Raw genomic sequence first — 110,103 nt, forward strand, 5'->3', positions numbered from 1 at the left:
CCTGGTACCTCAGTGGTCCGCGGCGGCATCGCGCCGGACGGCCGCCGGCCCGACGGTGAGCGCGGAAGGCTCGGGCTCAGTCGACGCCATCGCGCGTGTTCCGATCGGATCGGAGGACCAAGGCTTGGGCGGCGATCACTCGCTGCCCGTCGAAGGTCACCGCGGGCGAACCGTGGAGTTCGTAGCCCTGTTCGAGGGCTTCGCTGACCCTTTTGCAGAACTCTGCGTCATCGGGGCCGGTGAGGAGTCGATAAGGGAGCGGCCGGTCAGCATCGATCATGCGAAGCAGGCTAACCATTGCTCCCCGCCAGTCCGTCGCCCTGGTCCTTCCTAGGCAACCGCCAGCCACCATACGTCACCGTATGGCATCATTCACCGGAAGTCGGTCGACCGAACTTTGATGCCCCGTCATGCACGGGGACGGTGCCGTGGGGTCGCAGTTCGAACAGGCGGTCGGAAGCGTGGCAGAACCAGCGGAAGTGAAGGGCGACGACGCGGGGGCGCGACGGGGACGCAAGCCGGATCGGCCCGATCCACAGGCCGGCCCCGTGGCCGCACTCGCGGATCAACTGTGGCGGCTGAAACTCAGCGCGGGCGACCCTTCGTTCGCGCAGATGTCCTCCCGTTTGGGAGCGGCCGCGTCGAAGTCGTCGCTGGCCGCCGCGGCCCGCGGACGCGACCTGCCATCTTGGGGAACGACCTGGGAGTTCGTGCGAGTCCTCGCCGTGGACGGCTTGGGCCAGGACGCGGAAGAGGCGGAGCACGAGTGGCGGCTGCGCTGGGAGCAGGCCCGGGACGCCGACGCCGACGCCCGGACCGAATCCGACGGCACGCCCATTCGGACGGCCAACCGGTTGCGGCCCGTCGCCATCGTCGCGGCGACAATCGCCGGATTCCTGATCACCGGAGTCGCGGTTTTCGTGGCCGTAGCCAGGTCGTCCGCGACTCAGAAACCCGCCGCTTCCGAGTCGGGTGACAATTCTCAATTCGAAGGTGACGTCACTTATCCGGATGGCACCGCCGTGAACGCGGGGGCATACTTCACGAAAGTATGGAGGATTCGAAACACCGGACGCGTGCGCTGGCGGAATCGCTATCTGATGCAGATCGGCCAGAGCCCCTGCCAGGCGCCGAGAATGGTTCAGATCCCGACCGTCTACCCGGGGAACTCGGTCGATATATCGGTGCGCGTCCACGCGGCGGCCACACCCGCGCGGTGCCGCGTCTTCTGGAAGATGACCGACGCGGACCAACGCCTACTCCTCACCGAGAAGAACCCCATATTCCTCGACGTCCGCGTCAGGAATCCGTGACTCCAGTCCACTTCCGTGTCCGGCGGCCGACTCCATCGCAAGCCCGCTGACCAGGTCATTCATTGTCCAATATCCAGCTGGACAATGTCTGGACGGAGATGCGCTCCAGATCGGTTGCCCCTCGCCGCGACACCACGCAAGAGTGATCGCGTTCCGCTGCCCCCGGCCTGCGGCGTCCGACTCAGAAGAAGCATCGATGAAACCCGAAAGGACGCGCTTTCCTGCTGCCCGCGTCGCCAGGCCGCCTCAAGGCAGAACACGGTTTCGTGAACACACCGAGAGGACGTACGAAGATGAGCAAGCTCGGTATTCGGATTCTGACGGCCACAGCGCTGTCCGGGATCGCGTTCCTCAGCGTCGGTACCGCACAGGCGGAGACGTCCGCCGCCCCGGCGAAGTCCCCCGCCCTTTCCGCCTCCGCCGTGAAGGCCGCCCCGGCCACCGCCAAGGCGAAGCCGGCCCATTGCAAGCTCCGCGCCAAGATCTGGCACCCGGTCCGGACCACGGTCGTACAGGCCAGGGTAACGATCAAGTGCGCGAACGAGGCCAACCGCGTCGCCCGCATCGACAACCGCCTCGAGCTCTACCGGAACGGCAAGAAGGTCGACGCCGGTTCCAGGCACGGCAAGCATTCGCTCTACAACCTCGTCTCCGGCGGGATGTCGGGAACGAAGTGCCAGAAGTGGAAGGTCGAGTCGAAGACGCTCGCCTACAACGTCGACGGCATCCTCCGCTGGGAGCACTCGGGCTCGAAGTCGAGGAAGATCTGCCCCTGAGTGACCGGCCGGATCTGACGACCGTACGAGGTCGGCTCTTCGCCTGACCCGCTGAGGGCCCGGAGCATCCCCGCTCCGGGCCCTCAGCGCTGAGCTGCGCCCGGGACAGCGGCGATCCCGCTCGTCGACACCGACGCCGAACTGGCCGGCCACCGCGACTACTGCCCGGGCAATGTGGTGTTCCGCGACGGACTCCCCGCAGCCCCAGAGATTCGGAGAGTTGCGATATCTGAGTCCGCCAGAGCACGTGGCCGCCGCAGGTCCAGGACGCAGGCAACCGGCTCGCCGCCGCCCTGTGGAGCGAGGGACAGCAACTGCAACCGGGCCCGTTCGAGCCCCGGAGACGATCAAGGGCCTTCCCCGTCACTGCTGGGGAAGGCCCTGATCATTGGGCGGAGGCTCGGGGATTTGAACCCCGGATGGGCGGTAAGCCCAAACCGCATAAGCAGTTAGTCCAACAACCTTCCGCCGTTCATCGCCAACGTCCGTCGACGTCTGCGTCTGCACAGGTGAGCAGGCGTATCTCGAAACGTCGGCGGACCTTGGCGTACAGCAACGACTGTTATTTGATCTCGGCCACAGATGCGACCGGTTCTGGGACCACCCACATGTCCGGCAGAGATCGCCTGGGCCTACTCATTCCCTTCCAGCTGGCCGCGTGTCTGCAGCATCGCTGCTCATTGCTCGCGCCCCTTGTGGGTCTTCGTGGCTTTGCCGGACGGGGTCGTGCAGGGCGCCTCGCCGGTTGCGCCGCAGCGCGGGCACGCGGGCACCGTGGTCGACTCGGTGACCGGCTCCGAGACCGACTCGGCGGCCGGCTCCGTGACCAGTTCTGCGGCCGGCTCGGCGGCCGACTCCGCAACCGGCTCCGCGACCGGCTCAGCGGCCGACTCCGCAACCGGCTCCGCAACCGGCTCCGTGACCGACTCGGCGGCCGGTTCCGTGACCAGTTCCGCGGCCGGCTCCGCGACCGGCTCGGCGGCTGGCTCCGTGACCGGCTCCGCAACCGGCTCCGCGACCGACTCGGCGGCCGGCTGAGCGGGGTCGGCCGCTCCGTCGAGCGGGTGGTCGGTCGAGTGAGGGTCGCGTCCCTTTTTCTGTTGGATGTACGTCTTGACGCGGTCGATGATCTTCACGGTTGGGGGGCTCCTTAGCGTCGGGTACCGGGCCGTTCGGGCAGGCTGGACACGGTCTCTCGGATCGCGTCGGTGCGCTCGGCGTCGACCTGGTCGCGCTCCTCGAAGGTCATCAGATCGTAGGGCAGGCCGCGACTGTACTCGCCAATGAGGAGCCAATAGTCGGTGTCGTCGTGCTGAGGCGGAAGGAGTCCGCCCCGGTCGCCGGATCTGCTCACGACAAAGGCCCCGCCGGTGCGTGGCGGATTCGAGGGGCCGTCGCAACACCCCTGACCAGGGAGTTTGATGGCTTCCGACGTGACAAGGTCGGCCACAACGTGGCACGGCTCATCGACGCGCCCGTGGCCGACGAACACGAGATCGAACCGTTCACGCGTGAGGAAGCGCGCCGCATCCTCGATGCCGCCAAGCGACACGCAACGCCGCACGCTGGTCCGTCGCCCTCGTCCTCGGCATCCGTCAGGGCGAGGGAAGGCAACTGCAACGGGAACTGCGACTGGGGCCGTTCGAGCCCCCAGGAACGATCAAGGGCCTTCCCCGTCATCTGCTGGGGAAGGCCCTGATCATTGGGCGGAGGCTCGGGGATTTGAACCCCGGATGGGCGGTAAACCCAAACCGCATTAGCAGTGCGGCGCCATAGACCGGACTAGGCGAAGCCTCCAGGTGGCCACCAGGCCGCACACAGCGTACCGGGCGTCAGGCCCCACCGGCAAAGCGGTTGGCCGACCGGCCCGGATCTTCTGCCGGATCGCGGTGCCGTGCCGGAGACGGCCATGGCGGACGTGACAGCATCTCGGTGGAATACCCCGGCGCCTCCAGCCGATCGAGAACCCGTCGGCTACGAGTGGTGCACCCTGTTCAGAACGGCGGCGACCTGGTCCGGGACGGTCACCATCGCCATGTGCCCGGCGTTCAGGGTGGCCACGTCGGCGGCTGTCCGCAGCGTCGATTTCGTCTGCAGCTCCGGCGGATAACAGCGGTCCTCGGACAGCTGTATGTACGTGCGGGGGATTGGCAGGCGATACCCGCTCAGGTCGACGGTCTCGGTGAGCAACGCGGCGGCGTCATCGACGATCCGGTCGAGGATGAACGTCGCTTGTTCCTCGTCGGCGTCGTTGCACAGCATCGCTCTGGCCGCGTCGGCCCCGAGGCTGTAGACGCCGCCCGCGATGCTCTCCTCCACCGAGGCCCGTACGCTCGGGTCGATCTGGTCCAGGACGCGCGTGCCGTCCTCGGGGACGACCGCGGACAGCAGCACGACGTGCCGGATCCGCTCCGGCATCAGCGCCATGACCCGCGGGACGGTGACTCCGCCGAAGGAATGGCCGACCAGGACGATGTCGGTCAGATCCCGCCGGGCGATATCGGCGGCGACCGCCTTGCCGTAGTCATCCAGCGTCACGTCGCGCACGTCGACGTCTCCCCGCGCGCCACGGCCGGGGAGGTCCACGGCCAGCGTGTCTCCGTCGAGCAGGGGAGCCAGCCGATCCCAGCTGTCGGCACCCATCGTGGCGCCATGGATCAGAACGAACGACATCGCGAACTCCGTTCAGGCAGGAATGACAGTCAGCCTAATTGAATTCAGCTCAATTTACGATGGCCGCTGTCACGCCTTGCCGCCGACGCCGTCGGTTCGCAGCCGCCGCTGACCGCCCCGGTTCGCTCGATCCGTACGTCGACAGCGGCAGCGGGGACCGCTCTTCACTCGACTTCGAGGACCTCCAGGGCGCCGTCGGCGTACATCTGGCGGAGGGTGCGTTTGGAGAACTTGCCGACCGAGGTCTTCGGGACGGAGGCGATGAAGGACCAGCGCTCGGGGAGCTGCCACTTCGGCACGCGGTCGGCGAGGAACGCACGGAGGTCGTCGGCGGAGGCGGTGGCGCCTTCGCGGAGGACGACCGAGGCGAGCGGGCGTTCTTGCCACTTGGGGTCCGGGACGCCGATGACGGCGGCCTCGATGACGTCGGGGTGGCCCATGAGGTGGTTCTCGAGCTCCACCGACGATATCCACTCGCCGCCGGACTTGATGACGTCCTTGGCGCGGTCGGTGAGGACGAGGTAGCCGTCGGGGGAGATGGTGCCGACGTCGCCGGTGCGCAGCCAGCCGTCGTGGAACTTCGTGGGGTCCTCGTCCTTGTAGTACGAGCCGGTGATCCAGGCGCCGCGGATCTCGATCTCGCCGACGGAGGTGCCGTCGGAGGGCAGGACCGTGTCGCCGTCGCCGACGACGCGGACCTCGAGGCCGCTCAGGATGCGGCCCTGGGTGGTGCGGTAGCGCCAGGGGTCGGGGCAGGCGGGCGGCGGCTGTGCCACCGAGGCCAGGGGTGAGGTCTCGGTCATCCCCCAGGCCTGGACGATCCGGACGCCGAGGTCCTCGAACGCCCGCATCAGCGACTCGGGGACGGCCGATCCGCCGCACGGTACGAGGCGGAGGGAGCTGAGGTCGGCGTCGGTCTCCCGGGCGTGGCGGAGGACCTCGTTCCAGATCGTCGGGACCGCTCCGGAGACCGTCGGGCGTTCGTCCTCGATGAGGCGGACGAGAGGCTCGGGCTGCAGGAACCGGTCGGGCATGACGAGCGACGCGCCGGCCATGAGGGCGGCGTACGGGAGGCCCCAGGCGTTGGCGTGGAACATCGGCACGACGGGGAGGACGCGGTCTGTGCTGGACAGCCCGAAGGCGTTGCCGGTGCACGCCGCCATCGAGTGGAGGAAGGCGGTGCGGTGGGAGTAGACGACGCCTTTGGGGTGGCCGGTGGTGCCGCTGGTGTAGCACATGGCGGCGGCCTGGCGTTCGTCGATCTCCGGCCAGTCGAACGTGTCGGGTTCGGCGGCGAGCAGCGCCTCGTACGAGTGGACCCCCTTGCCGGCGGCCTCCAGCGGCGTCGGGTCGGCCTCGCCGACGACGATCACGTGCCGGACGGTCTTCATCCGCGGCAGCATCGGGGCCAGGAGGGGAACCAGCGTGCCGTCCACGATGACGACGTCGTCCTCGGCGTGGTCGGCGATGTAGACGACCTGGTCGGCGGCGAGCCGGATGTTGAGCGTGTGGAGGACCGTGCCCATCGACGGGACGGCGAGGTACGCCTCGAGGTGTTCGGTGTTGTTCCACTGGAAGGTGGCGACCCGCTGGTCGCCGTGGACGCCGAGGCGGCGCAGGGCGTTCGCCAGGCGGGCGGCGCGACGGCCGAGTTCGGCGTACGAGGTGCGCCGCATGCCGTCACCGGTGAAGGTCCCGACCTCCGCGTCGCCGAACACCTGGGTGCCGTATCGCATGATCGAGGAGATGGTCAGCGGATAGTCCTGCATCGTGCTCCACACGGCGCCTCCCGCGTTCGAGGGTGTGAACCGGATTCTGGTCCCCTACGTGGGCCGTTGTCAGCACCCCGGGCCCGTTGAGTACGGCGAACGTCGCTCTCCGCGGTCTCATGTACGGCGGCGTCAGTCGAGGGTGGCGAACTCCTCGTCGGCGTCCTCGCGGAGTTTGGCCATCGCGCGTGAGACGGTGCTCTTGACCGTCCCGACGCTGACGCCGAGCGCGTCGGCGATCTCGGCCTCGGTGAGGTCGTCGAAGTAGCGCATCCTGATGTACGTGCGCTGGCGGGCGGGCAGGCGGTCCAGCAGGCGTTCGAGGACGTCGCGCAGTTCGCTGCGGTCGGTGTGGTCGGCGACGGGCGTGTCGGGCATCTCGTCCGTCGGATACTCCTCGAGCCTACGCCGCCGCCACCAGGAGATGTTGATGTTCACCATGGCCCGGCGTACGTAGCCGTCGAGGGCGGTACGGTCCTTGATCCGGTCCCAGGCGAGGTAGGTCTTGGCCAGGGCGGCCTGCAGCAGGTCCTCCGCCTCCGTACGGTCCGCGGTGAGGAGGAGGGCGGCGCGCAGGAGCGTGGGGCGCCGTGCCGCGACGAAGTCGCGGAACTCATCGTGCGATGCTGCGCCCACTTCACCGCCTGGCAGGTCGGTGCGTTCTTATCGACACGATGCCGACGATGGCACGAAGATCGTAATTACGGATCAACTCGTACCTCATGTTTCGGCCAACCACGCGCACAGTAATCGCGAAAAAACGTCACGTATACCTCTCGGCATCTTTGGCCGATTTGGACAAAGGAGTCGACAGAAGGAACGCACGGGGTAAGTCTTGACGTGCGACTTCCCGTCGCGAACGGCCATGAGCGTTTCATCGATGTTCGGAGCTTCCCCCATGCTGCCATCCCGCGATTTAATGCACCGCCGACGCCGGCTCCGGCAGGCGGTGCTCAGTGATCCGTTGGACCGTCTCGACGACGACGATTCGTGGCCCCGGCGTGCCATCGAGGGTGTGATCGTGGACGCCAGCCCGCACGTCCTGGTGCTGACCAGGCCCGACGGCTCCGAAGTGCGGCTGCCGATGTCGGCCGCGGTCTCGATCTGGTACGACGGCAAGGCCGAGCTCACGGCGCTGCGCCCTGGGCGGCGCGCGGTGGTGCGTCCGACGGAGGCGGGCGGCCTGGCCGCGGAGCGCATCTGGGTCGACGTCGCACGGGTCACCGGTGTCATCACCGAACGGGTCGGGAATCGCTTCGACGTGGACGCCGGACCGCATCGTGGGCAGCTGACCGTAACGATTCCGGACGACGCCCTGCGCCGGGTGCAGGTGCGCCATCCGCACCTCGAGCCGGGGGCGATGTTCGACGTGATCGGCATCCGGCGGGGCCGGGAGATCCTCGGGCTCCGGCCCCTGCGCTCGTCGCCCCAGCCGGCCCCGCACGCCGTCGCCCCGCCGCCGCGCCGGACGACCCCACGGGTCCTGCGCGGCACGGCGACCTGGTACGAGGATCCCGGCGGCGCACACGGTGCGGCGTACCCGGCCCTCGACCCGCACGGCCAGGGCGGCGGTTGCGGCACCGGCCCGGGCGTCCGGCTGCCGTACCTCTCGCTGGGCAGCGAGCTGTGGGTCCGCAACGAGTGCACAGGCCGGGAGGCCCGCGTACCGATCATCGAGTGCGGCTGCCTGGCCGCGCGCTTCTGCGACCGCTGCGTGCGGTGCGGCACCTCCCCGCGCGGCCGGGTCGTCGAACTGTCCCGGAGCGCGTTCGTCGATCTGGGCGGTGACCTGGACGCCGGTTGCTTCAACGTCACCGTACGAGTGGACCGCCCATGACCGAGCTCTTCCGCGAGGTGCAGATCCCGTTCCTGGCCGTCGTCCTCCTGGTCGCCGGTGCCGCGAAGGCGCTCCCCCACGGGGACGGCATGGGGCGGTACCGGGGTGAGGCCTTCACGTTGACCGTGGCGGCCGCCGAGGTGGTGCTCGGAACACTGCTGCTGACGACTCCGCTGCTCGTGGTCCGGTTGGCGGGCGTGGTGTTCTTCGCGACCGCGACGGCGGTGGTGGCCGACCTGGTCCGGCGCGGATCCGAGGAGAAGTGCGGGTGTTTCGGCCGTCTCGGCACGACTCCGGTGGGACGCCTCGGCGTGATCCGGGCGGCGGTCCTGACGGCGACGGCCGTCGTGTCGGCCGGTGTCCCGCGGACCGGCGCGGAGATCATCAGCTCGGCGGGGGGCCGGTCCCTGGCGTTGCTCGCCGTGAGCCTCGTCGTGTTCCTGGCCCTGTCCCCCGAGGTGGTGGCCGTCATCGAGCGGATCCGCCATCCGGTGCCCTGCGAGCTCCGCGACGTCCCCCTCGACACGACGTACGCCGCGTTGCGGCCCAGCGCCGCCTGGCGGGAGCACGCGGCGTCCCTGACCTCGGCGGAGCCCACCGACGTGTGGCGCGAGCTGTGCCACCGCTACCTCGCGTACCCGGCCGAGGTGGACGGTCGGCCCGTGGAGGTCGTGTTCTCCGTCCCGGTCGACGGCGGGCCGGCGGCCGTACGCGCGGGGGTCGCGTGGGATCCGGGCTGGGAGAGGCAGGACGACGACTCCGGTCCCCAGCGGGTGCACAGCCCCGTCTGACGCCGGGAGGTCGGTCGGGCCGGGAGGTCGGTCGGGGTCGGTTGGTTGGGGAGAGCAGGCTGGTTGGGAGGAATCTGACACGCCGCTGAGCGATCACTGACGCCCGTACGGCGGCGGCCGCCAGCGTGCTGTCAGCCGACGGTGCGCGGTGTGGGCGACATTCGGATCGGCGCGGGGGACACCGCGCCGATCCGAATCGGCCCACAGGGGGTACCTCATGCGGAACACGAGCGTTCTCATCTCCGGCGCCGGCATCGCCGGACTGGCGCAGGCGTACTGGCTGGTCCGTGCCGGCTTCGACGTGACGGTGGTCGAGCGGTCGCCTCAGCCCCGGCCCGGCGGGCAGGCGATCGACGTACGCGGCCCGGCGCTCACCGTCGCCGAACGGATGGGCGTCCTACCCGGCCTGCGCGAGCTCAAGACCGACATGCGCGGCTCGTCGGCGGTCGACGCGGCGGGGAACGAGATCTACTCCAGCACCGAGCGCACCTTCAGCGGCGGAGACCTCGACAGCCCGGACGTCGAGGTCATGCGCGACGACCTCATCATGCTGCTGCGGGACGCGGTGGGGGACCGGGTGGAGTACCTGTTCGACGACTCGATCGCCGCGATCGCCCAGGACGAGGAGACGGTGCACGTCACGTTCGAGAGCGGTCGCACGCGCTCGTACGGCCTGGTCGTCGGCGCCGACGGGCTGCACTCGAACGTCCGCCGGCTGGTGTTCGGCCCGGAGTCGGACTTCCTCCGCCACCTCGGGACGTACGTCGCGGTGTACACCGCGCCGAACTTCCTGAACCTCGACCGCTGGCAGACGTTCTGCATGGCGGAGAGCGTCGGCGGCGGCATCATGAGCGCGCGGGGCAACACGGAGGTCCGGGTCTACGTCGGCTTCGAGACGGACGAGCCGATCGACTACGACTTCCGGGACGTCGAGGCGCAGAAGCGGCTCCTGGCCGAGCGCGTCGGCGACGTCTGGGTGTTCCCGACGGCGCTGAAGTACATGTGGGACGCGCCCGACTTCCACTTCGACTCCATGTCCCAGGTCCACATGGACCACTGGTCGCGCGGGCGCGTCGTGCTGCTCGGCGACGCCGGCTACTGCGGGTCGCCGATGACCGGGCAGGGCACGAGCATGGCCCTCATCGGCGCGTACGTCCTGGCGGGCGAGCTCGCGGTGGCCGACGGCGACCACCGGGCCGCGTTCGCGGCGTACGAGGGGGAGCTGCGCGACTTCGTCGCGAAGAACCAGGCCCTGGCGCTGGACAACCGGGAGCGCATGGAGGAGGCGACCGGCCCGGAGGCGGAGATCGAGCGGTACGAGGAGGGTCTCGAGCGCCTCAACGACGTCGTCAACGGCCTGACGCTGAAGGACTACGGGTTCGGCGACGAGCCGGCGAACGTGCGGCGGTAGCTCGTGGGCGGGACGCCGACGACGCGCGCGAAGTGGCGGCGGAGCATGGTGGCGGTGCCGAATCCGGTCCGCGCCGCCACCTGCTCCACCGCCAGGTCGGTGGTCTCCAGCAGTCGCTGCGCTTCGGCGACCCGCTGCCGGATGAGCCAGTGCGCGGGGGTCGTGCCGGTCAGCTGTGTGAAGTGGCGGGCGAACGTCCGGGGGGCGGTGCCGGATCGCCGCGCCAGGTCGGCGACGGACAGGGGCTCGGCCAGGTGGTGGCGGGCCCATTCGAGGGTGTCGGCGACGGCGGACTGGGCGGTGGCCGCGACGGGGACCGGGTGCTCGACGAACTGTGCCTGGCCGCCCTCCCGGTGCGCGGCGGTGACCATGCGCCGGGCGATGGAGTTCGCGACGGCGGCGCCGCACGCCTGGCGTACGAGGTGGAGGCACAGGTCGATGCCGGCGGCGGTGCCCGCCGAGGTCCAGATGCCGCCGTCCTCGGCGAACAGCACGTCGGGCCGAACGCGGGCGGCCGGGTACCGCTCGGCCAGCGCGTCGGTCAGCGCCCAGTGGGTCACCGCGCGGCGGCCGTCGAGCAGGCCGGCCGCGCCGAGCACGAACGCCCCGGCGCACAGCGACGCGATCGGCACCCCCGCCTCGTGGGCGGCGCGCAGCGCGTCGAGGACCGCGCCGGACACCGGGGCGAGGGCGTCGACGCGGCCGGGCACCACGACGAGGTCACATTCGGTGAGCGCGGTCAGCGGGTGGTCGGGGGTGATCGTCACTCCGTGCTGGACGGCGACGGGCGCCTCGCCGCAGCGCCACAGCTCGAAGCCCGGGCACGCGGGCCGGGAGACGCCCCACACCTCGGTGATCACGCCGTAGTCGAACGGGCGGATGCCGTCGCACAGGACGACGCCGACGGTGCGCATGGCAGAAAAGTACCGCACATCGACATTTGTGCCACTCGTGGCCGTCCATCGTCGGCGGGATGCTCGATGACATGACAGAACTCACCGAGAACAGCGCGCTCATCGTCGTCGACGTCCAGAAGGGCTTCGAGGACGAGTACTGGGGCCGCCGGGACAACCCGGCCGCCGAGGAGAACATCGTGGCCCTGATCCGGGCCTGGCGATCGACCGGCCGCCCGATCGTGCTGGTCCGCCACGACAGCCGTCCGGGCTCGCCCCTCGCGGCGGGGTCTCCCGGCAACGAGCTCAAGGACGTGGTGCTGGAGGCGTTCGGGGACACCCGGCCCGACCTGTTCGTCACCAAGAACGTCAACTCGGCGTTCTACGGCAAGCCGGACCTCGACGGCTGGCTCCGCGAGCGCGGGATCGGCCAGCTCGTGATCGCCGGTATCCAGACGAACATGTGCAACGAGACCACGGCCCGCATGGGCGGCAACCTCGGGTACGACGTGCTCTACCCGATCGACGCGATGCACACGTTCGACGCCGTGGGCCCGGACGGCGAGACGGTGACGGCGGAGGAGCTCACCCGCGCCACGGCCGCGAGCCTGCACCATGGGCGGTTCGCCAAGGTGGTCCGCACCGCCGACCTCATCGGCGTCTCTGCCGCTATATAAGGGTGTCTTCGCGCACCGCTAGACATGCGTATAAAGCCCTCGACGGCCGTCCGGCGGAGACCACCGGGCGGCCATCGCCTTTTCTACGGCTTTCTAGGAGGGCGACTAGACAGCCGTATATTCCTGTCGAGACGGCAACCCGATGGCACTCTCTACAGCTCTCTAGGAGCATTCCAAGAGTGGGATAGACAGTGGTAGCGGAGCCTCAGACCGGCTGTGACCTGAGGAAATGGCCGAAGTGCGGGACGGTGAACGCCACCAGCCCGCGCTCCGCGCTGTAGATGAGCCCCTTCTTGATCAGACCGTCCCGGGCCGGCGAGAGGCTGGACGGCTTACGGCCCAGCTCGTCGGCGACGGTCGCGGTCAGCACCGGGTCGTCGCCCAGCGACGCCATGGCGCGCATGTAGTCACGCTCGGCCGGGGTCGCGCGTTCGTACCGGCTGCCGAAGAAGCCGACGGCCAGCTCCCCCTCCGCCTCCGGCGCCGCGACCTTGATGTCGCCGTCGTTGATCGGGCTCTCCGGCGCGATGTCCCAGGCCACCTTGCCATACGCCTGCACGAAGTACGGGTAGCCGTCCGCGGCCTCGTACAGGGCGTCGAGGGCGTCCGGGGTGAAGATCACGCCCTCGCGCTCGGCCGGGGCCAGCAGCGCCAGGTCGGCGGCCTCCCGGTCCAGCCGGTCGATGCGGGCGTACCGGAACAGGCGCTCGGAGTAGGACTTGCTCGCCGACAGCACCGCCGGCAGGTGCGGCAGCCCCGCGCCGACCACGATGAGCGGGCCGCCGTTCTGGGACAGCTCGTGGCAGGCCGCGCACAGCGCCGAGACGTCGTCGGCCGGGATGTCCTGCATCTCGTCGACGTACAGCGCGATCCCGACCCCGAGGTCGGTGGCCACCGACGCGGCGTCGACGAACAGCTCGGTCAGGTCGATCTCCAGGTCGCCGGAGTCGGCCCGGCCGCGTGCCGCGGGCACGTCGATGCCGGGGTTCCACCGGCGCGGCGCCGCCTTGCCCTTGGGCGGCTCGGCGTCGGCCTGCGCGAAGGCCTTGAGCACGCCGAGGAACTCCTCGATGCGGTCGGGCGCCCGGTGCCGTGGGGCCAGCTCGCGCACCGCCATGTGCAGGGCGGAGGCCACGGGCGGCGGATCGACTGGTCCGGCCGGGCCTCGATCTTGCCGGTGCCCCACAGCTTCTGGATCGCCATGGAGCGGAACGTGTTGAGCAGCACGGTCTTCCCCACGCCGCGCAGGCCGGTGAGGATCATGCTGCGCTCGGGACGGCCGTGCGCGACGCGTTCGAGGACCACCTCGAACTGCCGCAGCTCACGGTCGCGTCCGGTGAGCTCCGGGGGGCGCTGCCCCGCGCCGGGGGCGTACGGATTACGGACGGGGTCCACGCTCTCGGACTCTATGAGGGGATATAGCTGCGGTCGTAGATTTCCGTAGAAAGCGCTACGGCGTGTCGCGCGACGACGCGAACGGCACCGTGTCGCGCCCGGAGCGGTGAGAGTCGCCACCGGCCCCGCCTCCTCAAGACGTGCGCGGACAGGACATCGAATCTGTGTTCGAAGTCGTCCCAACGGTAGCGCACGCGGAGGGCCGCGTCAGCCGGAACCCAGCGATCCCTCGAACAAAGTATCGATGAGGTCCGACAACGAGCGCCCCATCACCACACGCCGCTCCCGGTCGGCCGCGACGACCAGCCCCGCCTGCAGCATCGCGCCGTACAGCAGGTGGGCCAGCGGCTCGGGCTCCTCGCCGGGGCGCAGCTCCCCCACGGCGGCCCGCAGCAGCCGCCGCGAGCAGTACGGGTTGTCGAAGGTGAGCGAGCGCTCCCACCCGAGCACCAGCGGCCCCTCGGTCAGCAGAATGCGCCGGACCACGGGCTCGAGACAGGAGTCGAGGAACGCGTCGACGCCCGCCTTCAGCCGCTCGACACCCCCGCCCTCGGCCTTCTCCGCCGCCGTGCGTACCCGCTCGAAGATGTCCTTCTCCACCGCCTCATGGGCCGCGCGGAACAGCTCTTCCTTGTCGGCGAAGTGGTGGTAGAGCGCGCCACGCGTCACGTCGGCCCGCCGCACGATCTCCGCGGTCGACGTGTCGGCGTAGCCCTTCTCGGTGAAGAGGGCGACGGCCGCGTCGACGAGCGCCGCGCGCGTCACCTCGCCCTGCTCCACCTTGCGACTCATAGGATCATGGTAGGTGCACGTTGACACGGGCGTCCGTCCCGAACTCCGCCGGATCGGCCCGCCCGGTCGCGACGAGTGTGAACCGCAACGGATCCCCGCGCAGCACCGGACCGCCCGCGCCGACCGCGTACTCGCCGAGCCCGTCCAGCACCAGCCGGTACGGCCCCCGGCCGAGCCGCTCCAGTTCTTCGCGCAGCCAGTCGACGCTTCCGGCGAGCCCGGGTCCGCGATCCTCGGGCCGGCCGAGCGCCGCGCGGATGTCGTCGCCGTGCACGAACGCGTCGTACCAGATCGCGTGGACGCCGTTCCCGATCGACCGGCCGGGGACCGGGCTCGGGCGGGCCCAGACGCGGTCGTTCAGGGTCTCGAGGAGCGGGATGAGGCGTCCGGCGGCCGATCGCAGTTCGGCGGCGAGATCGTCCGGGACCTTGCCTCGGAAGGCCCGCGCCTGCTCGTCCGGCGTACGCGTGCCGGCGACGCCGTTCGCGGTGTCGACCGCGTTGCCGACGACGTGACCGGCGACGTCACGGACCCGCCATCCGGTGCACCGGGTCGGGGTGTCCCACTCCTCCGCGGTCAGGCCGTCGATCAGCGCGGCGAAGACCGCGTACTGGCCGGACAGCCCGGCCACGACCTCCTCGCGGTTCATCGGACGCTCACCGACTTCCGTACGGCGTCCGCGATCTCGGCGACGGTCCCCAGGTGGGGCAGCGCGTCGAGGGACCCGACGCGGATGACGATGTGCCGGGCTCCGGCGTCGGCGTACGCGGCCAGCCGCTCGGCGCACTGCTCCGGCGTCCCGGCGACGAACGCCTGCAGCCGGGACATGTCGTCGAGGGACGCGCCGTAGTACGCCCGCACGTAGGAGTCCAGGTCGGCGCGGGCACGTGCCGGGTCGTCCTGCGGAAGGACGGTCACGTAGAGCGCGGGGGTGACCGTCGCGGGATCCCGGCCCGCCGCCGCGGCGACCTCCTCGATCTCCGCGCGCTGCCGCCCGTACTCCTCCGGCTCGGGAAGATAGGGCAGCCAGCCGTCGAAGAGCCGCCCGACGCGGTCTACCGCCCGCGGACCGGCACCGGCGAGCCAGAGCGCGGGGCCGCCCGGCCGGAAGGGGTCGGGCAGGCCGGCCAGCCCCTCGAACCGCCAGTACCGGCCCTCGAAGACGTCCGGCCGGTCGGCGCTCCACAGGGAACGCCACAGCCGTACGGTCTCCAGCAGCCGGCCGAGCCGTTCGGCGAAGGGCACGCCGGCAGCGGTGAACTCCGCCTCGGTCTGCGGATAGGGGAACCCTGCGCCCAGACCGAGCGTCAGCCGGCCCTCGCTGACCAGGTCCAGGGTCGTGATCGCGTGCGCGGCGAGCAGCGGCTGCCGCAGCGCGCCGGTCAGCGCGGCCGTGCCGACCTCGAGGGTGGTCGTCGCGGCGGCGACCGCGGACAGGAGGGTAAGCGGCTCGACGCGGGGCCGGGCCGTAAGCGAGTCCCCGGCCCAGACGGAGTCGAGGCCCAGGGCCTCCACCCGGCGGGCGAAGTCGATGAGCCGCGAGACCTGCCAGTCGCCGCTCATCGCGGCCTCACGGGTGGGAAGCAGCAAACCGATCTTGATCATGCCGCTCACCATACATACATGCAGCATGTACGTACAGGCCGCAGATCTGTACGAGCACGGTGTCGGAGAGGCCGGTTCAGCCCGTGATCGCGCTGCTGACGAGGGCCTGGAGCTGTTCGGCGGTGCGGTCGAGAGGCTCGATGCTGCGCTTGGCGCGGCACATGGCGACAGTGCCCTCGACGGCCGCGACGATGAGTGTCGCGAGCTGCGCCGCCTGCCGATCTTCGGCTCCGTGCTCCCGCAGCGAGGCGGCCAGTAGGCTCTCCCACTCGTCGAAGACCTCCGCCGCGGCCACCACGGGGGCCGGGATCTCCTCGGTCGGCGGCTCTTCGATGGAGACGGCCAGCACCGGACAGCCGGCATGGAAGTCCGTACCGAGGACGATCTTGCGCCACAGGGTGAGGAACGACCGCAGCCCCGCGACCGGCCCCGCCTGAAGGTCCGTGCGCAGTCTGCGGGCGACCGTCTCACCGGCGTAGCGGACGGCCTCGGTCGCCAGCTGCTGCTTGCCCTCGGGGAAGTAGTGATACGTGGAGCCCAGCGGCGCATTGGCGTGCTTGGCTATCTCGCGGATGCTCGTGGCGTTGAGGCCGCGCCGGCTGATCATGTCGGCGACGCCGGCCACGATCCGCTCCCGGGCCTGCGGGTCGGTCCTGGGCACGCGCACTCCCCCTGGCTATAACGACCGTCATAGTCTAGCGTGGCCCGTGTTTATGACGACTGTCATAAACGGGTCGTCGAGGGAATGAGGAGTCGCCGATGCGTGAGCTGCGGTTGCAGCGCAGCGGCCGCCTGGCCTGGCATGAGTGCGACGAGGTCACGCTGGAGGACCCAGGTGACGCGATCGTGCGCCCGTTCGTCGTCGGCCGCTGCGACGGCGACACGCTGCCGATCCACCGTCCGGTCTCGCGCGCGCTCCAGGCCGGAATCGCCCTGGGCATGGTCGACCCGGTCGTGGCGTCCATCTGCGGGCCGGTCCCCTTCAAGGGACCGTTCGCGATCGGCCACGAGTGCGTCGCCCAGGTCACCGCGGTCGGAGCCGACGTACGCGACGTACGGGTCGGGCAGACGGTCGTCGTACCCTGGGCGATCTCGTGCGGCTCGTGCGAACGGTGCCGGCGCGGCCTGACGTCCAAGTGCACCACCACGGCGCGCAGCACCCTGGCGGCGTTCGGTTTCGGGCCGGCCAGCGGTCCCTGGGGCGGCGTTATCACCGACCGGCTGCGCGTCCCGTACGCCGACCACATGCTCGTGCCCGTCCCCGACGGGGTCCCCGCCCTGCGGGTCGCGGCGGCCGGCGACAACCTCTCCGACGCCTGGCGGGCCATCGTCCCGCCCCTGGCCGACCGGGAGGGCGGATCGGTGCTGATCCTGGGCGGCGGCGCCAAGAGCATCGGCCTGTACGCCGCGGGCCTCGCCGTCACGCACGGCGCGAGCGTCGTCGACTACTTGGACGACAACCCCCGACGCCGGGACCTGGCCGAATCCTTCGGCGCGCGCACCCGGCCACTAGCCGAAAAGGGTCCGCGCCGCGGTGGCCGGACCCGGCCGGCGTACGACGTCGTCGTCGAGGCGACCTCACGCCCGGCCGGACTGCGACGGGCCGTCCACGCGCTGGCCCCGGGAGGCGTGTGCACCGCGGTCGGCTACTACCTGGCCTCCGGCACCCGGGTGCCCCTCATGCAGATGTACGCGACCGACGCGACCCTGCGCGTCGGCGTCTCTCACGCCCGCGCGACCCTGCCGACCCTGCTGGAGTTCGTCGCCCGCACCGGCTTCCCCGCCGAGCAGGTCACCAGCCTCGCGGCCGACTGGAACGACGCCCCGAGGGCGTACGCCGCCAAGACCACCAAGGTCGTGCTGCGCCGCGACCCGCTCACCTTCGACGACGAGGCCGCGCGATGAACAGCCTGCACCACGCCCACTCACCGTATTCGGATAATCACTACGCAACATGCTGCTTACACATAGAGCGCGTCTGACCGCGTCCCCTGGCCGAGGCCCCTAGAAGTCACTTCTGGGGGCCTCGCGTCGTATCGCACCCTCTCGGGCGGTGACTGAGCCGAGGCGATTCGCCGTGGATTACGAGACTCTTTTCCGCCCGGGACGGCTGCCCTCGTTCTGCGCTGTCCCGTCACACGGGAATTTTCCCGCCTGACGGCACAGCGCAGAACGAACACCCTCGCCCGTCAGTGACATTCAGGCGTTGTGTCGGATCTCGCCGCCCCCATCACACGCCATGGAAGCGGACGCGCTCATCGCGATCGATCGATTCCAAGCGGGTGAGGACAGCCCATGGCTCTACCCACAGTCGGGACCGCACCTCCGACTGACCACCTGACCAATGAAGGTCAGGACTGTGACCTGCCACGGAGGAAGGTGTCGGCTACCTCGACGGTGCGGCGGGCCTGGAACTCGATGGCGGCGCGTTCCACGTCGCCTGGCATGTCCTCGCCGTTGTTCGAGGTGTGGCTGGCGCCGTACGGGTTGCCCGCCTGGAACTGGATCGGGTCGCCGTAGCCGGGCGGCACGATGATGGAACCCCAGTGGTAGAAGGTGTTGTTCAGGGCCAGGATGGTCGACTCCTGACCGCCGTGCCGGGTGGCCGTCGCGGTGAACGACGTGCCGATCTTGTTGATCAGGCGGCCCTGTGCCCACAGCGGGCCGGTGGTGTCGAGGAACTGCTTCATCTGGGCGGCCGGCAGGCCGTACCGCGTCGGTGCGCCCAGCATGATCACGTCGGCCCACTCCAGATGACCGCGACGTTCGTCGCCATGACGATCTCCTTCGGGGTCCGGGGCGGGCCGCATCCCGCCCCGGGTGGGGGTGAGGTCAGGACAGCCGCTCGTCGGCGGCGCTGCGGTGCGGGACCTTCTCCGCGGGCACGGTGCCCATTCGGCCCGCCTGGAAATCCTCGAAGGCCTCGATGATCTCCTGGCGGGTGTTCATGACGAACGGTCCGTACCGCGCGATCGGTTCGCGGATCGGCAGGCCGCCGAGGATGAGGATCTCCCAGCCGTTCCGGCTCGTGAGGGGCTGCGAGTCGGCCGCCGTGACGGTCAGCGCGTCGCCCGCGCCGAACACGGCGAGCTGTCCCTCGTCCAGCGGGCGCCCGTCCGGGCCCGCCTGTCCGCGTCCGGAGAGCGTGTAGACGAGCGCGTTGAAGTCGCGCGGCCACGGCAGGGTCAGCCGGGCGCCTGGCGCGACGGTCGCGTGCAGGTAGGTGATCGGCGTGTACGTGACGCCCGGGCCCCTGTGGCCCGCCAGCTCACCGGCGATCACCCGCACGATGGACGAGCCGTCGTCGCTGGTCAGCAGCGCGACGTCGCGCGACTCGATGTCCTGGTAGCGCGGCGGCACCCATTTCTGGGCGCGCGGCAGGTTCACCCACAGCTGCACGCCGTGGAAGAGGCCGCCCGTGGATACCAGTTCGGGCGTGGGCTGCTCGATGTGCTGGATCCCCGCGCCCGCGGTCATCCACTGGGTGGCGCCGTCGGCGATGAGGCCGCCGCCGCCCGTGGTGTCCTGGTGCTGGAAGGCGCCGTCGATGATGTACGTCACGGTCTCGAACCCGCGGTGCGGATGCCAGGGAGTGCCCTTGGCCTCGCCCGGGGCGTACTCCACCGCGCCCATGTGGTCGAGCAGCAGGAAGGGGTCGGCGAGCGACAGGTCGATGCCGGGGAACGGGCGGCGGACCTGGAAGCCCTCCCCTTCGACGTGCTTCGCGGCGGTGACGATCTTCTTGACCGGTCGCCAGGCGGTCTCCTGTTCGGGGAGACGGGGCAGTCGGGTCAGGGTCAGCGGATCGGCGGTCACGGCGGGCATCGGAACCTCCTTGGTCGGTACGACCGAGGGAACATGATTTAAGTTTCAACTATTCCGCCGCGCCAAGCCGCCGGCACGCCGAAAGTGTCGAGTGACACCGTAACGAAGGTTTGTTGAAACTTCAATCACTATGTATGATGCAGACATGACCGAACCGCGCTGGCTCGATGCCGCACAACAGCGTGACTGGCGCGCCTACATCGAGGGCAGCGTCCGGCTGGCCGATCTCCTCGACCGGGACCTGAAGTCCAAGCACGGGCTCAGCACCGCCGAGTACGAGATCCTCGTGCGGCTGTCCGAGGCCCCCGGCCGGCGGCTGCGGATGGCCGAGCTCGCGGACTTCGCCAGCCAGTCGCGGAGCCGCCTCTCCCACACCGTGGCCCGCCTGGAGTGCAAGGGCCTCGTCGCCCGCGGCACCTGCGGCGCCGACAAGCGCGGGGTCAACGCCGAGCTCACCGACGAGGGATTCGCCCTGTTGGAGAAGGCGGCGCGCGATCACGTCACCACCGTACGGGAGTTCTTCATCGACGTCATCGACCCCGACGACCTCAAGGCCATCGGCCGGGCGTTCGGCGCCGTCACCGAGCAGGTCGCCAAGGTGCGCTGACCGGTCACGTGTTCAGCCCGGTGCAGAAGCCGAGCGAGAACAGCGTCATGAAGGTCCAGCCGCACATGAGCCCGACGCCGTACAACCGGGTGAACCCCGTCATCTTCCAGGCGAGGAAGCCGCCGAGGCCGAACGCCAGCAGGAGCAGCGCCAGCGCCTGGGACAGCAGGCTGAAATTCTTGCCGCCCATGATGTTCATCTCGAACGCGGAGTACATCATGATCGAGTCGACGAGGATGAAGGTGCCGAGCCCGCTTCCCACCGCGGTGATCTCGCGCATCCCGAGTGGCGGTCGCCGCTTGTCGCCTGTTTCCGTCATGATCGGTCCTCGGGGATCGGCTGGCCGGGCCGTAGCGGCAGCGTAGTTCTCCTGGTGATTTGGGACGAAGCATCGGCGGCCGCATGTAATCCTTCCGTTATGGAAAGCCTCACCCTGGCCGCCGTCCTGGGTGGCACGGCCCTGGCCCTTTCGGCCTGCGGCGGGAGTTCGTCGGGCTCGGCCGAACCACCGGCCACCCCGGCGACGTCGCCGGCCTCATCGACCCAGGCCACCGGCACCCAAGCGCCTTCGCCATCCGCCACCAAGGCGTCGGCGAAACCGCAGGCCTTCACCGCGAAGATCACGAAGATTCCGTCGCGCGCGACGGTGAAATACTCCTGGCACTCCGGCTGCCCGGTCGGGATCGACGGACTCCGGCTGATCCAGATGACCTACTGGGGCATGGACCACAAGCAGCACGACGGCGAGATGATCGTCAATGCCCGTGTCGCCCCGAAGATCGTGACCGTCTTCCACAAGCTGTACGACGAGCGCTATCCGATCCGGCGCATGGAACTCGTCGACAAGTACAAGGGCAGCGACTTCGACTCGATCGAGGCCGACAACACCTCGGCGTTCAACTGCCGCAACGCGACCGGGTCCAGCAACTGGTCACAGCACGCCTACGGGCTCGCCGTCGACCTGAACACCTGCGAGAACCCCTACGTCCACCCGAACGGCCACATCGAGCATCCGGCCTGCGTGAAGTACGGGAACCGCAAGCGTACGGATCCCGGTGTGATCCACTCGGGTGACAAGGTGGTCCGCGCGTTCCGGTCGATCGGCTGGGGCTGGGGAGGCTCCTGGGGCGGGCCCTGGGACTTCCAGCACTTCTCCGCGAGCGGCCGCTGACGCGTGGCGCTCGTCGTCAGACGACGAGGAACGCGACCACCACGATGACCACCAGCAGCACGACCGCACCGCCGATGATCAGTCCGGTGTTCGGACCGGACGACGCGGACTCTCCCTGGCTCTGGAACGCCCGGAACTGCTGGGTGCTCCCCGCGGGGTCCTGTTCGTTTTTCGCCATGCACGTGACGATAGTGGAGGTTCGGCGAGATGGACCGGATCTTTTCCCACATCGGACAGACCGCGAGCCCCGCACGCCAGGTGTGCGGGGCTCGCGGGGTCGGCTCACTTCTTGAAGCGGGGCCGGGTCACTTCTTGAACGCCCAGAGGACCCGATGGTCGGCCGCGTAGATCACCAGGTTGCCGTCATCCTGCACCGCCAGCGACGCGCCGGCGTTGTTCGAGGTGTTGGAGTACCAGAGCGGCTTGCCGGCCGCGCTGTAGACGACCCAGTTGCCGTCCGTCTGCATGACGCTGTACACGCCGGTGCCGTGGGTCTTCGTGCTCCACAGCGCCGCCTTGCCCTTGTACAGCGCCACGTTGCCGTCGGTCTGCTGGAACAGCGAGTAGACGCCGTTCGGCGAGCGCACCCCGTCGCCGGTGCGCAGGCTCTGCCCGGGGCCGAGGATCCCGTTGTACAGGTGCCGTGACCACAGCGCCTTGTTGTTCTTGCCGTAGATGACCAGGTTGCCGTCGGTCTGGACAGCGAGGAACGCGCCGGGGTGCCCGGCGGTGTTGGAGTACCAGAGCGGCTTGCGGTCCTTGCCGTAGACGACGAGGTTGCCGTCCGTCTGCATGAGGGTGTACGCCCCTGGGTGCCGCCCCGTGATGGTGCTCCACAGGGCCTTCTTGCCCTGGTAGAGCACGAGGTTGCCGTCCGTCTGCATGAGCAGCGTGTACCGGCCGTTGGTCGACTTCACCGCCTGGCCGGCCTTCAGCGAGTAGCCCGGCTGGAGGCTGCCGATGCTGATGGACCGCGTCCAGAGCGCCTTCTTCGCCTTGCTGTAGATGACCAGGTTGCCGTCATTCTGGACGGCGAGGAACGCCCCCGGGTGACGGCCGGTGCCGGAGTTCCACAGGGCCTTCTTGGCCTTGCTGTAGACGACGAGGTTGCCGTCCGTCTGCATCGCCGCGAAAGCCCCGGGATGCTTCCCCGTCACGCTGCTCCACAGCGCCTTCTTGCCCTTGTACAGGACCAGGTTGCCGTCGGCCTGCTGGAGCAGCGCGTACTTCTTGTTCGGCGAGCGCACGTACTGCCCCGCCTTGAGGATCTGCCCGCCCTTGAGGATGCCGGGGACGCGCTTGGCCGCGCGGCCGCGAGCGCCTGCTCGCCCGGCGCGGTCGCGGAGCCATCGGCGGTGTTCGCGGCCGAGGACTGCGGCCGGGACGCCGAGACGTTCTTCGTGTTGGGATGGGAATCGCCGGTCATCGCCCAGGCGGCGATCGAAAGCGACGTCGCCGCGGCGGCCACGCCCGCGACCGTCGCCACGCGCTTGATGCTCGTCAAGATGAAGCTCCCCGTTTCACAGAATCACCGCATGTGCGGTGATGACGGGGGAGCCTAAAGGCAGCATCCGCGCGATGTCTCGTCGCTTCACAGCACCACGAAATGTCGCATAACGTCGCACGGGTGGGCAGATCGGGATTGCGTGCTGAAACAGCGCGGGGGACGGCGTACGACGCCCCCTCCAGCGTCCTGCTGCTGCAGCTGCTCGGCGAACTCGGCCCGGGCAACCAGTACCTCATCGTGGACCGGCTCGACTCCGCCGACGCCGGGCACTACATGCAGGTCTACCGTGAGACCGACGGGACGTTCGCCGTGGAGTACCGCGAAGGCACGGCGGACCGGCACTTCGAGGCCGTCGCCGTCGACCTGCGGCAGGTCCACGAGGTCCTCACCGCCTGGGCGGCCGACGCCCCGGGGTGGCGCGACGCGTTCGACTGGCGGCACTGGCCGGCGGACGGCTGACGCCTTCGTGTCGGGAGGTCGCGCATGATCACACCGGAGGAGCTCTCGCGGCTGGACCCGCGCGAGCGCGCCGCCCTGATCCGCGCACTGGTCGCCCTGGACCGCCGGACGGACCCGCTGGCCGATCCACATCTCCGCGTCCGCCGGCGGCGCGGCCTCACCTTCCTGCTGACCTGCTGCGTCTTCCTGATCCCGTGGATCGTCTTCCTCGCCCTCACGTTGCCCGTCCGGTACACGGCGGGGCAGTGGCAGGCCGCGTGGACCGGCTTCGACATCGCCCTGCTGCTCGCCCTGGCGGCCACGGCGTGGGCGATCTGGCGGAAACGGCAACTGGCGATCGTCGGCGCCATCGTCACCGGAACGCTGCTGCTCTGCGACGCCTGGTTCGACATCATGCTGAGCTGGGGCGGGCCCGATCTCTGGACGGCCGTCCTCACCGCGGCGCTCGGCGAGCTGCCGCTGGCGACGCTCCTCTTCCTGGCCGCACGGCAGTTCATCCACCACACCGTGCGGGTCGCGTGGGCCCGGCTGGGAATGGAAGGACCGGCACCGCCCTTCCGCCGGGTGCGGTTGTTCACGCTGCTCGACGAGATGGAACTCGAACTCGAACGGCGAGGCGACGACCTTGACTCGCCCCGCCCCCCGTCCTAACGTCGGGGTGAAAAGGTTTTCCTAGCGACTGACCCCTGGCAGTCCTCCGATGCCGTACGGCGACCGCAGTCGTACGGCCGCAAAGGAGGTCAGCGGTCATGTTCCAGCGCTCACTCGGAGCCCTCATCCTGGGGCTCGCACTGCTCCTGGCGGGCGTCGCCGCACCGGCGGCGAGAGCCACCGCCGATCCCAACCCGTACGGCGATCCGAACCTCGTCTCGATGTTCGACGGCAAGACCCTCGACGGCTGGACGCCCCACAAGGCCGCCGGCTGGACCGTCAAGAACGGCGCCATCCACGGCACCGGCACCGCAGGCCGCGGCTGGATCTACTACGACAAGACCCAGGCCGGCGACTTCCGGTGGATCTTCAACGTCCGCCAGGTGAAGGGCGACCACGCCCCCACGGTGCTCATCTGGGGCACGACCGACCCGATCCGCGACGCTCTCAGCGCCATCCAGTTCCAGCCGCCGAACGGCGGCCACTGGGACTACCGCCCCGGGCACAACGACGGCGGCGGCAGCCTCTTCACGAAGTACGACCACCCGAAGTGGGACGTCAAGAAGTGGAGCCAGTGCGAGATCGTCGCCACCCAGGCGACCGGGGTGGCACGGATGGCCTGCTGCCCCCTGAAGTCGGACGCGGCCACCTGTAAGGCCGTCGAGGTCCTGAAATTCACCGACAAGACCGCCGGGCGCGTGGGGCCCCTCGCCATCCAGATCCACAACAGCGGCATCCAGGACGAGTACAAGAGCCTCTACCTCGAGTCTCCCGTTGTGACGAAGCCGGGCGACTTCATCACCACCGGGTAGGGCACAAATCACTCGCGCTCGCCGCCGGGATCTGCCTACCGTTCGGGCATGAGGCTCATCGTCTCGGTGAACATCGGCACACCGCGCTCGAACCCCTGGAAGGACTCGGGGGTCACGGGCATCGACAAACGTCCCGTCGACGGGCCGGTCGCCGTCACGGCGCCGGGGCCCAAGGGCACCGGCGCCGTCGGCCTCGCCGGCGACCGGGTGTACGACGTCCGGAACCACGGCGGAGACGACCAGGCGGTGTACGCCTACGCGCGCGAGGACCTGGACCGCTGGGCGGCGGAGCTCGGGCGGGAGCTGCCGAACGGCGTCTTCGGCGAGAACCTCACCACGTCCGGCGTCGACGTCAACGCCGCGCTGATCGGCGAACGCTGGCGCGTGGGCGACCGGCTCGTGCTGGAGGTGTCCTGCCCGCGCATCCCGTGCGGGACGTTCCAGGGCTTCATGCGGGAGCAGGGCTGGATCAAGCGCTTCACGCAGGCGGCCCTGCCCGGCGCGTACCTGCGGGTGATCGAGCCGGGCGAGGTCCAGGCCGGTGACCGGATCACGGTCGAGCACCGCCCGGCGCACGAGGTCACGATCGCCCTGACCTTCCGCGCGCTGACCCTGGAGCCGGACCTGCTCCCCGCACTGGCCGCGGCGGACGCCCTGCCGGAGGAGACGAAGGACCGCGTCCACCGCCGCACGGCCTGACCGTCCACAGCCTGTGGACACGCGTCCCGCGCGCGGGATCTCGGCCCGGCCCGCTATGGTGGTCAACGCCTGGAGGGTTCGCATAGTGGACGAGTGCAGGCGCCTTGAAAGCGCCCAGGGCTGGGGACAGTCCTCGTGGGTTCGAATCCCACACCCTCCGCCTTTGTGATATCTCAGGACATCGGAAACCCTCCGAACCGACGGGTTCGGAGGGTTTTTGTTTTGTGCTTAGCACGTCGTCTGGATATATGACATTTTCATATATGACATTTTCATGGGGCTAAAGACCCAATCCGAATGGGGCGGATTGAGGCTCTGGCCCCTTTCTGTCGATACTGATTGGTCGTTAGCGTTTTCCCAGATCAATCCCTGCTATCGGAGAGTGCGTACTTTGCGACTTCTCAAATCGCGACCCGTCTCGGTCATCGCGCCGTTCGCCGTCACCGCGGCCGCCCTGGGGGCGCTGTCCTTCGCCGCCCCCGCGGAGGCCGCCACCTCCGCGAACACCGCCACCGCGGTCAAGGCCGGTAGCGTCTCCCCGGCCTCGCTCCAGGCCTGCGGAGTCACGCTGTACCGGCCGACCAACCACCCCATCCAGGGCAAGGCGCGGCTGAAGAACTGCGCCGGCTGGACCGTTCAACTGGTGCTCCAGGTGCACCGTTGGGACGGCTGGGAGCGCATCGCCGACAAACGGTTCTCCGGAAAGACCGGTTATCACAACTACACCATCAAGGCCTGCAAGAAGGGCACCTACACGTACCGGATGTACGCGACCACCAACGACGGCCCCCAGGTCCGCCACTTCTCGGGGCCGACCAAGCGTATGACCTGTTAATTACGGTTCATCGAAAAAGAGACATGCCCGCCCGCGACGTCATCGTCACGGGCGGGCTCTCTCATGCGGCAGCGACGGTGGGCTCTCCCACCAACGGCCGGTGCGCCCTGAGGTCGCACCGGCCGTGACATGGTCCTCAGCGCGGCCAGGCGAAGCCGTCGGCGACCGTCGCCGCCAGCGTGAGGTAGGCGTCCTGGGTCGCGGCGGACAGCTGCTCCAGCTCGACCTCCGCGCCCTCCTCCAGGTGCGGGTCGTACGGGATGCGGACGACCGCGCGGCAGCGGCTCTCGAAGTGGGCCTGCAGCCGGTCGAGGTCGACCGTGCTCCTGCTGCGGGTCCGGACCATCGACAGCACGACGACCCCGTTGCGGACCAGCTCGCCGTAGTGGTGCGCCTCCAGCCAGTCGAGCGTGGCAGAGGCCGACCGGGCGCCGTCCACCGACGGCGAGCTGACCAGCACGAGCTGGTTGGCCAGGCCGAGCACGCCCGCCATCGCCGAGTGCAGCAGGCCGGTTCCGCAGTCGGTGAGGCAGATCGAGTAGAAGTGCTCCAGGACGTGGGCGACCGTGCGGTAGTCCTGCTCGCTGAACGCCTCCGAGACCGCCGGGTCCCGGTCGGAGGCGAGCACCTCGAGCCGGGAGGACGCCTGCGAGGTGTAGGCCCGCACGTCGGCGTACCGCTGGATCTGCTGGTGCTCGTTCAGCAGGTCGCGGACGGTCGTCGCCGTCTCCAGCCGCACCTTGTCCGACAGCGTGCCCCGGTCGGGGTTGGCGTCGACCGCGATCACCCGGTCGCCGCGCATGGACGCCAGCGTCGCGCCCAGCCCGACCGTCGTGGTGGTCTTGCCGACGCCGCCCTTGAGGCTCATCACCGCGACGCGGTGGTGACCGCCGGCCACCGGGGTGCGGGCGCGGGCCAGCAGCTCGCGGCGGCGCAGCTCGGCCGGGGACTCGCCGGGGTGGATCGTCCCGGCGGTCGCCTTGTAGAGGGCGCGGCGCCAGCCGTGGGCCGGCGCCTGTCGCCGGCCGCGCAGCAGCATGTCGGCGCTGAGGCTGTCGGAGGTCTGCGCGCCGCCCTGCTGCTGTGCGTACGCCTCGGGCAGCGGCGCGAACGGCGGGCCGTCCTCGGGCTGCGGGGCGTACGCCGGCTCCTGCTGCTGCGGGAAGTGCTCCTGCTGCTGCGGGTACGCGGGCTGCCGGCCGTACGGCGCGGCCTCGGGCTGCTGGGAGAACGGCGGCGCGGAGTAGGGCGGCGCCTGGTGCTCCATCGGGGGCCGGCCGGTGTAGCGCGGGTCCTGGTGCTGCGGGTAGTGCTGCGCCTCGGGCTGCCGGCCGTAGTCGGGAGGTCCGGGGTACTGCGCCCCGTAGTCCGGGGCCACGCCGGGGTAGGGCTGCCCCGGATCCGCGGGTGGCGCCGGGTAACCGGGCGGAGGCTGCGAATAGGGCGGCGGGCCGCCGAACCCCGGAGCGGAGTACTGCGGGTAGCCGGTGTAACCGCCGTCCCCGTACACCTCGAAGCCGTCCGCCTGGGTGGCCTCGGCGGCGGGCCGCTGCTGCTGTTGGACGAGCTGGGTCTGCTCGGCGTCGGCCGCCTCCGCGTCGCCGCGCGGCTCGTCCGGTGGAGCGGCCGGTTGGGACGGCTGCTGCACGTCGTACGGCGCGGCGGGATCGGCCGGCTCCGCGTCGTACGGCTGCGCGGGCTCCTCACGGCCGTCCTGCGGTCCCTGCTGCTCCGCAGCCCCGGCTTCCTGGGGCTCTTGGGGGCCGAAGCCCTGCGGAGGGAAGGGCCCGAAGGCCGGGCCGTACTCCCGCGCCGGTGCGCCGGGGAACTGCGGCGGCGCCCCGAACTCCGGCGGCGGCGGATACCCGGGCGCTCCGAAGTCGTAGGACGGCTGCCCCTCACCAGGCCCGGACGCGTCGGGCGGCACCGCGGGGAACGTCGGCGCGGGAGGGGTGCTCGTCCACGGGTTGGACGGCGGCGCGGCCTCGTCGACCGCGTCTTCTCTCGGTTCGGCGGACTCACTGTTCATGGCATCAAGAGACGCGAGCTGTTCCTCAAGAGAACGGCCCGTTTTATCCTGATCATTCTTGGCCACCAGGTCCCCCTCGCGGACGCGCAGTGGATGAATCAACACGATATGTTCATCCGCAGCCTAAGCCACCCCAGGCCTTGACCAATACCGTGTCGCTTGAGCATCCCCGGCTACCGTGAAGCCCATGCATGCCATCGTCATCGAAAAACCGGGCGACCCCGACGTATTGCGGTGGAGTGAGGTTGCCGACCCCGTCATCGGCCATGACGAGGTGCTGCTCGACGTCGTTGCGGCCGGAGTCAACCGCGCCGATATCATGCAGCGCCTCGGATTTTATCCACCGCCGGAAGGTGCGCCCGAGTATCCGGGCCTCGAAGCCTCCGGGCGCGTCGCCGCGGTCGGTGACGGCGTCACCGGGTGGAAGGTCGGCGACGAGGCCTGCGCGCTCCTCAGCGGAGGCGGATACGCCACCCGGGTCGCGGTGCCCGCGGGCCAGCTGCTGCCGGTCCCGCGTGGGGTGAGCCTGGTCGAGGCGGCCGCGCTCCCCGAGGTCGCCTGCACGGTGTGGGCCAACGTGTTCATGCTGGCCGGGCTCCGTCCCGGCGAGTCGTTCCTCGTGCACGGCGGTGCGGGCGGGATCGGGACGATGGCGATCCAGCTCGCCAAGGCCCGCGGGGCGCGCGTGCTGTGCACGGCCGGCAGCGAGGACAAGCTGGCGCGGTGCCGGGAGCTGGGCGCGGACGTCGCCATCAACTACCGGACGGAGGACTTCGTCGAGGCGGCCCGCCCGGTCGATGTGATCCTCGACAACATGGGCGCCAAGTACCTCCCCCGCAACATCGACGCCCTCGGCACCGGAGGCCGGCTCGTGGTCATCGGGCTGCAGGGGGGCGGGGTAGGAGAGCTCGATCTGGGCAAGCTCCTGACGAAACGGGCATCCGTCCACGCAACCTCGCTACGAGCCCGGCCGTTGGAAGAGAAGGCCGACATCGTCGCCGCGGTCCGCGAGCACGTGTGGCCGCTGGTCGAGGCCCGTGCGGTACACCCCATCCTGGACCGTACGCTTCCCATGGCGGAGGCCTCCGCGGCGCACCGCACGATGGAGGACAGCACGCACGTCGGCAAGATCGTTCTAACGGTGTGAGACTGGGAAATCTATGAATAATCCACTGAACAGCGAAGACCCGCAGGTCGTCGTCGTCGGCCCGAACGGCTTGCCCATGATGGCCGGGGAGAACGAGGACGGCTCGGAGGAGCGCCCGATCACCGAGATGGTCGAGCAGCCCGCCAAGGTGATGCGCATCGGCAGCATGATCCGGCAGCTCCTCGAGGAGGTGCGCGCGGCGCCCCTCGACGAGGCCAGCCGGGCACGCCTGGCGGAGATCCACCAGCGTTCGATCAAGGAGCTCGAGGACGGCCTCGCCCCCGAGCTGATCGCGGAGCTGGAGCGCATCTCCCTGCCGTTCACGAACACCGGCACCACGCCCAGCGAGGCGGAGCTCCGCGTCGCCCAGGCGCAGCTCGTCGGCTGGCTCGAAGGGCTCTTCCACGGCATCCAGACCACGCTGTTCGCCCAGCAGATGGCCGCCCGCGCCCAGCTGGAGCAGATGCGGCGCGCCCTTCCTCCGGGTGTCATCCCGCAGCAGGACGAGCCGGGCCAGGGCCGCTCGTCCGGCCCGTACCTGTAGGCCCCGGTCCGTATCCGATCAGGACCGCGCGGCGCGGGTCCGGCACCACGCCGGACCCGCGCCGTCTGCTTGAGCCCTGGAACCCGCGCCTCGGAGCGGACACGAACTCGGTGTGACTGATCATCTGCCTACGGACGCGGAGCTGTGGGCGCGGGCGGTCGGCGGCGAGCCCGAGGCTTTCGGGACGCTCTTCGACCGGCACGCGCGCACCGTCTACAACCACTGCTTCCGCCGGACGAGCGACTGGTCGATGGCCGAGGACCTGACCTCGGTCGTTTTCCTCGAGGCGTGGCGCCGCCGCGACGACGTGCGCATCACCCGGGAAACGGCGCTGCCCTGGTTCCTCGGCGTCGCGAACAACGTCCTGCGCAACGCCCGCCGCTCGACGCGCCGGCACCAGGCGGCGCTCGCCCGCCTCCCGCCCGCCCTGCCTGAACCCGACCCCGCCGACGACGTCGGCGACCGCCTCGACGACGAACGCGCCATGCGACACGTCACGGAACTGCTGCGGCGCCTGCCCGCCGCCGACCGGGACGTGATCGAGCTGTGCCTGTGGGACGGCCTGTCGTACGAGGACGCCGCGACCGCCCTCGACGTCCCGGTGGGGACGGTGCGCTCACGGCTCTCCCGTGCCCGGGCCCGGCTCCGGGACATGGAAGCACGGGAACCCGCGGCGTCCAGCGGCCACAGACAGGGTGACGCATCCACAGCGTCCCGGACCAGGAAGGGAACGTCATGAACACCTGGGAGCGTGTGCCTCCCGAGCGTGACCTGCCACCGGCCCGGCACGCTCAGCGCAGGGAGCACCTCATGGCCGAGATCACACCGAAAGAGCGGCGGCGCCGCCTCTCCCGCAAGGCCCGCTGGATCACCGGGATCACCGTGGGCGCGGTGGTCGCCGGGGGCGGGATCGCGACCGCGACGACGCAGTTCTGGGACGGCGGCGGCGCGGCCGACACGACGGACGTCGAATGCCACGACCGCGCCGACCTGAACACGAGCGACATCACCATCCTGCGGGTCGGCGACAAGACCCCGGTCCACGCGTGCGCGGAACAATGGCGCAAGGGCCATGTGAAGAAGGGCGTCCACGCCGCGCCGCCGCTGGTGAGCTGCCTCCTCAAGACCGGCCCGGTCGGTGTCTTCCCCGGCGCCGCGGGCACCTGCGAGAAGATGGGGCTCGTCCCGACGCGTACGGCGTCGCCGGCCGAACGCGCGAGGTTCGAGGCCGTACGGCGGCTCGACGCCGACCTGCACGCGCGCTTCGCCCGTTGCGTGCCGCAGCCGGACGCGGAGCAGTACGTCCGCGAGCGGCTCGCCGCACTACGGCTGCCCGGCTGGAACGTCACCGTGACCGGCTACGACGCCCGCAACCGGTGCACCTCGTACGGCCTCGAGCCCGAGCACGACACCGTACGCCTCGTGGGGATCGAGCACCCCTGAGCACACCGGCCATGGCCGCACGCCGCCGGGCGCGAGGCCATGGCCGTCCCGTCCCGGACCGCGGCCGGCGCGCGATGACGTCGCGCCGGCCGCGCCCGTCACTCGGAGAACAGCTCCTCGATCGTGCGGGCCACGCCGTCCTCGTCGTTGGCCGCGACCTTGTGGTGGACGGCGGCCAGCACATCGGGGTGGGCGTTGGCCACGGCGTACGACCGGCCCGCCCAGGCCAGCATCGGCAGGTCGTTCGGCATGTCGCCGAACGCCACCACGTCGGCGGCGTCGATGCCGTGCCGGGCGCACAGCTCGGCGAGCGTGCTGGCCTTGGACACCCCCAGCGCGCTGATCTCGATCAACCGGTCGCCGTTGGAGTGCGTGGGCAGGACGACGTCGCCCACCAGCGCCGCCGCCTCCGCGAGCAGCGCGTCGGCCTGGAGCTCGGGGTGGCGCGCCAGCAGCTTGGCGGCCGGCCGGGACACCAGCTCCGCGATCGGCGTGGGGGCCGGGGGCGTCCGCGAGTCCCAGAACGACAGCTCGAACCCGTCCGCGTAGACCAGCCCGTCACCGTGCTCGACCGCGAACCCGACCCCCGGCAGCGCCTCGCCGAGCACCCCGACGGCCGTACGCAGCGCGTCGACCGGGATCAGGTGCGTGTCGACGACCTGCTCGGTGTGCAGGTCGTAGGTGATCGCGCCGTTCGCGCAGATCGCCAGGCCACGGTGCGCGACCGCGTCGGCGACGGGCCCCATCCAGCGCGGCGGGCGGCCCGTCACGAGCACGAGCATCGCGCCCGCCCGCTCCACCCGGGCGAACGCCGCCACGGTCCGTTCGGACACCGTGTAGTCGCTGCGGACGACGGTGCCGTCCAGGTCCGTGGCGACCGCCCGCGGAGGCGTCATCGCGCCACGGGCTCGAGCACCTCACGGCCGAGGTACTTCCGCAACGCCTGCGGAACGCGCACCGAACCGTCGGCCTGCTGGTGGTTCTCCAGGATCGCGACGATCCATCGGGTCGTGGCCAGCGTGCCGTTCAGCGTCGCCACCGGACGGGTCCGGCCCTCGCCGTCGCGGTAGCGTACGGACAGCCGGCGCGCCTGGAACTCCGTGCAGTTGGAGGTCGAGGTCAGCTCGCGGTAGCGGCTCTGCGTCGGCACCCAGGCCTCGCAGTCGTACTTACGGGCCGCGCTCGTGCCCAGGTCGCCCGCCGCCACGTCGATCACCCGGTAGGGCACCTCGACCTTGGCGAGCATCTGCTTCTCCCAGTTCAGCAGGCGCAGGTGCTCCTCATGCGAGTCCTCCGGATCGCAGTAGGAGAACATCTCCACCTTGTCGAACTGGTGCACCCGGATGACGCCGCGGGTGTCCTTGCCGTACGACCCGGCCTCCCGCCGGAAGCAGGACGACCAGCCGACGTAGCGCCGGGGCAGGTCGCCGACGATCTCGTCGCGGTGGTAGGCGGCCAGCGGCACCTCGGAGGTGCCCACGAGGTATAGATCGTCCTCGGGCAGGTGGTAGACCTCCGACGCGTGCGCGCCGAGGAACCCGGTGCCCTCCATCGACTCCGGCTTGACCAGGACCGGCGGGATCATCGGCACGAACCCGGCCTCGATCGCCTGCTCCATCGCGAGGTTGAGCAGCGCCATCTGCAGCTGCGCGCCCACGCCCGTCAGGAAGTAGAACCGGGCGCCCGAGACCTTCGCGCCGCGCTCCATGTCGATCGCGCCGAGCCGCTCGCCCAGCTCCAGGTGGTCCTTCGGCTCGAAGTCGAACGCGGGCGGGGTGCCGATCGTCTCCAGGACGACGTAGTCCTCCTCGCCCCCGGCGGGCGCGCCCTCCTCGACGATGTTCGGCACGGTGCGCAGGATCTCCTGCAGCTCCTGATCGAGCCGCTGCGCCTCGGCGTCGGCCTCCTTGACCTGCTGGGCGAGCTCCTTGGCCCGGTCGAGCAGCTTCTGCCGCTCCTCGCCCTGCGCCTTCGACACCGACTTGCCGAAACTCTTCTGCTCCGCCCGCAGGGACTCGAAGCCGCTCAGCGCGGAGCGGCGCCGCTCGTCCAGGTCGAGCAGCCGGTCGACGACGGCCTCGTCCTCGCCCCGGGCGCGCTGGCTCGCGCGCAGCCGGTCGGGATCGTTTCGAAGGGCTCGCAGGTCAATCACAGAGACGAGGCTACCGTCCGAGCCACCCCTGACCGACCCAATAACCGATCATCCAGGCGCCGATGCCGAAGGCGGCCGCGCGGTGAAGCGACGATGTCGTCGGTGATGCGTCATCCGTTCACCGGCCGGTGCGGCGCGGATGGGAGAGTCACCGGTATGGACGACCTCTCCTTCGCACTGTTCCTGGCGGACCGGGCGGATGCGATCACGATGAGCCGATTCCGGAGCGCCGACCTGGACGTACGGACCAAGCCGGACCGGTCGGCGGTGACGGAGGCGGACCTCGCGACCGAACGCGCGCTGCGCTCGCTGATCGCCGGGCACCGGCCGGGTGACGGCGTCGTCGGCGAGGAGTTCGAGGAGACGCCGGGCGAGGGGCGCCGGTGGATCCTCGATCCCGTCGATCACACGAACAACTACACGCGGGGGATCGAGGTGTTCGCGACCCTGATCGCGCTGGAGGAACAGGGCCGGATCACCGTCGGAGTGGTGTCGTCCCCCGCGATGGGCCGCCGCTGGTGGGCGTCCCGCGGCCACGGCGCCCACACCAGCGGTCCGCCGTGGTCGGACGGGTCGGGTGACGGCCGTACGGCGCGGCGGATGCGCGTGTCCGCGGTCGACGATCTGGCGGACGCGCACCTCTCGTACGCGGCGCTGGACCACTGGGAGCGGCGCGGCCTCGTGGCCGGCATCGTCGGGCTGTCGGAGGCGACGCGGTATGAGTTCGCGTCGGCCTGTTTCTGGGGTCAGATGCTCGTCGCCGAGGGCCGCTGCGACGTCAGCCTGAACCCTCGCGGCAAGATCTGGGACAACGCGCCCATCCAAGTGATCGTCGAGGAGGCCGGCGGCCGGTTCAGCGACCTGGCGGGCGAGCCGCGCGTCGACCGGGAGTGCGCCGTCGTCACGAACGGTCACCTGCACGACACCGTGCTGGCCCGGCTCGCCGCCCCTTCGGGTGTGGATCTCGACGATGCGAGCCCGTTCCGTCCCTGATGGGGGCATGTTTTCAACCCTGGTTGAAAGGCGTTGCCGCTCACTCACCGACCAGGAATGATCACGTAGGTGTGATCGGCGCCGCTCGCCGCACAGTCCGGCACCTTCCTGCCGTTCGACGGCGACGGTCGGCCGCATCGGACGGCGGTGGGTACCGGGGGTCGCCGCCGTCCGTCATGAGCAGGACCTCCAGACCGCCCCGGACGGCACCTGGCGCGCCGCGTCGCGGGCGATGGCGCTTTCTGCCAGCGGTGGCGTCGGCGACCACGTCGCCCGAGCGCCGGGAGGCCAGGAGCCGAATGGAGCGGGCGGTGACTCCACTGGGGACCCCGGGGTCACCGCCCGTTCGCCATTTCGGGCCCGCCGCAAAGCCAAAGAGTTGATCTTGGCTGGCTGGATCGGAAAAGATGACGCGCTGAAATCCCTCCCCCGCCAGAGGACCCACATGCGCAGATCGCTGGCGATCGTCGCCGGCCTGGCGACGGCCGCGCTCGCCGTACCCGGCACGGCCCACGCCGCATCGATCCGGACACAGTTCACCGAGTTCAGCGTCACCCCGCTGCAGTCGGACATCGACCATCCGCGGACGTACCAGGGACGTTTGGTCTACAAGGACGCCGACGGCACCGAGCACGGGCTCGCCGGCGCCACCCTGTCTCTGCGGGAGAAGAACGCCCATACCTCGGTCCCGCTCGCCACGACGACGACCGACGGTGACGGTCGTTTCTCCGGATCGGTGACCTACGCCCGCGTTGGGTCGCTGGACGTTTCGTACGAGCCGCCGTCCGGATCGAACTACTACTACGCGACGTCGGATTACTTCCGGGTGTACCCCATTCAGGTCGCCAGCCGGATGTCGATGAGTCTCGCGCCGAAGCCGACGTTCGTCGGCGACAAGGTCACCGTGTCCGGTGTCGTCGAGCGAGTACGGCCGGACGGCTCTTGGGTCGTCGTGCCGAACCAGCCGGTCCAGGTGTACTACGTCCCGGCCGACAGGCAGTCTCTCGAGCTGATCGCCACCACGCGTTCCACGTCCGACGGGACGTACCAGGTGCCGGTCACCATTCCCGGGCCCAATGGACGCATCCAGGTCTCCGACTACGACAACGCGAACGGCCCCTACAAGGACGCCGAAGCCTCGAGCGACCCGTTCTTCCTCTCCTACTACCGGACCCGGATCGTCGGGTTCAACGCCGGACCGGAGCCGGTGAAGAAGGGCAAGACGCTGACGGTCGGCGGCACGCTGCAGTGGTACGCGAAGACGAAGACGTGGCGCCCGTTGCAGGGGGTCAGTGTGGCCGTCTACTTCAAGAAGCACGGTTCGACGGCCATGACCAAGATGGCGACGGTGACCACCGACCGGTACGGGCGGTGGCTGAAGAAGTTCAAGGCCGCCAGAGACGGCACCTGGTACGCCACGGCCCTCTGCAAGGACCCGTACCTGCCGATCGCCACCAGCGGCGACTACGTCGACGTCAGGTAGGGCAGGTCGTGACCCCGCGCGGGGCGCGGGGTCACAGGTCGTGGCCGGAGCGGATGGCGTGCAGCCAGGCGGACGCCTCGGCGAAGTCGTCGTCGTGGGTGCCGCGGCGGATCTCGGTGCGGCCGTGGTCGGCTCGCGGGTAGCTGCCGAGGAAGCGGATGCCGGGGCAGATGCGGCGCAGGCCCATGAGCGCCTCGCCGACGCGGGCGTCCGCGACATGGCCCTCGCAGTCGATCCAGAAGCGGTAGCGGCCGAAACCGTCGCCGGTCGGCCGGGACTGGATCAGGGTCAGGTTGACGCCGCGGACCGCGAACTCCGTCAGGAACTCCAGCAGCGCGCCCGGGTGGTCGTCGGTGAGGTAGGCCATCAGCGACGTGCGGTCGAACTCCGTGGGTTCGACGGGCGGGCCGGGCGGCCGTACGAGGACGAACCGGGTCACCGCGCCGGGGCGGTCGGCGATGTTGCGCGCGGCGGCCATCAGGCCGTACCGCTCGCCGGCGATCGGGGCGGCGATCGCGGCGTCGAAGCCTGACGTGGCGTCGGCGACCGCCATGGCGGCGCCGGCCGTGGACGTGCCGGTCGTCACCTGGGCGTGCGGGAGCGTACGGGCGAGCCACCGGCGGCACTGCGCGTGCGCGTGCGGGTGGGTGCAGATGCTCTTGATGTCCTCGATCGCCGTGCCGGGGCGGACCAGCAGCGAGAACTCGACGGGGATGAGCACCTCATCGGTGATGAGGAGCACGTCGCCGTCGGCGAGTTCGTCGACGGTGGTGGTCACCGGGCCCTCGACGGAGTTCTCCAAAGGGACCATCGCGGCGTCCGCGTCGCCGCGGCGGACCGCGTCGAGCGCCGTCGGAACGGTCGAGAACGGCTCGCGGGTGCCCGCCCGCGCCGCGGGAAGGGTGAGCAGGGCGGCCTCGGTGAAGGTGCCCTCGGGGCCGAAATAGGCGAACCGCTCCGGGCGCTCGGCCGGTGGCGCCTCGTCTCGTGGGCTGTCGTCGGTCACGGAGTCCCCTCATGCCGCTACTGCTTCGGTCCGGCGTCATCCCAGGTTACGGCCGGTCGGCACCTGGGACTGACCGCGGGTTCGGATCAAGTGGACGTGGAGGATCGGCTGTTCACGCCGATGTCGCGCCCGTCGTCGAGCCGGATCTGCGGCCCCTGACCGAGCCTGGCCGCGCGCACGACCTGGTCCTCTTCTGGAGAGAGCAACTGGAGGCTGCGGCCACTCTGCACGATCTTGGCATAGGTGCGGGTCTCGGTGCGCCCGTTGATGGAGGTGAGCACGACTCCGTCGCCGGCGGAGTTGAGCAGGGCGAGCGAGAACGACAGGCCGCCGGACTCCTCGCGGAGCGCGTCATAGTGGACGATGGCGACGTCGCGGATGGCGCGGTCGTCGGTGGCACCGGCGCTGACCTGCAGGCGGCGGCGCATCATCTCGGTGCACTCCTCGACGGCCTTCGCGGCGCGGCGCCGGGCGCTGAGCCCGGCATAGAGGCCGAGCCCGCCGATGCCGACAGCGGCCAGGGCGATCGTGATAAGGATCACGGTCCGAGCGTACCCACCGGGGAGTTCTCACGCGACGTATCCGCGCGATCACGCGGAGATTCTCTTTCCGGTACCTTCCGCGCGGGCCGTCGGCGGCAGAAGAGGAGAAGGAGTCCCAGTGCCCCGAGACCATACGCGTCTTGGACGATTCGCCCGATCGCCCGCGGTGCGAGGTGGTGAGCGAGGATAGTGATCCCCCACCACGGGATCGTGAGCACGTAGAACAGCCAGACCCCGGCCGCCAGCGCGAGCCTTCGCGGGTCGCGGCCGGCGCCCACGATGGCCCCGAAGATGACGACGAGCCAGGCGAGATGATGGATCCAGGAGACCGGCGAGACGGCCACCGCGATCAGGCCGGTGATCGCGACACCCCCGATCTCGTCGCCCGCCAGCGCGGTACGGCGCGCGGCGCGGAAGCCGAAGTACGCGATCACCCCCGCGAGCGCGAGCCAGATGAGGGCCGAGACCGGGCCGGGCAGGTAGAGCCGCAGCAGCATGCCGCGGATCGACTGGTTCGTGGTCGCGGTGTTGGACCCGAGGCGTTCGCTGTCGAACAGGGCGCCGAACCAGTAGTCGGCCGAGTCCACCGGCAGGAGGAGGAACGTGCCGAGCGTGGCGGCGACCGCGCCGGCGATCGCCGTGCCCGCCTCCCGGCGGCGGCCGGTGACCAGGAAGTAGACGATGAAGACGCCCGGGATGAGCTTGACCGCCGTGGCGAGCCCGATGAGCAGGCCCCGTGGCCAGCGCGGCCGCGGCGCGGCGCAGTCGGCCACGCACATCGCCACGAGGAAGACGTCGACCTGCCCGAAGCGGATCTGGTCTCGCAGCGGCATGGGGTAGGCGCACAGTGCGACGAGGACGCCCGTGAGCACCGGCGCCCACAGGCCGGCCCTGTCGAGCAGGGCGCGGAAGGCGTACCGCACGGCGACGGTCAGGGCGAGCAGGACGAGCCCCACCCACAGCCACTGGGCGACGGCCCACGGCAGGAGGGCGAGTGGCACCGCCACCAGCACGGCGAAGGGGGGATAGGTGAACGGGAGTAGCTGCGGCGGCTGGGTCAGGAAGTCGTAGACCGGGGCCCCGCGCAGCACCGCCTGCCCGCCGGACCGGTAGACGTCCAGGTCGACCATGCGCTGGTCGGGCGGGTTGGTCAGCCAGTGCAGGGCGAGCGGCCCCACGGCCGCCGCGACGATCGCGAGGCCCGCGACGACCATCGCGATCTCGCGTTTCGTCCTTCGCTCAGCCATGGGTCCATCCTGTCCCAAGTCCGGCACCGGCACGGCCACTCCGCCGGACGCCGGTGACGCGGGAACCACGCGCGGAGCCCGCGACGTCCGACTCCCGCTGCCCGCAACCGGCCAGCAAGATCCGCAAAATCGCGTACATCCGCGAGCAACTCGGACGCGGTACTAGGGTCTGTCTCAAAGTCCCCGTCCGTAGCGAGCGGTGTCCAGGTGGTGCCTCGCAAGGCGGAGGAGGGAGTCAGCCCGGTGTTGGCTGGCGACCGACGACAACGCGGCGAGGCGCCGCCTGGGCGCCGCGCAGTAGGACAGCGGGGCTTTTGAGACAGACCCTAGCCTGGGGAGGTCCCCAGATACCCGGAGGTGATCGTGGCACGGCCACGGATGGCGGAACGTCACCGCAGGAGCGCGGCGATCGCCGTGCTGGTGGGGTTCGCGGCCGCGTTGCTGGGCCTGCTGCCGGAGACCGCGACCGCCGCGTCGGCCGCGGAGACGGCCGCGCCGCCCGCCAAGACCCAGGGCCGCGTGCTGCTGATCGGTGTGCCGGGCCTGCGCTGGGGCGACATCCGCCGGACCACCGCGCCCAACCTCTGGAACCTCACCGGCCAGGCCGCCGTCGGCTCGCTGTCGGTCAAGACCGTCGCCGGGCACACCTGCCCGATCGACGGCTGGCTGACCATGTCGGCGGGCCAGCGGTCGCAGCTGCGTCACGGCGGCTGTGGCCTGCCGCCCGCGCCGAACGGGACGACGGTGCCGGGCTTCGCCGGGATGCGCCAGGACAACGCGCACAACAAGTACGGCTCGAAGCTGGGCCTGCTGGGCGACGCGGTGCACCGGGCCAGGGGCTGCACGATGGCGATCGGTCCGGGCGGGGCGGTCGGCGCGGCGGACGGCACGGGCCGGGTGGACGGGTACGCCCCCTCGGTGGACAAGACGCCGGCGGACGCCTGGTCGCGCTGCGCGCTCACGGTGGTCGACGTCGACGACGTCGTCCGCGCCTACGTCAACGCCGGTGTGGACGTGAACGGCCGGCAGGTCCACGTCACCGACAAGGGACGCGCGACGGCGGTCTCGGCCGCCGACGCCCAGGTCGGCAAGATCCTCCGGGCGGCGCCCGCCGGCACGACCGTGCTGCTGGCCGGGCTGTCCGACAACACCAGCACCGGTCGCCTGCACGTCGCCATGGCCACCGGCCCGGGGTACGGCCCGCGCTACCTCACGGCGAACTCCACGCGCACGAGTGGCCTGGTCACCCTCACCGACGTGACGTCGACGGTCCTGCACACCCTCGGCGCCAAGCAGTCGAAGGACGCGGTGGGCTCGCCGTGGCGCCTCGACGGGCGCAAGTCGGCGTCCGTGGGCCGCGTCGTACGCGCGCTGACGGACCGGGACACCCACGCACGCGTGTACGACCGTTTCGTCTTCCCCTTCTACCTCGTCCTCATCGCGGTGCAGATCGCGCTGTACGCCTTCGCGACCGTCGGGCTGCGCCGTAAGGGGCACGGGCTGCTGGCGACGACGCGGGTGCTGGCGCTGGCCGCCGGGTCGGTGCCGGTGGCGTCGTTCCTGACGAACGTCTACCCGTGGTGGAGGAGCGGGCAGCCGGGGCTGACGCTGACCCTGCTCATGCTGTTCGGCGTCGCCGCGATCACGGCGGTCGCGCTCGCCGGTCCGTGGCGCCGGTCCGTGACCGGCCCGGGCGCGGTCGTGGCCGGCGCGACGGCGCTGTTCCTGACCCTCGATGTGATGACCGGCAACCACCTGCAGAACTGCAGCGTGCTCGGCTACACGCCGGTCGTCGCCGGCCGGTTCTACGGCTTCGGCAACACGACCTGGGCCCTGTGGATAACCGGCGTGATCATCGCGGTCGGGGCGCTGGCGGGGCGGCTGATCGCCGGCCGCGGCGACCGCCGCCTCCTGCCTCTCGTCCTGGTCGTCGCCACGGGGCTGGCGGCGCTGGTCGTCGACGGCGCGCCGATGTGGGGCGCGGACTTCGGCGGCATCATCGCGACGATCCCCGGGTTCGCGGCGTTCGCGTTCATGCTCAGCGGCCGTAAGGTCCGGCCCACGCGGGTGATCGCGGTGCTGGCGGCCGGGGCCGTCCTCGTGCTGGGCGTCTCCTTCCTCGACTCGCTGCGGGCGAACCCCACCCACATCGGTGAGTTCTGGGACAGCCTGATGAGCGGCGACGCGGGCACGGTGCTGTTCCGGAAGTTCCGCGGCATGATCGGCACGCTGAGCCACTGGCAGTTGACCGTGATCATTGTGGCCGGCATCGGGTTCTTGTTCTTCGCGCTGCTACGGCCGCTGTCGTGGCGTGCCTCGGCGCTGCAGACGGCCTACGAGCGCGCTCCCGCGCTGCGGGCCACGCTCTTCGCCGTGCTGGTCACCGCCGTGGTCGGCATGCTCGTGAACGACTCCGGGGCGGCGATCCCGGCCATGGCGTTCACGGTCGCGGTCCCGCTGGCGCTCGCGGCGAGCGTACGGGCGCTGGAGCTCGGCGGGCCCGAACGGCCACCACGACCAGAGCCATCAGAAGAGCCGTCAGCACAGCAGGCGTGACGCTCGAGCGCACACCGGTGACCAGCCAGTCGAGGGCGTGCGGGAGCCCGGCGAGCCGCGGATCCCGGGCCGGCAGGTAGGCGAGGACCAGCACGGTCGTCCGGGCCAGGAGCAGCCCGTCGACCCACGACCAGGCCGCGGGGGTGGACACGAGCGCGAGCATCGCCCAGCCGAGGCCGTCGTACCAGGGCAGGGCGTACGGGGCGGCGAACAGCCAGGCGATCGCCAGCGCGGCGCTGACCCGGATCGCGTCCTCCCCGGTCGTGTCCGTGACCTCGCCGACGTCGCCGGCGCGCTGCCGGGGCGCGGCGCGCAGCAGCAGGATCGCCAAGAGGGCGGTCAGGACGGCCGCACCGCGCTGGACCACCGAACGGGGCAGGGTCAGCAGGAGCCCGCCCCCCGCCCCGGCGAACAGGTGCCAGGGCGTGGCCAGCGCCACCGCCCGGGACGCGCGGCCCAGCTGGTCGAACGAGTGCGGTCCGGCCATGAGGTACGCCAGGCCGGTGACCACGGCCGCCGTGAGGGGGAGCGCCACCAGCCGTACGGCCGCCGCGCCGGTGCCGCTCCGGGCCGGCGCCGTCCGGCTCCGGTCGCCCGGCGGGCCTCCCACCAGTCGCGGAGCAGGATCCAGGCCGGTCCCCCGGCGACGATCGCCACGTTGATCTTCACGGCGGCGCCCGCGCCGATGAGGATGCCGGCCGCGACGCACCGGCCGAGGGACCGGGCGTCCGCCTGGTGCGACCACGGGGGATCGGGCAGCGCGAACACGACCAGCCCGGCGACCGCGAACGCCAGCGCGAGAACGTCGTTGTGCGCCCCGCCGACCAGCGCGTACAGCATGAGCGGATTGGCCGACCACAGCAGCGCGGCGCGCAGCCGGCGCTCCCGGTCGCCGCGCGTGGCGTGGGCGAGCAGCAGGCCGACGGTCACGAAGGCCATGACCTGCGTCACCGACATCACGAAGACGGTGAGCCGGACCGAGCGCCCGCCGATCAACGACGCGAACGTCTGCTGCGCGGTGGCGATCGGCCCGTACAGGGTGGGCGCGTCCCGCCAGTCCTGCACCGCGCGGACCACCGGATCGACCGGCAGGTCGCGCGCCGCGGTGGAGTACGGGTCGTTTCCGGTGACCGCCATGCGGCCGTACGCGGCGTAGTTCAGGTGGTCCGCCGAGCCGATGGGCGGCATGAACATGAACGCGACCGCCGCGACACCTCCGGCGATCAGGAGGATCCGCGGCGAGATCCACCAGCCGCGCCGGGAGGCGTACAGGCACAGGCCGATGCCCAGCGCGGAGAGCCCGGCACCGATCGCGGTCAGCGTGATGACGAGGTACGGGGAGGGGTGGGCGCCGAGGGAGTAGGGCGGCTGTCCGGAGCCTCCGGGCAGGGCCGGCTCATCACCGAGGGTCCGAGCAGGGCAACGGTCAGGAAGCAGGCCAGGCCGAGCGCGGCGGCGGCCAGGCCGGCGTAGCCTGCTCGGTCAGCGCGTGGCACGACGCAGCCGGGCGAGCTGCCGGGTCACGGCGGGCTCCCGTGCCGCGAGCGCGCGCCCGACGTCCCGGAACTGCCGGGCCCGGTGCAGCTGGGCTCGCCAGTCGGTGCCGGTGGCGCGGTGCGCGAGGGGGACCTCGACCTCGGTCACCTTGAACCCCTTGCGCAGGAGGTCGATCGTGAGGCCGGTCTCGACCCCGAATCCGGGGGCGAGGGGCAGGGCCGCTTCGAAGGCCTCGCGGGTGAGGCAGCGCTGGCCGTTCAGCGGCTGCGTCGCGGTCCAGCCGGTGAGGCGCTTGATGCCGTCGCGGGACAGCCGGACGACGAAGCCGTGGCCGCCGAGCTTCACCCGGTCGCTGAAGGCCGCGATGGTCATGGCGGCGGACCCGGCGCGGACCGGCTCGATGAGCGGTCCGGCCTGGTGCGCCGTGTCCCCCAGGTCGGCGTCGAGGAACAGCAGGTGCCGGGGGACGTCGCCGTCGAGCAGGCGCACCGCGGCGGCGCCCGTCTCCATCGCGGCGCCCTTGCCGCGGTTGCGCGAGTGCCGTACGACCTTCGCGCCCGCGCCCTCGGCCAGCCGTCCGGTGGCGTCGGTGGACCCGTCGTCGACCACGACCACGAGGTCGACGCCGGGCAGCGACGCCGCCGCCTCCACCGTCGAGGCGATCCGGTCCTGCTCGTCCTTGGCCGCGATGATGACGGCCGTGTCCGCCTGCATGAAGGCGATGGTAGTGGCGGTCAGGTGCCTTCGAGGGCCGGTAGGGCATCGTGCACGGAGAACACCGTGTCGAGGCCCGTGACCTGAAGGATCCGGCGTACGGCCGGACGCGGCGACGCGAGCTCGAGAGAGCCCCCGTGCTCACGGAGTCGTTTCATGGCCGAGAGCAGGACGTTCATCCCCGTCGAGTCACAGAACTCGACCCCGCTCAGGTCCACCACGACCCGGCCGGCTCCGTCGCGTACGAGCGAGGCCAGCTCGGCTTGCAATCTTGGCGCCGTATAGAGATCGACCTCGCCGTAGACGGATACGACGGCGTGACCCCCCTGAGACGCGGTCGAGACCTTTAGCTCCACGAGCCGCACACTAGCGCTCTCGGAGCGGGCGAACCAGAGCCGAACGAGATTAGGGAACGGCCGTTGCCAGTCGGTGGGATGCGCTTTGCCGACGGGCCGGCGACTTCTGCAGCTTACGAGCGAAATATCCGGCAATTCAGGTGCCAAAGCTGCGTCGGGGAGATCTTCTCAATTCTCGGCGTCGAAGTGCGTGAATCCACCCACCGGCGCGTCGCCGGTGCGAGAAGCTGGGAAGATGACGAGCGAGAGACCCGGCGATCCGGGGCGCCGCCGGGTCCGCGAGCGGCTGGAGACCATTCGCGATCGTTCTGAAAAATCCAGTTCATGGCGGTCTATCACGCAATATGTCTCGCGTCTGGTTAACCGCGAGGGGTACGTTCCGGTCAAGGCCCGGCTGGCCCGAGAGGACATTGTTTTTCTCGCCTCCGCCCGTGACGACGTCATCGCCTTCTGTGAGATGACTCTGCGTATCATCGACCTGCACCGGCCGCAGGACTCCGGGGGCATCACCAGCGACGTCGCCAACCCGCTTCGCCGGTGTCGTGCCTGCATGTGGCGCTGGCCCTGCCCGACGTTCCGCGCCGTCCAGGACATGGTCGACCGGCCGCCGGGGGCCTGACGCGTTCACCCGGCCGCGATCATTTCGTTATTGTTCGCCGCCCAACCAGCCGTGATCTTGGTGCGTCTACTGATGCATGACGAAAACGATGTCCAAGGCGATGGGGCTTACCGCCGCCATCGGCCTGTCCGCACTGGTCCTCACCGGATGCGGTTCCAAGTCCAAGGACAAGGCTGACGCACAGCCGAGCGCGAGCCTGCCCGGAGCCTCCAGTTCCGCCGGAGCCGGAACCCCGTCGAAATCGAGCGGTAAATCCACCGGGAAGTCCGGCGGAACCGGAAAGGGCCAGGCGTCCGGCAAAGGCGCGACGGCTCTCACGATGACGTCGTCGGTCCGCTCGGGCCTGCGCGACGCCTACCAAATGTCGGCGATGAAAAAGCACCCGAAGCTGGACTCGGCCAACATCGTCGGCCCGACGAACGCACACTACGGAAAGGCCGGTGGCGTCTATTACGCCATGGGCGATATCTCGATCAAGAACGACCCGGCGAGCAAGCAGGACGGTCCCTTCGTGTGGAAGAGCGCGAACGGGACCGACTGGAGTTACGAGGGCGACACCGGAGGCTCCCCCTGCGGGAAGGTGCCGGCCGCACTCGTGAAGGTATGGGGCAAGTCCTGCGGATGACCGATCCGCGGGCACCCGCCGGGCCCGCGATCCCCGGCGTACGGGCTCGCTGAACGCGTCGGGCCGCCACCTCCGGACAGGAGGCGGCCCACTGACACCCGAGCAGCCGCCCTGCGGGCCGAGTTATCCACAGGCTGTGGGTTCGGACATCCACAGCACCGACAGCACCTGGAAATAGGCTCTGACCAGCGACTAAAGGCCCTGGGTTCCGGAGCCACCGGCGTGCGGCCCGGTTTTGTCCACGGGTTGTCCACCGGTTGTCCACAGCCGGCACCGATAGGCGGCGCGATGGCGATCGTGACCGAGATCGGCCCGAAATGCACTGTCCCCGCGTCCCGACCGCGTACGCTCACCTCATGGGGCGTGCGATTCTCACCATCATCGGGATACTGCTGGCGATCTGGCTGTTGTTCACGGTCCTCGGAATGCTCATCTCCGCATTGAAGTTCTTGCTCTGGCTCGGCGTTCTCGCGGTCATCGGCGCCGTCATCGTCACCGTGATCAGCAAAATGGCGAAGAGCCGCTAGCGGGTCTTGTGCCGCCATATGGCAGGCACGGATGATTCGGCCATGAGCCTCACGGGCATCCTTCGCGAGCGGGCGACCGAACAGCCAGACGAGACCGCCTTCAGCTACGAAGGCACCCGCGTCACGTACCGGGAATTCGACCGGCGTGCGGACCAGGTCGCGGAGGCGCTCCGGGCGTCCGGCGTACGCCCCGGCGACCGGGTCGCCGTGCTCGACAAGAACTCACTGGCCTACGCCGAGCTGCTGTTCGGCGCGGCGCGGGCCGGAGCCGTGCAGGTTCCCATCAATTACCGGTTGTCCGCCGATGAGATCGCCTACATCGTCGACAACGCGCGGGCCCCGGTGCTCGTGGTCGGGCCGGAATTCGTTCCGGTGCTGGACGCCATCGCCGGTCGCCTGCGCCACACCGAGCACCTGATCGTCGCCGGCGGCACCGGCCACGGCTACACGGACTACGACGCGTGGACCGACCGGGAGGCCGGGCCCGGCGACGAGTCCGGCGAGGTGTTCGTCCAGCTGTACTCCTCGGGCACCACCGGCCGGCCCAAAGGGGTCATGCTGACCCACGACAACTTCCTGGCCGGGCTGCGGATGAGCGAGGAGCTCTGGGAGATCCGCCCGGACAGCGTGCTGATGGTCGCGATGCCGATGTACCACATCGCCGGCTGCGCCCTCGCGGTCATCGGGATCTACGCCGGCATCCCCGCCGTGCTCGTCCGGGAGCCCGATCCGGTCGGGATCGCCCGATCCATCGAGAAGCACCGGGTCACCCACGTGTTCCTCGTCCCGGTGCTTCTGCTGTTCATGCAGCAGCTGCCGCAGGTCCGGGAGGCGGACCTGTCCAGCCTCCGTCTCATCATCTACGGGGCCTCGCCGATCAGCGAGGACGTGCTGGGCGGCGCGCTGGAGATGCTGCCCTCGTGCGGCTTCATGCAGGTGTACGGCATGACGGAGACGACCGGGGCCGTCACCCACCTGCCCCCGGCCGACCACGTGCCCGACAGCCCGCGGCTGCGCAGCGCGGGCATCGCCAACCCCGGCACCGAGCTGAAGATCGTCGACCCGGCGAGCAACGAGCCGCTGCCGCCCGGGCGGGTCGGCGAGATCGTCTGCCGGTCGGCGCAGAACATGAAGGGCTACTGGTCCCTGGACGAGGCCACCCGGGACGTCATGCTCCCCGGCGGCTGGCTGCGCACCGGTGACGCCGGCTACCTCGACGAGGACGGTTACCTCTACATCCACGACCGCGTGAAGGACATGATCATCTCGGGCGGGGAGAACATCTACCCCGCCGAGGTGGAGAACGTCCTGATGAGCCACCCCGCCGTGGCCGACTGCGCGGTCATCGGCGTGCCGGACGACAAGTGGGGCGAGACGCCGAAGGCCTTCGTCGTCCGCGACGGCGAGGTCGGCGAGCGCGAGCTGATCGACTTCTGCCGGAGCAAGCTGGCCCACTTCAAGTGCCCGACCTCCGTCGAGTGGCCGGACGCCATCCCCCGCAACCCGACCGGCAAGGTACTCAAGCGTGAGCTTCGCAAGCCGTTCTGGGAGCACGAGAGCCGCGCGGTTCGTTGATGCAGCGCGGGCCGAGCGGAGAGGAGCCGGAGCAGCCGACGCGAGACGGTGCACCGAGCCGCGCACTCAGGGGGAGATCATGAATCCGTTTCCGCCCGGTCCGTCCCCGATCCCCCCAGGGGGGCCTCCAGGCTTCCCGGGGCAGCCGGGAGGGGCACCCCTGCCGCCCGAGCAGCTCCGCGCGATCCTGAGCAACGCGGTCATGCGGCAGGCCTCTCTCGGATGGCGCGTCCAGGCGCAGTCCGACACGCAGGCGGTGATGGTCAGCGGCGGCCAGGTGAACCACGTCGTGCACCTGCTCATCACGCTGCTGCTGTGCGGGCTGTGGCTGCCCGTCTGGGTGATCCTCGCCATCACCGGGACGGAGAAGCGCCTGGTCATCACGGTCGACCCGTACGGCGTTCTGCTGTTCAACGGCCGTCCGATGCCGCCGATCGGGCCCCCGGTTCCCCCGGTCGGACCGGTCGGACCGGTCGGGCCGCCGCCCGCCAACCTCAACGCCCAGGCCGTCGCGGCCGCCAACCTCCGGCGTGAGCTGCGACGCAAGGCTCGCGAGCAGGCCGCCGTCGACATCGTCCTCGCCCGCGAGCTGCGGATCGGCCGCCCTGACCTGCCCCGCCAGTACGACGACGGCGGGCTGATCGACGTCAACCACGTGCCCGCACAGGTCCTCACGATGTTCTCCGGGGTGACGCCGGACCTGGCCGAGCGCATCGCGACGGTCCGCGACCACGTCGGCGGCTTCTCTTCGGCGGAGGAGCTCGCGGCAACCGCCGACCTGCACCCCGACCTCATGCCCGAGATCGCGGAGTACGCCGTCTTCCTGCCCTGATCCGACATGTGATCCAGGTCACGGGAACCGGGCGGGGCCGGCCGGACAGTCCTGTGCCGTGGAGATGAATATGCGTGCCCGGGTACGGGCCGGGGACCCGGACGCGTTCCGAGAACTGTTCGACGAACATGTTCGCTCGGTCTACAACCACGCCTTCCGCCTGACGGGGAACTGGTCGACGGCGGAGGAGGTCGTCTCGCTGACCTTCCTCGACGCCTGGCGGTTCCGCGACCGGGTCGACGCCGACGGCGGGTCACTGCGCCCCTGGCTCCTCGGCATCGCCACCAACGTCGCGCGGAACGTACGCCGCGCCGCCCGGCGGTACGACGGCGCGCTGGCACGTCTTCCCGGGCAGGACGCGGTCCCGGACTTCGCCGAAGAGGTCACGAGCCGCATCGACGACCGGGAACGGCTCGACCTCGTCCGTACGGCTCTGGCCGCGCTACGGAAGCCCGAGCGGGAGGTGTTGGCGCTCTGCGTGTGGTCCGGGCTCGACTACGGCGAGGCGGCCGAGGCGCTCGGCATCCCGGTCGGCACGGTGCGTTCCCGGCTGTCGCGGGCCCGCAAGAAGCTGCAGAAACTCGTCGCCGCCGGAAAGATCCGGCCACCCGGAGAAAGTCGGGAACCACAGACCGGCCAAGGACAGGGAGAAGATGACCGCAAGATCGCGGTCCGGTCCGCTCAGGAGAACGCCCGATGAACACCATCCCGACTCAGCCCGAACGCGACGATCGTGACGAGCTGGCGCGGCTGCTTCCGCAGTCCGCGGAACGGGACCTGCCGAGCGGCCGTCACCGACGAATCCAGGAGTTCGTGATGAGCCAGATCCACCAGGACCTGCAGCCGGCCGAGGGGACCCCGCGCCGTACGCGGAAGCGCCGCCCCGTCTTCCTGGCCGCGGGGCTGACCGCCGCCGTCGGCGCGACCGCCGCGGCCGTCGTGATCGGCACCGGAGACTCCGGGAAACCGGGCGGCCGTACGGCGGGCCGTACGACGGCGGCATCGCTGTCCGCGCAGCAGATCCTGCTCGCAGCCGCCACCACCGCGGAACGGGCTCCTGCGGGTTCGGGCACCTACTGGTACGTCAAGCTCGTGACCAAGGAACCGAAGGGCACGCCCCCGTTCCAGTGGGAGACGTGGACCCGGCGCGATGGCCAGGAGTGGGTCAGAGGAGAGAAGTCGGGCGGCAAGGTGGTCAAGGAGGTGCAGCCCGTTCCGTTCCGGCTCGGCGGTGCCGATGTGAGCTTCGCACAGCTCGAGAGGCTCCCGGCCACGCCGAACGCTCTCAAGGCGCGGATCGGCGACCTCGTGAAGCACGCCGACCTCCGGACCAGCGCCGGTCGGCTGAACGCCGAGCAGCAGCGGCTGTCCGTCTTCGAAGGACTGGTCTCCCTGGTCTCGGCGTTGCCGGCCACACCGAAGGTCCGCGCCGCGGCCTTCCGTGCGATCGCCACGTACCCGAACGTCAAGAACCTGGGCACCGTCAACGGCGGGCAGGCGCTGGACATCTCCGATCCGCTGACAGACCACTCGGTACCGACTCAGAGGCCGGACGCCAAGGACCAGAAGAAGTGGGCCAGGGACCAGAAGATCCGGGCCGCGGCCGGGGGCGACCGGACCGAGCGTGTGGACAGACTGGTGGTCGATCCGGTGACCGGGCGCGTCCGCGGGACGAACTCCTTCGTCACGTCGGATGGGGCGGAGGCCTACTCCCCGGGCGGCGCCACCATCGACGCCGAGTGGACCAAGGTCCTGCCTCGGTAGGCCGTTCGCGACACGACCGGACGTTGAGCGAGGCCCGGGCGCGGCGCCGGGCCTCGTTCCCGTTCGCCGAGGCCCGGTCCGGTCAGGCCGGCGTGCCCGCGGCGGTCTCCCACGGGACCGGGCGGAGGAAGCCGACGCCGAGCAGTCTGGTGTGGTTCCACTCGTCGTCGGCCGGTGCGTCGAGGCCGTCGAGGAGCATTCGGGCCGGTGGGAACGGCCGCCCCTCGCGCAGCTGCGCCAGGTCGGTCAGTCGGGCGCGGTCGGCGGCGAGGTCGCCGGGCTGGTCGAGGCTGCCCAGCGCGGTACGCAGGTCCCGGTAGAACCGCTCGTCGTCGATCAGCACTGCGATCTCGTAGAGCTCGATCGTCACGGACCGGCCCGGCATGGACGCCACACCCTCCTTCAGCAGCGCGGCGTAGTCGTCCAGCCGCCCGGCGCCGTCGAAGATCCGGTGCAGGGCCGGGAGGGCCGCGTCGAGCTGGGCGAGCGCGCGTTCCTTCGGTGCGAGCGGCGCGGTGGCCTCGATCGGTCCGTCCTCGTCGTCCTCGTCCTCCGGCGAGAACGTCGCGGTCACCAGGTCCGCCGGCCGGAACATCGCCAGCCACAGCAACGGCACGCAGTAGACGTCCTCGGCGAGGACCTGATCCTGGAGGCCGGGGATGTCGCCCTGCCATCCCGGATTGATCCCGTCGTAGTCGCCGACGAGCAGATAGGACCGGTTCGCCATGATCGCTGACCTTAGTACCTGTCTCGAAGCCTCGCTGTCCTACCGCACAGCGACTTCGAGACGGGCGCCGGCGCCCGCACCGGCCCGGTTGCCGCAGTTGCGACGACTATCCCGTTGTGGAGTCTTTGGCCGGTTCGGGAAGATCCGACAAGGTCAGAGCTGGAATATCCGGTTAAGCTCCTCATGTGACTCATGTGCATCGCGTCGACAGCGAGGTCGGTCGCCTCCGCACGGTCCTTCTGCACCGACCGGGCCCAGAGCTCAAGCGACTCACCCCCCGCAACAACGATCAACTGCTCTTCGACGGCATCCCCTGGGTCGGCCGCGCCCAGCAGGAGCACGACGCGTTCGCGCAGGCCCTGCGTGACCACGATGTCGAGGTCCTCTACCTCACCGAGCTGCTCCAGGAGACGCTGGAGTACCAGCACGCGCGCGACGAGGCGATCGCCGACGTCCTCCGCGACCAGCGACTCGGTGACCGGCTCCGCGTCCTCCTGGAGAGCCACCTCGCGGAGCTGACTACTGAGGACCTCACCCAGGTGCTCGTGGCCGGGCTCGCCCATGAGGAGCTGAAGACCGGACGGGGCCTGGTGTACCGGCTCATGGACCGGCACGACTTCGTCATCGACCCGCTGCCGAACGTCCTGTTCACCCGCGACTCGAGCGTGTGGGTCGGCGACCAGGTCGCCGTGACGAGCCTCGCGATGCGGGCGCGGAGCCGCGAGACCGCCCTCACCCGGGTGATCTACCGGTACCACCCGCGGTTCGAGGGCACGAAGCAGCTGTACGAACCCGGCTTGGAGCACATCGAGGGCGGCGACGTCCTCCTGCTCGCCCCCGGCGTGCTCGCGATCGGCACCGGCGAGCGTACGACCCCGGCCGGTGTGGAGCGGATCGCCCGCCGCGCGTTCGACGCCGGTCTCGCGCACACGGTCCTGGCGGTGCCGATCGCGCAGGAACGCGCGACGATGCACCTCGACACCATCTGCACGATGGTCGACGTCGACAAGGTCGTGATGTACCCGGCCGTGGCCTACTCCCTGGTCGCCTACACGGTGACCAAGGACGACGACGACCTGCGCGTCTCGCGGGCCCGGCCGTTCCTGGAGGCCGCCGCCGAGGCGATGGGCATCGACCGGCTTCGAGTGATCGACACCGGTCTCGACCCCGTCACCGCCGAACGCGAGCAGTGGGACGACGGCAACAACACCCTGGCGATCGGTCCGCGCATGGCGGTCGCGTACGAGCGCAACGTCGAGACCAACGCGCGCCTCGAGGCGGCGGGCATCGAGGTCATCCGGATCCAGGGCAGCGAGCTGGGCAGCGGCCGGGGCGGCCCGCGCTGCATGTCCTGCCCGATCCTCCGCGACCCGGTGTAGCGGACCCGGGGTAACCGACCTCGGGTAACGGACCTGCGGTAACCGACCCGCGCTAGCTCCCGGCGTGCTCCTCGAGGGTGCGCTTCAACTGCCGTTCGTAGAGCTCCCGGGAGCGGCGCAGGAAGCCGGCGAGTACTTCGAGGTCGGCCTCGGCGTACTCCCGCATGAGGGCGTCGCCTTCGGTGGCGAACGGGCCGTACAGCCGCCACGCCTTCTCGCGGGCGGCATCGGTGATCGTGACCAGCACCTTGCGCCGGTCGCCGGGGTCGGGCGAACGTGTCGCATAGCCGAGGCGCTCCAGCCGGTCGAGCATCGCCGTGACGCTGCCGGTGGTCAGGCCGAGCTCGGGCCCGATGCGGCCGGGGGTCAGCGCGTCGTGCCGCATGAGAAGCTCGAGGCAGCGCAGGTCCGTACGGTTGACGCCGAGGACCCGTGCGGCGGCCTCGTCGTAGGCGTCGACGGCCGCCTGCATCGCCTGCATCTCCTCGCCGACGGCCCGCCGGAGATCATCACTGGGTTCTCTCGACATCCAAGCCCCAATTCGTCTTGAACGCCAAGATACATGGTGGACGAGAGAGCACGGCGCCTCTCCTGCCGTCGTCGCCGCGAACCGCTCAGAAGGAGGGATCGAAGGCGATCTTCAGCGGGTGGATCCCCGGCAGGGGGTGGCCGTTGGCCGGCTGGGTGACCCGGAGGCTCGCCCAGACGGTGGTGCCGTCGTCCTCATGGGAGACGCCCCAGCCCTCCGAGAGCGTCTCGACGATGCTGAGACCGCGGCCGCCGAGCGAGGACAGGGCGGCACGCGTCCGCCGCGGCTCGGTCATCGAGCCACCGTCACTGACGGCCAGTTGGATGAGGTCGCCGTCACGGCTCCAGGACACCCGGATGTCGCCGGACGGCAGGGGGCGTGCGTGACGTAGCGCATTGCTGATGAGCTCGCTGATGATGACGGCCGCGTCGTCCGCGACCTCCTCGTACACACCGGACGCGAGCAGGTCGGCGCACAGGCGCTTTCGCACGCCCGAGACGCTGGACGGCGCATGTGGCAGGAACACGACGCTCGACACCCTCACCTCCCCGGGCACTGGCTCCCGGATACTCCCCGTTACGTGGTCACCCCGGTTACAACCGAAATGCCCGCTTAAAAAACCTGGAAACCGCGCCACAGGAATCTGTTACCAACACCACGTGTAACTGTGACCTCCGCCACGCTGCGAAGATCAGCCCATTTGAGCGGTATGCACCAGTATGACCTGTCACACAGAGTCACCAAATCGGGGGAGGGTGAAGCGCATGGAGGTGCCTCCCAGCCCGTCCGCGCGCGGGTGCGCGGAGACGTCGCCCTGCTGCGCGCGGGCCAGCCGGCGCACGATGTACAGCCCCAGTCCGAGGCCCCCGAAACGGCGGCGGTCCCCCGCCTCGCCCTGCACGAAACGCTCGAAGACGCGCTCGCGATCGCCGGCGGCGATCCCGATCCCGTCGTCCTCCACCGTCACGACGATGGCGTCGCCGTCGACGTCCGCACGGACCGTGATGACGCCGCCTTCCGGTGAGTACTTCACCGCGTTCTCCAGCAGCTGGCCGACGATGATGTCCGTCGCCATGGAGTCACCGAGGGCCGACGGCAGGTCCTCGGCGATCTCCAGCTCGACCAGGTGACGCTCGGACACGCCGCGGAAGCCGTACGCCGCGCCGCGCAGCAGCCGCCCCAGGTCGAACGGCTCACTGGTGACGCTCAGCCCGTTCGGCACCGCGCGGGAGTACAGCAGGTTGTCGACGAGACGGCCGAGGGCGTCCGCGCGGTCGGCGATCGTCGCGACCGCGCGCCGCCGGTCGGCCTCCTCGAGCTTCTCCCACCGGTCGACCAGCGTCTTGGCGAACCCCTGCACGACCGTGATCGGCGTGCGCAGCTCGTGGCTGGTCATGGACAGGAAGAGGTCCTTGGCCGCTTCGAGGGACTTGGCCTCGGTGACGTCACGGAAGTCGACGACCACCTCGTCGTGGCCCTCGATCGCGGTGTGCAGGACGTTCAGCCAGGTGCCGGACTCCAGCTGGATCGTCGACTCGCCGCCCGGAGCGGGCAGCGCGAACGGCAGCGGCCGGCCGATGACGTCCTCGGAGGCCAGGCCGGTGATCGCGTGCGCCGCGGGATTCCACCGCTGGACGACGCCGTCGCGGTCGAGCACCGCGATGCCGTCCGCGCTGGCCTCGATCACCGCCCGCTCGTGCCTGCGCTGCCGGACCACCTCGGCGTAGTTCATGGCGTTGCCGAGGACGACGCCGGCGTGCCCGGCGAACAGCTCGAGGAGCTCCAGCTCGATGTGGCCCGCCTTGCGCCGGGAGAACAGGGCGTACAACGCGCCGTACGGGCTGCCCTGGATGTTCGAGATGCCCACGGCGATCGTGTGCAGGCCGTCGAGCTCGGACCAGATCAGGTCGCTGAGGCTGCGCGTGTCGGCCGTGGCCAGCATGACGGTACGGCCGGAGCGCAGCAGCTCGCCGACGAGGCTGGAGCGGAGGTCGGCGGTCGCCCCGCGCAGCCGCCGGGGCAGCCCGGTCATACTGACCAGCCGCAGGGTGTTGGTGGCCTGCTCGATGACGACGAAGCCGGCGGCGTCCGCGCCGGTGAGCTCGATGAGACCCGACGTGACCCGGTCGAGGACCGCCGGGAGCTCCAGCTCGGTGTTGAGGTCGGCCACCACGTCGTTGAGCCGCCGCACGAGACGGATGCGCTCGGCGGTCTGGTGCTGAACGGCCTCGTCCTCCCGCACCGGGCGGTAGAGACCGATCCAGCCGAGGAACTCACCGTCCTCGCCGCGCATGGCGCTGGCGACCGCCCGCGTGTCGATCAGCCGGCCGTCGCGGTGCAGCCGCCGGGTGAGGAACGAGATGTGGCCGCCCTCGCGGACGCGTTCGAGCACGGCGCGGTGCTCCGCGGTGTGCTCCTCGGGGACGACGCGCAGCGGCCGGCCCAGCACCTCTTCCGCGGTCCAGCCGAACATCCGCTCGGCCGCGGGGTTCCACAGCCGTACGGTCAGGTCGGCCCCCAACGCGATCATCGCGTCGGCGGAGGATGCCACCGCCGCCCGCATCATCGCGTCAGACGAGCTCACGCGGCCCATAGTGCCACCCGCGTCACGTCCCTATGCGAAGGTCAGCACCAATCCGCACTTGCGGCATCGTTTCTGGTTGGGCGCGGTCTGCACCCAGTCGTGATCACACTGCGCCATCGTGATCGCCTCCCGCCACTCCGTACCCCCATCATGACGGGCGCGACGACGCCGTGACGTGCGATTCAGCGTTCTTCCCCGACCGGCTCGCCCCGACCGGCTCACCCCGCGACCAACCGACCCCGACCGACCTCCCGGCCGACCCCGACCGACCTCACGGCCAACCCCGACCGACCTCACGGCCAACCCCGACCGATCTCCCGGCTGTTTCACCGGCGAATGAGACCGATCGCGCCGGTGACCGCCGCCGCGACGGCGAAGGACAGGAGCGAGGCGCTCATCCAGTCCGCCGGAGTGAAGTGCAGCGCGCTCTGCGCGTGCGTCCACATCCGCGACCACCACCCGACCTGACCGGGGTTGATGAGCTGGTACGTCGCGATGCCCGCCACCCACGCGACGACCATCCCCCAGCGGGCGGGCGCACGGTCGGAGACGTTCCAGCCGCGCCGTCCGGTGAAGCAGAAGAAGTCCACGGCCAGCACGCCGAGCATCGGCACGAACACCGACCCGATCAGCGTGAGGAAGCCCGAGTAGTTGTCCATGTTCAGGACGAGGGCGAGCAGCGTCGTGAGGGCGCCCAGGGTGACGGTGAGCAGCCGCCGGTCCACGCGGGGCACGAGGTTCTGGATCGAGACCGCGGTCGAGTAGACGTTCGCGAACGACTGGTCGACCTCGCGCAGGACGAACACCGCGAAGAACAGCGTGCCGAGGGCGACGTGCTGGAACGGCCCGAACACCTTGGACGAGTCGCCGGCGACCAGGGCGAGCGCCAGCAGGCCCAGGACGTACGCGACGACCTGCGTCAGCCCGTACGCCACGCTCGCGGCGCCGAACGACGCCCGCTCGGAGCGGGAGTGCCGCGTGTAGTCGGCCGCCATGGGCACCCAGGAGATGGAGACGGCCAGCGCGGCGTCCGCGCCGATCCAGAAGTGGCTCCACGACCCGTGGGTGAGGTTCGGCAGGGGCTGACGGACGAGTTGCACGTAGAAGTAGGCGAGGGCCAGGACGACCGCCGCGGTGACGTACCGGCGCAGGACCCGGACGGAGCCGAGCGGCCAGATGGTCAGCACGGTCGTGACCACGCCCGCGACGATGACGTACGCCCAGTGCGGGCCGCCGCCGACGAGTTCCTTCGCCGCGCCCGCGATCGTGACCAGCTCGAAGGTGCCCCAGCCGATCATCTGCAGGATGTTCATCACGGTGGGGACGTACGAGAGGCGCGTCCCGAACAGGCCGCGCAGCATCATCATCGCGGGGACGCCGGCGCGGGTGCCGGACACGGCCGCCAGCCCGAGCATGATCCCGCCGATCGCGGTGCCGACGACCATGGCGACGATCCCGCCGACGATGGGCAGCCGGGGGTTGCCTTGGGCGTCCGGGGCGAGCACCGAGTAGGCGCCGGAGAAGGCGAGGAGGCTCACGCCCAGGTTGGCCCAGAAGGCGCTCTGGTCCCAGAAGCTGAGGACCCTGGGGGCGGGCTGGTCGAGGGTGTACGGGGCCTCGTTGTCGAGTGGACGTTCGTCGACGGCAGTGCTCAAGGCACACTCCCTACGCCGGCATTACCCGGTCAGGTTCGAGCGGTCGGCGGCACTGCGTAGCCGCCCTCTCAGCCCGGTCGTCGCCCGAGCTCCCGCGAGGTCTGAACTTTTCCGCCGTTAATGTACCTCGGTCAGGCGACGTATGGCTCGCTGCCCGATTCACTGACCATCGGACGGCCCGCCGCGACCCAGGCGTGCATGCCGCCCGAGACGTTCGCGGTCTTCCAGCCGGCGTTGTTGAACGCCGCGACCACCGACGCCGACCGGGCCCCCGACCGGCAGATGACGAAGACGTCATCGCCGGTGGGCACCTCGGACGCGCGGGCGCCGAGCTGACTGAGGGGGATGTGGATCGCGCGAGGCGCGTGCCCGGCCTGCCATTCGTCCAGTTCGCGCACGTCCAGGAGGTATGCGTCGTCCGGAACCTTGGCGACCTCAACCGCGGGAACCTGGTCCCTGAAAGCATTCACAAGTTAACGGAACCACGAGCCGACGCCCGGCGTCGAATCGTCATGAGGCAATCTCTAACCAGACTGGGACCAGCGGCCGTCGCCATCCCCGGCATCGCCGCCGCCGCCCTGTTGCTGGGCGGTTGCGGCAGCGGGCAGGACAACGCGACGGTCAAACCGAGCGGACCGTCCACCACTGGATCATCGGCCACGCCGGGGCCGGGGCAGGCGGGAAAGACCCGGCTGACCATCACCGTGCGCGAGTCGCAGACGTCGCAGCCCAAGACGCACACGCTCACCTGCGACCCCGTCGGCGGCGACCTGCCCAAGGCCAAGGAGGCGTGCGCGGCCCTCGCCACGGCGGGTGTGGCGGGCAAGGACCCGTTCGCGCCGACGCCGAAGAACGTCATGTGCACCCAGATCTACGGCGGCCCGGAGACGGCGACCGTCACCGGCACGTGGAACGGCAAGAAGGTCGACTCGACCTTCAGCCGTAAGAACGGCTGCGAGATCAAGCGGTGGGGCACCCTGGGCCTGCTGTTCGGCCCGCACCCGCCGGTCCGCTGAGCACGGACCTCCGACGCTCCGGCAGGGCCGCGGCCGTCCGCTGACACGGTCGACGGCGGCCCGCCTGGAGGGCTGACTCCGCTTCCTTACGGCAGCGGCCTGCCAGGAGAAGTGACCCCGCTTACGGCAGCGGCCTGCCAGGACGGCGGCCGCCCGCCGAGCACGGTCCACGGGGATCGCGCCATAGTGCCTTTCGCCCCCGGATGCGCCGCTCGCGTCGCCGTCGGCAGCGCGGACCAGGGCGGCGTCCATACCCGGGTGGACGCGCGGCTCACTTGAGCAGTCGGGACATCCGGCGGTCCGCCAGGGGCTTGCCGCCCGTCTGGCAGGTCGGGCAGTACTGCAGGGCGGAGTCCGCGAACGACACCTCTCTGATCGTGTCGCCGCACACCGGGCACTTCTGACCTGCCCGGCCGTGCACCCGCAGGCCCTCCTTCTTCTCGCCCTTGAGGTCCTTGGCCGCCAGGCCGCGGGAGCGCTCGACGGCATCGCCGAGCGTGCGGACGATCGCGTCGTACAGCGTCGCGACGTCCTCGTCCGTGAAGCTCGCCGCCAGCTTGAACGGCGACATCCGCGCCACGTGCAGGACCTCGTCGGAGTAGGCGTTACCGATGCCGGCGATCACGCTCTGGTCGCGCAGCAGTCCCTTGATCTGGGTGCGCCGGCCGTCGAGGATGCCCTTCAGCGTGTCCATGGTGAAGCCGTCGGCGAGCGGATCGGGGCCGAGCGACCGCACGCCCGGGACCTCCGCGGCGTCGCGTACGACGTAGACCGCGAGCCTCTTCTGGGTGCCCGCCTCGGTCAGATCGAACCCGGATCCGTCGTCGAGGTGCACCCGGAGGGCCAGCGGGCCCTTGCCCGGCCGAAGCGGCGCCGACGGCAACGCGTCCTTCCAGCGCAGCCAGCCCGCCCGGGCCAGGTGGATGACCAGGTGCACGCCGTCGACGTCCAGGTCGATGAACTTGCCGTGGCGCGCGACCCCGGTGATGGTCAGGCCGTTCAGCGCGGTGATCGGCGGATCGTACGTCTTCAGCGATGAGATGGCGGCCACGTCGATCCGCGCGATCGCCCGCCCGACGGCGTGCTCGCGCAGGAAGGCGGCGAGGGACTCCACCTCCGGCAGCTCCGGCATGGTCCCAGGGTACGGCTCCGTCCACAGGCTGTGGACGATCGCCGCAAGGCAGCCCAGGAGGACGTCGCCGCAAGGCAGCCCGGGAGAACATCGCAGCCAGGCCGCGCGGGGGAACATCGCCGCCAGGCCGCCCAGGAGAACATCGCCGCCAGGCCGCCCGGGAGAGCCGTGCCTCGGTCGTCGGGCGGGACCTTCGGCCCTTGGCCCGGCGCGGCCCGCGCGGCGATCCTGATGGGGGGGAGTCCGGCGTGGCCATCACCGTCGCCCTGGGCGGCGACACGATGCTGGGACGCGGGGTCGCGGAGCGAATCGCCGTGTCCGGGCCGTACGGGCTGTTCGCCGACGAGGTGCGGCGGATGTTCCGCTCCGCCGACCTGTCGCTGATCAACCTCGAGTGCTGTCTGTCCGCGCGCGGCCACCCCTGGCCGGCTCCCGGCAAACCGTTCCACTTCCGCGCCCCGCCGCGAGCCGTCGACACGCTCGCCGACCTGGGGATCGACGGCGTGACGCTGGCCAACAACCACGCGCTGGACTACGGCCACGAGGCTCTGACGGACACGCTCGCGCACCTGACCCGCGCGGGCATCCGGGCCGTCGGCGCGGGACCCGACCTGCCACAGGCACGGGAACCCGCCCTCTTCGACCTCGGGGACTCGCGCGTGGCCGTCCTCGGCGTCACCGACCATCCGCCCGACTTCGCCGCCCGCGCCGACCGGCCCGGGGTCGCGTACGCCGACCTACGCCACGACGTCCCGGCCTGGCTCACCGACCGGATCCACGCGCTGTCCGCCGACGGGGTCCTCGTGCTCGTGCTGGCGCACTGGGGCCCGAACATGACCACCGAACCCCTCCGCCACATACGGGCGGCGGCGCGGGCGCTGGTCGACGCCGGGGCGACCCTGGTCGCCGGGCACTCCGCGCATGTCTTCCACGGCGTGTGCGGCCGTGTCCTGTACGACCTCGGCGACCTCATCGACGACTACGCCGTGGACCCGGTATTGCGGAACGATCTGGGTCTCATGTTCCACGTGAAACTAGAGGGGCGCCGGATCGCCCGGCTTACCGCCGTTCCGCTGACGCTCGAGTACGCCCGTACCCGTCTCGCCACCGGCGCCGACCACGCCTGGATCCACAAGCGGTTCGCCGCCGCCTGCGCCGCGTTCGGGACCACGGTCACCGAGGAGGACGGATGGCTCACCGTGGCAGGCCCCGTACTGGATGGATGACCGAGCGGGACGGCGGACGGCTCGGCGTGGCAGCCCCGGGCGGATGACCGAACCCCGTACCTGTCCGTGCTGTGAGCTCCGTCGATCCGGCCCCTCTCTTTGACGATGCCTTCACCATGACCCAAACTGGAGTTAGGGGCCACCGTAAAGAGCTGGGAGCGGCAACGGGCGGAGGTGGCCATGTCGTTCACGGAAATCACCAAGGTGCTGGGCAGGCACACCTGGTGGCCGAACGGATCTCCCGAGGGGCCGAACGTCGGGCAGCCGGATCTCCGGACGCCGACGATCACCGCCGATGACGGCGTCCGGCTGCACGTCGAGGTGCAGGAGGCCGCCGAGGCCAGGGTGACCGTCGTCTTCTGCCACGGGTTCCTGCTCAACTCCACCAGCTGGCACATCCAGCGGGACGCGCTGGGCGGCCGGGCCCGCGCCGTGCTCTGGGACCTCCGCGGGCACGGCCGATCCGGCTGGGGGGATCCACCGAACGCCACCATCGACCAACTGGGCCGCGATCTGTACTCGGTGCTCGAGGCGACCGCGCGGGAGGGGCCGGTCGTCCTGGTCGGCCACTCGATGGGCGGTATGGCGATCCTCGGGCTCGCCGAGGCGCACCCGGAGCTGTTCGGCGAGCGAATCGCCGGCGTGCTCCTCGCGGCGACCTCCTCCGGCGACCTGTCCTCCGTGACGATCGGGCTGCCCGAGCGCACGGCCCGCGTCCTGCACCGCATGGTCCCCGTCACGCTGGCCACGCTCCGCTACCAGGCCCGGCTGGTGGACGCCGCCCGGCGACCGCTCGGCGGGATGTCCTTCCTGCTGACCCGGTCGTACCTGTTCGGCGCCCGCGTGTCGAAGGAGGTCGCCGAGGTCACCACCCGGCTGATGAGCTCCGTCCCCATCGAGGTGATCGCCGACTTCTACAAGGAGCTCATCACGTACGACAAACGGGCCGCGCTGCCCGCGCTCGGGCGCGTGCCCGTGCTCGTCATGGTCGGCGACCGGGACCTGATCACGCCCGTACGGCACGCCGAGGCCCTCGCCGCCGAGATCCCCGGCGCCGAGCTCGCGGTGATCCCCGGCGCCGGGCACCTGCTGACCCTCGAACGCGCCGCCGACGTCAACGGGCACCTGTGGGCCCTCCTCCGGCGCGCCACCGGCGTCGAACCGCCCGCCGAGCCCACCGTCGTCAACGGCCAGGATCCGGCCCCGCACCTCCGCCCTGAGCGCAAACCCCTGCTCAGACGGCGGGAGAAGGGCCGCCGGAGGAGCTGATCCGTCCCGTACGCGACGCTCGGGGAAGCGGCGTCACCGGCTACGGCAACAACAGGTGACACCCCCCACCCGAGAGGGTCGCATGACCGAGACGAGAAGCCCGTGAGCGCCGAGACCGACGCCGAGGTGATCAAGGCCTCGCTGCGCGAACCGGAGCGGTTCGCGGCCCTGTACGACCGGCATCACGCGACGATCCACCGGTACCTCGCCCGGCGGCTCGGCCGCGACGAGGCCGACGATCTGATGGCCGAGACGTTCCTGATCGCCTTCCGGCAGCGGGACCGCTACGACCTGGCGTTCCCGAACGCCCGGCCCTGGCTCTACGGCATCGCCACCCACCTGGTCGGACGGCACCACCGGGCGGAGGACCGCTTCTGGCGGCTCATCGCCAGGACCGGCGTCGACCCGGCGGTCGAGTCCCCGAGCGAGCGCGTCACCGAGCGCGTCAGCGCGCAGGGCATGCGCCGCGAGCTCGCGGCGGCGCTCGCCAGGCTGCCGCGCGGACAGCGCGACGTCCTGCTGCTCACCGCCGCCGGTGGCCTGTCCGCCGACGAGATCGCCTCCGCCCTCGGCGTCGCCAAGGGCACCGTCCACTCCCGGCTCAACCGCGCCCGTAAGAAGACCCGCGACGCGCTCGGCGGCACCGACCCCCGGACCGTCGGAGAAGGAGTTCACCCGTGAACGAGCTCGAGCGCATGTGCGCCGAAGTCCCGCCGCCCGGCCCCACCGCGGTGATCGAAGGCCGCCGCCGCCTCCTCGACGCCGCTCAGGCCGCTCAGGCCGTTCCGGCGACGAGGCCGTCGCGCCGGCCGTTCCGGCTGCCCCGTACGGGCGTCCGGCTGGCCGTCGTCGGCGCCCTCGCGGTCACGATCGCCGCCGGTGTCACGATCGCGCAGAACGTCGGCGGCACCGACGGTCACGGCCACCCGCGCCCGGTGCTCCCCATCATCCCCGCCGGGCCGGTCGCCAACGCCGAGGACCTGCTGAAGCGCGCCGCCGGCGCCGCGGACGCGCAGCCGTTCGCGCCCCGCCCGGACCAGTGGATCTACGTGGAGTCCCACCAGCGCTTCCCCGCGATCGGAACCCGTGTGAACACCCCGAAGACGCCGCTCGTGAACTTCACCGAGCGCACGTGGTGGCGTGCCGACGGCAAGCAGATCGCCCGCGCGCAGGAGGGCCACTACGGCGACGGCAAGGTCCGGATCGAGAACGGCAACGGGCTCTGGAAGCACAACTATCCGCTGCTCGCCGCCCTGCCGACCGACCCGGCGGCCCTCGACGCCTTTGTCGCCTCCCACGAGTTCATCGGTGGCCTGAAGCCGCGAAACGCGGAGGAGCGTGCGGTCGCGCTCTACGGCCAGTACTGCGCCATCCTGCGCAACGGGGTGGCACCGCCCAAGATCGTCGCGGCGGTCTACCGGGCGATCGCCCGCCTGCCCGGTGTCACGCTGCGGAAGAACACCGTCGACCTGGCGGGACGTCCGGCCATCGCGGTGGGACGCGTCGAGGAGGGATACCTGTTCCGGGAGATCCTGATCGATCCCAAGACGTACGCCTATCTCGGCGAACGCGACGTCGCCATCAAGGACCGCGCGGCCACGATCACGGACGGCAGATGGACGATCAAGAAGGGCGCCATCCTCGACCTTGAGACGCACGCCACCCCGAAGATCGTCGATCGGCCGGGCCAGCGTCCCTGACCCGGTCTCCCAAGCGACGATCGTGTACGCCTACGGCCTCGAGCCTTGACCGCCTGGTCCGGGGGTGGCGAGACGTGCGTCTCGGCCCCCCGGACTCGCCGACACGGGATCGGCTCGGTGCGGCGCCGGGAGGTGGGTCAGGGCCCGGTGCGGGCGATGAACGGCCGCATGGCGTGCTCATCGCCGGACGCGCCCACCGCCCACAGTCCGCCGCCAGGAATGGGCGCCAGTGCGGTGATGGACGCCATGCCGGGCGCGGGGACCGGCGCGGGCGTCCAGCCGGCCGCGGTCCAGCGTCGGGCATACGCCTCGTACGTGGTGTCGAGGGGCGAGTAGGTGTCGCCGACCGAGAGGACCGTACGGCCGTCGGTGGCGATATCGAGTAGATCGCCGCGTTCGTCGGGCGCCTGGGTGTCGGCCCACGTGGCACCGTCCCAGTGGAAGATCAGTGGACGGCGGATGTCCTGCCCGTCCGGGACGCGCTGGCCCACGCCGGCGATCCACACGTCGTCGCCGGCGACCGCCCGGACCCGGACGACCCGTTTGGCCCACATGGCGTTGGCCGGCTCGGGGAATCGCTTCCAGCCGTGGCCGTTCCAGTGCAGGAGCAGTATCCGCTCGGCGTGGGCGTCGTCGCCGGCGTAGTCCGTGCCCGCGACCCAGACGTCCTGCGATCCACGCGCGTCGATGCCGCCGATGTCGAAGCTGTCGCCCATCGCGGGCAACATGACGAGTTGCCACCGTGAGCCGTCCCAGTGCTGGACGAAACCCTGGGTCCTCCCTGTCGTGCCGTTCCACGCCGATCCGGACAGCCAGACGTCGTTGGCGCCGACGGCCTTGATCCCCGAGTCGTAGTAGCCGTCCGTGCCCGGGATCGACACGGGTGACGTCCGTGTCCATGCCTGGCCGTCCCAGTGGAGGACTCCGCAGTCCGCCGCCGCCCATACGTTCCGAGGTCCCGACGCGCTGACAGAGTTGATCCGCCCCAGGTCGGGGACCGCCACCTGACGCCACGAGGTGCCGTCCCAATGCAGGGCCAGCGAGGGGAGACCGAGGTCATCGCACTCGTCCGCCTTGACGGCCCGCGACCGGCCGGTGGCGGCGAACAGTCTCTTGGCCTTGGCGGCGGCCGCCTCGTCCTTGACGGTGAAGCCCACGGCCCACGCGTCGTCGCGACTCACCGCCGTGACGCCGCCCAGATTGGCCCGGCCCTGGACCGGTACATCGTTCAACCGCCATTGCGGTGTCGCCCCGGTCGCCGATGACCCTGCGTTGCTCAGCGGGTCGCCCGACGCGGCCGGTGCGGCCGCCAGCAGGGTGGCCGCCGCGATCGCCAGGACCCCTGCGGCGTTCTGTCGAATGGCCATGATCGTCCTCTCTCGGATGTCGTCTGCTGTGATCTCACGAGCCGCTACCGGCGCCCCGGCTTGTCGACGAGCTTCACGACGGTCCGGAGCCGGGAGCTCACGAGGGCTCCCGCCGGCGGGACGCGGTAGTCGGCCGGATCGCCGGCCCACCGCTCCCAGGCCTCGCGCTTGGCCGCGGGCATCCCCGCGGGCGGTTGCGGGCGCTTCTTCTGGACACCGTCGCTCACCACCCGCTCGCCCAGGTACCGATAAGTCCCCGGGTCGAAGAGGATCTCCGCAGTGTGGGGTAGCGACAGCCCGACGGCGGGCTCTCCCACGGCGTCCCGTGCCTTGTCGACGCGGATTCCGGGCAGGGTCGCCAGCGCCCGGTACAGCGCGGACTGCACCTTCGGCGGCGCCCCCAGCGGGGAGTTCCACAGCAGCTCGCCGGCGTTGGCGAACGCCCGCTCGTCGGGCGAATCGGCGCCGTCCGGGGAAAGTCCCGGCTGGCCGCGCAGGGCGGCCAGCATCTTCCGGGGCTCGGTCGGCAGCCCGGCGAGGCGGCGCCACGCGCCCAACGGCGTGTAGACCTCGGGTTCGGGGGTCGTCGGACCGCTGACGACGATCCGCCCACCGATCCGGCTCGCGTCCTGCCGGCCGTCGAGTCGTATCCAGGCCTCGTCCTTGTAGACGTGGTTCTTGCGCTTGGGGTCGTAGCCGGCGAACCGGTAATAGACCCACTGGTTCGGCTGGGGAGCCAGGGCCGGCTGCCGCTCCGCGTTCCGCGCGGCGTTGGTCAGCACCTCCTGCGCGGCACTCAGGCGGATCGATCGCGGCGTGGTGGGATCGCCCGATCCACCGCTGCCCACGGTCAACACGGCCACGGTGGCCGCCGCCGCGCCCAGCGCGACACCGGCGGCCCAGAACGGCGCCGCGCGTCGCGTACGGCCGCGCGTCCCCCTGACCACGCGTTCGCGTCCGGCGGCGAGGGCCGACGGCGTGGGCCTGGGCTCGGTGAACAACTGCTTCACGACCTCGATCTCCTTCATCAGTTCTCCTTCGTGGGGTTCACGCCACCGAGGACACGGCGCAGTTCTCGCTTGGCCCGGTTGAGGCGGGAGCCGACGGTCCCGCTGGGAACGCCGAGGGCCTCGGCGACCTCCTGGTAGCTGAGCCCACCCAGCGCGGTCAGGAACAGCACGTCGCGGTCGGTCTGGGACAGGCCGTTGATGGCCCGCGCCAACTCCGGGCCGGCCCGCTGGGCCGCCACGCGGGCGGCCACATGGTCTTCATGACCGTCGGTCGCGTGCTCGGCGCTCACCCGGGACAGGGCCTTGAGCCGGCGCCCCTCACTGCGCCGATGGCGGGACACGACCTTCGTCGCGATCCCGTACAGCCAGGGCTTGACGGCTCCGCGGTCCGGGTCGAAGGTCGCCCTCTTGCGGAACGCGACCAGGAAGACATCGGCGGTCAGGTCGTCGGCGGACTCCCGTCCCAGGCGACCGGCGATGTACCGATGGATGTCCTCGGCGTACCGGTCGTACAGGTCGGTGAACCACTCGGGGTCGTCCCGGCTGCGGGGAGCGGTCTCTGATTCAACGGGCATCGGCTTCCTCCGGGGTGGCGGTCACCCGGTACTCGCCCGCAGCCGTGATCTTCTTCATCTCACGCCATGGCGCGCCGGCAGGACCCCGTCAGCGAGGCCGCGTCCGCACGGGCTTCGCCACGCGGGTCGGCGCGGTCAGCCGGAGACGAGTTTGACGATCGCCACCACACCCACGCAGACGATCACACCGCGCAGGATCGGCGCCGGGAAGCGGCGGCCCAGGCGCGCGCCCAGGTAGCCGCCGATCATCGACCCCAGCGCCACGAGCGCCACGGCCCACCAGTCGACCTTGGCGACCAGGATGTACAGCACGGCCGCCGTGGCGTTCACCAGCAAGGTGAGGGCGTTCTTGGCCGCGTTGATCCGTTGCAGGTGCTCGTCGAGGAAGATGCCGAGCAGGCCGACCAGCAGCACGCCCTGGGCCGCGCCGAAGTAGCCCCCGTAGACGCCGCCGGCGAACACGCCCAGCAGGAGCCATGGTCCGCCGTGCGCGCGCCGGGGCCGGTCGGACAGCCAGCGGCTGAGGCGGGGCTGGATGAGGACCATGACGCAGGACAGTCCGATCAGCACCGTGACGACGGCGGTGAACGCCTGCGCGGGCAGGTTCAGCAGCAGCAAGCCGCCGATCAGTGAACCCAGCACCGAGGCGGGGGCCAGCCGGGCGAGGCGGCCGCGCTGTCCCGCGAGCTCGGCGCGGTATCCCAGGACTCCGGTGACCCCGCCGGGGACCAGGCCGATGTTGTTCGAGACGTTCGCGGTGATGGGGGGCAGGCCCACGGCGAGCAGCGTCGGGAATGTGATCAATGATCCCGATCCGACGATCGCGTTGATGGTGCCGGCCGCGATCCCCGCCGCGAGCACCGCGACCATCGCCCAGGGACGGCTGGACATCGCGAACAGGGTGCCGCATCCCGCGACGAGGACGATCGAGCCGACGCCCACGAGCGCCCGGCGAACGGGGGATCTCATGGCTCTCGACTCTAGACCCCATCTTGCGATACAAGACGACCGTCTCATATATCGATACGGGCGGCCTCCCGCGTACGATCCGGGCACCGGGCGGCTTGACCTTGACGCCGGTGTGAAGGGTTACCGTCGCGGACGGCCGTCGATCAGGGAGGGTCGATGCGGATCGGTGAGCTGGCCGAGCGGGCCGGGGTGAGCACGCGGGCGCTCCGCTACTACGAGCAGCAGGGGCTGCTCCCCGCGCGCCGTAGCGCGAACGGCTATCGGGAGTACGACGAGTCGGACCTCCGTCTGGTGGTGGAGATCCGCTCGCTGCTGACGGCGGGATTCACGCTGGAGGACGCCCGGCCGTTCGTGGACTGCCTGCGGTCAGGCCAGTCGACCGGTTCCGCGTGCCCGGAGTCGGTCGCCGTCTACCGGCGCAAGCTCTCCGAGATCGACGCCGAGATCCGCGACCTGATCAGGCGGCGGATCGACGTGGCCGACCAACTGGCGCGGGCCTGCCCGGGCTGCGCCCTTTTCCCGGAGGGAACAGATGATCACGCTGACCAGCGAGAACTTCGACGAGCACGTGCTCCGCGGCGAGACGCCGATACTGGTCGACTTCTGGGCGGAGTGGTGCCCTCCGTGCAAGATGATCGCCCCGATCCTGGAGCAGATCGAGACGGAGTACGGCGACCGCCTCCGGATCGCCAAGATCAACGGTGACGAGAACCCGGAGATCGTGGAGCGCTACGGCGTCATGGGCTTCCCCACACTGAACCTCTACCGCGACGGCCAGGTGGTCCAGCAGATCATGGGCGCCCGCTCCAAGCGCCGCCTGATCGCCGACCTGGCCGGTCACATCTAAGGCAAGCGATCGACCCCTCACACCCTCCTCGACGCGGTGAGCGCGCGGTGAGCGGGCGGTGAGGGGTCCCCGCCACTGTTGCCTCATCGCCGGATCCACCGAGGGCCGGCCACTGAGTGAGGAGCAGGGCGATGGGCATGCTGACCGGCAAGACGGCGCTGGTGACGGGTGGCTCGCGGGGGATCGGCCGGGCGGTCGCGCTGCGGCTGGCCGCCGAGGGCGCGCTGGTCGCCGTCCACTACGGCGGCAACGACGCGGCGGCCAAGGAGACCGTGGCGCGGATCGAGGAGGCGGGCGGCCGGGCGTTCACCGTCCAGGCGCGGTTCGGCGACGACGGCGCGGTGGACCGGCTGTTCGAGGGCCTGACCGCGGGGCTGGCGAGACGCGGGCTGGACATCCTGGTCAACAACGCGGGCATCAGCTCGGTCAGCCCGATCGCGCAGATCACCCCCGAAGAGCTCGACCGGCTGCTCACGATCAACGTCACCACGCCGTTCTTCGTGGTCCAGCGCGCGCTGCCACTGCTGAACGACGGCGGCCGCGTCATCAACATGGGCTCGACGGCCAGCCGGTTCGCGGTCTCCACGCAGATCGGCTACACGATCAGCAAGGCGGCCCTGGAGTCGATGGCGCCGTCACTGGCCAACGAGCTCGGCCGGCGCGGCATCACCGTGAACACGGTCGCGCCCGGCGCGGTGCGGACCGACATGACCGCGGGCTACACCTCGATCCCCGAGATGGTCGCCGGACTCGAGGCGATCACCGCGCTCGGGCGGCTCGGGGAGCCGGAGGACGTCGCCGACGTCGTCGGGTTCCTGGCGGGCCCGCAGGGGCGGTGGGTGACCGGCCAGACCATCGACGTCTCGGGCGGGACCTACCTCGGCCCGATCGCCCCCTGATGGACGGACCCGCAGGCCCGCCCACAGCGGTGGATAATCACCGGCATGCGGTTCGGAATCCTCGGCGAGACCCGGGCATGGCACGACGACGGAGCCGAGGTTCCGCTGGGCAGGCCCGCCGCGCGCTGCTGACCCTGCTGCTCGTACGCCCCGGTGAGGTCGTGTCGGCCGACCGGCTGGGCGACGAGATCGACCCGGACGGGGCGCTGTCGGCACACGCGCTGCAGTCCCAGGTGTCCCGGCTCCGTACGGCCCTAGGCTCCGAGGCCGCGATCGAGCGGGCCGGGGCGGGCTACCGGATCGTGGTCCCACCGGACGACGTGGACGCCTGCCGGTTCGAGCGGCTGGCGCAGGAGGGCCGGGCGGCGTTGCGGGACGGCGACGCGGAACGCGCGGTCACGCTGCTGCGCGACGCGCTGGAGCTGTGGCGGGGCCCCGCGCTGGCCGACATCGCCGAGGGCGAGACGGCACAGGCCGCCGCCGTACGGCTGGAGGAGGAGCGGCTCGGGGCGCTCGAGGACCGGATCGAGGCCGAGCTGCGGCTCGGCGAGAACCGCGTCCCCGAGTTGCGCGAACTGGTCGGCCGCCACCCGCTCCGGGAACGATCTGCGGCGCTGCTGATGCGGGCGCTGGCCGCCGAGGGCGGGCAGGCCGAGGCCCTCGTCGTGTTCGAGGACACGAGACGGCGTCTGGCCGACGAACTAGGCGCCGACCCCTCGGCCGAGCTGACCGCGCTGCACCGTGAACTGCTGAGCGCCGATCCGTCGCCGTCGCCCGCCGCGCCGCCCGTCCCACTGACGGCCTTCGTGGGCCGCGACGACGAGGTGTCGGAGGTCGCCGACCTGCTGCGCGTGGCCCGGCTGGTCACGCTGATCGGCCCGGGCGGCGTCGGCAAGACCCGGCTGTCCGTCGAGGTCGCCGGTGCCGTGACCGACGAGGTCTGCTTCGTCGAGCTGGCGCCGCTGCGCGACGGCGCGGGGCTGCCGCAGGCGCTGCTGGGCGCGCTCGGCCTGCGCGAGAACGGGCTCCACCTGGGAAGCGGCGGGCAGGCGCCGCTGGACCGGCTGATCACCGCGCTGTCGGACCGCGTGCTCCTGCTCGTCCTGGACAACTGCGAGCACGTCGTCGACGACGCCGCCGCGCTCGCCGCGCGGCTGCTGGCGACCTGCCCGCGCCTGCGCGTCCTCGCCACGAGCCGCGAGCCGCTCGGCGTCATCGGCGAGCACCTCACGCAGGTGCGGCCGCTCGACGACCAGGCCGCCGTGCGTCTCTTCACCGACCGCGCCCAGGCCGTCCAGCGCGGTTTCACCGCCGGCCCCGACGTCGTACGGCGGATCTGCGCGGCCCTCGACGACCTGCCGCTGGCGATCGAGCTCGCGGCGGCCCGGCTGCGGACGCTGCACGTCGACGACCTCGCGGCACGGCTGGACGACCGGCTCGGTGTCGCGGCGCGCGGCAGCCGCGGAGTCGACGACCGGCATCGGACGCTGCGCGCGGTGGTCGCCTGGAGCTGGGACCTGCTCTCCGAGCCCGAGCAACGGGCCGCGCGCAGGTTCTCCGTCTTCGCCGGGGGCGCGACGGCCGAGTCCGCCGTACGCGTCTGCGACACCGACCCCGACACGCTGGAGTCGCTGCTCGACAAGTCGCTCCTGGAGTTCGCGGGCGGCCGCTACCGGATGCTGGAGACGATCCGCGCCTACGCCGCCGAACGCCTCGATGCGTCACAGGAAGGCGAGTCGGTACGGCGCGTACACGCCCGGCATCTCCTGGAGCTGGTGCGGACCGCCGATCCGCACCTGCGCCGGGCCGAACAGCTGGAGTGGCTGCCCGTCCTCGCGGCCGAGCACGGCGACCTCCTCGCGGCCGTGCGCTGGGCGGTCGAGACCAGGGACGTGGAGACGGCCCTCGACCTGATCGCCGCGGCCTCCCACTACCTGTGGATCCGCGGCGCGTCCGCTTCGATCGCGTCCCAGGCGACGGCGTTGCTCGACGCGATCGGCGGCGAGCCCGCCGGTCGCGGCGAGGAGTACGCGATGTGCGTGCTGGCGGCGACCGGGCGGCCGGTCTGGCAACGACACCGTGCCCCGGCCGAGAAGGCCCTCACCGCCGCGTGGTCCGGTGCCGAACCGGGCCGATACCCGGTCGTCCTGCTCATGTGGATGATGCGGAACGCCGGCGACGGCGATGCCCATGGCGCGTTCGCGCTGGTGACGTCCCAGTGCGAACGCTCCGACCCGTGGGTACGAGCGGCCGCGCGGTACGTCTCGGGCTTCGGGGAGAGCGACACCGCGTCGGCCGAGCGCGTCTTCGCCTCGGCCGTGGAGGGGTTCCGCTCGCTCGGTGACCGGTGGGGCACCGCGCTGGCCCTCGACTGGCTCGCAGGCCTGGCGGGCAGGCGCGGGGACCAGGCGACGGCCCTCGCGTTGACCGACGAGGCGCTGGCCCTCACCGAGCGGCTCGGCGCCCTGGAGGACAGCGCCGATCTCCTGGTCAACCGAGGTGATCACCTCCTCGCGCACGACGCGGCGGCGGCGCGCGCCGACTACGAGAAGGCCGCCGGTCTCGCCCGCCGCGCCGGCAGCGCCACCTGCCTGGCGGCGGCCCTGCGCGGACTCGGCGACATCGCGCTGTCGGCAGGGGACCCGGCCGAGGCGGGCCGGCTGTACGACGAGGCACTGGAGCGGCTCGACCCGCACTGGATCAAGAGCGCCGCCAACCGGGTGCGTACGCTCGCCGGGCTCGGCCGCGTCGCCGAGGCGCGCGGCGACCACGCCGCGGCGCGGGCACGGTACGGGGAGGCCGCCGAGTCCGCGGCGGCCGTGATGGGCACGGCCACTCCGGAGTCCCTCCGCGCGATGGGGCTCCCCGAGACCGTCATCGAGGCTGTGAGCGCGCGGTGAGCCGCCGGTGAGCGCTCCCCGCGAAGCTCACCGGCATGAAGAACCTCAACGTCCTGATCTCCGGTGCCTCCGTCGCCGGCCCCGCGCTCGCCTACTGGCTCCACCGCCACGGCTTCACCCCCACGATCGTGGAGCGTGCTCCGGCCCTCCGCGACGGCGGCTACGCCGTCGACTTCCGGGGCGAGGCGCACCTGACGGTCCTGCGCCGCATGGGCATCCTCGCCGACCTCGAACGCGCCCGGACCGGCATGGGCTACATGTCGTACGTCAACGACAAGGGCCGGGCGGTGGCCAAGATGCCCGCCGACCTGTTCGCCGGCGACATCGAGATCCTCCGCGGCGACCTGTCCCGCATCCTGTACGACGCGACCAGACAGCACACCGAGTACATCTTCGGCGACTCCATCACCTCGATCACCGAGGACGCCCACGGCGCGCACGTCACCTTCGAGCGCGGCGCCCCGCGCAGGTTCGACCTGGTCATCGGCGCCGACGGCCTGCACTCGAACACCCGCCGCCTGACCTTCGGTCCGGAAGAGCAGTTCGTGAAGCACCTGGGCGTCTACTGCGCGATCTTCACCACGTCCAACCACCTCGGGCTGGACCACACCGGACACGCCTACCGCACCGCGAACCGGCTCGTCGCGCTGTACAGCGCCCGCCACAACACCGAGGCCAAGGCCACGTTCTACTTCGGCTCACCGGACCTGGACCTCGACCGCCGCGACGTGGCGCGACAGCAGACCGTCCTCGCCGAGCGGTTCGCCGGAAACGGCTGGCAGAGCGACCGGCTACTCCACGAGATGCGGTACGCACCCGACTTCTACTTCGACTCGGTCGGCCAGGTCCACATGGACTCCTGGTCGCGCGGCCGGGTCGCCCTGCTCGGCGACGCCGCGTACTGCCCGTCCTCCTTGTCGGGCATGGGCTCGGGCCTCGCCCTCGTCGGCGCGTACGTCCTCGCCGGTGAACTGGCCGCCGCGCAGGGCGACCACCGGGTGGCGTTCGCCCGCTACGAGCAGGAGATGCGGGAGTACGCGAAGGGCTGCCAGAAGATGGGCGACGGCGTCGCCAAACTCATGGTCCCGAGCAGCCGCGCCCTGGCGGCGTTCCTCAACCGCTACTACAAGGTCATGCCCTACCTGCCCGGCAAGAACATGGCCTCCAAGATCGCCCGTAAGGCCGCCGAGAACATCAGCCTCCGGGACTACCGAGCACTCGCCCGCCCGAAGGTGTGACGGTTCAGTGGTCGGCCGAGACGAGAGAGCCGCCGAGGAAGGTATGGGTGGGGTTCAGGTCCCGCAGGACGTCACTCGGGCAGTCGGCGGGTTCGCGGCCCCAGACGGTGAGGTCGGCGAGGCGGCCGGGAGCGAGAAAACCACGCTGGTCGCCCTCACCCAGCAGACGGGCGGCGCGCGTCGTATGCAGCGCCACGGCCTCGTCGAAGGTGATGGCGTGCTCCGGCCCCTGGACGCCGATGACGGTCTGACGGGTGGTCATGCCCCACACCGACCGCATGGCGCCGAACTGGCCGACGGGGAAGTCCGATCCGGCCGCGACCAGGGCACCCTGGTCGAGCCATTCCCGGGCGGGGAAGAGCGCGGCGACCCTTTCGGCGCCCCAGAATCCGAGCTCCACCTCGGCGGTGTCGTGCAGAAGCGGCTGCTGGATGGTGACGGGGACGCCGAGGGCGACGGCGCGGGCGCGCTGTTCCGGGCCGGCCAGGCCGCCGTGCTCCATCACCAGAGTGCCGGCGGGCAGGCCGGGGTTGCGCTGGAGGACGCGTTCGTAGACGTCCAGGAGGACGCGGACCGCGCGGTCGCCGTAGGCGTGGGTGCCGACCCGCCAACCGCGGCGGACCACGGCCTCGACGGCCTCGACCAGCGCGTCGGGCTCCCAGGTCAGCGTTCCAGAGAAGGCGTGGTCGCAGGCGTACGGCTCTTCAGTGGCACCGGCCTCGAGGCCGCCGTCGAGGCCGAACTTGACTCCCCACACCCGCAGCCATGGGTCGGAGCCGTAGCGCCAGTCCTCCATGACGTCGAGCAGGTCCTCCACCTGGGCCGCGCTGCTCAGACCGAGCGCCGAGATCAAGGCCCGCACCCGGGTGCTCAGCGCCCCGGCCTCGCGGGTGGCCAGCAGCATCGCGTAGTCGTCGGGGGTGACCGCGCAGTCGCGCACGGTGCCGATGCCGGTGGCAGCGTACTGGCCGCTCGCCAGGCGCAGCCCGTCGATGCGCCGAGCCCGGTCCGGGGCGGGGAGCAGGCGTTCCACCAGGGGCAGGGCGTTGTCGATCAGCCGTCCGTCGAGCCTGCCGTCGGCATCGCGGCCGATGACACCGCCCGGCGGTACGGGGGTGTCCTCGGTGATGCCCGCCAGGCGCAGGGCGTAGGTGTTGACGACGTCGTTGTGGCCGCCCCGTTTGACCAGGACCGGATGGCGGTCGGTGGCCTGGTCGAGTTCGGCGGCGGTGGGCATCCGCCGCTCGGCCAGGTTGAGTTCCTGCCAGTTGGTGGTGGTACGGATCCACTGCCCCGCGGGGGTGGTCTCGGCCCGTCGGCGGATCAGGTCCAGGAACTCGGCGATGTTACGGGCCTGGTGGACGGGCACGTCGTGCGCGCCGTGTGCGGCGAAGATCAGATGCGTGTGGGTGTCGTCGAACGCGGGCAGGACAGTGGCCTCCGACAGTTCGTAGACCGTGGTCCGCCGGGTCACCCACTCGTCCAGGCCGTCCTGGTCGGATGAGACGGCGACGATGCGGTCACCCCGTACCGCCAGGGCCCGCTGCGGCTGCTGACCGGGCACCAGCGTGTGCACCACCGCACCGCGGATCAGCAGATCCGCACCGTGATCAGTCATGGCTCTCCTACCTCCTCGATCTCGTCTGTCGACCATCCCGTTGTACGAGACCGCGGCAGATTCGAATACATCGAGCGGCCTCTATCGCAGGAAGTACGCCATCAAAGCGGCTTAGAATGCAGATCGTGCGCCACGCGTTGGATGAGACGGATCGCCGGATCGCGGCCGCCCTCCTCCTCTCGCCCCGCGCCTCCTGGCGTGAGCTGGCCCGCTGCCTGGGGCTGTCCGAACGCACCGTCGTCCGTCGTGCCGCACCCCTGTACGGCGACGGCACCCTGCGGGCCACCGCAGTCCGCAACCCCGCGCACTTCCCCGACCTGATCCCCATCGCGGTGCGCATCCGCTGTCGGCCCGCCAAGATCAGCCAGGTGTCCCGCGCCCTGGCCCGTCGCGGCGACACGGTCTGGGTCGACATCCTGGGCGGCGGCAACGAGATTTCCGCGATCTTCTTTCTCGACGGTCCCGACGCCCGCAGCACCCTGCTGCTTCGCGACCTGCCCGCCACCGACGCCGTGGACGCCTGGACCGCACACACCATGCTGCGCGTCTTCCCGACCGCGTTCCGCTGGACCGCCGACCTGCTCTCCCCTCAGGAGACGAGCCAACTCGACCCCGGCCCGGCGACGACACCGCCCGCTCCCCTCGACGGCGACGCCGCCCTGATCGCCGCTTTGACCCAGGACGGCCGGGCCACCTACATCGAGCTCGCCCGTCGCGCCGGCACCACCCCACTCACCGCCCGTCGACGACTCGACGCGCTCCTGCGCGGCCAGGTCCTGCGCATGGCCACCGAGATCGACCTGGCGCTGCTCGGAGCGCACGCCGAGGCGCTGCTGTGGATCACCGTCCAGCCGGGCGCGCTGCACCGGACCGCACAGACCCTCAGCACCCACCCACAGGTACGGTTCACCGCCGCCACCTCCGGCCCCGCCAACCTGCTCATCGCGCTCGCCGCAACCGACCTCGACGCCCTGTACACCTTCCTGACCACCGTCGTCGGCCCGCTGGACGGGATCACCGGCATCGACACCACCCCCCTCCTGCGGACTTTCAAACGCACCGGCCTGCTCCGCACGAACCTGAGCACTCCCCGGCGTGCCTGATTCCGCAGCGGCCGCCCGCGCGGGATGCGACGGGCGGATGCTCGCCATGGTGAAGACGAGCCCACGACAAAGCCACCCGACCGTAGATCTTTAAAAGATGAACAAAACCCAAACGGACAACCGAACCAGAGAAGGGGGGCAAGGGGCGAAGCCCCAAAAAAGCCATCCGACCGAACGCCAGCCACAAGGGGGCGTGGGGGGCGAAGCCCCCCACATCGGGGGTCCGGGGGTCGTCCCCCGGAAGAAATGACGAAGGGGTCAGCGGGAAGGAAGCTCCGCTTCCGACCATACTGACCCCGACACCGAGTGGGCGAGGAGGGATTTGAACCCTCACGTCCTTGCGGACACACGGACCTGAACCGTGCGCGTCTGCCGTTCCGCCACCCGCCCTGGGCGCGTCCAAAGGTTAGCACCATTCCTACCGTGGTCCGAATCGGTTGCTCGGGACGAACCAACGCACAGATACGATCGTCTAGCAGTGGAGAGGGGAGGTGCACGTGGGTGTCCTACAGCGCTTCGAGCGTCGGCTCGAGGGCATGGTCGAGGGTGCCTTCGCGCGGGCGTTCAAGTCGGAGCTCCAGCCCGTCGAGGTCGCCAGCGCCATTCAGCGCGAGATGGACGAACGCGCCGCGATCGTGGCGCAGGGTCGCACGCTGGTGCCGAACGACTTCGTCGTCGAGATCTCACATCCTGACGGTGAGCGGCTCGAGGTGTACGCCGACAGCCTGAGCCAGGAGCTGGCCAATCTCGCGCGGGAGCACGCGAAGGAGCAGGGTTATTCCTTCGTCGGGCCGGTGCGGGTGCGGTTCGAGAACGCCGATGACCTGCGGACGGGGATGTTCCGGATCCGTTCGGGCGTCATCCGTGGCTCGACGGTCGAGGGCGGTGAGATCCGTCAGCCGATGAGTGACATGCCGCCGCCGCCGCGCGGGTTCGCGGGCGGCCGGCCACGACTGTTGGTGAGCACGGAGGGTCAACCGAGTCACACGTACGATCTGACGACCCCGGTGACGCTGCTGGGCCGTGGCACCGATTGTGATCTTCGGCTTGTCGATCCGGGCGTTTCCCGGCACCATGCCGAGATCAGAGTCGAGGGTCCGGAGGTGGTTGCGGTTGATCTAGGGTCGACAAACGGCACTTTCGTGAACGGCCAGCCGATCCGTCGCGTGACGTTGCACGATGGCGCACGTGTGACGCTGGGCCGTACAACCCTGGTGTTCCGCCGCGATAGGGAGTAGCTCCGACTCCGATGAACCAAATCACCCTGACGCTCATGAAGGTGGCGTTCCTAGCCGTGTTGTGGCTGTTCGTCATCGCGGCCGCGGGCGTCATCCGTGCCGACCTGTGGGGTTCGAAGGCCGCCGCGAAGGCAGCGCGGCCCAAGAGCGCTCCCCAGCCCGCCCGGCCGCCTCGGTCGGCGGCGCCGCCGCGCGTCAGGCGAGCGGACCCGACCAAGCTCGTGATCACCGAAGGTGCCCGGGCCGGCACGACGATGGATCTCGTCGGCACGGAGATAACGATGGGTCGTGCCAATGACGTCACGCTGCCTCTCGGAGACGACTACTCTTCGGGGCGGCACGCCCGGCTCTTCTCGCAGAACGGTCAGTGGTTCGTGGAGGATCTCGGTTCGACGAACGGCACCTTCCTCGGGCGCGCCAAGGTGAGCAGGCCGGAACCCGTCCCCGTTGGCGTACCGATCCGCATCGGGAAGACCGTCATAGAGCTGCGCAAATGACCATCGGAATTCGTTTCGCCGCCCGGTCGGACGTCGGCATGCTCCGCGAGGGCAACGAGGACTCGGCGTACGCCGGGCCCCGGTTGCTCGCGGTGGCCGACGGCATGGGCGGCCATGTCGGCGGCGAGATCGCCAGCGCCGCGGCCATCGAGACCCTGAAGCCGCTCGACCACGACGTCCCGCCGCATGAGCTGGTCGGCGTGCTCGAGCAGGCGGTGCATCGCGCCAACGAGACGTTGCACAGCATCGTGGAGGGCGATCCGTCCCTGCAGGGGATGGGCTGCACACTGACCGCGATGCTCTGGAACGGACCGCAGGTCGCCCTCGTCCATATCGGCGACTCGCGCGCGTACCTCCTGAGGAACGGCGAGCTGTTCCAGATCACCCATGACCACACCCTCGTGCAGTCACTCGTCGACGAGGGCCGGATCACCCTGGACGAGGCCGCTTCACACCCGCAGCGTTCCCTGTTGCTGCGGGCGCTCGACGGCCGGGGCGAGGTCGATCCGGACATCTCGCTGCGTGAAGCGCAGATCGGCGACCGCTACCTCCTGTGCTCCGACGGTTTGAGCACGGTGGTGAGCGCGGAGACGGTCCACCACGCGCTGAGCACGGTGCCGGAGCCGGACCAGGCCGTGCGCCAGCTCATCGACCTGGCGAACCGCGGTGGCGGCCCGGACAACATCACGTGCGTGGTGGCCGACGTCGTGGAGCTGGAGCAGTATCCCGGCCCGCCGTCGGCGTCGATCACGGCTGGTGCCGCGCAGAACGCCGGCCGTACGCGGGGCGACGCGGACATGCCGCCGCCCGGTGCGATGGCCGGGGAGACCCCGGCGCAGCGGGCCGCCGCGCTGCGGGACCCGCAGCAGCAGTCCGCGCCCGTGACCGTGGCGGACATGCCGGCGATCGGTCATCAGCCGGACGACACGCTGCCGCAGATGGCGGTGGGGCGGCGACGGCGCCGCTGGCCGTGGCTGGTCGCCGCGGCCGGGGCGGTGGTCCTGCTGGCCGCGGGCGGGTCGTACGTCGCATGGGACACGATCCAGGGGCAGTACTACGTCGCGGCGGACGACGGTCAGGTCGTCATCTACCAGGGGATCAACCAGGACATCCTGGGCTTCAAGCTGTCCCATCTGGAGGAGCGCCCGAACCCCGCGCTGAAGGTCGAGGACCTCACCTCGGACGCCCGCAACTCCGTGTCCCACACGATCGACAATCTCGACAGCCTGGCGAAGGCCCGCAACACCGTCACCAACCTGCGGCAGAAGGTCTGCCACCTGGTCGTGTCCGACAACAAGGGCGCCGTGGCGATCTGGAGGGGCAAGGGCCAGAAGCCGCAGGGCTGCGACGAGAAGGTCCTCGAGACGCCCGATCCGTCGCTGCTCACGAGCCAGCTCCCCAGGCAGGCCAAGGACAGCGTGCACAAGGGCATCGCCGTTTCCGACATCAACCAGGCCCGCGCCAAGGTCAATGATCTGAAGGGCCAAGCCGACCAGTGCAAGGCGCACCCCGCAGCCGACTCCGACTGTCCTAAGCCGAGTAACAAGCACTGATGACTTCCGTAGCCGCCGAACCCGAGGTTCAGATCGCGACCCGCCCCCGGCGGAGCGCCCAGCTGAGCATGCTCGTCTTCGCGATGGTGATCACCATCGCGGGCTTCGCCCAGGTGGGTCTCGCCCGGGACGGCAGTCTGCCCGCCGGCATGTACGGGTACGGCATAGGCCTCGCGATCCTCGCCGCGGGTGCCTATTTCGTCGTCATCCGCTTCGCGCCGTACGCCGATCCGCTGTTGCTTCCGATGGCCGTGTTCCTCAACGGCCTCGGGCTGGCCATGATCTATCGGTTGGACCTCAGGACCAGCGCCGACCAGAAGAAGGCCATCGCCGAGGGCAGGAAGTTCGTCTACTTCGGGCCTTCGACGACCAACCAGCTGATGTGGACCGCGCTCGGCATGATCTTCTTCGCCGTGACGATCCTGGTGCTGAAGGAGATCAAGATCCTTCAGCGCTACATGTACACGATCGGCGCCGTCGGCCTGTTCTTCCTCGCCCTTCCGGGTTTCCTGCCGTCGTCGATCAGTGGCGCGCTGGGCGCGAAGATCTGGATCCGCATCGGCGGTATCTCGATCCAGCCGAGTGAGTTCTCCAAGCTCGCGCTGGTGGCGTTCTTCGCCGGATACCTGGTGAACAAGCGTCAGTCGCTGTCGATCGTGGGCAAGAAGCTCGGTCCGGTGAACCTGCCCCGGGCCCGTGACCTCGGCCCGATCCTCGTCATCTTCGTGATCTGCCTCGGCGTCCTGGCCCTGGAGAACGACTTCGGCACGGCCATCCTGTTCTTCGGGCTGTTCGTCAGCATGCTGTACGTCGCGACCGAGCGCTTCATGTGGGTCATGATCGGCGTACTGCTCCTGGCGCTCGCCTGTCTGGTCGCGCCGGAGATCCCGCACGTCGCACAGCGGATCGACACCTGGCTGGACCCGCAGGCGTACTTCGACGGTGGCTGCCGGATCGGCGGAAAGATCATCAATCAGACGCACGCCGACGTCTGCGCCCGCAAGGGCGGTCAGTACGTCGCGGACAGCAGCCAGCTGATGTTCGGCCTGTTCTCGATGGGACAGGGCGGCGTGCTCGGTACGGGCCTCGGGCAGGGCGAGCCGTGGCGGACCCCACTGTCGTACAGCGACTTCATCTTCACGTCCTTCGGCGAGGAGCTCGGGCTCACCGGCGTCATGGTGATCCTGCTGGCGTACGCGCTGATCGTGCAGCGGGGCATGAAGGCGGCGCTGGCGACGAAGGACAACTTCGCGAAGCTGTTCGCCGGCGGTGTGTCGTTCGTGTTCGCGCTCCAGGTCTTCGTGATCGTCGGCGGTGTCACCAAGCTGATCCCGCTTACCGGTCTGACCACGCCGTTCCTCGCCCAGGGAGGATCCTCCCTGCTCGCCAACTGGATTCTGATCGCCATTCTGATCCGAATCAGTGACACGGCGCGGAGACCCGCGCCGCAGCCGATCCAGGACGAGGGAATGACCCAGGTGGTGAGCACGAGGTGAACAAGCCGCTCCGCAAGGTCGCGGTGGCCGGCCTGCTGTTGATGGTCATTCTGATCATCAACGTGAACTACATCCAGGGGTCGCAGGCGGACAAGCTGCGGACCTCCTCGCTGAACTCCCGCCAGTTCGCGCAGCAGTGGCAGTACAACCGCGGCCCGATCATGGCCGGGAAGGTCACGCTCGCCTACTCCGCCAAGACGGACAAGGACGGGAAGAACTACCAGCGGCACTACAACCAGGGCACGCTGTACTCCCCGATCACCGGCTACGTCAGCGTGTTCAGCCGTACGGGCCTGGAGGGCGCGGAGAACCCCCTGCTGGACGGCACCGACAAGCGGCTGGCCCTGCACAACTGGTTCGACGCCCTGGTCGGCAAGAAGGCCGCCGGCGCGACCGTGCAGACGACGATCGACCCGGACGTGCAGAAGGCGGCCTACAACGGCGTCTCGGACCGGACGATGCGGCGCGGCGCGGCGGTCGCCATCGACGTCAAGACGGGCGCGATCCTGGCGATGGCCTCCTACCCGTCGTACGACACGAACGCCGTCGCCGTCCACGACGGGGACAAGGCGACCAAGGCCTTCGCCGCGCTGAAGAAGAAGCCGGACCCGATGTTGAACTACGCGACCCGCGAGACGTTCGCGCCGGGCTCGTCGTTCAAGATCATCGACTCGGCCGCGGCCATCGAGGGCGGGCTGGGCAACAAGGACTCGGGGTTCGACGCCAACGAGTTCCGCCTGCCCGAGACGGGCAACGTCCTGCACAACTCCGACGGCGACGAGGCAAAGTGCACCGGCTCCCCGGCGTTGATCGACTCGTTCGCGGCGTCCTGCAACTCGACGTTCGCCCGGCTCGCGGTCAAGCTGGGGCAGCAGCGGCTCGGCGCGATGGCGGCCAAGTTCGGCTTCAACAAGCCCACCCAGATCGAGAACGAGGTCTCCAGCGCCACCAGCGTCTACCCGACCAAGCCGATCGGCGGCGACTCCCTGGCCCGCAGCGGCATCGGCCAGGACGTCGTGACCGCGTCGCCGCTGCAGATGGCGATGGTCGCGCAGACGGTGGCCAACAACGGCAAGATGATGAAGCCGTACCTCGTCAAGCGGGTCGTCGCCCAGGACCAGTCCGAGCTGGTGACCGACCAGCCGAAGGAGCTCGGGCAGCCGATCAGCTCCGACACCGCCCAGCAGATCCAGGAGATGATGCGGGCGGTCGTCGATCGCGGTACGGCGGCGAGCACGGTCGGCGGGCAGGACATCGCCGGCAAGACCGGAACGGCCGAAACCGGCGTGAACGGGATTAACGAGAACTGGTTCGTCGGGTTCGCCCCGAAGGACAACCCCAAGATCGCCTTCGCGGTCGTCACCGAGGGGCAGAGCGGGTCGACCGGTGCGAAGTTCTCGGCGCCGATCGCACTGAGAATGGTCCAGGCGGTGCGCTGACGATGACTGCCCCGGACGTCCTGAGCAACCGATACGTGCTGGACGAGCGTCTGGCCGTCGGCGGGATGGGCGAGGTCTGGAAGGCCACCGATCGGCTCCTCGGCCGGCCGGTGGCGGTCAAGCTGCTCAAACAGCAGTACCTCGACGACGAGACCTTCCGGGGCCGCTTCCGCGCGGAGGCGCGGTTCGCCGCCGGGCTGCAGCACGGCGGCATCGCGCAGGTGTACGACTACGGCGAGCAGGACGACCTCGCCTACCTCGTCATGGAGCTCGTGCCGGGCGAGACGCTCTCGCGCATCCTCGCCCGCGACGGGCGGATGTCGGTCGACGCGACGCTGGACGTCATCGGGCAGGCCGCACAGGCCCTCCAGGTCGCCCACTCGGCGGGCATCATCCACCGGGACATCAAGCCCGGCAACCTGATGGTGACCGCCGACGGCACCGTGAAGATCACCGACTTCGGCATCGCGCGCGGCGGCGGGGACTCGTCGATGACCCAGACCGGCATGGTCATGGGCACCGCCCAGTACGTCTCGCCGGAGCAGGCGACGGGCAAGCGGGTGACCCCGGCCGCCGACCTGTACTCCCTCGGCGTCGTCGCGTTCGAATGCCTGTCCGGGCGGCCGCCGTTCGTCGCCGACACGCCGGTCGCGCTCGCGCTCAAGCACGTGCGGGAAGAGCCCCCGCCGCTGCCCGAGTCGATGGCGCACGCCGTCCGCGGCCTGGTCGGCGCGCTGCTGGCCAAGCACCCCGACGACCGTCCGCGCTCGGCGCGCGAGGTGGCCGAGGGCGCCTACGCCATCCGCCACTCGCTCGGCATCGGCGACAACGCCTCGGCCGAAGAGACCGCCGCCGCGCACGGCTGGACGGTCGAGAGCCCGGTCGTCGACCCCTGGTCGGCAGAGGGGCCTGCCTCCCGGCCGTGGTCGGGGGAGGGCCCCGCGTCCCAGCCGTGGTCGCCGGAGGCGTCCTGGACGGCAGAGAGCCCGGTGCCTCATCCCGACGCGGCCGGCTCGGCGACCGAACGGATCGGTGCGGCGCGAACCGGAGGATCCCGGAGGGCTCCCAAGCGCCGTCGCGGGCTCCTCCTCCCTCTGGTGCTCACCGGGGCCACGGCGGCCGTCCTCATCGGCGTCGGCGTGTTCACCGTCGGTGCCCTGTGGAAGGGCCCTGGCCACACTAAGCTCGTCGACGGCAACCGGGTTCAGCCGGTCGGTCGCACCACGCCGACCAGGCACATTCGGGGGCCCCATCTTGGCGAGCCGACGGATCGCCCCGTACCCTCGGGTTCGACCTTCGAACGGACGACCCCCAGCACGTCGCCGAGTTCTACCAAGAGCTCGGCGGCAAGCCCGAAACCGACCAGAACGAGGAGAACCCCGAAACCGACGCCTACCAGGTCGACGGCGGAGCCGCCGCCGACCTCTCCGACGCCGTCGCCTGGCGACAGTTCTCCAGGCTAGGTTCGGAGAGCATGGTGTAGACGACGAGGGAAAGTGCGAGACATGACTCAGCCTCGGCTACTCGGTGGTCGCTACGAGCTCGATGGTGTCATCGGGCGTGGTGGCATGGCCGAGGTCTACCGAGCTCGAGATCTCCGTCTTGATCGAATTGTAGCGATCAAGACGCTGCGGGCCGACCTGGCCCGGGATCCGACTTTTCAGGCGCGGTTCCGCCGGGAGGCGCAGTCCGCGGCATCACTCAACCACCCGTCCGTCATCGCCGTGTACGACACGGGCGAAGACGTCATGGACGGCAACCCGGTCCCGTTCATCGTCATGGAGTACGTCGAGGGCCGCACGCTCCGCGACGTCCTGCGCGACGAGCAGAAGCTGGCGCCCGAGCGGGCCATGGAGATGACGGACGGCATCCTGCGCGCGCTGGACTACAGCCACCGCGGCGGGATCGTGCACCGTGACATCAAGCCGGCCAACGTGATGCTGACCTCCAACAACGAGGTCAAGGTCATGGACTTCGGCATCGCCCGCGCGATGGCCGACTCCGCCGCCACGATGACCGCGACGGCGCAGGTGATCGGCACCGCGCAGTACCTCTCGCCGGAGCAGGCGCGAGGTGAGCGTGTCGACGCCCGCAGTGACCTCTACTCCACCGGCTGTGTGCTGTTCGAGCTGCTCACCGGGCGGCCGCCGTTCCAGGGCGACTCCCCGGTGGCCATCGCCTACCAGCACGTACGGGAAGAGCCGTCGCCGCCGTCGCACTTCGATCCGTCCATCCCCCACTGGGCCGACGCGATCGTCATGAAGGCGCTCACGAAGGACCCGAACTACCGCTACCAGAGCGCGGCCGAGATGCGCGCCGACATCCAGCGCGCTCTGCAGGGCATGCCGGTCTCCGCCCCGACCATGGCGCTGAACGGCGGCACCCAGGTCATGCAGGGCGGGCCGCCGACCCAGGCGGCTCGGCCGACGACGATGGGCTACGACCTGCCCCCGGTGCACTACGGCGAGCCGGAGAGACCGGAGGGCCGCGGCAAGAAGGTCGCGCTCTGGCTGGTCGTCGGCCTGCTCGCGGCGGGCGCGGTGACGGCGCTGTACTTCATGTTCAGCGGCGGGGGCGGCGCGGCGAAGGAGAGCACGACGGTCGCCATCCCCACCGGCATCGTCGGCAACGACCAGGACGCCGCCAAGCAGCAGCTCACGGGCATCGGCATCGTCGACGGCAACATCAAGACCAAGAAGAAGCCGAGCGATCAGGTCGACAGCGGCAAGGTCATCAGCGTCACGCCGAACGAGAACACCAAGATCGATAAGACCAAGCTGGCCACCACCGAGGTCACCTTGGTCGTCTCGACCGGCAAGCCGAAGGTGACAGTGCCCCCGCTCCGCGGCAAGAGCCTGGACGAGGCCAAGAGCGCCCTGGAGAACGCCGGCCTCAAGGTCGGCGACACGCCGAAGCAGAACAGCTCGACCGTTCCCAAGGGCAACGTGATCACTTCGGATCCGACCTCCGGCTCCAAGGTCGCCAAGGACACCGAGGTCGCCCTGACCATCTCCGACGGGCCCGGCAAGACCGTGGTACCGAACGAGGTCGGGAAGCCGGTCGACGAGGCCAAGGCGGACCTGAAGAGCAACGGTTTCAAGGTCCACGTCCAGTTCGTCCCCGCGCAGGAGGGGCAGACCCCGGGCACCGTCCTCCAGCAGAACCCGAACGAGGGCGACACGGCCAACCGCAACAGCACGGTCACATTGATCGTCGCCAAGCAGCAGCAGCAACAACCCCCGCCCAGCCCGGACCCGACGGACACGGGAGGCGGCAACTGGCCGGGCTTCTGACGGAGCATCAGCTAAAAGGCGTCCTCGTCCCCTCCAGGGGCGGGGACGCCGCTCGCTTTTCCAGGCCGTAGGGCCGCCCGTGTGCCCTCAGAGATGTCCTGTGCTGCCTCGGGTGCCGTGAGCGGCTTCAGACACGCCCTGGGGGCGCGCTGGGAGGGCGGCCAGGGTGTGGGCATGAGGGAGGGCTTCCGCCGCTCGGGGGCAACGGCGGAAGCCCTCACTCGGAAGATCCGCCTTACCGCCCATGGCGTTACAGGGTCTCCCAATATTCTTTTTACCGGTGTTTTGCCCCCGGGGTCGGGGGTGCCGTAGTCGAGGTGCCGCCATCATCGACCGTCCCGTGATCGAACTGAATCTTCGGCTCGAACCAGGGGAAGACGACGTACCAGAGCAGGACACCGACGACGAGCACGGCCACCAGGGCGGTGTAGACCCGCGTCACCGTGCCGCCGGGCAGGTGCCGCCACAGCCATCCGTACATCTACGAACTCGCTCCGTTCACCCGTGGGATGGAGCCGACCATCCGCCCGAACACGATGAGCCGCTGCGCCGCGGAGTACTTCGGATGGCAGGTGGTGAGTGTGATCAGCCGGTCGGTCGGGTCCTTGGAAGGATGCTCCGGCACCGGGGCCGCGACGTTGACGTCGCCGGGCGACACCACCTTCTTGCCGGTCACCTGGTAGATGTACTGCCGGGCCCGGGTGTCGATGAGGATCTTGTCGCCGGGGTGCAGCTCGTCGATGCGGTTGAAGGGCGCCAGGTAGGTCGTCCGGTGCCCGGAGACGACGAAGTTGCCGATCTCCCCCGGCATCGCCGTGCCCGGGTAGTGCCCGGGCCCCTTGCGCAGGTCCGCGACGGAGACGCCCTCGATGATCACATAGTGGAAGCCCTTGCCGAGCCGGGGGATCCGGATGAGGGCGAGACCGTGGCCGAGACTCACGCGCTCGGCCGTCACGGCACCTCTCGGGGCCTTGGGCGGCGGTGCGGCCCAGGTGCGGTTGAGCTCGGTGTCCAGCTTGCGCTGCTGGGCCTGCGTGTAGGCGCCCGTCCCCCAGAGCTCGTACGCGACGAACAGCAGCAGCACGGCCCCGGCCGTGATGCACAGCTCGCCGAGGCTACGGATGAGTGTTCGCACCGTCGGGCTCCAGGGCGGTGGCGTACTTCGGCTGCACGTTGCCCGTGTAGGCGGGCAGCGTGGTCTTCTTGAGGGTCGTCACGGCGTACCCGAGTCCGTATTCGGCGACGTACTGCCGGTAGACCTGGATCGCCGGGGAGACGTCGAGCGCCGCCCGCAGTCGTACCGGGTCGCCCGTGGCGGTGATCCGGAACGGCGGCGAGTAGACGACGCCTTGGAGGATGAGCGTATTGCCGACGCAACGGACGGCGCTGGTCGAGATCAACCGTTGATCCATTATTTGCACGCCCGTGGCACCGCCGGTCCACAGGGCGTTGACGACGGCCTGGACGTCCTGCTGGTGGACCACGAGGTCGTCGGGGCCGGGGTCGCCGGGGATCCCGGCCGGCGGGCGCGTCGTCGAGGGTGACGCGGACGCCGCGTCCGGTGAGCGGTGCGAAGCCGGTATGGGCCGCGAGGCGGTCCGCGTCCTCCTGAGCCGCCTTCACGCGGGCGTCCCGCTGCCCGGCCGCCCGTACGAGGCCTTCCACCTGCCGCCGCAGATGGCCATAGCGCGCCTGGGAGCCCTGGTACTGGCGCTGTTCCTGGGCGATGAGCTCGGTGATCTTCGTACGGCTGCCGCCGCGCAGGTCCGTTCCGTGCGCGGTGCTCGCGCTGGCCGTGAACAGGATGCCGGCGAAGATCGTCAGGGCCGGGATGGCGTACTTCCAGGCCCGGCCGGAGCCGCTCATCCCGTCGCTGCCGGGTTTTGGCCGCATCGCGACACCCCACCGCCCCCAATTAGGTCGTACGCTGCTCACCAGCGACTACGCTAACTGACAAATTGACCCATGCGCGGACCCGGCGTGCGGCCGCGTTCCGCCCCGAGGAGAGACCCACCGTGCCCAAGTCGAAGGTACGCAAGAAGGCCGTCTACACTCCGCCGCAGCGCTCACAGAAGGTCGCGGTCAGCCCCCGGTGGCTGGTGCCGACGATGGTGGGCTGCTGGCTGCTCGGCCTCGCCTGGATCGCGGTCTACTACGTCGCCGCGAGTGTCAGCGCGACGGTGCCGCTGCTCACGTCGCTGAGCAACTGGAACCTGCTGATCGGGTTCGGCGTGATCGTGGTCGGCGTGGTGCTGTCGACACGCTGGCGTTGACTTCCCCACACGGTTATCCACAGGCTGTGGATCGCCCTGTGGGTTATCCACAGGAGTGATCCCCAGCTCGCCTCCTCCGCTCGTCACGGTCGGACCATGCCGAGCGTCGTCGCTCCATGCGCCGTGTCCTCTCCCGCGTGGATCCCTTGACCCGCGCGGGAGAGGGTTCACGACGTGAGCGCGGCGGTCTGCACCACGGTGAGGACCACGAGCAGCGCCGCGACGACCGCCGACGCGGCGACCTGCACGGCCTTCTGCCGCCCTCGCGGGGCGTAGGCGAACGCCACCGCGAGCACCGCGCCGGTGACCAGCCCGCCGACGTGCCCTTCCCAGGAGATCCCGGAGAAGGTGAACGTGAACATCAGGTTGATCACGATGAGGAAGACGATGCCGCGCGTGTCGACGCCGAGTCGGCGTCCGACCACGAAGAACGCCGCGAACAGCCCGAAGATCGCGCCAGAGGCGCCGACGGCGGGCTGCAGCGGGTCCACGAGGTAGAGCAGGACGTTCCCGCCGATCGCCGACAGGATGTACAGCACGGTGAACCGCAGCCGGCCGAGCACCTGTTCGAGCTGCGGGCCGAGCACCCACAGCGCCCACATGTTGAACAGGATGTGGGTGATGCCGAAACTGCCCTGGTTCATCGGCATGTGCAGGAACGCCGCCGTGATCAGGCGGTACCACTCGCCGTCGACGACGCCGAACCCGGGGATCCCGCCGTGCGCGGTCATCCCGCCGACCATCTCGAACCGGTCCACGAACGGCCGTGACACCAGCTCGCCGATGTAGGCGAGGACGTTCAGGCCGATGAGCGTCAGCGTCACCACCGGCCGGGCCCGCACCCGGCCGCCGAACACCGTACGCGCCTCACGCACCGTACGGTGGCCGTCGCGGACGCACTCGGGGCACTGGTGTCCCACCGAGGCGACGCGCATGCAGTCCGGGCAGATGGGCCGGTCGCAGCGGGTGCAGCGGACGTACGTCTCCCGGTCCGGATGCCGGTAGCACATCGGTGCCTCGGGAGCCGGTGCCTGCTGCGGCGAATCGGTGCTCATCGTCGCCTTCTCGTCGTTGGCCGGTTATCCGTCTAACGACGCTCGATCGTCACCGATTCCAGAACCACGTCCTTGACCGGACGGTCGTTCCGGCCCGTCTCGGTCTTGGCGATCGCGTCGACGACCTCGGAGCCCTGCACGACCTCGCCGAAGATCGTGTGGCGGCCGTTCAGGTGCGAGGTCGGGACGACGGTCACGAAGAACTGCGAGCCGTTGGTGTTCGCGCCGGCGTTGGCCATCGCCAGGAGGTACGGCCGGTCGAAGCGCAGCTGCGGGTGGATCTCGTCCTCGAACTCATAGCCCGGGCCACCGAAGCCCTGACCGAGCGGGTCGCCGCCCTGGATCATGAAGCCGTCGATGACCCGGTGAAAGATCGTGCCGTTGTAGAGCGGGGTCGACGACCGCTGCCCGGTCTCGGGATGGGTCCACTCCTTCGTCCCCTCGGCGAGGCCGACGAAATTATCGACGGTCTTGGGCGCCTGATCGGGGAACAGACGGATGACGATGGGGCCCAGGGTGGTGTTCAGGGTCGCGATGAGCTCTCCGGCCATGGAGACCGCCTCCTTGTTTCGGGGTGTGCCCTCGGCGGGCGCGTCGGATACCTGTCACTGAAGTAGCCAACGCTACTTGTCTTCACCGGCGTCCCGGACGACCCCGTCATCATCGTCGCGGCGGCGCGGCCGTACGGCATCCTCACGGATCCGGTGATTGACATCGCCTGCCGTGGGAAGAGGTTCGTCGAGACCGCACATTACGGAGGGGTATCCATGTCCCTACGATCAATGACCGGAAGGAAGCCGCAGGTCAAGCTGCGCGGCTCACGGCTGACCATGGCACAGAAACGTGCCATGCGCAGTGCGCGGCAGCTGCGTCTCTCGGGCCTCAGCCGGGCACAGAAACGCGCCGTCCGATCCGCCCAGCGGACCGCTCAGCGGACCGCACAGACGGCGCAGACGGCCAGGCAGACCGCGCAGAGCGCCAAGCTGACGGCGCAGAGCGCCGCCCAGCGGACCGCTCAGCGGGCCGCCCCCGCCGCGGGTCAGGCGCGCCAGATGGCCTCGACGGGCGTGCAGAGCGCCCGTGTCTGGAGCGCACCGCGGCTCGACCGGGCCGGCGCGTACGTCGAGCGAGAGCTGGGCCCCCGGGTCGGCTCGATGCTCCGCCGGACGGCCGACCGGATCGAGCCGACCCGGCCTCGGCGCGGTCGGCGCGGCATGGCCGCCGTGCTGCTGGCGGCCGGTGGTGCCCTCGGCGCCGCCGGTGCGATCGCGACGCGTCGCAACATGGCGCGTAAGCAGGCCGAGGAGTCCGAGGCACCGGCCGAGCGTCTCTCCTCGGTGTCGGGTGACGAGGACGCGGAGGAGCGTGCGCACACGTCCTGACGGATCCCGATCGGCGGCGAGCCCGGCTTCACGGCCGGGCTCGCCGCCGTTTTCGACGGCCGCGCGCAGTGCACGGAGCCCGCCGAACGCCCGTGCGCGGGGTTCTCGCCGAGTGCGGGCACTTCCTCGCATTCGCCGCACTTAGGGATCAAGATGGACATCGCATGCCGTACCGTTTCCGGCATGTCGCTTAGGGCGTTGCTGGGTTCCGCGACTCGCAGGGTGGTGGCGGTGGCCCTGCACCGGGGCTGGGAGTGGGTCCGCCGGCACGGCGAGATCACTCCGAGCACCCCCGCGGGCCGGCGGTTCGGCCATCTCGGCAAGGGCGTCTGCATCGGCTTTCCCACGGGTGCGCTGTTCGGCGAGCCGTGGATCCACATCGGCGACGACACGCTCGTCGGCGTGCACGTCACGATCTCGGCCGGCTTCGGCCCCGGCCTCGACCTCGGCCCGGACCCCATCGTGAAGATCGGGAAGGCCTGCTCCATCGGGCGGGGCAGCCACATCGTCGGTCACGAGTCGATCGAGATCGGCGATGACGTCTTCACCGGGCCGTACGTCTACATCACCGACCAGAACCACGGCTACGCCGATCCGGACGTCCCCGTGGGCCGGCAGTGGCCGGTCAACGACGCGGTCGTCATCGGCGACGGCTGCTGGCTCGGCGCCGGCGCCATCATCCTCCCCGGCACCCGCCTGGGCCGGAACGTCGTCGTCGCCGGGGGCGCGGTCGTACGCGGGGAGTTCCCCGACCACGCGGTCATCGCCGGCGTGCCGGCCAAGGTCGTCCGGAGCTACGACCCGGAGACCGGCTGGCGGCCGCCGCTGCCGGAGGCGCCGCTGGACGAGGCGACGCTGGCGGCCCTCGCCGAGCTGCCGCCGATCCCGAAGCGGGGCGAGCTGGCGAGCTGACCGCCGCGCATCCGGGCCTCCCGGTCACGAGGTCGGCGTACTCGGGCGTCCCTGACCGCCGCGCATCCGGTCTCCCGGTCAGGAGTGGTTGCGGGTGACCAGGTCGGCGTAGTCGGGGTGCCGCTCGATCCACGCCTTGGCGAACGGACACAGGGGCAGCACGCGCCGGCCTTCCTTCCGCCACTCGTCGAGGGCGGTGCGGACGAGCGCGCCGCCCACCCCGTGGCCCTCGAACTCGGGTGCCACCTCGGTGTGCGTGATGACGATGAGGCGGTTCTCGTCCCGGTAGTCCATGAGGCCGGCGGGCCGGTCGCCGACCCGTGCCTCGTAACGGCCGTCGGCCTTGGTCACCGTGACGTCCATCGGTCCCCCCATCGGTCGCTGCTCAGGCATCCATCATGCCCGCCGGTCATCCACCGGTGTACGGCGGTGCGACGCCCCAGCCCCAGTGGGGCACGGGCGCCTGCTGCACGGGGTGGGCGTCCGGCTGGGAGTTGGCGAGGGCGAGGCGGGTCCCCCACTCGAGGTAACCGACGAACGCCGCCCGGAACTCCGGGTCGGCCGGCAGGCCGACCTCGTCGGCGGCGTCGAGGAGAAGCTCGACCCACCGGCGGCGCTGCCGCTCGGTGATGCCCTTTCCCAGGTGCCGGCTCAGCATGTGGTGGTAGCCGCCGCGCTGCTCGGTGTAGCGCGCCGGTCCGCCGAACACCTCGCTCAGCCAGATCGCGACGTATTTCGGATGGTCGGGGTCCATGTGCGCGAAGAGCGGCCCCACCAGGTCGTCCTTGAGAACCTCACGGTAGAACGCCGCGGTGAGCCGCTCGAAGGCCTCCGTTCCGCCGGCCCAGTCGTACAGGGTGGGCACCGATCCGCCGGTGCCTGTCACGGCGGTGCGCCGGTAGTGCCGCATCTCCTCGATCTGGTCGACGTACGGCCGGATCTGCTCGAAGAACGCCGTGAAGTTCGCGCTCTTCCGGAACCCGGAGAGATGGTCTTCTTCGGACGTCCAGACGATGCGCAGGATGTAGGAAAACTCGTCCTCGGTGCACTGGGTGAGTTCGTACTCCACGCACTGGGGTGCCGCGCCGAGCGGTACGGCGGCACGTGCGTACGCCGCCTCGAACGCGTCGCGCGTGTCGGCGGGGACGCGGTAACGGATGTACTCGACGATCACGGGCTTCCTCCAGCCGCAGAGCCATGAGGTACTCATGTAATCATGTAATCGCCCGCCTGGGAACGCACTCAGGGCGTGAGGGTCAGCGCCTGCTCTCGCGTCATCCGGCGGCCCCGCGCGTACGCCGCCTCGAACGCGTCGGCGCCGAGCGCGGCCAGCGCGGCGGCTCGGGCCCGGTCGTGCTCCAGGCTCCACGGCGAGACGAAGCCCTGTACGGCGTGCGCGCAGCCGAGGAGCTCCGCCGCCCTGGCGTGCTCGCCGCGCGCCGCGGCCAGCGCCGCGATCCCCTCGACGATGGGTCCCACCGTCTGGCCGATCGGCAGCCTTCCGACGTCCGCGAGCATCGCCAGGGCCTCGGCGTGCCATCTGGCGGAGGCCTCCAGGTCGCCCTCCTGTTCGGCGAGGCAGCCGAGGCGGCCGAACGTCGTCGCCGCGGACGTCCCCAGATCGACCCGGGCCTTCCTCGGCTCGATGGCCGCGCGCGCCCGCTCCAGCAGGTCCCTCGCCTCACGCAGATCGCCGGCCCGACGCGCGAGCTCACTCAGCCAGACGTGGCCGTACGCGATGAGGCCGTGCTCACCCACCCGCTCGCCGGCGCGTACCGCCCGCCGCAGTTCGGCCCGCGCCTGCTCGACGTCCCCCGCCTGGCCGTACGCCCTGCCGAGCTGGATCAGCAGCATGGCCCCCTGGTCCGGGCTGATTCCCTCGGCGGCGTATCCGTAGGCCTCCCGCACGACGGGTATCGCCTCTCCGGGCCGGTCTCGGCTCAGCGCGACCTCCGCGAGGACGCTCAGGCAGCTGACCATGCCCCAGCGTTCGCCGAGCTCACGGAAGCCCGCGTACGCCTCCGTCGCCTCGGCGTGGCACTCGTCGATCGCTCCCCGGTTCGCCGCGAGGAACGCGCCGAACGTGCCTATCGCCGCCCGGGTCCAGGGATCCGGATGATCGGCGATCGCCCGCAGCCCGCGCTGGCAGCCCTCGACGTCGCCGCTGAGCAGGGCGGTGAGCGGCAGGCCGAGCACCAGCACCGGGTGGACCGGGCGGTCGGGGACGTGGGAGGCCGCCTCCTCCATCGCCACGCGCAGGGCCTCCGTCCGCGGTCCGTCGCTGCGGGACATCTCCCGTACGAGCGCGGCCGTGAAGGCGCAGATGGCGTAGGCCTCCTCGGCGCCCTCCGGCGCGGGGCCGTCGACGATCGCCCAGACCTCTTCCGCCCAGCCGCCGGCCTCCGCCTCGAGGTCCCGTGCGACCCAGAACCACGCCAGCGCGCCGATGAAACGGACGGCCGTCGGCACGTCACGGGTGTCGACCGCATGGCGCAGCGCCGCGTTGCAGTTGTCGCGCTCGGCGCTCAGGCGCGCGGTCCAGTGCAGCTGATCGCGGCGTCGCAGCTCCGGCTCCGCCCGCTCGGTGAGATCCAGGAAGTACGCGGCGTGCGCGTCCTTCAGCCGTTTCTCCTCGCCCGCCTCGGCGAGGCGTTCGGCCGCGTACGCCCGTACGGTCTCCAGCAGGCGGTACCGGACCTCGGCGTCGCCCTCGGCGACCACGAGCGACTTGTCGACCAGGGAGGCGATCAGGTCGATGACGTCCTCGTCGAGGACCTGGTCGGCCGCCTCCGGCGTGACGCCACCGGTGAACACCGAGAGCCGCCGCAGCACCCGGCGTTCGGCGTCGTCCAGCAGCTCCCAGCTCCAGTCGACGATCGCCCGCAGCGTCCGGTGTTGCGGCAGCGCCGTACGGCTGCCGACGGTCAGCAGCCGGAACCGGTCGTCGAGCCGGGACGCCACCTGCGCGGCCGTCAGCACCCGAAGCCGGGCTGCGGCCAGCTCGATGGCGAGCGGGATGCCGTCGAGGGCCCGGCAGACCTTGACGACGGGCTCCACGGTCTCGGGGTCGACCGCGAAACCGGGCCGGACGGCCGCCGCCCGCTCGGCGAACAGCCGGATCGCGTCATGGGTCAGCGCCGTCTCGGCGTCGGCGTCCGCCGGAGGCAACGGCAGGGAGGGCACCGGGCACAGGGACTCGCCGGTGATGCCGAGGGGCTCGCGGCTGGTGATGAGGATCCGCACGCCCGGCGCCGCGGCCAGCACCCGATCCGCCAGCCGCGCGGCCGCTTCGACCAGGTGCTCGCAGTTGTCCAGCACGAGGAGCAGCCGCTTGTCCGCGAGGACGTCGATGAGCCGGTCCAGCGGCCAGACGATCTCCTTCGCGTCGATGAGCCGGATCGGCTCCGCGACGCCCATCGCCACCACCACGGCCTGCGGCACGTCGGCCGCGTCCCGTACGGGCGCGAGCGGGACGAACCAGACACCGTCCGGCGTCGCGGAGATCGCCCTAGTCGCGGCCTCGATGGCCAGCCGGGTCTTGCCCGCTCCGCCGGGTCCGGTCAGCGTGACGAGCCGGGAACCGGCGAGCAGCTCGCCGACGCGGTCCAGCTCGCGATCGCGGCCCACGAAGCTCGTGAGCTGGGCCGGGCAGGTTGCTGAGGCCCTTCGACGGATCCTTCCCGATCTCCAAGGGCGACGGCGGCGACCCGTCCGTCTCGCCGCGCAGGATCGCCAGGTGGACCGATGCCAGCTGCGGCGACGGGTCGACGCCCAGCTCGTCGGCCAGCTCCCGCCGGGTCCGCTCGTACAGGGCCAGCGCGTCGGCGCGCCGGCCGGCCGCGCACAGCGCCCGCATGAGCTGCCCGCGCAGGCGTTCGCGCAGGGGATGCCGTACGGCGAGCTCTTCGAGCTCGGGGACCAGCCCGTCCCCGTCGCCGAGGGTGAGCTCCGCGTCGACGCGATCCTCGACGGCGGAGATCCGCAGCTCCTCCAGGCGTGCGATCGGGCCGGCGGCGAAGGCCATCTCCGCGACGTCGGCGAGCGCCGGGCCGCGCCACAGGCCGAGAGCCTCGCGCAGCAGCGCCACCCGGTATGCCGGATCGCCCTCGGCCCGGGCGGCCGTGACGAGTCGTTCGAAGGCGGCCGTGTCGACGTCGGCCGTGAGCCGGTAGCCGCCCGGCGTCGAGACGACGGCGTCCCGGCCGCCGACGCCGCGCAGCCGGGAGACCAGGGCCTGGAGCGCGTTGACCGCCCCGGCCGGAGCCGTGGTCTCCCACAGGTCCTCGATCAGCCGCTCGGCCGGGACCGAACGGCCTGCCTCGAGCGCCAACCGGATCAGCAGCGCGCGCAGCCGGGAACCACCGATCTCGACGGGTCGGCCGGTGCCGTCTCGCACGTCCAGCGGCCCGAGCATGGCGATGCGCACGCCGCCATTGTCCCCATTCGCGGCGCCGCTCGGTCGATCGTCCGTCCGATGAGGCCGGGTCCGTATGCCCGCGTCATCCGGCGGTGACCCAGTGTGCTTGGGTACTGATGTGATCACGGCTCATCTGCCCGTCCTGTTCGGCGTCGGCGTCCTCGCCGGGGTGGTCAGTACGGTGGTGAGCCTCGCGTCGATCGTGTCCTATCCGGCCCTGCTGGCACTCGGGCTGCCGGCCCTCAGCGCGAACGTGACGAACACGGTGGCGCTGGTGTTCACGGCGGTGGGTGCCACGGCCGGCTCGCAGCGGGAGCTCACCGGGCAGCGTGCCCGGGTGCTGCGGCTGGGCGTGCTGACCGCGCTCGGCGGCGCCACCGGCGCGGCGCTGTTGCTGGTGACGCCGGCGCGGATGTTCGAGCTGATCGCGCCGTGGCTGATCGCGGGTGCGTCCCTGATCCTGCTCCTGCAGCCGAAGGTCGGCCGGCTCGCGGAACGTTCCAAAGGCGAGCACAGCCGGTTGCTCCGCCTGGGGCTGTTCACGGTCGCCGTCTACACCGGCTACTTCGGGGCGGCCGGCGGCATCCTGATGCTGGCCGTGCTCGCCGCAATGATCGACCTGCCGCTGGTCCGCGTCAACGCGATCAAGAACACCGTCGCGGGGCTGGCCAACGGCGTCGCCGCGCTGGGGTTCGCGCTGTTCGGGCCGGTGCAGTGGAGCGCCGCCCTCCCGCTGGCGGCGGGGTTCCTCGCGGGCGGCTGGATCGGCCCCTCCCTCGTGCGCCGCCTCCCCGGCGAGGCGCTGCGCGTCCTGGTCGCCGTGTGCGGCGTGGCGGTCGCGATCAAGCTCGGCCTCGACAGCTACACCTGATCAGCCATCCGGAATCCCGGTACGGCCAATAACGTCTATTTTCCTGCTTTTTAGGTAGGCATGGAATGATTACCTCATCGGTGGACGCCTGACGGGGAGGGCTGGATGGCGCTTCCGAGCTTCCTGGTGATCGGTGCTCCCAAGGCGGGCACCACGGCACTGCACGCCGCGCTGGCACGTCACCCCGACCTGTTCATGTCCCAGGTCAAGGAGCCGAAGTTCTTCCTCACCGACGGGCCTCCGCCCACGCGGGGCGGCCCCGGCGACGCCCAGACGTACCGCGAGCACGTCTGGCGGCGGGAGGACTACGAGGCGCTGTTCGCGAGCGCCCCCGACGGGGCCCTCCGTGGCGAGAGCACGCCGTTCTACCTCCACGACCGGGACGCGCAGTTCCGCATCCGCGCGCTGATCCCGGACGTCAAGATGATCGCCCTGATCCGGGACCCGGTGGAACGCGCCCACTCCAACTGGACGCACCTGTGGTCGGCGGGCCTCGAGCCGATCGACAACGTCGTCGACGCGTGCGCCGCCGAACCCGAGCGGATCGCGGCGGGCTGGGCGGCGTTCTGGCGGTACGTCGAACTGGGCAGGTACGGCGAGCAGCTCCAGCACCTGTACAAGGTGTTCCCGCGCGACCGGGTCCTCGTGCTCCGATACCGGCGGATCCACCAGGATCCCGCGGCGACCCTCGACCTGATCTGCAAGTTCCTCGGCGTACGCACCGGGCTGCTCGACTCGATCCCCCGCGAGAACGTCACGAACCACGTCGCCGACTCCGCGAGCACCCGGGCCCTGCAGCAGGTGCTGCGCGCCGGCGCCCGGATCGGCGAGCGGATGCCGCTGCCCGTACGCCGGCTGGCCCGCGGTCCGCTGCTCGCCGTACTGCACCGCGAGCGGCGCCCACGGCAGCCGCTGACCTGGGACGACCGGCGGCAGCTGATCCCCTACTTCGCCGACGACATCCGGCTGCTGGAAGAGATCACGGGCGAGGACTACGGCGACTGGCTCAAGCCGCGATGAGCTCGGTGCGCAGCTCGTGCGCGCCGTCCGGACGCGTCGCCTCGTAGTAGAGCCGCCATCCCGCGTCCCGGAGGGGAACGGCGACCAGGTAGCGCAGGCCCCCGCCGGCGTACGGCGAGGCGGCCGCCGGGCCGGTGCCCTGCTGCTCCAGCACGCCGAACCCCTCACCGGTGGCGACGCCGGTCCGCTCCTCGTAGTTCTCCGCGGCGCTCGCCCGGCCGTCGTAGTAGGCGACGGTCTCCCCGTCGTCGGTGACCACGGACGAGATCCGCACGCCCCGCGAGTCCCAGTGGCCGGGGCGGCCCGCCAGCACCGTGCCGTGCCACGTCCACTCCAGGCCGTCGGCGCTGGTCGCGTAGTCGGTCACCATCTGGTCGGCCTCGTCCGGGTCGGCGAGCGGGTGGCAGGACGCCCACAGGTGCCACTTGTCGCCCTGGCGCAGGATCACCGGGTCCTTGACCCCGATCAGGTCGCTGCCGGGAAGCACCACCTCGGCCGTCGCCGGGTCGAAGGACCGCGGGTCGGCCGCCTCCAGCACCTCGACCCGCCAGTGCTTGGTCCCCGGAGTGGCGCAGCTGAGGTACAGACGCCAGGTGCCCTCCGGGGTCACGACGAGCGCGGGACGCTCCAGCGACTCGGCGGCCATCTGATCGCTGTGGATGACGCACAACGTCTCCAGCCGCTCGCCGTCGACCGCGTGCGCGACCACCACGGCGTACCCGCGACCGTGCCCGAGGGGCCGGCGCAGGCGGTACGCGAGGTAGATCTCGCCGTCCGCGACACAGGCACTGGGCGCTCCCGCCCAGTAACCGCCGCCCTCCTCGGGCGGAGGGACGACGACGCGGGACCGCTTGTACGACGGCAGGGGAAACGGCATGGGGGTCCTCCTCTGAGCGCGCCGGCGACGGGGCCGCACCGGCACGGGCGCGACGGCCATCCAGGCGACGCCCCACGGCGCCGCCCGTGAGCGATGGCCGTTTCCACAGTAACCGAGTATGGAAAGTAAATAAGCCATTGAGCTGCTGTTATGTAAAAATCTACCCTCGGGTGCCGACCCTCGTCCGTCAGGCGACGGGGTTGCCGGGCGAGTCGAGGTACACGTACCGGCGGTCGGGGGTGACGCCGAGCCCGAAGCGTCCGGTCGGCGGACGTCCGGTCTCGTCCCACCACCGGTAGGCGGACTCGATCTCGGTCCACAGCGAGCGCGGACCCCGCTGCCACACCCGGTGCGTGACGGCACCGTCGGCGACGTCGACGCGCGCCCACGAGGGGCCGGACAACGCCCAGAAGGTCAAGTCGTCGCTGCCGTCGTCGGCGTCTTGGAACCTCGTCGTCACATCGGGCACCCGGAGGCCGACCGCGAACGCGGCATCGCAGTCGTCGAAGGCGACCGCGTCGGGGTGCAGGGTCGTGGCCGACTCGGCCGCACCCGCCAGATCCGCCGGCACCGCAGGCCGTGGCGCGCGCTGCGCACGCAACCACATGAACGCCACCGTGTTGTCGACGAACGGGCCGTACGCCGCGCCGTGGCCGTCGACCGTCAGGCGGACCAGCGCACCGTTGTCGTAGGCATTGCCCCACGGGACGAGGATCACCCCGCCTGGCCGGGTCTGCGCCACCCACTGATAGGGGACGGCTCGCACCGACGCGGTGGCGATGACCCGGTCGTACGGCTCGCCCGGCGCGTACCCGCCCGCGCCGTCGCCGGTGACCACCAGGGCCGACACGCCGACCCTGGCGAGGATCTCACGGGCGCGCTCGGCGAGATCGCCGTCGACCTCGATCGTCGTGACGTTCGCTTCGCCGACCACGTGGGCGAGGAGGGCCGCGTTCCAGCCGGTACCCGCGCCGATCTCCAGGACCCGCATCCCGTACTCGACCTCGAGGTGGCCGAGCATCGTCGCCACGATGGACGGCTTCGAGATCGAGCTGGTGATCCGCCGGCCCGTTCCGGTGTCCGGTGTGGCGCCATCGTCGACCTGCGTGACGATCGCCTCGTCGGTGTACACGGTCGTCAACCAGGCAGCGGGATCCGCATCACGTCGGCGCGGGCTCAACACGCCTCCGTCGGCGTCGTCCCAGACGACGCCGGGCACGAACAGGTGCCGGGGAGTGGCCAGGAAGCCGCGCGCCATCGGTCGCGCAGCGCACCGGCGGCCGTCAACTCGTCGACGAGCCGCCGGTTCAGAGCCTCAGAGTCGGTCAGCCCCACAGGAATAAATCTATGCCGCGGTGAGGCGCGCTGTATGGCAGATCACCACCGGGGTTCACGCGGTCAGTTCGGCGAGGTCCTCGTCGGTGAGGTGGATCCCGGCGGCTCCGACGTTCTCCTCCAGGTGGTCGAGCGAGCCGGTGCCGGGGATGGCGAGCAGCACGGGAGAGGTCGCCAGGAGCCAGGCCAGGGCCACCTGTTCGGGCGTGGCCTGGTGGCGGGCCCCGACCTTCGCGAGCCGGTCCCGGTCGAGCGGCCGGTCGCCGCCGCCGAGCGGGAAGTACGGCACGAACGCCACGCCGAGGTCCTCGCACTGCGCGAGCAGCCCGCCGTCGGCGCCGTGCTGGACGTGGAAGTGGTTCTGCACCGCCGTGACCGGGGCGATCGAGCGGGCCTCGGCGAACTGCGCGGCGTCCACGTGGCTGACGCCCAGATGGCGGATCAGTCCCTCCTCGCGCAGCCCGGCCAGGACCTCGAACCGCTCGCCGATCGACTCTCCGCCGGGGGGCGTGAGGCCGCCGACCCGCAGGTAGACCAGGTCCAGGCGGTCCAGGCCGAGCCGTCGCAGGTCCTCCTCGACCAGGCCGCGCAGCTGATCGGGGCTCGCCTGGCCGCTGGGGATCCCGTCCGGTCCCCGGAGCGGCCCGACCTTCGTCGCGATGACCAGGTCGTCGGCGTACGGGGACAGCGCCTCGCGGATCAGCTCGTGGGCGCGTACGTCACCGCGCTCGTAGAAGCCGGCCGTGTCGATGTGGTTCACGCCCAGCCGCACCGCGCGGCGCAGCACCGCGATCCCGGTCTCGGGGTCACGAACCGGACCCTGGAAGGTGCCCGTGGGAAGCCGCATCGCGCCGAAACCGAGCCGGTTGACGCGCAGGTCCCCGCCGATGAGGAAGTCGCCGCCCGCGGCGGCCGTCACGTTCGTCGTCATGTCTCCACCCTGACGCCGCCCTCCGGCCCGGGGCCAACGGCTGGCAGCAAGCTGCCATTGCCGGGCCGCGCCGGGATCGGGAGACTAGGTGGGGTGACGAACGACCAGGTCATCACGGTCTGCGGCGAGCGTGAGCTCACTGCCCGGACCGCCCGTCTGTTCACCGGCGTGACGTCGGAGTTCATCTGCGCGGCCACCGGCATGGACACCTGGTCGCACCGCGACACCCGCGAGGCGATCGCCGTCCGGATGCGTTCGACGCTCGCCGAGAACGAGGTGACGGTCCGTAAGCTGTACACGCCCGCCGCGCTGGCGAATGAGGAGCAGCGAGATCACCTGCTCGCGGTCGCGGGCATGGGCGCGCGGGTACGCATCTGCGCCACGGGCCTGCCGCACGAGACGATCATCATCGACCGGCGGGTCATGATCCTCGCGGGCACCGTCGTGGCCGGCGACCGGGAGTTCACCGTCACCACGTCGCCGGCTCTCATCAGCGGTGTTCTGTCCCTGTTCGAGGCCACTTGGGAGGCCGCGACCGAGCTCGCCGCGTATCTGCACCGCGACCCGCCCCAGGTGGACGCGGAGGGCAGGCGCATCCTGCAGGCGCTCGGCGACGGGCTCACCGACGAGGCCGCCGCGCGGCGGCTGGGGCTCTCGCTGCGGACGTACCGGCGGCGCGTGGCCGAGCTGATGCGGCTGCTGGGATCCGAGTCCCGGTTCCAGGCCGGTGTGCACGCCGGCGAGCTGGGCCTCATCCCCTGACCGGTACCTGCGCCGGTCGTGGATCACGGGCGCGCCAGCTCGGCATCGATCATGGTGCGCACCGTCGTCAGAACACGTCCGGCCCGGTCATACGCCCGGACGATCAGCGGCTTCCGCCCGCTCAGAGCCTTGACCGGACCGGGCTTTACGATCCGCCATGCGAAGAATCCGTGCGACACGGCGGCGTCGCTGGTCCGCCCGTCCGGCATGGTGAAGGTCACCCGGGCGACGTCCGGCCGGACGCGTCCGGCGATGTGCTGTTCCAGGCCCTTGGCGGCGACACCGTGCTCACTCAGGCCGTGACCGTCGATCGTGTCGACCTGCTGCTCGTCGAGGGAGATCGGCCCGGTGAAGGCGGAGAGTCCTGGCTGCCAGGCGTTCGCGGTCTGATGAGAGAACCCATCGACGCCCCTCGGCCGGCCACGAGGGTCGAGGCTGCACGTTCGTTGAGCGACGCTGCTGCCGAGAAGCACGAGTCGCCCAAAAGAGTCCTGGTAGGTGGCCAGAACCCGGAAGTCGGCGACGTGGGTCCCTGGCCCCGTCATATTCCCCGGACTGGCGGGGTCGGCGGTGATGTCGAGGATGTCCGGATCCCCGACCATGCACGCGCGGACCACGGCGAGCTCGGCCGCCGTGTTCGGCGGAAGGGTCACGTGACGGGTCGGGCCGTCGGACGCCACGGGGCGCGTCGTCATCCCGGAACCACCATGACCGTCGCCGCCGAGCACGACCGGCGTCAGCGACACCGCGACGACGCCCACGGCCGCCACGGCGATTCCGGCGCCGATCCGCCTGTGGCGCCGGCGGTCCGCGCCGCGCAGGGCACGCTCGGCCAGCCGCTCGCCGATCGGCTCGGCGTCCCCGGCGCGGCCCGCCATCCGGTGCAGGGTGTCCTTGAGAGCCTCGTCCTGCCTGGTCATGTCAGCTCCTCGTCGATTCACGCGCGGGCTCCTCGGTCAGGGCGGCGAAGTCGGGCACCAGTTCCCGCAGGCGGGCCAGCGCGCGGTGCGTCTGGCTGCGCACCGTGCCGACCGAACAGCCCATCAGCCTCGCGACGTCCGCCTCCGGGAGGTCCTCGAAGTACCGGAGGACGATGGCGACCCGTCGGCGCGGCGGCAGGGTCATCAGCGCGCGCTCCAGAGCGAGCCGCAGATCGATCTCCTCGCTCGGGTCGCGTACGGGACGCTCGGGCACGGTCGCGGCGACGGATTCGCGGCGCCACCGCGGACTGCGCCAGCGGCCCACCTGCTCGTGGTACATGACCTTGCGGACGTACGCCTCGGGGCTGTCGCGCACGCTTCCCCAGCGGCCGGCCGTCTTGGTCAACGCGCTCTGGAGCAGATCCTCGGCGGCGTGCCGGTCGCCGGTGAGCACGTACGCGAGCCGCAGCAGGCTCGGTGTCCGCGCCGTGACGAACTCGGTGAACTGCCGACGCGCCTCATGGTTCACGGGACTCCTCTCGTCCTGTCATGTCCGTAGACGCGAAAGGAGCCCGTCACTATGCTCGCCGCCGTTCCAGCGACGAGTCACCGGCTGCGGGCAGGCGGCAGGTTCAGATCGATGCCAGGTCCTGTCGGGCACGCGCGATCAGCGCGCTGATCTGTTCGGCGACGCCGGGCGCGGCGGCGATGGTGGCGGTCGAGGTGGCCATGTGCTCGCTGCCGTCGTGGTCGACCACGGTGGCTCCGGCCTCGCGGGCGATGACGACGCCCGCCGCGGTGTCCCACGGCTTGTTCGACATGCTCACGCTGACGTCCAGCCTGCCCTCGGCGACCCAGGCCAGGTCGATGGCGGAGGAGCCGAGCATCCGCACCCGCTGGACCTCGGCGGCCAGGGCGGCGGTCAGGGCGAGCCGCAGGCGGTTCTTCTCCTCGGCGTCCGGCCCGACCGCGTAGTCGCCAACGGCCACGATGGCGTCGTGCAGCGCGCTCGTCGCGCTCGCCGTGATGCGCCGCTCTCCGACGTGGGCGCCGGCGTGCTCGACGGCGGAGTAGCGGGTGCCGAGGAACGGCAGGTCGATCACTCCGAGGACGGCGCGGCTCCGGTGGAGCAGGCCCAGGGAGACACCGCAGAGCGGGAGTCCGTGGACGAAGTTGGCCGTACCGTCGATCGGGTCGAGCGCCCACAGCAGGTCCCCGCCGCCGTCGCCGGTGACCCCTTCCTCCTCCCCGAGGATGGGCACGGCGGGCGCGCGTTCGCGCAGGTACGCCCGTACGGCGCGCTCGACGGCGTAGTCGAGGTCGCTGGCCATGTCCCGGTCGCCCTTGGCGGTGAGCAGGCCGGGTGCCCGGGAGCGGATGAGGTCGGCGGCGATCGTGACGGCGTCGAGAGCGACGGGCAGCAGCGCTCCGACTGACGTCGTCATACCGGCCGACTCCGTTCCGACAATTCGCGATAAATCTGCTCAAAGGTGTTATACAACCCCACTCCGCCAGGGTCACGGCGGAGCAGAAACGTCGGCGAGTCGACACCGCGGGCCTGGGGCAGGTACGGCTGCATCACACACGTCGCTGCGTCGATCAGGACGAGGCCGAATCGGATGGTCTCGTCGTAGACGGCGAGTGACAGGCGGTCGCGGGCCTCGGCCGGCAGGCGGTCGCGTACGCGGGCCAGGACCTCGATGTTCAGTTTGGTGAGCGTGGACAGGTAGTGGTCGGTGTAGCCCTCTTCGCACTCCCGCGCCTTGATGGCGTCGCCGTCCGGATCGAGGAATAGGCACTCCAGCCGCGTGCCGCTCTCGACGAGCCGGCGCAGCCGCTGGTCCGGATACTGCTGACAGAGGAGGTTGAGCGACAGCCCGGCCGCCCTGATGTCCGTCGCGTCGTCGAACATCACCTGCGGCGGCATGGCGTAGGTGAACTCCGCCCGAGTGCTGAAGACGGCGGCCACACCGGCCAGCGGCAGACCCGGACCGTCCGAGGCGACGAGCGGGAGGGGACCGCCGGCCGTCCGGGGGACGCCGTCACAGGGCAGGAGGTCGTTCGACCACGGCCCGAACAGCTGGTCGGCGGTCCACCCTGGGAACATGGTCTCCAGGACGCGGCAGTGATCGGTGTAGGGCAGCCGTTTGAGCCCGCCGGAGATCCAGCGGTGCAGCTGCGCGCGGCTCGGGGCGGTGCCGACGAGGTCGCGATCGACCTTCCTGGCGGCATTCTCGTACGCGGCACGAAACATCCCATACCGCATTAATTGCCGCTGTTGCACCAGAATTCGGAGCAAAGTGGGCTGCCGTTCTGCACTTTCATCCACAGGGCCAGCCTAGCCAGCATTTATCCCCCCGACGAGACAAATCCGAGACGGAGACAAGACATTGGCGTTGAAAAAGCGCCTTGCATGGCATCGAGACGAAACACCAATAAGAAGGATGCTATGACCGGCGGGTGAGACAGCTGTTCCCGGGGGCGTTGGAGGGCTGCGGCGGTGTACGCCGATCACAGTGAAAAAGTGCGGCTTCTCGTTTCCTTGTGCCGTGAACTGGCCAGACTCGGGCTGCCTTCGATGATGAGCGATGCCAGGCCGGCACTGTCGGTGCACGGCGGCCCCATGGATCCCCGAGTGTGGATATCCGTGAGCGCGTGCGGCGAATTCTACGAATGGTGCCCGTGGTCCGGAGATCGACTACCGGCCACGGACCCGGAAACGGCCGCCGAACGCATCGCGGCACACCTGCGCACCGACGTCGACCGTTATGCGACCCCGGCCGAACACTCGTCATGATCGGGCCGGCGTCCGGTCCGGTTAGAACACCATCGAGAGTAGATCGGCGAACAGTTCCTGCTCGTCGACCTCCAGGCCGCGGTTGGTGAACCAGGTGGCCATGTTGTGGCAGTCGCGCATCAGGAAGTCCATGCCCTTGGGATTGCCGACGATGTCGACCACCTGCGGGAGGTCGATCATCACGATCCGTTCCCCCTGGGCGAGGACGTTGTACGGCGACAGGTCGCCGTGCGCCAGCCCGGCGCGGGCCAGCTCACGCATTCCGCCGCGGAGCTGCTCGAAGTACAGGTCGAGCAGTTCCTTCGGCGGCCGGACCTGGGCGAGCCGTGGCGCGGCACCGCCCTCGCCGTCGTCGATGAACTCCATCAGCAGCTCGGTCCCGTCCACCTGCACGGGGTACGGCACCGGAACCCCGGCCGTCCAGAGCCGGCCCAGGGCATCCCATTCGGCGTACGCCCACTGGCCGGCCGCGACACTGCGCCCGTGCGCGGTCTTCTTCGCCATCGCCCGGCTGTCCCGGCTGTTGCGGGTACGGCGGCCTTCGACGTACGCCGTACTGCGGTGGAAGGACCGGTGTTCCTCGGTGCGGTACCGCTTCGCGGCCAGCAGCGAGGACTTCGCCGGGTTGTCGCCGATGGCTTCGACGGCCCGTTCGAGCAGGAAGACGTCCGCTTCCTTACCGGTTTTGAGGACGCCGAGCTCGGTATCGATCGCAGCCTGTTCCGTCACAACCCACGAGGGGCGTGGTTCCGGGCCGCGAGAGCCGCGCTCGACGTCCAGCCAGGTGGTCCACCGCTGATCCGGCCCCAGCTCCTCGTCGATCGAGTGGAACTGGAGGACATACGCGTCGGCCGGATCTGGTCGGGACCCGTCGCTGGTGAAATCGGCCCAGCGGGAGTCAAGGTCGGAGTCGGTATCAGAGCGTTCGTACTCGGAAGACAACGGAGGTGCTCCTGAACGGTGAGGTGGGACTGACGCGGACATGCCGCAGCACAGTGATGGCCATCCGTCAGCCCTCCTTAGGTCCAGGCAGCGCTCGCCGCCGCTCGGTCATCCCACGATGCCCGCCGTACCAGGAACCTCGCAACGTATTTACCGCGGTCGGCACCGCGCACTAAATGCGGATGTCAACATAGACGTGTGTCGAAACAAGAGCTGCCGGTCCTCGGCCAGGACTGCTGCACGCCGATGGTCCACGAGCCGCTGGGCGAACAGGATGCCGCCGAGCTGGCGCGGATGTTCAAGGCCCTGTCGGACCCGATCCGGCTGCGGCTGCTGTCTCTGATCGCCTCCCGCCAGGGCGGAGAGGTGTGCGTGTGCGATCTGACCGGCCCGTTCGACGTGTCCCAGCCGACCATCTCCCACCACCTGAAAGTGCTGCGAGAGGCCGGTCTCGTCGGTTCTGAGCGGCGCGGGACGTGGGTGTACTACCGGGTGCTCCCGGCCGCTCTGACCCGGCTGTCCGCCCTGCTCCGAACGCCTGCCGTTGGAGCGGACGCATGAGCACCAGCGTGCTGTTCGTCTGCGTGCACAACGCCGGACGCTCGCAGATGGCCGCCGCGTTCCTCACCCATCTGGCCGGCGACAAGGTCGAGGTCCGCTCGGCCGGATCCGCCCCCGCCGAGACCGTGAATCCGGCCGTGGTCGCGGCCATGCGCGAAGTCGGCATCGACATCTCGGCCGAGACCCCGAAGGTGCTCACCACCGATGCCGTACGGTCCTCCGACGTGGTGATCACCATGGGATGCGGGGACACGTGCCCGGTCTTCCCCGGCAAGCGCTACCTGGACTGGCAGCTCGACGACCCCGCCGGCCAGGGGGTCGCCGCCGTCCGCCCGATCCGCGACGAGATCGAACGCCGTGTCCGCGGCCTGCTGATCGAGATATCCGCGTGAACGCCCCGGCCCGGATCACGGCCATGCGGTCGGAGCACGCGGCCGAAGTCCTGGAGATCTACCAGCTCGGCATCGACAGCGGTGACGCCACGTTCGAGACGACCGCCCCCACCTGGGAGGCCTTCGACGCCGCCAAACTGCCCGAGCACCGCCTGGTCGCCGTGGACGACAACGGGCGGGTGCTGGGCTGGACCGCCGTGGTGCCGGTCTCCGACCGCTGCGCCTACGCCGGAGTCGTCGAGCACTCCGTCTACGTCCACCCCGACGCCCAAGGCCGGGGAATCGGCCAGGCCCTGCTCACCGCCCTGCTCGCCGCAACGGACGCCGCCGGGATCTGGACCGTGCAATCCGGCATCTTCCCGGAGAACACCGCCAGCCTCGCCCTCCACGCCAAGGCCGGTTTCCGGGTCATCGGCACCCGCGAGCGCATCGGCCGCCACCACGGTCACTGGCGCGACGTCGTCCTCATCGAACGCCGAAGCCCGACCGTACGGTAAGTCGCTCAGTGTGAGATGCCCGCGATGATGTCCCGGGCGCCCTTGCGGACGAGCGTCGCGGCGACGTACGCGCCGAGCTCGGCCGCGCGGTCGGGCTTGTCCCACTCGTGGGCGTAGGCGAACGTGCCGCCCTCCGGAGAGAACACCGTGCCGATCAGCGAAAGCCGCCCGTCGCCGGTGGTGGTGCAGTGCCCCGCGATCGGCGAATTGCAGTGACCTTGCAGGTCGTGCAGCATCGTGCGCTCGGCCGTCACGTGCGTGCGCGTCTCGGCGTGGTCCAGCAGCCGTACGAGCTCCATGACATCGGTGTCGGCGGTCCGACACTGGACGCCGATGACACCGGCACCGACGGCCGGGCACATCATCTCCAGCGGCAGCACCTGCCCGACACGGTCTTCCATGCCGATACGGCTTAGCCCGGCCCGAGCGAGGATCATCGCGTCGAATTGCTGCTCGGCGTCGAACCGGGCGAAGCGGGAGTTGACGTTGCCCCGGATCCGGTCGATGCGCAGATCCGGTCGCACCCGCAGAAGCTGCGCCTTGCGCCGCACCGCGCTGGTGGCGACCCGCGCGCCGGCCGGAAGCTCGTCGATGCTGCGGTACGGCGAGCCTGCGGGGAAGACGACGACGTCGTGAGCGTCGTCCCGCTCCAGATAGGCGGCGAACGTCGTGCCCTCGGGCAGCGGGACGTCGCCGGGCACGTCCTTCATGCAGTGGACCGCGATGTCGACGCCGCCCGACAGCAGGTGGCGGTCGATCTCCTTCACGAACGCGCTCTTGCCGCCGAGCTCGGCAAGATCTCCTTGCCAGCGGTCCCCGGAGGTCTGGACACCAACGATCTCGACTTCGAGCCCGTCGACCAGGCCGATGAGCAGATCGCGAACCTGGTTCGCCTGAACCAAGGCCATCGGCGAGTTCCGCGAACCAATACGAATCCGGGATTCGGGCAGCACCCGACCAAGGTAGGCCATCCGTCTGGTGAAGACGTCCCGGGGGGCCGCCGAGCCCGTCCCCTCAAACGGACCCGGCGGCGGTGTCCCGACACCGGCTCAGGGCAGGGGCCGGAACGTGTTGGAGCGGGCCGCTGGGGAGCGCGAGCTCCCCGGTCGTCATCTCGCGCTGCGACCCGGCGGCCCGCCCGAGCCCGTACGGTCCTCCTCGGGGGTACGACGGCCGTACGGGGGTGTGGTTGCAGGCGCGCTCGACCATCGGGGCGGTCTGCTCATGCGATCGTCGCCTGCCGCCCGTATGCGGCGGCGAGTTCGATCTCCCGGCAACGCCGCAGCAGCCGTGCCGGATCGCGGTCGTAGATGACGGTGGGCTCCGCGCCGAACCTGGCCAGGGCGGTGTACTCGCGTCGCCACCAGCACCACATCACCAGCCAATCCGGCGCAGCAGCCTGGATCGCGGCGACATCCTGGGGCGTCGGATCCGCAACAACCGCATGCCGGACCGGATAACGCCCCGGTTCGGCCGATTGGAGACCCAACAGCCGGCGGATACCCGCGATCACTGCTCGGCCCGGGCAGACTCGATGACGCGGAGGACGTTCGCCAGGCGGCGGGCCGCTTCCTCGACGTCCGCCACAGGCACCATTGGCTCGTATTCGGGTGGCGCGCCACGGGTCGGCCCGGACCACTGCCAGTGCCACCACAGTCCGCCCTGATGTTCACGTACGACGATCGGCTGCGTCATCCGTGTATCGCCAGGATTCCGAACCTCGACGACGCCGTCTGAGCGGACCTCTACGTTCAGGCCGCGCCCCAAACCCGAGCATGAGACCGACGTCGCCGACGCGGGGACCCTGGACACGGTGTTCCGAGCGCTTGGCCTTGAGCATCTCGTCACCTTCGAGAAGCGATGCGCCAACTACCGATTCACCGCGCACGACCGCGAGATGCTCGCAACCGTCGTCACGGTGCCGGAGCTCGCCGGCACATTCATCGAACTCGAGACCATGGCCGACGAGGCGGACGTCGGTGCCGCGCTCGACGATGTTCGGGCAGTCCTGCGGGAACTCGGCGTCGACGACGGCGACTTGACCACCGAGCAATACACCGACGCGGTCATGCGCGCTCGAGGCCGAACAGAAAAGGCGCCGCCAGGTCGGGCATGAGCGTCGCGCACTGACGTCGGACGCTGCGTGACCCGGCCGAACGCTCTTCGTGAGCGGGGGTGACGGGCCTCCGTTACGCAGCTACGTTAACGATCATGGTTGTGATCGTGCTTGGCCGCTTAAGTGGCGTGCATGAGAGATCAGACATCCGGTGAGCCAGGGTTTGGGTGAGTCGCGACCCCGGTTCCTGGTCCTCGGCGGGTTGGAGATTCAGGTGGCGGGCGAGCTCACCGGTATTCGCCAGCCGAAACGGCGGGCGTTGCTGGCGGCGCTGCTGATCCGGCCCGGCCGGGTCGTGCCGACCCGTTCGCTGATCCGGGCGGTGTGGCCGGAAGGGCCGCCGGCCTCTCACCGGTCGAACCTTCGCACCCACATGCGCGAGTTACGTCGCCTGCTGGGTCCCGCCGGCGCCGTTCTGCGCACGCGGCCGCCCGGTTATGTGCTCGCCGTGGAACCGCCCGACCTCGACGCGTACGACTTCGCGACGGCGGTCGGTGAAGGGCGCGCGGCGTACGCTCGGGGCGACTTCTCGACCGCCATCACCCGCTACGAAGGAGCACTCGACCGCTGGCGCGGTGACGCGTACGAGGACGTGCCGCGCTGGCCCGAGCTGGACAACGAGATCGCGGTGCTCG

119 protein-coding genes, 3 tRNA genes, 1 pseudogene and 1 riboswitch (1 of these 124 cut by a window edge) are annotated in these 110,103 nt (G+C 70.5%); of the genes and pseudogenes, 62 read left to right on the top strand and 61 right to left on the bottom strand.

Translation table 11 applies throughout. The annotated features are described in order from the left end of the window. Positions 1–76 precede the first annotated feature (76 nt). On the bottom strand, positions 77–280 hold the full coding sequence (locus tag ACYVF7_RS58520; RefSeq protein ID WP_460357336.1) for a DUF1737 domain-containing protein: 204 nt from the start codon (positions 278–280) through the stop codon (positions 77–79). Positions 281–461: 181 nt separating this feature from the next. Here ACYVF7_RS58520 and ACYVF7_RS58525 point away from each other — a divergent pair, with 181 nt between their 5' ends. Together ACYVF7_RS58525 and ACYVF7_RS58530 are read left to right on the top strand one after the other, a co-directional pair. Continuing rightward, on the top strand, positions 462–1,313 hold the full coding sequence (locus ACYVF7_RS58525; RefSeq protein WP_460357338.1) for an NBR1-Ig-like domain-containing protein: 852 nt from the start codon (positions 462–464) through the stop codon (positions 1,311–1,313). Positions 1,314–1,606: 293 nt separating this feature from the next. Beyond that, positions 1,607–2,089: a hypothetical protein gene (locus ACYVF7_RS58530; RefSeq protein ID WP_460357341.1), complete on the top strand. Its 483-nt coding sequence runs from the start codon at positions 1,607–1,609 to the stop codon at positions 2,087–2,089. A gap of 677 nt (positions 2,090–2,766) precedes the next feature. On the opposite strand, the gene ACYVF7_RS58535 is transcribed toward ACYVF7_RS58530, so the two are convergent. The 6 genes from ACYVF7_RS58535 to ACYVF7_RS58560 all read right to left on the bottom strand — a co-directional run bounded on the left by ACYVF7_RS58535 (position 2,767) and on the right by ACYVF7_RS58560 (position 7,167). Next, positions 2,767–3,225: a hypothetical protein gene (locus ACYVF7_RS58535; protein ID WP_460357342.1), complete on the bottom strand. Its 459-nt coding sequence runs from the start codon at positions 3,223–3,225 to the stop codon at positions 2,767–2,769. A gap of 14 nt (positions 3,226–3,239) precedes the next feature. Then, positions 3,240–3,641: a hypothetical protein gene (locus ACYVF7_RS58540; RefSeq protein ID WP_460357344.1), complete on the bottom strand. Its 402-nt coding sequence runs from the start codon at positions 3,639–3,641 to the stop codon at positions 3,240–3,242. 155 nt (positions 3,642–3,796) lie between these two features. Then, positions 3,797–3,886 (bottom strand) — tRNA-Ser (locus ACYVF7_RS58545). A gap of 177 nt (positions 3,887–4,063) precedes the next feature. Continuing rightward, entirely contained in the window at positions 4,064–4,762 is a 699-nt protein-coding gene (locus ACYVF7_RS58550) for an alpha/beta fold hydrolase (RefSeq protein ID WP_460357346.1), read from the bottom strand. A 164-nt stretch (positions 4,763–4,926) separates the two neighbouring features. After that, positions 4,927–6,543 carry a fatty acid--CoA ligase gene (locus ACYVF7_RS58555; RefSeq protein WP_460357349.1) on the bottom strand — a complete coding sequence of 539 codons (1,617 nt, stop codon included), beginning with the start codon at positions 6,541–6,543 and terminating at the stop codon, positions 4,927–4,929. Between the two features lie 120 nt (positions 6,544–6,663). Continuing rightward, positions 6,664–7,167 carry a SigE family RNA polymerase sigma factor gene (locus ACYVF7_RS58560; RefSeq protein ID WP_460357351.1) on the bottom strand — a complete coding sequence of 168 codons (504 nt, stop codon included), beginning with the start codon at positions 7,165–7,167 and terminating at the stop codon, positions 6,664–6,666. Between the two features lie 283 nt (positions 7,168–7,450). On the opposite strand from ACYVF7_RS58560, the gene ACYVF7_RS58565 reads away from it, so the two are divergent. The 3 genes from ACYVF7_RS58565 (at position 7,451) to ACYVF7_RS58575 (ending at position 10,570) form a co-directional block, all read left to right on the top strand. After that, positions 7,451–8,368 (top strand): hypothetical protein, encoded by a 918-nt coding sequence (locus tag ACYVF7_RS58565; protein ID WP_460357353.1) that lies wholly within the window; start codon positions 7,451–7,453, stop codon positions 8,366–8,368. Beyond that, positions 8,365–9,159: a MauE/DoxX family redox-associated membrane protein gene (locus ACYVF7_RS58570; RefSeq protein ID WP_460357355.1), complete on the top strand. Its 795-nt coding sequence runs from the start codon at positions 8,365–8,367 to the stop codon at positions 9,157–9,159. The genes ACYVF7_RS58565 and ACYVF7_RS58570 overlap by 4 nt, the downstream gene beginning before the upstream one ends. 217 nt (positions 9,160–9,376) lie before the next feature. Then, a complete protein-coding gene (locus tag ACYVF7_RS58575) occupies positions 9,377–10,570 on the top strand; it encodes an FAD-dependent oxidoreductase (RefSeq protein WP_460357358.1) in 1,194 nt (397 codons plus the stop codon). Here ACYVF7_RS58575 and ACYVF7_RS58580 read toward each other — a convergent pair. Next, positions 10,531–11,484, bottom strand: coding sequence for a GlxA family transcriptional regulator (locus tag ACYVF7_RS58580; protein WP_460357359.1), 954 nt, complete (start codon positions 11,482–11,484; stop codon positions 10,531–10,533). The genes ACYVF7_RS58575 and ACYVF7_RS58580 overlap by 40 nt on opposite strands. A gap of 71 nt (positions 11,485–11,555) precedes the next feature. Between ACYVF7_RS58580 and ACYVF7_RS58585 the strand changes: the two genes are divergently transcribed. Next, a complete protein-coding gene (locus tag ACYVF7_RS58585; protein ID WP_460357362.1) occupies positions 11,556–12,140 on the top strand; it encodes a cysteine hydrolase family protein in 585 nt (194 codons plus the stop codon). A 205-nt stretch (positions 12,141–12,345) separates the two neighbouring features. Here ACYVF7_RS58585 and ACYVF7_RS58590 read toward each other — a convergent pair. The 5 genes and pseudogenes from ACYVF7_RS58590 to ACYVF7_RS58610 form a co-directional block, all read right to left on the bottom strand. Further along, a pseudogene (locus ACYVF7_RS58590) lies at positions 12,346–13,535 on the bottom strand (ATP-binding protein). A 207-nt stretch (positions 13,536–13,742) separates the two neighbouring features. Further along, positions 13,743–14,327 carry a TetR/AcrR family transcriptional regulator gene (locus ACYVF7_RS58595; protein ID WP_460357363.1) on the bottom strand — a complete coding sequence of 195 codons (585 nt, stop codon included), beginning with the start codon at positions 14,325–14,327 and terminating at the stop codon, positions 13,743–13,745. Positions 14,328–14,331: 4 nt separating this feature from the next. Then, positions 14,332–14,976 carry a maleylpyruvate isomerase family mycothiol-dependent enzyme gene (locus tag ACYVF7_RS58600; protein ID WP_460357365.1) on the bottom strand — a complete coding sequence of 215 codons (645 nt, stop codon included), beginning with the start codon at positions 14,974–14,976 and terminating at the stop codon, positions 14,332–14,334. Beyond that, positions 14,973–15,932, bottom strand: a complete 960-nt coding sequence (locus ACYVF7_RS58605; protein WP_460357368.1) for an LLM class flavin-dependent oxidoreductase — start codon at positions 15,930–15,932, stop codon at positions 14,973–14,975. Before ACYVF7_RS58605 ends, ACYVF7_RS58600 begins: the two co-directional genes overlap by 4 nt. A gap of 76 nt (positions 15,933–16,008) precedes the next feature. Beyond that, positions 16,009–16,593 carry a TetR/AcrR family transcriptional regulator gene (locus ACYVF7_RS58610; RefSeq protein WP_460357370.1) on the bottom strand — a complete coding sequence of 195 codons (585 nt, stop codon included), beginning with the start codon at positions 16,591–16,593 and terminating at the stop codon, positions 16,009–16,011. Between the two features lie 98 nt (positions 16,594–16,691). Between ACYVF7_RS58610 and ACYVF7_RS58615 the strand changes: the two genes are divergently transcribed. Then, entirely contained in the window at positions 16,692–17,837 is a 1,146-nt protein-coding gene (locus ACYVF7_RS58615) for a zinc-dependent alcohol dehydrogenase (protein WP_460357373.1), read from the top strand. Positions 17,838–18,283: 446 nt separating this feature from the next. Here the strand turns inward: ACYVF7_RS58615 and ACYVF7_RS58620 are convergent, their stop codons facing one another. After that, positions 18,284–18,742, bottom strand: coding sequence for an NAD(P)H-dependent oxidoreductase (locus tag ACYVF7_RS58620; protein WP_460357376.1), 459 nt, complete (start codon positions 18,740–18,742; stop codon positions 18,284–18,286). A 22-nt stretch (positions 18,743–18,764) separates the two neighbouring features. Next, positions 18,765–19,757 (bottom strand): pirin family protein, encoded by a 993-nt coding sequence (locus tag ACYVF7_RS58625; RefSeq protein WP_460357379.1) that lies wholly within the window; start codon positions 19,755–19,757, stop codon positions 18,765–18,767. 145 nt (positions 19,758–19,902) lie between these two features. Between ACYVF7_RS58625 and ACYVF7_RS58630 the strand changes: the two genes are divergently transcribed. Then, complete coding sequence (locus ACYVF7_RS58630; protein WP_460357381.1) at positions 19,903–20,364, top strand: MarR family winged helix-turn-helix transcriptional regulator; 462 nt, start codon at positions 19,903–19,905, stop codon at positions 20,362–20,364. 4 nt (positions 20,365–20,368) lie between these two features. Here ACYVF7_RS58630 and ACYVF7_RS58635 read toward each other — a convergent pair whose 3' ends face one another. Further along, a complete protein-coding gene (locus ACYVF7_RS58635; RefSeq protein WP_460357384.1) occupies positions 20,369–20,683 on the bottom strand; it encodes a hypothetical protein in 315 nt (104 codons plus the stop codon). Positions 20,684–20,782: 99 nt separating this feature from the next. Here ACYVF7_RS58635 and ACYVF7_RS58640 point away from each other — a divergent pair, with 99 nt between their 5' ends. Further along, complete coding sequence (locus ACYVF7_RS58640) at positions 20,783–21,535, top strand: M15 family metallopeptidase (RefSeq protein ID WP_460357386.1); 753 nt, start codon at positions 20,783–20,785, stop codon at positions 21,533–21,535. Positions 21,536–21,551: 16 nt separating this feature from the next. Here ACYVF7_RS58640 and ACYVF7_RS58645 read toward each other — a convergent pair whose 3' ends face one another. Together ACYVF7_RS58645 and ACYVF7_RS58650 are read right to left on the bottom strand one after the other, a co-directional pair. After that, positions 21,552–21,713, bottom strand: a complete 162-nt coding sequence (locus ACYVF7_RS58645; RefSeq protein ID WP_460357389.1) for a hypothetical protein — start codon at positions 21,711–21,713, stop codon at positions 21,552–21,554. A gap of 127 nt (positions 21,714–21,840) precedes the next feature. Continuing rightward, positions 21,841–22,782: a hypothetical protein gene (locus ACYVF7_RS58650; protein ID WP_460357391.1), complete on the bottom strand. Its 942-nt coding sequence runs from the start codon at positions 22,780–22,782 to the stop codon at positions 21,841–21,843. Positions 22,783–22,890: 108 nt separating this feature from the next. Between ACYVF7_RS58650 and ACYVF7_RS58655 the strand changes: the two genes are divergently transcribed. The 7 genes from ACYVF7_RS58655 (at position 22,891) to ACYVF7_RS58685 (ending at position 26,498) form a co-directional block, all read left to right on the top strand. Then, entirely contained in the window at positions 22,891–23,097 is a 207-nt protein-coding gene (locus ACYVF7_RS58655) for a hypothetical protein (RefSeq protein ID WP_460357394.1), read from the top strand. 65 nt (positions 23,098–23,162) lie between these two features. Beyond that, positions 23,163–23,501 carry a hypothetical protein gene (locus ACYVF7_RS58660; protein ID WP_460357397.1) on the top strand — a complete coding sequence of 113 codons (339 nt, stop codon included), beginning with the start codon at positions 23,163–23,165 and terminating at the stop codon, positions 23,499–23,501. A 24-nt stretch (positions 23,502–23,525) separates the two neighbouring features. Next, a complete protein-coding gene (locus tag ACYVF7_RS58665) occupies positions 23,526–24,152 on the top strand; it encodes a hypothetical protein (protein ID WP_460357399.1) in 627 nt (208 codons plus the stop codon). Positions 24,153–24,250: 98 nt separating this feature from the next. Next, a complete protein-coding gene (locus tag ACYVF7_RS58670) occupies positions 24,251–24,964 on the top strand; it encodes a family 16 glycoside hydrolase (protein WP_460357401.1) in 714 nt (237 codons plus the stop codon). 48 nt (positions 24,965–25,012) lie between these two features. Beyond that, positions 25,013–25,663, top strand: a complete 651-nt coding sequence (locus tag ACYVF7_RS58675; RefSeq protein ID WP_460357403.1) for an MOSC domain-containing protein — start codon at positions 25,013–25,015, stop codon at positions 25,661–25,663. Between the two features lie 71 nt (positions 25,664–25,734). Then, a tRNA-Ser gene (locus ACYVF7_RS58680) sits at positions 25,735–25,823 on the top strand. 231 nt (positions 25,824–26,054) lie between these two features. Continuing rightward, the gene (locus ACYVF7_RS58685; RefSeq protein ID WP_460357406.1) at positions 26,055–26,498 is read left to right on the top strand and encodes a hypothetical protein; all 444 of its coding nucleotides are present in this window, start codon (positions 26,055–26,057) and stop codon (positions 26,496–26,498) included. A gap of 136 nt (positions 26,499–26,634) precedes the next feature. On the opposite strand, the gene ACYVF7_RS58690 is transcribed toward ACYVF7_RS58685, so the two are convergent. Further along, on the bottom strand, positions 26,635–28,527 hold the full coding sequence (locus tag ACYVF7_RS58690) for a MinD/ParA family ATP-binding protein (protein ID WP_460357409.1): 1,893 nt from the start codon (positions 28,525–28,527) through the stop codon (positions 26,635–26,637). Positions 28,528–28,714: 187 nt separating this feature from the next. On the opposite strand from ACYVF7_RS58690, the gene ACYVF7_RS58695 reads away from it, so the two are divergent. The 4 genes from ACYVF7_RS58695 to ACYVF7_RS58710 all read left to right on the top strand — a co-directional run bounded on the left by ACYVF7_RS58695 (position 28,715) and on the right by ACYVF7_RS58710 (position 31,661). Further along, positions 28,715–29,674: an NAD(P)H-quinone oxidoreductase gene (locus ACYVF7_RS58695; protein WP_460357410.1), complete on the top strand. Its 960-nt coding sequence runs from the start codon at positions 28,715–28,717 to the stop codon at positions 29,672–29,674. 13 nt (positions 29,675–29,687) lie between these two features. Further along, positions 29,688–30,218 carry a bacterial proteasome activator family protein gene (locus ACYVF7_RS58700; protein ID WP_460357412.1) on the top strand — a complete coding sequence of 177 codons (531 nt, stop codon included), beginning with the start codon at positions 29,688–29,690 and terminating at the stop codon, positions 30,216–30,218. 112 nt (positions 30,219–30,330) lie between these two features. Then, positions 30,331–30,957, top strand: a complete 627-nt coding sequence (locus ACYVF7_RS58705; RefSeq protein WP_460357415.1) for an RNA polymerase sigma factor — start codon at positions 30,331–30,333, stop codon at positions 30,955–30,957. Next, entirely contained in the window at positions 30,954–31,661 is a 708-nt protein-coding gene (locus tag ACYVF7_RS58710) for a hypothetical protein (protein ID WP_460357418.1), read from the top strand. The genes ACYVF7_RS58705 and ACYVF7_RS58710 overlap by 4 nt, the downstream gene beginning before the upstream one ends. A 98-nt stretch (positions 31,662–31,759) precedes the next feature. Here the strand turns inward: ACYVF7_RS58710 and ACYVF7_RS58715 are convergent, their stop codons facing one another. Next, a complete protein-coding gene (locus ACYVF7_RS58715; protein ID WP_460357420.1) occupies positions 31,760–32,557 on the bottom strand; it encodes an HAD family hydrolase in 798 nt (265 codons plus the stop codon). Further along, entirely contained in the window at positions 32,554–33,813 is a 1,260-nt protein-coding gene (serS, locus tag ACYVF7_RS58720; protein ID WP_460357423.1) for a serine--tRNA ligase, read from the bottom strand. The genes ACYVF7_RS58715 and serS overlap by 4 nt, the downstream gene beginning before the upstream one ends. A 156-nt stretch (positions 33,814–33,969) precedes the next feature. On the opposite strand from serS, the gene ACYVF7_RS58725 reads away from it, so the two are divergent. Continuing rightward, positions 33,970–34,806 carry an inositol monophosphatase family protein gene (locus ACYVF7_RS58725; protein ID WP_460357425.1) on the top strand — a complete coding sequence of 279 codons (837 nt, stop codon included), beginning with the start codon at positions 33,970–33,972 and terminating at the stop codon, positions 34,804–34,806. Positions 34,807–35,251: 445 nt separating this feature from the next. Next, entirely contained in the window at positions 35,252–36,289 is a 1,038-nt protein-coding gene (locus tag ACYVF7_RS58730; protein WP_460357427.1) for a hypothetical protein, read from the top strand. A gap of 31 nt (positions 36,290–36,320) precedes the next feature. Here the strand turns inward: ACYVF7_RS58730 and pheA are convergent, their stop codons facing one another. From pheA to ACYVF7_RS58745, 3 genes are all read right to left on the bottom strand, one after another. Further along, positions 36,321–37,295: a prephenate dehydratase gene (gene pheA, locus ACYVF7_RS58735; protein ID WP_460357429.1), complete on the bottom strand. Its 975-nt coding sequence runs from the start codon at positions 37,293–37,295 to the stop codon at positions 36,321–36,323. Between the two features lie 86 nt (positions 37,296–37,381). After that, on the bottom strand, positions 37,382–37,837 hold the full coding sequence (locus ACYVF7_RS58740; RefSeq protein WP_360881873.1) for a DUF4446 family protein: 456 nt from the start codon (positions 37,835–37,837) through the stop codon (positions 37,382–37,384). Then, positions 37,834–39,084 carry a glycosyltransferase 87 family protein gene (locus tag ACYVF7_RS58745; protein ID WP_460357432.1) on the bottom strand — a complete coding sequence of 417 codons (1,251 nt, stop codon included), beginning with the start codon at positions 39,082–39,084 and terminating at the stop codon, positions 37,834–37,836. Before ACYVF7_RS58745 ends, ACYVF7_RS58740 begins: the two co-directional genes overlap by 4 nt. 363 nt (positions 39,085–39,447) lie before the next feature. Between ACYVF7_RS58745 and ACYVF7_RS58750 the strand changes: the two genes are divergently transcribed. Beyond that, positions 39,448–41,640 carry a hypothetical protein gene (locus tag ACYVF7_RS58750; RefSeq protein ID WP_460357435.1) on the top strand — a complete coding sequence of 731 codons (2,193 nt, stop codon included), beginning with the start codon at positions 39,448–39,450 and terminating at the stop codon, positions 41,638–41,640. On the opposite strand, the gene ACYVF7_RS58755 is transcribed toward ACYVF7_RS58750, so the two are convergent. The 4 genes from ACYVF7_RS58755 to ACYVF7_RS58770 form a co-directional block, all read right to left on the bottom strand. Further along, positions 41,525–42,079 (bottom strand): hypothetical protein, encoded by a 555-nt coding sequence (locus ACYVF7_RS58755; RefSeq protein WP_460357437.1) that lies wholly within the window; start codon positions 42,077–42,079, stop codon positions 41,525–41,527. The genes ACYVF7_RS58750 and ACYVF7_RS58755 overlap by 116 nt on opposite strands. Next, positions 42,022–42,834 (bottom strand): polyprenol phosphomannose-dependent alpha 1,6 mannosyltransferase MptB, encoded by an 813-nt coding sequence (gene mptB / locus ACYVF7_RS58760; RefSeq protein WP_460357438.1) that lies wholly within the window; start codon positions 42,832–42,834, stop codon positions 42,022–42,024. Before mptB ends, ACYVF7_RS58755 begins: the two co-directional genes overlap by 58 nt. A gap of 288 nt (positions 42,835–43,122) precedes the next feature. Beyond that, complete coding sequence (locus ACYVF7_RS58765) at positions 43,123–43,851, bottom strand: glycosyltransferase family 2 protein (protein WP_460357441.1); 729 nt, start codon at positions 43,849–43,851, stop codon at positions 43,123–43,125. A 20-nt stretch (positions 43,852–43,871) separates the two neighbouring features. After that, positions 43,872–44,207 (bottom strand): STAS domain-containing protein, encoded by a 336-nt coding sequence (locus tag ACYVF7_RS58770; RefSeq protein WP_360881883.1) that lies wholly within the window; start codon positions 44,205–44,207, stop codon positions 43,872–43,874. Between the two features lie 235 nt (positions 44,208–44,442). Here ACYVF7_RS58770 and ACYVF7_RS58775 point away from each other — a divergent pair, with 235 nt between their 5' ends. The 7 genes from ACYVF7_RS58775 (at position 44,443) to ACYVF7_RS58805 (ending at position 50,149) form a co-directional block, all read left to right on the top strand. After that, positions 44,443–44,826, top strand: a complete 384-nt coding sequence (locus ACYVF7_RS58775) for a hypothetical protein (RefSeq protein ID WP_460357444.1) — start codon at positions 44,443–44,445, stop codon at positions 44,824–44,826. An 88-nt stretch (positions 44,827–44,914) separates the two neighbouring features. Beyond that, on the top strand, positions 44,915–45,451 hold the full coding sequence (locus tag ACYVF7_RS58780) for a hypothetical protein (protein ID WP_460357447.1): 537 nt from the start codon (positions 44,915–44,917) through the stop codon (positions 45,449–45,451). Positions 45,452–45,807: 356 nt separating this feature from the next. Continuing rightward, entirely contained in the window at positions 45,808–45,978 is a 171-nt protein-coding gene (locus ACYVF7_RS58785; protein WP_360881891.1) for a hypothetical protein, read from the top strand. Between the two features lie 42 nt (positions 45,979–46,020). Next, positions 46,021–47,553: a long-chain-fatty-acid--CoA ligase gene (locus ACYVF7_RS58790; RefSeq protein ID WP_460357449.1), complete on the top strand. Its 1,533-nt coding sequence runs from the start codon at positions 46,021–46,023 to the stop codon at positions 47,551–47,553. A 202-nt stretch (positions 47,554–47,755) separates the two neighbouring features. Further along, a complete protein-coding gene (locus ACYVF7_RS58795) occupies positions 47,756–48,385 on the top strand; it encodes a ComEA family DNA-binding protein (RefSeq protein WP_460357452.1) in 630 nt (209 codons plus the stop codon). A gap of 70 nt (positions 48,386–48,455) precedes the next feature. Beyond that, complete coding sequence (locus ACYVF7_RS58800) at positions 48,456–49,085, top strand: RNA polymerase sigma factor (protein ID WP_460357455.1); 630 nt, start codon at positions 48,456–48,458, stop codon at positions 49,083–49,085. Beyond that, positions 49,082–50,149: a CU044_5270 family protein gene (locus tag ACYVF7_RS58805; protein ID WP_460357458.1), complete on the top strand. Its 1,068-nt coding sequence runs from the start codon at positions 49,082–49,084 to the stop codon at positions 50,147–50,149. The genes ACYVF7_RS58800 and ACYVF7_RS58805 overlap by 4 nt, the downstream gene beginning before the upstream one ends. An 82-nt stretch (positions 50,150–50,231) precedes the next feature. Here ACYVF7_RS58805 and ACYVF7_RS58810 read toward each other — a convergent pair whose 3' ends face one another. Continuing rightward, positions 50,232–50,876 (bottom strand): hypothetical protein, encoded by a 645-nt coding sequence (locus ACYVF7_RS58810; protein ID WP_460357461.1) that lies wholly within the window; start codon positions 50,874–50,876, stop codon positions 50,232–50,234. 185 nt (positions 50,877–51,061) lie between these two features. On the opposite strand from ACYVF7_RS58810, the gene ACYVF7_RS58815 reads away from it, so the two are divergent. Further along, positions 51,062–52,255, top strand: a complete 1,194-nt coding sequence (locus ACYVF7_RS58815; protein ID WP_460357464.1) for an arginine deiminase — start codon at positions 51,062–51,064, stop codon at positions 52,253–52,255. Between the two features lie 52 nt (positions 52,256–52,307). Here ACYVF7_RS58815 and ACYVF7_RS58820 read toward each other — a convergent pair whose 3' ends face one another. From ACYVF7_RS58820 to ACYVF7_RS58840, 5 genes are all read right to left on the bottom strand, one after another. Further along, the gene (locus ACYVF7_RS58820) at positions 52,308–52,784 is read right to left on the bottom strand and encodes a MarR family winged helix-turn-helix transcriptional regulator (RefSeq protein WP_460357467.1); all 477 of its coding nucleotides are present in this window, start codon (positions 52,782–52,784) and stop codon (positions 52,308–52,310) included. A gap of 85 nt (positions 52,785–52,869) precedes the next feature. Next, positions 52,870–53,340, bottom strand: coding sequence for an ATP-binding protein (locus ACYVF7_RS58825; RefSeq protein WP_460357469.1), 471 nt, complete (start codon positions 53,338–53,340; stop codon positions 52,870–52,872). Between the two features lie 171 nt (positions 53,341–53,511). Then, the gene (locus ACYVF7_RS58830; protein WP_460357472.1) at positions 53,512–55,377 is read right to left on the bottom strand and encodes a sensor histidine kinase; all 1,866 of its coding nucleotides are present in this window, start codon (positions 55,375–55,377) and stop codon (positions 53,512–53,514) included. A gap of 317 nt (positions 55,378–55,694) precedes the next feature. Beyond that, a complete protein-coding gene (locus ACYVF7_RS58835) occupies positions 55,695–57,023 on the bottom strand; it encodes a purine-cytosine permease family protein (protein ID WP_460357474.1) in 1,329 nt (442 codons plus the stop codon). Beyond that, positions 57,014–57,129: riboswitch (TPP riboswitch) on the bottom strand. It overlaps the preceding gene by 10 nt. A 25-nt stretch (positions 57,130–57,154) precedes the next feature. Continuing rightward, complete coding sequence (locus ACYVF7_RS58840) at positions 57,155–57,493, bottom strand: rhodanese-like domain-containing protein (RefSeq protein ID WP_460357477.1); 339 nt, start codon at positions 57,491–57,493, stop codon at positions 57,155–57,157. Between the two features lie 42 nt (positions 57,494–57,535). Between ACYVF7_RS58840 and ACYVF7_RS58845 the strand changes: the two genes are divergently transcribed. After that, entirely contained in the window at positions 57,536–58,039 is a 504-nt protein-coding gene (locus ACYVF7_RS58845; RefSeq protein WP_460357480.1) for an SSI family serine proteinase inhibitor, read from the top strand. A gap of 271 nt (positions 58,040–58,310) precedes the next feature. Here ACYVF7_RS58845 and ACYVF7_RS58850 read toward each other — a convergent pair whose 3' ends face one another. After that, positions 58,311–59,171, bottom strand: a complete 861-nt coding sequence (locus ACYVF7_RS58850; protein WP_460357482.1) for an Fpg/Nei family DNA glycosylase — start codon at positions 59,169–59,171, stop codon at positions 58,311–58,313. Positions 59,172–59,419: 248 nt separating this feature from the next. Between ACYVF7_RS58850 and ACYVF7_RS58855 the strand changes: the two genes are divergently transcribed. From ACYVF7_RS58855 to ACYVF7_RS58870, 4 genes are all read left to right on the top strand, one after another. Next, a complete protein-coding gene (locus ACYVF7_RS58855) occupies positions 59,420–60,397 on the top strand; it encodes a CapA family protein (RefSeq protein ID WP_460357484.1) in 978 nt (325 codons plus the stop codon). A gap of 180 nt (positions 60,398–60,577) precedes the next feature. Beyond that, the gene (locus ACYVF7_RS58860) at positions 60,578–61,666 is read left to right on the top strand and encodes an alpha/beta fold hydrolase (RefSeq protein WP_460357487.1); all 1,089 of its coding nucleotides are present in this window, start codon (positions 60,578–60,580) and stop codon (positions 61,664–61,666) included. Positions 61,667–61,768: 102 nt separating this feature from the next. After that, positions 61,769–62,347 (top strand): RNA polymerase sigma factor, encoded by a 579-nt coding sequence (locus tag ACYVF7_RS58865; protein WP_460357490.1) that lies wholly within the window; start codon positions 61,769–61,771, stop codon positions 62,345–62,347. After that, complete coding sequence (locus ACYVF7_RS58870; RefSeq protein ID WP_460357492.1) at positions 62,344–63,366, top strand: CU044_5270 family protein; 1,023 nt, start codon at positions 62,344–62,346, stop codon at positions 63,364–63,366. The genes ACYVF7_RS58865 and ACYVF7_RS58870 overlap by 4 nt, the downstream gene beginning before the upstream one ends. A 137-nt stretch (positions 63,367–63,503) precedes the next feature. Here ACYVF7_RS58870 and ACYVF7_RS58875 read toward each other — a convergent pair whose 3' ends face one another. The 4 genes from ACYVF7_RS58875 to ACYVF7_RS58890 form a co-directional block, all read right to left on the bottom strand. Beyond that, on the bottom strand, positions 63,504–64,733 hold the full coding sequence (locus ACYVF7_RS58875) for a hypothetical protein (RefSeq protein ID WP_460357494.1): 1,230 nt from the start codon (positions 64,731–64,733) through the stop codon (positions 63,504–63,506). Positions 64,734–64,777: 44 nt separating this feature from the next. Beyond that, entirely contained in the window at positions 64,778–65,761 is a 984-nt protein-coding gene (locus ACYVF7_RS58880; RefSeq protein ID WP_460357496.1) for a CU044_5270 family protein, read from the bottom strand. After that, the gene (locus ACYVF7_RS58885) at positions 65,761–66,318 is read right to left on the bottom strand and encodes an RNA polymerase sigma factor (RefSeq protein WP_460357499.1); all 558 of its coding nucleotides are present in this window, start codon (positions 66,316–66,318) and stop codon (positions 65,761–65,763) included. The genes ACYVF7_RS58880 and ACYVF7_RS58885 overlap by 1 nt, the downstream gene beginning before the upstream one ends. A gap of 135 nt (positions 66,319–66,453) precedes the next feature. Beyond that, positions 66,454–67,209: a sulfite exporter TauE/SafE family protein gene (locus tag ACYVF7_RS58890; protein ID WP_460358614.1), complete on the bottom strand. Its 756-nt coding sequence runs from the start codon at positions 67,207–67,209 to the stop codon at positions 66,454–66,456. A gap of 234 nt (positions 67,210–67,443) precedes the next feature. Here ACYVF7_RS58890 and ACYVF7_RS58895 point away from each other — a divergent pair, with 234 nt between their 5' ends. The 5 genes from ACYVF7_RS58895 (at position 67,444) to ACYVF7_RS58915 (ending at position 73,171) form a co-directional block, all read left to right on the top strand. Next, positions 67,444–67,992, top strand: a complete 549-nt coding sequence (locus ACYVF7_RS58895; RefSeq protein ID WP_460357502.1) for a MerR family transcriptional regulator — start codon at positions 67,444–67,446, stop codon at positions 67,990–67,992. Further along, positions 67,880–68,134 (top strand): thioredoxin, encoded by a 255-nt coding sequence (trxA, locus tag ACYVF7_RS58900; protein WP_460358616.1) that lies wholly within the window; start codon positions 67,880–67,882, stop codon positions 68,132–68,134. Before ACYVF7_RS58895 ends, trxA begins: the two co-directional genes overlap by 113 nt. 131 nt (positions 68,135–68,265) lie before the next feature. Next, entirely contained in the window at positions 68,266–69,033 is a 768-nt protein-coding gene (locus tag ACYVF7_RS58905) for an SDR family oxidoreductase (RefSeq protein ID WP_460357505.1), read from the top strand. A 77-nt stretch (positions 69,034–69,110) separates the two neighbouring features. Beyond that, positions 69,111–71,933, top strand: coding sequence for a BTAD domain-containing putative transcriptional regulator (locus ACYVF7_RS58910; protein ID WP_460357508.1), 2,823 nt, complete (start codon positions 69,111–69,113; stop codon positions 71,931–71,933). A gap of 35 nt (positions 71,934–71,968) precedes the next feature. Then, a complete protein-coding gene (locus tag ACYVF7_RS58915) occupies positions 71,969–73,171 on the top strand; it encodes an FAD-dependent monooxygenase (RefSeq protein ID WP_460357510.1) in 1,203 nt (400 codons plus the stop codon). Between the two features lie 4 nt (positions 73,172–73,175). Here ACYVF7_RS58915 and ACYVF7_RS58920 read toward each other — a convergent pair whose 3' ends face one another. After that, complete coding sequence (locus ACYVF7_RS58920) at positions 73,176–74,789, bottom strand: amidohydrolase (protein ID WP_460357512.1); 1,614 nt, start codon at positions 74,787–74,789, stop codon at positions 73,176–73,178. A gap of 125 nt (positions 74,790–74,914) precedes the next feature. Here ACYVF7_RS58920 and ACYVF7_RS58925 point away from each other — a divergent pair, with 125 nt between their 5' ends. Continuing rightward, positions 74,915–75,892 (top strand): Lrp/AsnC family transcriptional regulator, encoded by a 978-nt coding sequence (locus ACYVF7_RS58925; protein WP_460357514.1) that lies wholly within the window; start codon positions 74,915–74,917, stop codon positions 75,890–75,892. Positions 75,893–76,199: 307 nt separating this feature from the next. On the opposite strand, the gene ACYVF7_RS58930 is transcribed toward ACYVF7_RS58925, so the two are convergent. After that, positions 76,200–76,282, bottom strand: a tRNA-Leu gene (locus tag ACYVF7_RS58930). A gap of 107 nt (positions 76,283–76,389) precedes the next feature. Here ACYVF7_RS58930 and ACYVF7_RS58935 point away from each other — a divergent pair. Genes ACYVF7_RS58935 through pknB form a run of 7 tightly spaced genes read left to right on the top strand, consistent with a single transcriptional unit; the run spans position 76,390 to position 85,408 of the window. Beyond that, a complete protein-coding gene (locus tag ACYVF7_RS58935; protein WP_360882403.1) occupies positions 76,390–77,130 on the top strand; it encodes a DUF3662 and FHA domain-containing protein in 741 nt (246 codons plus the stop codon). Positions 77,131–77,141: 11 nt separating this feature from the next. Further along, positions 77,142–77,627, top strand: coding sequence for an FHA domain-containing protein FhaB/FipA (locus ACYVF7_RS58940; RefSeq protein WP_433179104.1), 486 nt, complete (start codon positions 77,142–77,144; stop codon positions 77,625–77,627). After that, on the top strand, positions 77,624–79,180 hold the full coding sequence (locus ACYVF7_RS58945) for a PP2C family protein-serine/threonine phosphatase (protein ID WP_460357517.1): 1,557 nt from the start codon (positions 77,624–77,626) through the stop codon (positions 79,178–79,180). The genes ACYVF7_RS58940 and ACYVF7_RS58945 overlap by 4 nt, the downstream gene beginning before the upstream one ends. Continuing rightward, a complete protein-coding gene (locus tag ACYVF7_RS58950) occupies positions 79,180–80,676 on the top strand; it encodes an FtsW/RodA/SpoVE family cell cycle protein (protein WP_460357519.1) in 1,497 nt (498 codons plus the stop codon). The genes ACYVF7_RS58945 and ACYVF7_RS58950 overlap by 1 nt, the downstream gene beginning before the upstream one ends. Continuing rightward, positions 80,673–82,115 carry a peptidoglycan D,D-transpeptidase FtsI family protein gene (locus tag ACYVF7_RS58955; protein WP_460357521.1) on the top strand — a complete coding sequence of 481 codons (1,443 nt, stop codon included), beginning with the start codon at positions 80,673–80,675 and terminating at the stop codon, positions 82,113–82,115. Before ACYVF7_RS58950 ends, ACYVF7_RS58955 begins: the two co-directional genes overlap by 4 nt. A 2-nt stretch (positions 82,116–82,117) precedes the next feature. Then, positions 82,118–83,578, top strand: a complete 1,461-nt coding sequence (locus ACYVF7_RS58960) for a protein kinase domain-containing protein (protein ID WP_460357523.1) — start codon at positions 82,118–82,120, stop codon at positions 83,576–83,578. Positions 83,579–83,620: 42 nt separating this feature from the next. Then, complete coding sequence (pknB, locus tag ACYVF7_RS58965; RefSeq protein ID WP_460357526.1) at positions 83,621–85,408, top strand: Stk1 family PASTA domain-containing Ser/Thr kinase; 1,788 nt, start codon at positions 83,621–83,623, stop codon at positions 85,406–85,408. 274 nt (positions 85,409–85,682) lie between these two features. On the opposite strand, the gene ACYVF7_RS58970 is transcribed toward pknB, so the two are convergent. Genes ACYVF7_RS58970 through ACYVF7_RS58980 form a run of 3 tightly spaced genes read right to left on the bottom strand, consistent with a single transcriptional unit; the run spans position 85,683 to position 86,892 of the window. Continuing rightward, positions 85,683–85,889: a hypothetical protein gene (locus ACYVF7_RS58970; RefSeq protein ID WP_460357529.1), complete on the bottom strand. Its 207-nt coding sequence runs from the start codon at positions 85,887–85,889 to the stop codon at positions 85,683–85,685. Next, positions 85,890–86,543 carry a class E sortase gene (locus tag ACYVF7_RS58975; protein ID WP_460357531.1) on the bottom strand — a complete coding sequence of 218 codons (654 nt, stop codon included), beginning with the start codon at positions 86,541–86,543 and terminating at the stop codon, positions 85,890–85,892. Next, on the bottom strand, positions 86,524–86,892 hold the full coding sequence (locus tag ACYVF7_RS58980; RefSeq protein WP_460357533.1) for a DUF881 domain-containing protein: 369 nt from the start codon (positions 86,890–86,892) through the stop codon (positions 86,524–86,526). The genes ACYVF7_RS58975 and ACYVF7_RS58980 overlap by 20 nt, the downstream gene beginning before the upstream one ends. 242 nt (positions 86,893–87,134) lie before the next feature. Here ACYVF7_RS58980 and ACYVF7_RS58985 point away from each other — a divergent pair, with 242 nt between their 5' ends. Both ACYVF7_RS58985 and ACYVF7_RS58990 read left to right on the top strand, forming a co-directional pair. Beyond that, positions 87,135–87,362 carry a hypothetical protein gene (locus ACYVF7_RS58985; protein WP_460357536.1) on the top strand — a complete coding sequence of 76 codons (228 nt, stop codon included), beginning with the start codon at positions 87,135–87,137 and terminating at the stop codon, positions 87,360–87,362. A gap of 61 nt (positions 87,363–87,423) precedes the next feature. Further along, positions 87,424–87,681: a cell division protein CrgA gene (locus tag ACYVF7_RS58990; RefSeq protein ID WP_460357538.1), complete on the top strand. Its 258-nt coding sequence runs from the start codon at positions 87,424–87,426 to the stop codon at positions 87,679–87,681. A gap of 167 nt (positions 87,682–87,848) precedes the next feature. On the opposite strand, the gene ACYVF7_RS58995 is transcribed toward ACYVF7_RS58990, so the two are convergent. Together ACYVF7_RS58995 and ACYVF7_RS59000 are read right to left on the bottom strand one after the other, a co-directional pair. Further along, complete coding sequence (locus tag ACYVF7_RS58995) at positions 87,849–88,736, bottom strand: rhomboid family intramembrane serine protease (protein WP_460357541.1); 888 nt, start codon at positions 88,734–88,736, stop codon at positions 87,849–87,851. A 32-nt stretch (positions 88,737–88,768) separates the two neighbouring features. Next, positions 88,769–89,287, bottom strand: coding sequence for a peptidylprolyl isomerase (locus ACYVF7_RS59000; protein WP_460357544.1), 519 nt, complete (start codon positions 89,285–89,287; stop codon positions 88,769–88,771). Positions 89,288–89,518: 231 nt separating this feature from the next. Between ACYVF7_RS59000 and ACYVF7_RS59005 the strand changes: the two genes are divergently transcribed. Both ACYVF7_RS59005 and ACYVF7_RS59010 read left to right on the top strand, forming a co-directional pair. Then, entirely contained in the window at positions 89,519–90,118 is a 600-nt protein-coding gene (locus tag ACYVF7_RS59005) for a hypothetical protein (protein ID WP_460357545.1), read from the top strand. 183 nt (positions 90,119–90,301) lie between these two features. Continuing rightward, on the top strand, positions 90,302–91,030 hold the full coding sequence (locus ACYVF7_RS59010; protein ID WP_460357548.1) for an acyltransferase: 729 nt from the start codon (positions 90,302–90,304) through the stop codon (positions 91,028–91,030). A gap of 78 nt (positions 91,031–91,108) precedes the next feature. Here ACYVF7_RS59010 and ACYVF7_RS59015 read toward each other — a convergent pair whose 3' ends face one another. Genes ACYVF7_RS59015 through ACYVF7_RS59030 form a run of 4 tightly spaced genes read right to left on the bottom strand, consistent with a single transcriptional unit; the run spans position 91,109 to position 95,456 of the window. Further along, on the bottom strand, positions 91,109–91,393 hold the full coding sequence (locus ACYVF7_RS59015; RefSeq protein ID WP_460357550.1) for a GNAT family N-acetyltransferase: 285 nt from the start codon (positions 91,391–91,393) through the stop codon (positions 91,109–91,111). A 46-nt stretch (positions 91,394–91,439) separates the two neighbouring features. After that, entirely contained in the window at positions 91,440–92,240 is an 801-nt protein-coding gene (locus tag ACYVF7_RS59020) for a globin domain-containing protein (protein WP_460357552.1), read from the bottom strand. A gap of 32 nt (positions 92,241–92,272) precedes the next feature. After that, positions 92,273–94,657: an ATP-binding protein gene (locus ACYVF7_RS59025; protein ID WP_460357553.1), complete on the bottom strand. Its 2,385-nt coding sequence runs from the start codon at positions 94,655–94,657 to the stop codon at positions 92,273–92,275. After that, entirely contained in the window at positions 94,539–95,456 is a 918-nt protein-coding gene (locus ACYVF7_RS59030) for an AfsR/SARP family transcriptional regulator (RefSeq protein WP_460357555.1), read from the bottom strand. The genes ACYVF7_RS59025 and ACYVF7_RS59030 overlap by 119 nt, the downstream gene beginning before the upstream one ends. A 109-nt stretch (positions 95,457–95,565) precedes the next feature. Between ACYVF7_RS59030 and ACYVF7_RS59035 the strand changes: the two genes are divergently transcribed. Both ACYVF7_RS59035 and ACYVF7_RS59040 read left to right on the top strand, forming a co-directional pair. Beyond that, positions 95,566–96,318, top strand: coding sequence for a sulfite exporter TauE/SafE family protein (locus ACYVF7_RS59035; protein WP_460357557.1), 753 nt, complete (start codon positions 95,566–95,568; stop codon positions 96,316–96,318). A 105-nt stretch (positions 96,319–96,423) separates the two neighbouring features. After that, positions 96,424–97,338, top strand: coding sequence for a sulfotransferase family protein (locus ACYVF7_RS59040; protein WP_460357560.1), 915 nt, complete (start codon positions 96,424–96,426; stop codon positions 97,336–97,338). Here ACYVF7_RS59040 and ACYVF7_RS59045 read toward each other — a convergent pair. From ACYVF7_RS59045 to ACYVF7_RS59055, 3 genes are all read right to left on the bottom strand, one after another. After that, the gene (locus ACYVF7_RS59045) at positions 97,325–98,215 is read right to left on the bottom strand and encodes a glycoside hydrolase family protein (RefSeq protein ID WP_460357562.1); all 891 of its coding nucleotides are present in this window, start codon (positions 98,213–98,215) and stop codon (positions 97,325–97,327) included. The two genes, ACYVF7_RS59040 and ACYVF7_RS59045, sit on opposite strands and share 14 nt — an antisense overlap. Before the next feature lie 187 nt (positions 98,216–98,402). After that, positions 98,403–99,473: a methyltransferase domain-containing protein gene (locus tag ACYVF7_RS59050; protein WP_460357564.1), complete on the bottom strand. Its 1,071-nt coding sequence runs from the start codon at positions 99,471–99,473 to the stop codon at positions 98,403–98,405. A 132-nt stretch (positions 99,474–99,605) separates the two neighbouring features. After that, a complete protein-coding gene (locus tag ACYVF7_RS59055) occupies positions 99,606–100,481 on the bottom strand; it encodes an oxidoreductase (protein ID WP_460357566.1) in 876 nt (291 codons plus the stop codon). 93 nt (positions 100,482–100,574) lie between these two features. Between ACYVF7_RS59055 and ACYVF7_RS59060 the strand changes: the two genes are divergently transcribed. Beyond that, entirely contained in the window at positions 100,575–101,243 is a 669-nt protein-coding gene (locus ACYVF7_RS59060) for a DNA-binding response regulator (protein WP_460357568.1), read from the top strand. Positions 101,244–101,266: 23 nt separating this feature from the next. On the opposite strand, the gene ACYVF7_RS59065 is transcribed toward ACYVF7_RS59060, so the two are convergent. From ACYVF7_RS59065 to ACYVF7_RS59080, 4 genes are all read right to left on the bottom strand, one after another. Further along, a complete protein-coding gene (locus ACYVF7_RS59065) occupies positions 101,267–102,163 on the bottom strand; it encodes a hypothetical protein (protein ID WP_460357569.1) in 897 nt (298 codons plus the stop codon). Between the two features lies 1 nt (position 102,164). Continuing rightward, positions 102,165–102,692 carry a SigE family RNA polymerase sigma factor gene (locus ACYVF7_RS59070; RefSeq protein ID WP_460357571.1) on the bottom strand — a complete coding sequence of 176 codons (528 nt, stop codon included), beginning with the start codon at positions 102,690–102,692 and terminating at the stop codon, positions 102,165–102,167. 103 nt (positions 102,693–102,795) lie between these two features. Next, positions 102,796–103,608, bottom strand: a complete 813-nt coding sequence (locus ACYVF7_RS59075) for an inositol monophosphatase family protein (protein ID WP_460357572.1) — start codon at positions 103,606–103,608, stop codon at positions 102,796–102,798. Continuing rightward, entirely contained in the window at positions 103,605–104,417 is an 813-nt protein-coding gene (locus ACYVF7_RS59080; protein WP_460357575.1) for a DUF5919 domain-containing protein, read from the bottom strand. The genes ACYVF7_RS59075 and ACYVF7_RS59080 overlap by 4 nt, the downstream gene beginning before the upstream one ends. Before the next feature lie 246 nt (positions 104,418–104,663). Between ACYVF7_RS59080 and ACYVF7_RS59085 the strand changes: the two genes are divergently transcribed. Beyond that, positions 104,664–104,960, top strand: a complete 297-nt coding sequence (locus tag ACYVF7_RS59085) for a hypothetical protein (RefSeq protein WP_460357578.1) — start codon at positions 104,664–104,666, stop codon at positions 104,958–104,960. A gap of 21 nt (positions 104,961–104,981) precedes the next feature. On the opposite strand, the gene ACYVF7_RS59090 is transcribed toward ACYVF7_RS59085, so the two are convergent. Beyond that, positions 104,982–105,902, bottom strand: coding sequence for a serine protein kinase RIO (locus tag ACYVF7_RS59090; protein ID WP_460357580.1), 921 nt, complete (start codon positions 105,900–105,902; stop codon positions 104,982–104,984). A 198-nt stretch (positions 105,903–106,100) separates the two neighbouring features. Here ACYVF7_RS59090 and ACYVF7_RS59095 point away from each other — a divergent pair, with 198 nt between their 5' ends. From ACYVF7_RS59095 to ACYVF7_RS59105, 3 genes are read left to right on the top strand one after another with little or no spacing between them, the layout of a single operon-like run. Next, positions 106,101–106,463 (top strand): ArsR/SmtB family transcription factor, encoded by a 363-nt coding sequence (locus ACYVF7_RS59095; protein WP_460357583.1) that lies wholly within the window; start codon positions 106,101–106,103, stop codon positions 106,461–106,463. Then, complete coding sequence (locus tag ACYVF7_RS59100) at positions 106,460–106,855, top strand: arsenate reductase ArsC (RefSeq protein WP_460357585.1); 396 nt, start codon at positions 106,460–106,462, stop codon at positions 106,853–106,855. Before ACYVF7_RS59095 ends, ACYVF7_RS59100 begins: the two co-directional genes overlap by 4 nt. Then, positions 106,852–107,352 carry a GNAT family N-acetyltransferase gene (locus tag ACYVF7_RS59105; RefSeq protein ID WP_460357588.1) on the top strand — a complete coding sequence of 167 codons (501 nt, stop codon included), beginning with the start codon at positions 106,852–106,854 and terminating at the stop codon, positions 107,350–107,352. The genes ACYVF7_RS59100 and ACYVF7_RS59105 overlap by 4 nt, the downstream gene beginning before the upstream one ends. Positions 107,353–107,357: 5 nt before the next feature. Here the strand turns inward: ACYVF7_RS59105 and hemC are convergent, their stop codons facing one another. From hemC to ACYVF7_RS59120, 3 genes are all read right to left on the bottom strand, one after another. After that, entirely contained in the window at positions 107,358–108,323 is a 966-nt protein-coding gene (gene hemC, locus ACYVF7_RS59110; RefSeq protein ID WP_460357590.1) for a hydroxymethylbilane synthase, read from the bottom strand. 251 nt (positions 108,324–108,574) lie between these two features. Then, positions 108,575–108,865 carry a hypothetical protein gene (locus ACYVF7_RS59115; protein ID WP_460357592.1) on the bottom strand — a complete coding sequence of 97 codons (291 nt, stop codon included), beginning with the start codon at positions 108,863–108,865 and terminating at the stop codon, positions 108,575–108,577. Further along, on the bottom strand, positions 108,862–109,047 hold the full coding sequence (locus ACYVF7_RS59120; protein WP_460357594.1) for a hypothetical protein: 186 nt from the start codon (positions 109,045–109,047) through the stop codon (positions 108,862–108,864). Before ACYVF7_RS59120 ends, ACYVF7_RS59115 begins: the two co-directional genes overlap by 4 nt. A 118-nt stretch (positions 109,048–109,165) precedes the next feature. Here ACYVF7_RS59120 and ACYVF7_RS59125 point away from each other — a divergent pair, with 118 nt between their 5' ends. After that, the gene (locus ACYVF7_RS59125) at positions 109,166–109,468 is read left to right on the top strand and encodes a hypothetical protein (RefSeq protein ID WP_460357595.1); all 303 of its coding nucleotides are present in this window, start codon (positions 109,166–109,168) and stop codon (positions 109,466–109,468) included. A gap of 151 nt (positions 109,469–109,619) precedes the next feature. After that, positions 109,620–110,103, top strand: partial view of an AfsR/SARP family transcriptional regulator gene (locus ACYVF7_RS59130; RefSeq protein WP_460357597.1) — the 5' portion only. Its footprint extends 281 nt past the window's final position; the window shows 484 of its 765 coding nt (coding positions 1–484); its start codon is at positions 109,620–109,622; its stop codon lies beyond the right edge, outside the window.

The organism is Actinoallomurus acanthiterrae, assembly GCF_054775715.1.

Bases quoted from the DNA above. Each gene is read 5' to 3' on its own strand.
- ACYVF7_RS59065 (WP_460357569.1), bottom strand. From the start codon at position 102,163: ATGACCAGGCAGGACGAGGCTCTCAAGGACACCCTGCACCGGATGGCG.
- ACYVF7_RS58830 (WP_460357472.1), bottom strand. From the start codon at position 55,377: ATGGGCCGCGTGAGCTCGTCTGACGCGATGATGCGGGCGGCGGTGGCA.
- ACYVF7_RS58795 (WP_460357452.1), top strand. From the start codon at position 47,756: ATGCGGCAGGCCTCTCTCGGATGGCGCGTCCAGGCGCAGTCCGACACG.
- ACYVF7_RS59055 (WP_460357566.1), bottom strand. From the start codon at position 100,481: ATGACGACGAACGTGACGGCCGCCGCGGGCGGCGACTTCCTCATCGGC.
- ACYVF7_RS58585 (WP_460357362.1), top strand. From the start codon at position 11,556: ATGACAGAACTCACCGAGAACAGCGCGCTCATCGTCGTCGACGTCCAG.
- ACYVF7_RS58910 (WP_460357508.1), top strand. From the start codon at position 69,111: ATGGCACGACGACGGAGCCGAGGTTCCGCTGGGCAGGCCCGCCGCGCG.
- ACYVF7_RS58905 (WP_460357505.1), top strand. From the start codon at position 68,266: ATGGGCATGCTGACCGGCAAGACGGCGCTGGTGACGGGTGGCTCGCGG.
- ACYVF7_RS58625 (WP_460357379.1), bottom strand. From the start codon at position 19,757: ATGCCCGCCGTGACCGCCGATCCGCTGACCCTGACCCGACTGCCCCGT.
- ACYVF7_RS58940 (WP_433179104.1), top strand. From the start codon at position 77,142: ATGAACCAAATCACCCTGACGCTCATGAAGGTGGCGTTCCTAGCCGTG.
- ACYVF7_RS58995 (WP_460357541.1), bottom strand. From the start codon at position 88,736: ATGAGCACCGATTCGCCGCAGCAGGCACCGGCTCCCGAGGCACCGATG.
- ACYVF7_RS58860 (WP_460357487.1), top strand. From the start codon at position 60,578: ATGTCGTTCACGGAAATCACCAAGGTGCTGGGCAGGCACACCTGGTGG.
- ACYVF7_RS58730 (WP_460357427.1), top strand. From the start codon at position 35,252: ATGCGCAGATCGCTGGCGATCGTCGCCGGCCTGGCGACGGCCGCGCTC.
- ACYVF7_RS58820 (WP_460357467.1), bottom strand. From the start codon at position 52,784: ATGTCGAGAGAACCCAGTGATGATCTCCGGCGGGCCGTCGGCGAGGAG.
- ACYVF7_RS58765 (WP_460357441.1), bottom strand. From the start codon at position 43,851: ATGCAGGCGGACACGGCCGTCATCATCGCGGCCAAGGACGAGCAGGAC.
- ACYVF7_RS58895 (WP_460357502.1), top strand. From the start codon at position 67,444: ATGCGGATCGGTGAGCTGGCCGAGCGGGCCGGGGTGAGCACGCGGGCG.
- ACYVF7_RS58985 (WP_460357536.1), top strand. From the start codon at position 87,135: ATGAGCTCGGTGATCTTCGTACGGCTGCCGCCGCGCAGGTCCGTTCCG.
- ACYVF7_RS58920 (WP_460357512.1), bottom strand. From the start codon at position 74,789: ATGACTGATCACGGTGCGGATCTGCTGATCCGCGGTGCGGTGGTGCAC.
- ACYVF7_RS59120 (WP_460357594.1), bottom strand. From the start codon at position 109,047: ATGACGCAGCCGATCGTCGTACGTGAACATCAGGGCGGACTGTGGTGG.
- ACYVF7_RS58600 (WP_460357365.1), bottom strand. From the start codon at position 14,976: ATGAACCGCGAGGAGGTCGTGGCCGGGCTGTCCGGCCAGTACGCGGTC.
- ACYVF7_RS59010 (WP_460357548.1), top strand. From the start codon at position 90,302: ATGTCGCTTAGGGCGTTGCTGGGTTCCGCGACTCGCAGGGTGGTGGCG.
- ACYVF7_RS58670 (WP_460357401.1), top strand. From the start codon at position 24,251: ATGTTCCAGCGCTCACTCGGAGCCCTCATCCTGGGGCTCGCACTGCTC.
- ACYVF7_RS58810 (WP_460357461.1), bottom strand. From the start codon at position 50,876: ATGGCGAACCGGTCCTATCTGCTCGTCGGCGACTACGACGGGATCAAT.
- ACYVF7_RS59005 (WP_460357545.1), top strand. From the start codon at position 89,519: ATGACCGGAAGGAAGCCGCAGGTCAAGCTGCGCGGCTCACGGCTGACC.
- ACYVF7_RS58700 (WP_460357412.1), top strand. From the start codon at position 29,688: ATGAATAATCCACTGAACAGCGAAGACCCGCAGGTCGTCGTCGTCGGC.
- ACYVF7_RS58890 (WP_460358614.1), bottom strand. From the start codon at position 67,209: ATGTCCAGCCGTCCCTGGGCGATGGTCGCGGTGCTCGCGGCGGGGATC.
- ACYVF7_RS58875 (WP_460357494.1), bottom strand. From the start codon at position 64,733: ATGGCCATTCGACAGAACGCCGCAGGGGTCCTGGCGATCGCGGCGGCC.
- ACYVF7_RS59000 (WP_460357544.1), bottom strand. From the start codon at position 89,287: ATGGCCGGAGAGCTCATCGCGACCCTGAACACCACCCTGGGCCCCATC.
- ACYVF7_RS58675 (WP_460357403.1), top strand. From the start codon at position 25,013: ATGAGGCTCATCGTCTCGGTGAACATCGGCACACCGCGCTCGAACCCC.
- ACYVF7_RS58775 (WP_460357444.1), top strand. From the start codon at position 44,443: ATGACGAGCGAGAGACCCGGCGATCCGGGGCGCCGCCGGGTCCGCGAG.
- ACYVF7_RS59050 (WP_460357564.1), bottom strand. From the start codon at position 99,473: ATGGCGCGCGGCTTCCTGGCCACTCCCCGGCACCTGTTCGTGCCCGGC.
- ACYVF7_RS59040 (WP_460357560.1), top strand. From the start codon at position 96,424: ATGGCGCTTCCGAGCTTCCTGGTGATCGGTGCTCCCAAGGCGGGCACC.
- ACYVF7_RS58580 (WP_460357359.1), bottom strand. From the start codon at position 11,484: ATGCGCACCGTCGGCGTCGTCCTGTGCGACGGCATCCGCCCGTTCGAC.
- ACYVF7_RS58780 (WP_460357447.1), top strand. From the start codon at position 44,915: ATGTCCAAGGCGATGGGGCTTACCGCCGCCATCGGCCTGTCCGCACTG.
- ACYVF7_RS58565 (WP_460357353.1), top strand. From the start codon at position 7,451: ATGCACCGCCGACGCCGGCTCCGGCAGGCGGTGCTCAGTGATCCGTTG.
- ACYVF7_RS58715 (WP_460357420.1), bottom strand. From the start codon at position 32,557: ATGACGCCTCCGCGGGCGGTCGCCACGGACCTGGACGGCACCGTCGTC.
- ACYVF7_RS58615 (WP_460357373.1), top strand. From the start codon at position 16,692: ATGCGTGAGCTGCGGTTGCAGCGCAGCGGCCGCCTGGCCTGGCATGAG.
- ACYVF7_RS58885 (WP_460357499.1), bottom strand. From the start codon at position 66,318: ATGCCCGTTGAATCAGAGACCGCTCCCCGCAGCCGGGACGACCCCGAG.
- ACYVF7_RS58605 (WP_460357368.1), bottom strand. From the start codon at position 15,932: ATGATCAAGATCGGTTTGCTGCTTCCCACCCGTGAGGCCGCGATGAGC.
- ACYVF7_RS58640 (WP_460357386.1), top strand. From the start codon at position 20,783: ATGGAAAGCCTCACCCTGGCCGCCGTCCTGGGTGGCACGGCCCTGGCC.
- ACYVF7_RS58745 (WP_460357432.1), bottom strand. From the start codon at position 39,084: ATGGCTGAGCGAAGGACGAAACGCGAGATCGCGATGGTCGTCGCGGGC.
- ACYVF7_RS58850 (WP_460357482.1), bottom strand. From the start codon at position 59,171: ATGCCGGAGCTGCCGGAGGTGGAGTCCCTCGCCGCCTTCCTGCGCGAG.
- ACYVF7_RS58915 (WP_460357510.1), top strand. From the start codon at position 71,969: ATGAAGAACCTCAACGTCCTGATCTCCGGTGCCTCCGTCGCCGGCCCC.
- ACYVF7_RS58550 (WP_460357346.1), bottom strand. From the start codon at position 4,762: ATGTCGTTCGTTCTGATCCATGGCGCCACGATGGGTGCCGACAGCTGG.
- ACYVF7_RS58785 (WP_360881891.1), top strand. From the start codon at position 45,808: ATGGGGCGTGCGATTCTCACCATCATCGGGATACTGCTGGCGATCTGG.
- ACYVF7_RS59080 (WP_460357575.1), bottom strand. From the start codon at position 104,417: ATGTTTCGTGCCGCGTACGAGAATGCCGCCAGGAAGGTCGATCGCGAC.
- ACYVF7_RS59015 (WP_460357550.1), bottom strand. From the start codon at position 91,393: ATGGACGTCACGGTGACCAAGGCCGACGGCCGTTACGAGGCACGGGTC.
- ACYVF7_RS58620 (WP_460357376.1), bottom strand. From the start codon at position 18,742: ATGCGGCCCGCCCCGGACCCCGAAGGAGATCGTCATGGCGACGAACGT.
- hemC (WP_460357590.1), bottom strand. From the start codon at position 108,323: ATGGCCTACCTTGGTCGGGTGCTGCCCGAATCCCGGATTCGTATTGGT.
- ACYVF7_RS58970 (WP_460357529.1), bottom strand. From the start codon at position 85,889: ATGTACGGATGGCTGTGGCGGCACCTGCCCGGCGGCACGGTGACGCGG.
- ACYVF7_RS58950 (WP_460357519.1), top strand. From the start codon at position 79,180: ATGACTTCCGTAGCCGCCGAACCCGAGGTTCAGATCGCGACCCGCCCC.
- ACYVF7_RS58520 (WP_460357336.1), bottom strand. From the start codon at position 280: ATGATCGATGCTGACCGGCCGCTCCCTTATCGACTCCTCACCGGCCCC.
- ACYVF7_RS58845 (WP_460357480.1), top strand. From the start codon at position 57,536: ATGAGGCAATCTCTAACCAGACTGGGACCAGCGGCCGTCGCCATCCCC.
- mptB (WP_460357438.1), bottom strand. From the start codon at position 42,834: ATGTTCATGCCGCCCATCGGCTCGGCGGACCACCTGAACTACGCCGCG.
- ACYVF7_RS58630 (WP_460357381.1), top strand. From the start codon at position 19,903: ATGACCGAACCGCGCTGGCTCGATGCCGCACAACAGCGTGACTGGCGC.
- ACYVF7_RS59020 (WP_460357552.1), bottom strand. From the start codon at position 92,240: ATGAGTACCTCATGGCTCTGCGGCTGGAGGAAGCCCGTGATCGTCGAG.
- ACYVF7_RS58960 (WP_460357523.1), top strand. From the start codon at position 82,118: ATGACTGCCCCGGACGTCCTGAGCAACCGATACGTGCTGGACGAGCGT.
- pknB (WP_460357526.1), top strand. From the start codon at position 83,621: ATGACTCAGCCTCGGCTACTCGGTGGTCGCTACGAGCTCGATGGTGTC.
- ACYVF7_RS58800 (WP_460357455.1), top strand. From the start codon at position 48,456: ATGCGTGCCCGGGTACGGGCCGGGGACCCGGACGCGTTCCGAGAACTG.
- ACYVF7_RS58645 (WP_460357389.1), bottom strand. From the start codon at position 21,713: ATGGCGAAAAACGAACAGGACCCCGCGGGGAGCACCCAGCAGTTCCGG.
- ACYVF7_RS58945 (WP_460357517.1), top strand. From the start codon at position 77,624: ATGACCATCGGAATTCGTTTCGCCGCCCGGTCGGACGTCGGCATGCTC.
- ACYVF7_RS58530 (WP_460357341.1), top strand. From the start codon at position 1,607: ATGAGCAAGCTCGGTATTCGGATTCTGACGGCCACAGCGCTGTCCGGG.
- ACYVF7_RS58635 (WP_460357384.1), bottom strand. From the start codon at position 20,683: ATGACGGAAACAGGCGACAAGCGGCGACCGCCACTCGGGATGCGCGAG.
- ACYVF7_RS58665 (WP_460357399.1), top strand. From the start codon at position 23,526: ATGATCACACCGGAGGAGCTCTCGCGGCTGGACCCGCGCGAGCGCGCC.
- ACYVF7_RS58805 (WP_460357458.1), top strand. From the start codon at position 49,082: ATGAACACCATCCCGACTCAGCCCGAACGCGACGATCGTGACGAGCTG.
- ACYVF7_RS58880 (WP_460357496.1), bottom strand. From the start codon at position 65,761: ATGAAGGAGATCGAGGTCGTGAAGCAGTTGTTCACCGAGCCCAGGCCC.
- ACYVF7_RS59045 (WP_460357562.1), bottom strand. From the start codon at position 98,215: ATGCCGTTTCCCCTGCCGTCGTACAAGCGGTCCCGCGTCGTCGTCCCT.
- ACYVF7_RS59075 (WP_460357572.1), bottom strand. From the start codon at position 103,608: ATGACGACGTCAGTCGGAGCGCTGCTGCCCGTCGCTCTCGACGCCGTC.
- ACYVF7_RS58570 (WP_460357355.1), top strand. From the start codon at position 8,365: ATGACCGAGCTCTTCCGCGAGGTGCAGATCCCGTTCCTGGCCGTCGTC.
- ACYVF7_RS58710 (WP_460357418.1), top strand. From the start codon at position 30,954: ATGAACACCTGGGAGCGTGTGCCTCCCGAGCGTGACCTGCCACCGGCC.
- ACYVF7_RS58690 (WP_460357409.1), bottom strand. From the start codon at position 28,527: ATGAACAGTGAGTCCGCCGAACCGAGAGAAGACGCGGTCGACGAGGCC.
- ACYVF7_RS58695 (WP_460357410.1), top strand. From the start codon at position 28,715: ATGCATGCCATCGTCATCGAAAAACCGGGCGACCCCGACGTATTGCGG.
- ACYVF7_RS58790 (WP_460357449.1), top strand. From the start codon at position 46,021: ATGAGCCTCACGGGCATCCTTCGCGAGCGGGCGACCGAACAGCCAGAC.
- ACYVF7_RS58595 (WP_460357363.1), bottom strand. From the start codon at position 14,327: ATGAGTCGCAAGGTGGAGCAGGGCGAGGTGACGCGCGCGGCGCTCGTC.
- ACYVF7_RS59100 (WP_460357585.1), top strand. From the start codon at position 106,460: ATGAGCACCAGCGTGCTGTTCGTCTGCGTGCACAACGCCGGACGCTCG.
- ACYVF7_RS58575 (WP_460357358.1), top strand. From the start codon at position 9,377: ATGCGGAACACGAGCGTTCTCATCTCCGGCGCCGGCATCGCCGGACTG.
- ACYVF7_RS58725 (WP_460357425.1), top strand. From the start codon at position 33,970: ATGGACGACCTCTCCTTCGCACTGTTCCTGGCGGACCGGGCGGATGCG.